The sequence below is a fragment of the Avibacterium sp. 21-599 genome (assembly GCF_026226765.1).
GTDB lineage: Bacteria > Pseudomonadota > Gammaproteobacteria > Enterobacterales > Pasteurellaceae > Avibacterium.
On the sequence record NZ_JAKKOB010000001.1, the window covers coordinates 1,223,480 to 1,338,822 of the forward strand.

Consider the following 115,343-nt stretch of genomic DNA (forward strand, 5'->3'; position numbering starts at 1 on the left):
AGCTTTGCCCGTGCCATAAATATAAATTTTTCACAGTCTGCTGTGAAATGGTTGATCCACCTCGTACTTTTGTAGATTTTTTATTATATTTCAATGCGTTATTAATCGCATTCCAATCAATACCGTGATGTTGCGCAAATTTTTGATCTTCTGCCGCAATCACGGCCAGCTGCATTTGCCACGAAATATCATCCAAACTCACCCATTGATATTTAATAGGGTAACTTTCCCCATTTAAAAGATGGCTGACTTTCTGCTGTGCCATATAGGAAGAGAATGGCACAGGAACAATGCGAAACAATAAGGTAATCCCTAAAAAAGCAGCAAACACATAAAGCGAATAACGCAATATCCTTTGTTTTATGTGTTGCAACCATTTTTTCTTGTTATTCTTTCTGCCCATCAAGCTGTTCTTTTACCCATTGCATAAATTCAGGTGGCATTGTTTTGATCATATTTGATCCTCTTGTAATTGTTGCCGCGCTGGTATTTAAGTTTTGTTGAATTTCTCGTTGTGAGCAACGTTTATCTAACAATTGTGCCACAATTTGTAATCGAAGTCCTACTGCATCACGTTCATCAGCCGTGAGTAACAGGGTGAGTAATTCTTGTTCTTTATTCTGTGCAAACGCGGTGCGTAAAATCTCGATAAATGCCTGCCATTGATCCATATTTTTGCTCACATACATAGCGTTCTCCTAGGATTAAAACGTTTCACTGTGCTATTAAACTACTTCACTAGTATAATCTATTCTGCTCTGCTTGGGTAAATTTTTCTGCCTTTTCACCTTGTAGTAACTGGTAATAATAATCGTACGCTAAGACATTCTGCGCATAACCACGGGTTTCATAAAATGGAATGGTGGCGATAAATTCTGCCATTGTCATTTTCCCATTTGCACGAGCGAGCCACTCATCTACACGTTTTGCGCCAGCGTTATAAGCCGCCGCAATTAAAATGCGATTATTGCCATATTTCTCGGCAAGTTGGTTAAGGTGAGTTGTGCCAAGCATAATATTATCAATGGGATCAAACAGTTGGCTTTCTTTTTTATAAGGTAGCTGAGCTTGCTCGGCGGTGAGTTTCGCTGTGCTGGGTAAGAGTTGCATCAACCCGCGCGCATTAGCCGAAGAGGTTACATTGGCACGCCAAGCACTTTCCTGCCGTGCAATTGCCATTGCAAAAGTGCGGTGGATTTTTTGGGAATTTTGATGATTAATGAATAAATCAAACCAATTTTGATAAGCATTAGGTAAACGCAAGGCAATATAATCCCACGCTTTTGCTTGAATTGTGGCGTCTACTTGCAAATCAACCCATTGATTTTGTTCGGCATATTGTGCTAAGGCGAGTTTGCCAGCAAAATCTGTGTTATCTAATAATGCCCGCCATTCGCGCTGAATATTGGCGTGATCATTTAGCTGTTGCAACTCATTAATACGACTAAATTGCTGGGTGTAGTCTGATAAGTTTTGCCCATTTGACGAGAATGTTTTCATTGCAGGTTGATAAGCAATACCCAATCGCTGTGCGGCAAGCATTGGATAAAAGCCACGTGCATTTTTCTGCATCTCTTGCCAAATCTGTATGGCTTGTTCGGTTTTGCCTTGCTGAAATAAGGCCTCACCTTGCCAATAACGCCATTCATCTTTCTGCTTGCCTTGTTCGGAAAGCAAATTCAACCAAGGTTGAATCGCTGTTTTTTCACGCAATGCAACACGGATACGACGCTCGGTTTGTTTATCTTCTTTTAATACTTGTACGGTTTCATCTCGCCATTGCTGAATGGCGGGATTTTCACTATCAAAAAGCTGACTAAGCAAAATGGATTGCCAGTATTGTCTTTGTTCTGGGGATAAATTAAAACGCGTTGCCCATTGTTCTAATTGGGCAAAAGGTGCGCTGGCATTCAGCTGATTTTCCGTAATGCTTTTAATAAAACGAGGCATTAATGCAAGTAGAATTTGTTTATTTTCATCATTAACGGGCAAATTTTCCACATAAAATGCGTTAGACGAAGAAAGCAATAAGCGCGGTGATTTCAACAAGCTAGCTAAATTTTCAAGCCAAATTTTTAATTCAGCATTTTGCGTAAATGCTGCCAATTCGTTTATTAAGACACGATTTGTTTTTTCTACGGCTAATAAGGCGCGCTGTTTGATCAAATCGTCATTAATAATGCCCTGTTGATAGGCTTGCATAAAAAGCGTTTGACATTGGCTGGGCGAGTTGTTTCCTGTGAGCCATAAATTTTTTATCCTTGTTGCAAGTGCGGTGTTTTTTTGTGCAGTTTTTTCAGGTGTAGTCAGCGCTTCTGTTTGTGTTGAAGGCATTTTTTCTTGTGCAGTTAGCACAATGCAAGATGACTTGCTCTCTTTGGGCAGCATTGCGGTATTAGATAAAATCGCCTGCCAATTTTGTGCATCGTATTGCTGTTGCAACCAATAATGAGGCAAATTATTCAACGGAAAATCAGGATATTTTTTCGTAAAATCAAGAATTTCATCAAACGATAAGGCTGCTTTTCTCGCGATTAAAAACTGATATTCTGCATAAGGCAAGAGTGGGTAATCTTGCAATTGAGCCAATAATGTTTTTGCAATGCCTAATGTCGTTTCGCTTTGTGAAAGGGCTAAATATTGTTGAAGTTTACGATAGATTTCTCGTTCATCAGCCCGTTTCTGTTGGTTTAATAACAGGGTTTTTGCGGGATCTCTATCTTCATCGTGTGCATTGCCTTGATTTATCTTTTGTGCATCAGGGGTTTCTTGTGCTTTTGGCTGCGTGTGTTGTGTGACTGAATGTTCTGAAAGGGGAGATTGATCAGCATTCCCCCATACAAAAAGAGAAAGTGAAGATAAACTTAAGGCTAGCAAAGTTTCAGTAAATTTCATAGCATTCCTTGAATAGAATCAAAATTGGGTAAAAAAACACCGCACTTGAGTTTTGCGATGATTCCTCTTTTTATAACACCTTTATTGTGCAGGGGTAATGAGAAATTACTTGTAGTTTAAATTCTATTGGCTAATGTTTTTCCATAAAAAATCTGCTCCTTAATTGATTGGTTGTGTCCAACTTTTAGAGAGCAGATCAATGTGCGGTAATATTTTTATCTATTTTTTTAGATCAAAATAGCATAAGCTAGAATGAATTAGACATTAAAACGGAAATGCATTACATCGCCATCTTGAACAATATAATCTTTCCCTTCTAAACGCCATTTTCCTGCTTCTTTTGCTCCGTTTTCGCCTTTGTACTGAATGAAATCAGCATAAGAAATGACTTCGGCGCGAATAAAACCTTTCTCAAAATCAGTGTGGATGACCGCAGCGGCTTTTGGTGCTGTGGCGCCGACGGAAACTGTCCACGCACGAACTTCTTTAACGCCAGCTGTGAAATAAGTTTGTAAATTTAATAGGGCATAACCTGCACGAATAACACGGTTTAAACCCGGTTCATCAATGCCTAGATCTTGCAGAAATTCCACTTTTTCTTCATCATCCAGTTCTGCAATTTCAGATTCAATTGCCGCACAAACAGGCACAACCACCGCCCCTTCTTTTTCCGCAATTTCACGTACACGATCTAAATAAGGATTATTTTCAAAGCCATCTTCATTCACATTGGCAATATACATTGTTGGTTTTAATGTAAGGAAGTTATAGCTCTTAATGGCGTGTAATTCGTCTTTATCTAATCCGACAGAACGAATCATTCCGGCATTTTCTAACACAGGGAGGATTTTTTCCATAATGGATAATTCAAATTTTGCCTCTTTATCGCCACCTTTGGCACGTTTAGTTAAACGTTGAATGGCGCGCTCACAACTGTCTAAATCAGCGAGGGCAAGTTCTGTGTTAATGGTGTCGATGTCTTCAGCGGGATCAATTTTTCCGGCAACGTGAACAATGTCATCATTTTCAAAACAACGTACAACGTGTCCAATCGCATCGGTTTCACGAATATTAGCAAGGAATTTGTTACCTAATCCTTCCCCTTTGCTTGCGCCAGCAACAAGACCGGCGATATCCACAAATTCCATTGTGGTTGGTAAGACGCGTTCAGGTTTAACAATTTCCGCTAACGCGTCTAGACGTGGATCGGGCATTGGCACAACGCCAGTGTTTGGTTCAATGGTACAGAATGGGTAATTTGCCGCTTCAATACCTGCTTTTGTTAATGCGTTAAAAAGGGTGGATTTGCCCACGTTTGGTAAACCTACAATACCACATTTAAATCCCATAATATTTCCTTAATGTTTAATTTGATGCTTTAAAGCTATTGAGTCGATTTGTTGCTTTGTTAATGCCTTCTTTGATGAGAATTTCCACGCACACAGTGGCTTCATCTAAGGCTTTATCAATCAGTTGCCAATCTGTTGGTGAGGGTTTACCTAGCACATAGGCGGAAACCAGATTTTTATCGCCCGGGTGTCCAATCCCTACACGCAGGCGATAGAAATTTTTATTATTACCTAGCTGAGCAATGCTATCACGCAAACCGTTATGTCCACCGTGTCCGCCCCCTTGCTTAATTTTGGCAACACCGGGAGGAAGATCAAGCTCATCGTGAATAATCAGCATTTCTTCTGGTTTAATGCGGTAAAAATTGGCTAATGCACTCACCGCTTTACCGCTTAAGTTCATAAAAGTAGTGGGGACGAGAAAACGAATTTCTTCGCCAAAAATCACCGCTCTTGCGGTTTTACCGAAAAATTTACTTTCTTCTTTCAGTTGAAAATTAAATTGACGGGCAAGGCGGTTAATTAACCATTCCCCCGCATTATGGCGAGTTTCGGCATATTTATCCCCCGGGTTAGCCAGCCCAACAATGAGTTTAATTTCTGACATACTTTCTTTAACTGGACAAAAATAGTGGGCTATTGTAGCGAAAAACAGTTATAACGCCAAGACCAATACACCCGCTAAAATTAAAATTGAACCGATAATGAGTTTTAAGCTGATGGCTTCGCCTAATATTACCACCCCTAACACAATGGCGATAACCACGCTAAGTTTATCAATGGGGGCGACCCAAGAGGCGGGGGCAAGTTGTAATGCACGATAATAGCAAAGCCAAGAAAGCCCCGTAGCAACCCCTGATAAAAGTAGGAAAATAAAGGGCTTTGCGGCGATATGTTGGGGGAGTTGCCATTCGTTACGCAGCGTAATAATACCACCAGCCACAACCAATACCACAAGGGTGCGAATAAACGTAGCAAGATTGCTATTTATCCCCTCCACGCCAAGTTTGCCCAAAATGGCGGTGAGTCCGGCGAAAAATGCTGATCCAATGGCGAAAATGACCCAATTCATCGTTTTTCCTTATTTTTTCGTGCGTTTATCACCGCACTTTTGTTTGATATTCGCTATAATAGCAAAGTTTTTTTAGAGAAAAATAGAAATAAAAATGCCAAGAATTAATCAAAGTGCCTTAGTGCCTTACAGTGCCAAACAAATGTATGATTTGGTGAATAATTATGAACGTTATCCGGAATTTGTGCCGGGCTGTGTGGAAAGCCGAACGTTAAGTCGTGAGCAAAATCAGCTTACCGCAGAATTAGTCATCAGCAAAGCAGGAATTCGTCAGCGTTTTACCACGCAAAATACAATGGTGGAAAATCAGTGTATTCAAATGCAGTTGGTGGAAGGACCGTTTAAATTTTTGCAAGGGGAATGGCAGTTTGTGGAAATTGATGAGCAGTGTTGCAAAATTGCCTTAACACTGGAATTTGAATTTTCCAATCCGATTATTGCAATGGCGTTTGGACAGATTTTTACTCATTTAACCAGCAAAATGATCGATGCGTTTAAACTGCGTGCCAAGGAGGTTTACGCCTAATGTCTAAATTAAAAATTGAAATTGCTTATGCTTTGCCTGATCGTTATTTTTTGAAAACCTTGCATATGGAACAAGGCACAACCGTACAAACCGCAATTTTGCAATCAGGTATTTTACATCAGTTTAGCGAAATTGATTTGCGTGAAAATAAAATTGGGATTTTCAGCCGTCCAGCAAAATTAACTGATCTTGTAGAAGATGGGGATCGCATCGAAATTTACCGCCCTTTACTTGCAGATCCCAAAGAGATCCGCCGTAAGCGAGCGGCACAACAGTTACAAGAACAGCAAGCACAAAAGCAAGCAGAAAAAGAAGCAAAAAAACGTGCAAAACAGTTAGCCCAAGATCAACGATCTGCAAACGAGCAAGAGGAACAAGGCGATGATTAAATTTTGTTTACCTGAACACATTAGCCCTGAACAATTTTTACAAGAATATTGGCAAAAGAAACCGTTATTAATTCGCAACGGTCTTCCACAAATTGTGGGACAGTTTGAGCCACAAGATATTATTGAACTTTCGCAAGGCGAAGAGGTTACCGCGCGCCTAATCAAGCAACATAGCGATGAAAATTGGGAACTTAAGGTTAGCCCATTGATAGAGCAAGATTTTGCTAATGTGCCAACACAATGGACAGTACTCGTACAAAATATGGAGCAGTGGTCGCCTGAATTGGGGCAATTATGGAATGCGTTTGGTTTTATTCCACAGTGGCAACGAGATGATATTATGGTGTCTTATGCACCGCAAGGTGGCTCAGTCGGGCGACATTATGATGAATATGACGTGTTCCTTGTGCAAGGGTATGGGCATCGCCGTTGGCAACTCGGTAAATGGTGCGATCCTAGCACAGAATTTAAGCCTAACCAGCCGATCCGTATTTTTGATGATATGGGGGAATTGGTGCTTAATGAAGTGCTTGCCCCCGGTGATGTGCTTTATGTGCCTTCCCGTTTATCCCATTATGGGGTGGCACAAGATGATTGCCTGACGTTTTCTTTTGGCTTACGTTATCCTAATTTGGCGGATATTTTTGAAAATGTGGCAAAAGCCTTTAATCAACCTAGCTTAGAATTAGATCTCAGTGAATTTTTAATTCCTCTCCGTCTTCACCCTGATCAGCAACCAACAGGGTTATTGGCACAGCAAAATATCACCACAATAAAGCAACAGTTCCTTGCTAGCCTTGCACAAAGCCCACAATTTGATGCGTTATTCAAACAAGCCTTAGCAAGTACAGTGAGTAGCAGACGCTACGAATTATTACCAACGGAAGGGGAGTACGATCCTGAAGAAGTGCGGTCGCTTTTGGAGCAGGATTGTTTGCTTTCACAAGATAATAATTGCAAATTGCTTTATACCGAACAGCCATTGCGTCTTTATGCCAACGGTGAATGGCTAGATGAACTCAACCCGTTAGAAGCCCAAATTTTAAAACGGTTATCTGATGGAGAAAACCTGAATTTAGCGGATTTACACGAGTTAATGCGTGATATGCAAGATAAAGAAAGTGTAATGGAACTCTTGTTAGACAGTCTATGCAACTGGCTTGATGATGGTTGGGTGTTATTGGATTAACTATGGAAAATAGTGCAATTTATTCTGTTTCACAACTCAATCAGCAGGCTCGCCAATTATTGGAGGGACAGCTTGGGCTTGTGTGGCTCACAGGCGAAATTTCTAATTTTACTCAACCGGTTTCGGGGCATTGGTATCTCACTCTGAAAGATGAAAATGCTCAAGTGCGTTGTGCAATGTTCCGAATGAAAAATCTGCGTGTCTCATTTCGCCCACAAAATGGTATGCAAGTCCTCGTTAGGGCAAGTGTCAGCTTATATGAGCCACGAGGGGATTATCAGCTTATTATTGACACAATGCAGCCAGCAGGTGAGGGATTACTGCAACAGCAATTTGAAGCCTTAAAAATGAAATTGGCGGCGGAAGGATTGTTTGCCCAAAATCTGAAAAAAAACCTACCGCACTTTAGTCGCAAAGTGGGTGTGGTTACTTCGCCGACAGGGGCAGCATTACAAGATATTTTGCATATTTTACAACGTAGAGATCCTAGTCTAGCGGTGGTGATTTATCCTACTGCCGTTCAAGGTAAAGAAGCCACGGCTGAAATTGTGCAAATGATCGAGCTTGCCAACCGTCGCCAAGAAGTGGACGTATTGATTGTTGGGCGTGGCGGTGGTTCATTAGAAGATTTATGGTGTTTTAATGAAGAAGCCGTAGCGCGAGCAATTTTTAATTCCGTCATTCCTGTGATCAGTGCGGTAGGACACGAAACCGACATAACCATTGCTGATTTTGTTGCAGATGTGCGTGCGCCGACCCCATCGGCGGCGGCAGAATTGGTAAGCCGTGATCAGCAAGAATTATTGCAACAGCTTAGCTATAAACGCCAGCATTTAGAAATGGCGTTAGATCGATGTTTTAATGAAAAACGCCAAGCATTAAATCAGCTCGTGTGGCGTTTGCAAAATCGCCATCCGCAAATTCAGTTTAATCAACAAAAGGCACAGCTAGAACAACTTGCTTACCGTTTACAGTTTGCAATGCAACGCGAAGTGGAAAAATCGCAACAAGAGATTGCCGTGCAATATCAACGTTTGCATTTAGCAATGACGCGAAACCTTGCTACAAAAAAAGAATATTCACAAAAACTTCGCCAACGTTTGCAACATTGTCATCCACAAACACAGCTCAATCAGCGAAAAGCACACATTCAACAGCTAGGTTATGGCTTAAAGCTTGCAATACAAGGTTATTTCACGAAAAAACAACAAAATTTCACCGCACTTAATGAACGGTTGCACAATAATCCATTACCTTATCGCTTGCAAAAGCAGGCTCAACATTTGCAACAATTAAATGTACGGTTAGCTTTTTCCACGGAAAAACAACTGGCAAACAAACAAGGGCATTTTGCGACGTTGTGCCAACAATTAGACGGATTAAGCCCATTGAAAATTCTTTCCCGTGGTTATTCCATCTCTGAAAACGAACAAGGCATTGCAATTACCCAAAGTCGCCAAGTGAAAGTGGGCGAGCGTGTGAAAACACAGTTAATGAATGGCATAATTTATAGCCGTGTTGAACAAATAGAAAAATAGTCACTTAATTTTGAAAATAAGATAGCGTTGGTTCGCCTTATTTTTGTACGAGTTATGTTGAACCGTATTGCCTTATTCCAACTTTAAACAGAGATAATTCCTGATATCTAAAAAAGATAACAATAATTTTTCTTTTTGAAGAAAACGCCTTCTTTTTTTGAGATAGATGAAAAAAATAAAAATTTTAAAATTTTTCACGATTTTAGTTGCATTTCGTTTTTTTTTTTACAATAGGGAGGATTTATCTTGATTTTATTGAGATAAAGCTAAACGAAATATTTTATTCATCTTTGTGGTTAAGGCGACTTAACCACTTTTTTTGTTTTTAAAATGGGCGACTGCATTTACTTTCCCCCTTAAAAAAGTGAAGTGCGGTAAAAAATAGTAAAATTTTCTACCGCACTTTATAAATAAGAAAGGTTTTCTGTCGCTATCGCGTTGATAGTTTACTGGCGAGCCAATGGTGGTTTTTACCCTGCTTCATTTGGAAACATAAAAGGATTTAATCCACTACGCGAAAGACCTTTTTCTTCCATTTCAATATCAAGATAGATACTTGCCAAATCATCAGCGATGGCTTCGACATAAGGGTCTTTCTCTTGATACATCATTTTCAGATAGCTATGGCAATCGCCGCAGCTTTCGGCTTTAACGGGGGCTGATTCGCTGTCAATTGACCAATAATCTAGTTTCCCCGTGTGATTACAATTGGTGCATTTACTACGCACGACATTCCATTCACTTTCACATAGGGAGCAATGTACATAACGTAAACCTTGCTCTGAGCCAAAATGCACCACGCTGGCGGTTGGCGGGGCATTACATACTGGGCAAAGATGAAGGTGTTCACCGCTTTCCATTTTGCTGTTTTGTGGCAACTGCTGAGCAAGCTGAATCCAATAAAGGGAAAGTGCCGCCCAAATAAAGAGGGCTTTGTCGCTACTGACTTCTGAAAATTGTTGCGCGAGTAATTTGTCAGCAAGCTGTTCAAGCTCGTTGTCGGAGGTTTTTTCTAAATTCTCAATGGTAGCTTGAACGTTTTCGGTTCCATTATTTTTCATTTTATTGAGCAATGCGTGAAATAAGGTTCGCCATTGTGGATCGCGCTGCCATTGGGTGAGATTAAGTGGAATGCTTGTTTCCGCATTAATTTCAATTTTTTGCGTAACAGGCTGTTCGTTTAGTAGAGCGAGTTGGCAATCTACAATATTTGCCGCGAAGTTAAGGTAATCCGCCATTGGGTGATTTTGCGCCAGAGAACGTAAGCGTTCAGCTCGCCGTAGGTAAAGATTTTTGGGGTTGGAAAATAAGAGAACAGGGTGATGAAAAGAGCTAGCAGCTTGTACAATTTCATCTTTTGGTAGGATTTTGATACTCATAATTTTTCATCAGCTTTTGTCAATAAAGAAAGTGCGGTGTAAATTTGCAAAATTTTGCAAAAAATCACCGCACTTTGCCATCGTTAATTAGTTAGTGTGCTTTTCTTTCGCTTTTTCTGCGGCTTCTTTTTCAAGTTCAGGCAGAATGTCTTCACGGAACCAGCGTGGGTGATGTTTTTTCGCCCAGCGTACCGTTACCCAACCTTCAACCATTCCTCGAATAGAACCTTTCACCCAAAATGCCATATACATATGCACCATAATGCCGGTAAAGAGCATAAAGGCACTGGCAGAGTGGAGTAAAATTGCAATGCGAATTACCGGAATTGGGAAATTATGGGAGAAATATTGTCGCCACATAATAATCCCTGTTGCCAGTAATGTGAACATTGCTAGAATGAGCGTCCAAAACAGCATTTTTTGCCCTAAATTATATTTTCCGTTGTCTGAAACGGCGTGTTCGTTGCCTTTTAAGACTTCTTTAATATTTTTGAGCCATACCCAGTCATTTTTCTCCGGAATGTTATGACGCCAATAAATCAAGCAAAGATTAATAAACGCCACAAACATCACTAAGCCTGTGAATGGGTGGATAAAACGGGCAATTCTTGGATTACCTAAAATTTCCGTTAGCCAAGCAAAATCAGGGAAGAAAAAGGCAAGCCCTGATAAGCCAGTGGTGAAGAAACAAATCACAAGTAGCCAATGGCTTAAACGCGCAGGAAATTTATGGCGAACAACTCGTTGATCGTTGCTGATCTTAAATTTACTCATTTTCGCCTCCTTTCTGGGTTTGATTGTCTTCTGGTGTGACTTCGTCGTGTTCTTCAAGCTCTTCCGTATTTGGCCCTACTGCAAGGTAGTGCGCAATTTCAGAAAGCACTAAGCCGCCCATTGCTACCGCTGCAACTGGTTTCAAGACGTCTTTCCATAATTTCACGCTAACGTCAATGTGTGGATCTTTTGGTAAACCTGAGTAAAGTTCTGGCTTATCCGCGTGATGTAAAACATACATCACGTGTGTGCCACCAACACCTTCAGGATCATAAAGCCCAGCATTTTCGTAACCACGGGATTTGAGATCGGCAATACGGGTTTCTGCATAGTGTTTCATTTCTTCTTTTGTTCCGAAATGAATTGCCCCTGTTGGGCAGGTTTTAACACAAGCCGGTTCTTGACCCACGGTTACGCGATCCACGCAAAGTGTACATTTGTACACGCGGTTATCTTCAGGGTTCATTCTTGGAATATTGAATGGACAGCCAGCGATACAGTAGCCACAACCGATACATTTATCTGATTGGAAATCTACAATCCCGTTTGCGTATTGAATTATTGCACCCGGTGAAGGGCAGGATTTTAAACAGCCCGGCTCACTACAGTGCATACAGCCATCTTTACGAATTAGCCATTCTAAACGATCATTTTCTTCAACTTCGTTGAATTTCATCACCGTCCACGCTTTGGCATTGAGATCGATCGGGTTATCGTATGAGCCGATACATTTTTCTGGCTCAGCACGAAGATCATTCCATTCGGAACAGGCCACTTGACAGGCTTTACAGCCAATACAAGTGGTAACATCAATCAGTTTTGCCACTTCAAGCTGATGATCGCGTGCGTGAGGTGGTGGTGTTAATCCCGATGTTGCAGAGGCTTTAATAATATCTTGTGATTGAACATTTCCCATATTATGCCCCCACTTTCTCAATATTTACCAACATACATTTTGATTCTGGGGTTTGTGTATTTGCATCACCTGCACGAATCGTTAGGTTGTTGGCAAAGAAGCCTTTTTTGCTTACCCCTGAGAATCCCCAGTGAATTGGAATACCTACGGTATGCACCGGTTTTCCATCGGCCATTAATGGACGGATACGTTTTGTAACTACGGCGACTGCTTTAATATAGCCACGTTTTGAGCTAACTTTAACGTAATCCCCGTTATTAATGCCTTTCTCTTTTGCGAGTGCTTCACCAATTTCAACAAATTGCTCTGGCTGTGCAATCACATTAAGTAGCACATTTTTTGTCCAGAAGTGGAAATGCTCGGTGAGGCGATAAGTGGTGCCGACATAAGGGAATTCCGCAGAAGTACCAATGTCTGCTTTATCACTTTCTAAAATACGCGCCACAGGGTTGGAGATCACATTTGGATGCAATGGGTTTGTGCCAATTGGTGTTTCAATCGGTTCATAATGCTCTGGGAACGGACCATCAGCCATACGTTCACGGACGAATAAACCACTCACCCCTTCTGGTTGCATAATAAATGGTAGGGTAGGACTGTTCGGTGGGGCTGTGCCAAAGTCAGCCACGTCCACATAGTTCCAGTTTTTGCCATTCCATTTAATTAGCTGGCGTTTTGGATTCCAAGGTTTACCGGATAAATCCGCACTTGCACGGTTATAGATAATTCGGCGATTCATCGGCCACGCAAAGCCCCAACCTAGGGTATTACCTAAGTTAGATGGATCCGCGTTATCGCGATTCGCCATTTGGTTCCCTTTTTGTGTCCATTGACCCGTATAAATCCAGCACGCACCAGAGGTGCTACCGTCATCACGCATTTGCGCGAAACTTGATAGCAGATCGCCTTTTTTCAAGATGACATTACCGTTGGCATCAAGCAGATCTTGTAAGGCGTAGCCGTTCATTTCTTTTGCCACTTCTTCTGCTTTTGGCTCAAGTGGGTTGTCATACTGCCAGCTCATTGCCTCAAGACTATCAAGGGATACGCCACCTTCTTTGTGGTAAAGCTCGATTAATGCTGCTCTTAATTCAGAAAGAATCTCGCCATCACTTTTTGCTTCAAATGGTGGTTCAACAGCTTTCCAGTGCCACTGTAACCAACGCCCAGAGTTAGCGATTGAACCGTGTTCTTCCACGAAACAAGTTGTTGGTAAGCGGAATACTTCGGTTTGAATTTCTTCTGTTTTCACGTCATTAAATTCACCGTAGTTTTTCCAGAATTCAGAGGTATCCGTGATTAACGGATCCATAATCACTAAGTATTTTAACTTACTTAAGGCTTTAATGATTTTGCCTGAATTTGGATAAGAGGCAACAGGGTTCATCCCTTGGCAGAAATAACCATTTACGCGCCCTTGATACATTTCTTCAATGTAACGGAACTGATCCATACCGCCTTTCGGTAATTTTGGTAAATAATGATAGCCAAATTCATTTTCTTTGGTTGCTTTTTCACCAAAGAAGGTTTTGAGCATACTTACCATAAATTTTGGAGTATTTTGCCAGTAATTGACCTGATCTTTCATCATTGTTTTTGGCGTAATGCGGTTTAGGAAACTTTCTAAACTGGTATCCGCTTCGGTTGGCAATGGAATATAACCGGGCAACATATGTGGGAATAAACCTAAATCGGTGATGCCTTGTACATTTGAGTGACCACGCAACGCATTCACGCCTCCACCTGAAACGCCGATGTTACCGAGTAATAGCTGGATCATCGCCATAGTACGAATATTTTGTGAACCCACCGTATGTTGTGTCCAACCTAATGCGTACATAAAGGTTGCCGCTTTGTCAGGCGCAGAGGTTTTTGCAATTTCTTCACAGAATTGTAAGAAACTTTTTTGTGGTGTCCCAGTGATGCGTTCTACCATCTCAGGCGTATAGCGAGAAACGTGATCTTTTAACAGATTAATTACGCAACGCGGGTGTTGTAAGGTGAGATCACGAATTGGCTGACCTTCCGCATCAAATTGATAACGCCAAGTTGAACGATCATATTTACGCGTTTCAGGATCATAACCTGAGAATAAACCGTCTTCAAAGGTGAAGTTTTCATCAACAAGGAAGGCTGCATTCGTATAATGTCTAACGTATTCGTGTTGAATTTGATCTTTTTCTAATAAATAACGAATAACGCCAGATAAAAATGCAATATCTGTACCAGAACGGAGTGGCATATAAATATCTGCAACTGAAGCTGTACGGTTAAAGCGTGGATCAACCACCATTAACTTCGCACCATTTTGTTTTTTCGCTTCAATCGCCCAACGGAACCCAACAGGGTGAGCTTCCGCTGCGTTACCGCCCATTACAATGACTAAATCGGAATTTTTAATATCAACCCAGTGGTTGGTCATCGCACCGCGACCAAATGATGGAGCAAGACTTGCTACCGTTGGTCCGTGTCAGATACTCGCTTGGTTGTCGGTATAAATCATCCCGAGTGAACGAACAAATTTTTGCGTTAAGATACCTGTTTCATTGCTACAAGCCGATCCGGCTAAGAAACCAGCGGTCATCCAACGATTAACAGGGGTACCATTTTCATTGTTTAACACAAAGTTAGCATCGCGGTCTGCTTTCATATGTTTAGCGATACGTTCAATGGCTTCTTCCCAAGATATACGTTTCCACTCCGTTGAGCCTGCTTCACGCACTTCAGGGTATTTCACACGACGAGGGCTGTTTACATAATCTAATGCACCAGCCCCTTTAGGACAAAGCGCGCCACGGCTCACTGGATGATCGGGGTCACCTTCAATATGATAAAGTTTACCCACGCTATTTTTTGCGCCATCACCTAAGCTGTATAACAACATACCACAGCCTACGGCACAATAGGTGCAGGTATTACGGGTTTCTTTACCGCGTAATAACTTGTATTCGCGAGGTGCTGCTAAAGCGGTTGCTGGGGCAAAGCCCAACATCGCCGCAGACGTCCCTGCCATACCACCTGCACAGATCTTAAAGAACTTTCTTCTTGTGACCTGCATAGAGATGCTCCTTAACCAACAAAATTGTTGTGTTATTGTGTAGTAGATTTGTTTTTTATAGATATTCGTTTGGGCTAACTGAATTGTTCACATTTTTTATTTACCAAATAAACAACGGTAAGTCGCACATTTTCACCGATGAAATAATTCAGTTACAGTATAGTTTGTTGTCAAATCGTATTACAATTAGCACAACATAATACTGTGGCTAGGATACGCCTTTTCACACCTAAAATCTATAAGTAATCTTGATTAGAAAGGAAAAATTCTTGAGCTGGATCACAAAATCAACAGTTAATTTTTTCAAAAAATTAACAAATAATAAACATTCTCAACACATACCAATTTGGCAAGAAAAAGAAGAAATACTCGCAATAGAAACCCCTGTCGCCTTGGTTTATAACGGTATTAGCCACACAGTAATGATGTGTTCCCCGCAAGATTTAGCGGATTTTGCCCTAGGGTTTTCCTTAACCGAAGGCATTATCGAAAAGCCCGCGGATATTTATGGGATTGATGTTGAAGAAACCTGCAATGGCATTGAAGTACAGATAGAAATTGCCACACGTTGCTTTGTCGCGCTCAAAGCGCGTCGCCGCACCTTAGCCGGGAGAACGGGCTGTGGCATTTGTGGCACAGAACAGCTTGATCAAATTCATAAAAACTTTCCTATTTTACACCGCACTTATGTTTTGGATATTTATCGCCTTGATGATTGTCTGAAAAAATTACACTCAGCCCAACAGCTTGGGCAACAAACAGGCTCAACGCACGCGGCTGCCTTTTTTGATTTACAAGGTAACTTGCTTGCTATTCGGGAAGATGTTGGTCGTCACGTGGCTTTAGACAAATTGCTAGGTTGGCACGCCAAACAGCCAAAGCAACAAGGTTTTGTCTTAATTTCTAGCCGAGCTAGCTATGAAATGGTGCAGAAAGTTGTGAGTGCAGGCATTGAATGCTTAGTCGCTATCTCAGCCGCAACAGCACTTGCTGTACAACAAGCTCAACAAAGCCACCTGACTTTAATTGGTTTTGCCCGAGAGGGCCGGGCGACCGTTTACACTGGTAAAGAGCGGGTGGATTTTGCAGAGAATTGACTTTTAAAGGGAATGACAGAGCCTTGACTCTAACCCTATGTTAAGGTTTATGCTACAACCAAATTTTTACTAGAAGGACAAAATGATGAAAAAAACTGTTTTAGCATTAAGTGATTTATCTTGCCAGCATTGCGTGAAATCTGTACAAAAAACGTTAGATAATATTGCGGGCGTGCAACGTGCAGAGGTGAGTTTGGATAGCGCCGTTGTAGAGGGAGAGGTTGATCCACAAGTGTTGATTGATGCCATTGTTGAAGCAGGTTATCAAGCACGCCTTGCCGATACGCCGGCAAAGTAAGTTCACTACCCGAATCTTCCACAGAAATTTCTCCCCCTGATCCTGTGGTAGTGGGCGAGCATCAGGATCAGGTTACGCTTTTACTTGATGGCTTAAGTTGTGCCGCTTGTGTGATGAAAGTACAAAACGCCTTACAAGCCGTGCCACAGGTTGTGCAAGTGCAAGTCAATTTAGCGGAACAAACCGCCTTAGTCAGGGGTAATGCCACGCCACAGTCTCTCGTTACTGCCGTACAACAAGCAGGTTATGGCGCGGAAGTGGTGAATGATGATGCGGTGCGAGCGGAAAAACAGCAATGTAAAACCACGCAAGAAGTGAACCGGCGTAAATGGCAAGGCATAATCGCCCTTGGCTTAGGGGCGATATTAATGCTTTGGGGGTTACTTGGCGGCACAATGAGCGTTAGCCAAAACAATCGTGCCTATTGGTTGGTTGTGGGAGTGCTGGTTTTGCTGATAATGATTGTTACAGGCAAACATTTCTATCAAAAGGCTTGGCAAAATCTCTTTCATCGTACCGCTACAATGGATACTCTTGTAGCATTGGGAACGGGGACGGCTTGGCTTTATTCAATGGTTGTTTGTGTTAAGCCCGATTTTTTCCCGGAGAATGCACGCCATTTATATTTTGAAGCGGCGGCGATGATTATCGGTTTTATCAATTTAGGTAAAATGTTTGAAGCAAAAGCGAAACAACATTCTTCACAGGCATTGGCACGCTTGCTTGATCTGACGCCTAAAACGGTGCATTTGATGACATCACAAGGCACGCAAGACATTCCCCTTGCGGCGGTGAAAGAAGGAATGTTATTACGCTTGCAAACAGGCGAACGTGTTGCCGTGGATGGAACAGTTACCGAAGGGCAAGGCTGGTTTGATGAAAGTATGCTGACCGGCGAACCTCTCTCAGTGCAAAAGTACGTTGGGGATAAAATTAGTGCTGGCACGCTGATTTCAGATGGCACGGTGATTTATCGCGCAGAACAAATTGGTGAGCAAACGACGCTGGCAAATATCATCAAATTAGTGCGTCAAGCACAGAGTAGCAAACCAAAAATAGGGCAACTTGCCGATAAGATTGCCGGTATTTTTGTCCCGATTGTGATTGGCATTGCGTTACTGGCAGGCTTGATTTGGTATGTTTTCGGGCCTGACCCACAATTTTCTTATAGTTTGGTGATCTTTACTACTGTACTTATCATTGCTTGCCCTTGTGCTTTAGGGTTAGCTACGCCAATGTCGATTATTTCAGGGATTGGGCGTGCGGCAGAATTGGGGATTTTAGTGCGTGATGCCGATGCCTTACAAAAAGCCGCCAGTGCCGATACGATTGTGTTTGATAAAACAGGCACGCTGACAAAAGGTTCGCCAAAAATCACCGCACTTTATTGTTTTAATGATTATTCAGAAAAACAAGTTAGCCAGCTTGCAGCAAGTTTAGAGCAAGGATCAAATCACCCGTTAGCAAAAGGCATTGTGCAGTTTAATCAAGAAAAACAAGGTGAGATCAAACCACTCAACGCCTTTACCACGTTGCAAGGTTTAGGTGTGCGTGGGAAAGTGGAAACATTTGAATTATTACTTGGTAATCAAGCCTTAATGATACAGCAAGGGGTGGATATTCAACCTGCAATGGCGATATGGCAACAGCAAACAGCAAGCGGAGCAACGGTGGTGTTTTTCGCGATAAATCAGCAATTAGCTGGGGTGTTTGTAATAAGCGATCCGCTAAGAGAAGATTCAGTTCAAGCGTTACAACGCTTGCATAAACAAGGTTATTATTTGGTGATGATTACGGGAGATCAAGACAAAACGGCTCGTTCTTTGGCACAAGGTACAGCGATTGATAAGGTGATCGCTGGCGTTTTGCCTGCTCAAAAAGCCCATATTATCAAAGCATTACAACAAGAAGGGCGTAAGGTTGTAATGGTCGGGGACGGCATTAATGATGCCCCCGCCCTTGCACAGGCAGATGTGAGTATTGCAATGGGAAGCGGCTCAGATATTGCCATTGAAACCGCAGAATTAACCTTAATGCGACATCATATTTCTGCGGTGGCAGATGCACTTTGTCTTTCTAAAGGCATTTTACGCAATATGAAGCAAAATCTGTTTGGCGCATTTATTTACAACCTCTTAGGCATACCCATTGCGGCTGGTTTGTTGTATCCCTTGTTTGGTATTTTGCTTAACCCGATGATCGGTGGGCTTGCTATGGCGTTATCTTCTATTACTGTGGTGAGTAATGCCAACCGTTTACTTACCTTTAAAGTAGAATGTGCGGTGCTTTTTTTTGAATTTTTGAGGCAATGATGACATTACAATTTAACGCAATCGCCTTGCTATTGGTGATTTTGATTTTACTTGGTGTGTTAGGTAACAACAGCTCAATCACCATTTCGGCAACGATTTTGCTATTAATGCAGCAAACCTTTTTAGCCAAATATATCCCCTTTATGGAAAAATATGGTCTAAATATCGGCATTATTATTCTTACTATTGGCGTGCTTAGCCCAATTATTTCAGGCAAAATTCCCTTACCAAGTTTTACTGAACTGTTGAACTGGAAAATGTTTTTAGCCATTGCAGTGGGGGTGCTGGTCGCGTGGTTTGGTGGGCGAGGGGTAAATCTAATGGGCGCACAACCCACCTTGCTCACAGGTTTATTGGTTGGCACGATTTTAGGGGTTGCTTTTGTTGGCGGTATTCCGGTGGGGCCATTGATCGCAGCGGGGATTTTGTCGTTGTTTTTAGGGAAAACGGGGTGAAGATAACTCGTTAAATAGAAGATAAATCCTTAAATAAAAAATTAGCCCCTGTTTTGACAAGGGCTAATTCAAAAATTTGCTAATTTCTCACCGCACTTATATTATCGAAGTGACATTAATTTCGCATCGCATTTTTCATAATACGATCTTTCGCCACTTGCCATTCGCGATCTTTAATATCGTTACGTTTATCCACCTGTTTTTTCCCTTTCGCCACGCCGATTTTAATTTTCGCCCAAGGGCCTTTCCAATAAAGAGAAAGGGCAACGATGGTAAACCCATCACGATTTGCCTTGCCGAATAATGACGCTAATTCTCGCTCTTTTAGCAATAATTTACGGGTACGCGTTGGATCGCACACAATATGCGTTGATGCCACACTTAACGGCTGAATCGTTGCCCCGAATAGATAGGCTTCACCGTCTTTGAAAATAATATAGCTATCGCTAATATTGGCTTTGCCTGCACGCATTGATTTCACTTCCCAGCCTTGCAAGGAAAGCCCTGCTTCGATTTCATCTTCAATAAAATACTCGTGTCTTGCACGTTTATTTAGGGCAATGGTATTTGATGTTTGTTTTGTTTTTTTCTTTGTCATTTTTATACATTTATTCTGATAAAATTGTCGCCCATTCTACCCAATCTAGGGAAAAATCGCAAAAGCACTTGCGTTGCAAAGCAATCTTTATAACAATGATGCCACAATTTTTGCATTGAGTAAGTATTGATGAAATATAAGAATTTACGCGATTTTTTGCAGCTGTTAGAAGAACAAGGTGAATTAAAACGCATTTCGCAAGAAATCGATCCTTATTTGGAAATGACCGAAATTTCCGACCGCACTTTGCGTGCGGGAGGACCGGCGTTATTATTTGAAAATCCAAAAGGGTTTGCGATGCCTGTGTTGTGTAACTTATTCGGTACGGCAAAGCGTGTGGCGCTTGGAATGGGACAGAATGAGGTGTCAGCATTGCGTGAGGTGGGCAAATTACTTGCTTTCCTTAAAGAACCAGAACCGCCGAAAGGATTTAAAGATTTATGGGCAACATTGCCACAATATAAACAAGTGCTAAATATGCCAGCAAAAGTGCTAAATAAAGCCCCTTGTCAGGATATTGTCCTCCGTGGTGATGAAGTCGATTTATATCGTTTACCAATTATGCAATGTTGGAAGGAAGACATTGCCCCTCTTATCACTTGGGGATTGACTATCACCAAAGGTCCCAACAAAAAACGACAGAATTTGGGGATTTACCGCCAACAGCTTATCGGCAAGAATAAATTGATTATGCGCTGGCTTTCGCATCGTGGTGGCGCATTAGATTTCCAAGAATGGAAAGAGCAACATCCTGATAAGCCTTTTCCTGTTTCTGTGGCATTGGGGGCTGATCCTGCGACAATTTTAGCCGCGGTAACCCCTGTGCCAGATAGCCTGTCTGAATATGCCTTTGCGGGATTATTGCGTGGTAATAAAACCGAAGTGGTGAAATCAGTGAGTAATGATCTTGATGTGCCAGCCAGTGCGGAAATTGTCTTGGAGGGCTATATTGAACCGAATGAAACCGCGTTAGAGGGGCCATACGGCGATCACACGGGATACTATAACGAGCAAGAATATTTCCCTGTGTTTACCGTTACTCACATTACAATGCGGCAAAATCCGATTTATCACTCCACTTATACAGGACGACCACCTGATGAACCAGCGATTTTAGGCGAGGCATTAAATGAAGTGTTTATCCCTATTTTGCAAAAGCAATTTCCTGAAATTGTGGATTTCTATTTACCTCCCGAAGGCTGCTCCTACCGTCTTGCCGTGGTGACAATGAAAAAGCAATACGCAGGACACGCCAAGCGCGTAATGATGGGGGTTTGGTCTTTCTTACGTCAATTTATGTACACCAAGTTTGTCATCGTGTGTGATGATGATATTAATGCAAGAGATTGGAAAGATGTGATCTGGGCGATCACTACTCGCAGCGATCCAGCACGAGATTGCACCATTGTGGAAAATACCCCAATCGATTATTTAGATTTTGCTTCGCCGATTGCCGGACTAGGCTCTAAAATGGGGATTGATGCCACAAATAAATGGGCAGGCGAAACGGATCGCGAGTGGGGAGTACCAATTAAAAAAGATCCTGAAGTGGTCAAGCGAGTGGACGAAATTTGGCAAAGCCTAGGTATTTTCGATTAGTGATTGATTAAGGCTTATTAATCTTTTTAGCAGCAGTAGATTAAAATTTGGGGAAGTGGTTCAAAGCCCTATGCGATAAAGCTTTAAGCCACTTTTTATAATATGAATAAAAAAGGGACTACCCCTTGATTTTTAAAGATAGGTCATATATGAATATGCTGAACATCGAACATCGAACATCGAACATCGAACATCGAACATCGAACATCGAACATCGAACATCGAACATCGAACATCGAACATCGAACATCGAACATCGAACATCGAACATCGAACATCGAACATCGAACATCGAACATCGAACATCGAACATCGAACATCGAACATCGAACATCGAACATCGAACATCGAACATCGAACATCGAACATCGAACATCGAACATCGAACATCGAACATCGAACATCGAACATCGAACATCGAACATCGAACATCGAACATCGAACATCGAACATCGAACATCGAACATCGAACATCAAACATCAAACATCAAACATCAAACATCAAGTATCGTTCAGAAATTGATGGATTGCGAGCTATTGCGGTTATTTCGGTAATTATTTTTCACTTGAATAGCAATTGGTTACCGGGCGGGTTTCTTGGTGTGGATATATTCTTTGTTATTTCAGGTTACTTGATTACTAAAATTATCACGACGGATATTGAAAATAATCAGTTTTCTTATAAGGATTTCTACAATCGTAGAATAAAGAGAATTTATCCTATTTTCATTTTTGTTATGATGATCTGTTCCTTGTTAGGAGCATTACTTTTTACCTATCAGGATTTCAATACGTTAAGAAAAGGGATAGAGTTTTCTTCGATATTTTTTGCCAATATCTTTTTTGCAAAAAGGCAAGGGTATTTTGAGCTTGATTCCTCAAATAACCCAGTGTTACATATTTGGTCATTGTCTGTAGAAGAGCAATATTATTTGATATTTCCTCTTTTACTTATTTTGGGATTCAAGCTGTTTTCAAATAGAAAAGTCTTCTTTTATATAATTAGCTTTTTATTTTTATCGAGTTTATCACTAACGTTTATCCCTAATACTTATTATACAAAGTATATTAATATCTATTATTTATCTCAATTACGCTTTTTCGAGCTTTTAATTGGTTCAGGGTTATCACTTTTTATACCTCCACAAAGATTTAATAAGAAATTAGCAGATCTCTTCTCTTTTATTTTTGTTCTAATTCTTATTTTTTGTTTATTTTGTTACTCAGATGAAATGCCTTATATTCCCGGCGTTTCATTATTACTACCCTGTTTCAGTGTGGCTATGATTATTTATTTTTCAGAGCGTGGTTTCTGGATAAAAAAAGTGTTAGGCTCAAAGATTATGGTAAAAATAGGATTGTGGTCTTATTCTTTATATTTATGGCATTGGGTTATTATTACCTTTACTCGCTATATGTTTTCGGCTGAGGCTCAAACAACTGTTATATTGATTATCCAAATATTCCTTATTGTTGCTATTTCTCTTATAGGATATTATTTTCTTGAAAAGCCTATTCGTTATTCTAAATTAAATTTTAAACAATCATTTGTATTTATTTATCTTATTCCATCATTAGTGATAATTGGCTCAAACTATTATATTAGAAATGAAATTAGAGATTGGGAAAAAACATTTAGAACTGATTCAATTTATCAATCTAGCTCCGAGTTAGAGAAGAAAGTGATTGTTATTGGTGATTCCCATGCAGGACATTTAAGAGGATTTTTAAATTATTTAGGACATAAGGAAGGATGGAAAGCAAATATCCTTGATGATATTCACCCTAAAGATGACTCTTGTAAATTTAATTTTGAGCTAAAAAATGTTTTATCTTCAAAAGAGGTAATGTGTTTTAATAATTTGGATGAAGAAATAAAAAATTATCCTATTGTATTCGTTAGCTTTTTCTATGATCTTTATTCGGGCGATTATCCTGTTCCTCGTTCTAATCCAAAGGATTATATCGTGGATAATTTTTATTATAAATTTGAAGCATTTATTCGACATTTAGCAAAAACAAAACAGGTATATGTATTTAGTAATGTACCAGCAATTAGTTATTCGCCTTTACGTTATTTCCGTGTAAAAACATTGGGGTTGGAAAATTATTTATTACCAATTACTACAATGGGAGATATTCAAGAAAGTAATCAAAAAATATTTTCAGCGATACAAAATATTCCTCATGTAGAATGGATTGATATTGTTCCTTATTTACCAAAAGAATTTTATACAAAAGATAAAGTTGTTTATTATGATCAAGACCATTTAACTGAATATGGCTCTTATCGTATTGGCGTTGAGTTTGCTAAAGAACATAGGCTATTATCTTCCGATTTGCTTGAGCAGCTTTATCATAGAAAATGATAACCTATAAATAATGCCCCATTGGGGCATTATTTTAGAGAACACTGTATAAATTTCATTTTACATACCAAGCCACCGCTTCATTCGCGCAACCCCTTCGCGTAAATGTTCAATATCTCTGGTATAAGCAAAACGTAAGTAGTGCTTTGTGCCATTTTCACCAAAATCAATCCCGGGAGTTGCCGCAACTTGAATTTCAGCCAGCATTTTTTTGGCAAATTCATAGCTATCTTGGGTGTAAGCAGACACATCTGCCCAAAGATAAAATGCGCCTTGCGGTTTAAATTCAATGTTAAACAGTTGTTTTAGTTCTTCATAAAGAAAATCTCGGCGTTGTTTAAACTTGGCTTTAATTTGGTTTAGATAGTCATCATCAAAGGCTTCTAATGCGGCGTATTGGCTTAATGTGGGTGCTGAAATAAAAATATTTTGCGCCACAATTTCTGCTTCTCGGGCTTTTGCTTCTGGCACAATAAGCCAACCTAAACGCATTCCCGGCATACAAAAATACTTAGAAAATCCGTTGATCACATAGGCATTAGGATTAAATTGCAAGGCTGTGGCGGCTTGTTCATCATAAACTAAGCCGTGGTAAAGTTCATCGGAAATAAAATCGATTTGATTGGCAACGCAATATTCATTCAGCGCTTGCAGGCGTTCAGGGGTATAAATATTGCCCGTAGGGTTAGCGGGCGAGGAAATTTGTAAGGCTTTGATTGGGCGATTGACAAGTTGTTGCGGGGAAAGCTGATAACAATCTTGTTTATCTACCGGGATAAATTCAGGCTCAATATCCATCATATAAGCAAAATTTTTATAGCACGGATACGCAGGATCGGTTAGCCCCAGTTTATCTCCTTGGTTAAGCGTTAAGGCATAGGCGACAAGAAATGCGCCACTTGTGCCGGGGGTAAGAATAATGCGATGTGGTGCAATATCCACTTGATAAGTGCGGTGATAAAATTCACTAATTTTTTCACGCAATGCCGGTAAGCCAAGGCTTTCTGTATAACTAAATTGATTGTCTGTAATGGCTTGTTGTAAGGCGTGTTTCACTTTCGGAGATGGGGGTAAATCTGGTTGGCCAATTTCAAAATGAATGGCATTCGGGTATTTCGCCGCTTCACGCACAATATCCATTACAATAAATGCCGACATATTTTCACAACGCATTTTTTTTCCTTTTTTGCCTATCTTAAGATTCTCTTAATATTTCTTTGTTTTAATCTTTCCAGCAAGACAGCCGTCTTGCCATTTGAAAGGAGTGTAACAATGAAAAAACTTAGTTTAGCAACAATTTTACTATTATCAACTGCTAGCCTTATGGCGAGTGCAGAAAATTTGCCAACAACGAGTGAACAATCCCCTGAGCGAGAGCAACAGACAGTACAACCTGTGTCAAATACGGAAAAAGGAGAAAAAGCACAAGAAAAACATCACCATAAGCATAAAAAAGCCCATAAAATGCACGGAGGGTTTGTTGATCCTAATAATCCGCAAGCTCAAATTAAGGGTAAAAAATCCGTGATGAATAATTTACCAATAAGCCAAATTAGCCAGCAAGCGTCTTGGGAAGATGAGCAACATCTTGTTTTACAAGGCCATATTGTCAAACAACTAAGCAAAGATGATTTTTTATTCCGTGATAAGAGCGGAGAAATTGAGCTAGAAATTGAACCTCGTGCGTGGCGTGGTAAAACCATTACCCCGAACGATGAGGTAAAAATTTTGGTTGAAGTAGATAAATCCGACAAAAAATTAGAACTGGAAGTTCATCGCATTATGAAAGTTGCTAAAAGTGATTAATTGAGAAAAGATTTCATTCGCAAATTTATTTTTTTAGGCTAAACTCAATGGGACATTTTCTCTCATTGGGTTTATGTGGTAAATGGGACAAGATGGCATTATTTACTTCAATATAAAAAAAAAGGAAAATCAAATGCTTACCGTAGAAAACTTGATCGCCCAAAGCCAGCCGTATTGGGATAATTATATTCATCATTCTTTTGTTCAACAATTAAGTCAGGGGACACTGGCTAAAAAATGTTTTCAGCACTACTTGCAGCAAGATTATTTATATTTATTTCAATATAGTCGCGCCTTATCTTTAGGTATTTTTAAAGCAGAAAATTTTGCTGAAATTTTGATCGCACATCAAGCGAATGAGGTGTTATTGAAAGAAACTCAGCTACACGTTGCTTTTTGTAAAGCGTGGGGCATTTCAGAAGAGACGTTGCATCAAGTGCAAGAATCAACCGCTTGTGTGGCTTATACGCGTTATGTTTTAGATTGTGGAATGAAAGGGGGATTGGCTGAGCTTTATACCGCACTCGCACCCTGTATGCTAGGTTATGCGGAAATAGGCAAAATATTGAGTCAGCAAACGCCAGTGGCAAACAATCCTTATCAACAATGGATTGATACTTACGGAGCAGAGGATTTTCAGCAGGCAGCACAACAATTTATGACGATGTTAAATGGATTATTTATCGATCTTTCCCACAAACAGCAACAGAGCTTACAGCATATTTTCACTACCGCGACACGAATGGAAATTGATTTTTGGCAAATGGGATTGGATTTAAGCTAAGTAAAGTGCGGTTAAAATTATGCGAATTTTATTAATTGAAGATGATCCTTTAATTGGTGATGGGCTTAACATTGGGTTGAGTAAATCGGGTTTTAGTGTCGATTGGTTTAAAGAGGGGGAAAGTGGTATGCAAGCCTTGCGTTATGCCCCTTATGATGCGGTAGTGCTCGATCTCACCTTGCCGAAAAAAGATGGCTTGCAGGTGTTGAACCAATGGCGCAAGGAAAATCAAGATGTGCCAGTGCTAATTTTAACCGCACGAGATAGCTTGGAACAACGGATTGAAGGTTTACAACTTGGGGCGGACGATTATCTTGGTAAACCTTTTGCTTTGGCTGAAGTGGTGGCTCGCTTGCAAGCCTTAATTCGTCGCCGTTATGGACAAGCACAATCTTTTCTTCAGCACGGCATCGTGAGCCTTGATCTTGGACAGCATAAAGCCTTTTTACGCAACCAAGAGATCGCTCTCACGGGAACGGAATATAAGTTACTTGAGCTATTTATGCATAATAAAGAGCGGGTACTTTCTCGTAGCTTTATTGAGGAAAAGCTTTACACTTGGAATGATGAAGTGAGCAGTAATGCATTAGAAGTGCATATTTACAATTTACGCCAAAAATTAGGCAAGCCTTTCATTCGCACTGTGCATGGAGTAGGCTACGCGCTTGGAATGATGGAGGAATAAAATGCACGCTCGTAGTTTACGCTTTCGTCTCATTCTGATCCTCTCTCTATTCGCTTGTACTATTTGGCTGATTTCTACCGCGATTGCTTGGTCAGCGGCACGCAGTCAAGTAAATGAAGTCTTTGATACACAACAAATTTTATTTGCCAAGCGGCTTGCAACCTCTCATTTAAGAAGTATTTTGATTGAACGCCCTCGCCCAGAGGGAAAATATTATCGACAAAAACCACCGCACTTTCGCAAAAGGCAAAATTATGATGACGATGCACTTGCCTTTGCGATTTTTAATCGTGATGGTGAAATATTGCTGAGTGATAGTGAAAATGGCAACAATTTCATTTATGAGCCGAAAAGAGGCTTTCACAATACCAGGTTGCAAGGAGATGACGATAAATGGCGAATTTTTTGGCTACCAGCGGCGGAAGGCAGATTAATGATTGCCGTGGGACAGGAACTTGAATATCGTCAAGAATTAATCGAAAAAATGGTGCTAGGGCAAATGTGGATTTGGTTTGCTAGCCTGCCTGTGCTACTTGCCGTGATTATTTGGGCAATTAGCCGTGAATTAGCGATATTGCGCAAAGTGAGTGAACAAGTCAGCCAGCGTCGTCCTGATGATGATCAGCCGTTAAATACTGAGCCAGTGCCAAAGGAAATCTTGCCATTAGTGCAAAATTTAAATCAATTTTTTACTCGCACGGCAAGCAGTTTATTGAGAGAGCGGCGTTTCACCTCCGATGCAGCCCACGAATTACGTAGCCCGCTCACCGCCTTACGTATTCAAACCGAACTTGCTCAAATGGCGGGGAAAGATGAAGCAATGCGAAATCAGGCATTGCAAAATCTTACGTTAGGCATCGATCGTGCCAGCCAATTAGTTGAACAGTTGCTTACCCTTTCCCGCCTAGATAATCTCAATGAATTGGTACATCTCAACCGCATTGAATGGGATAAATTAATCACTGAGTTTGTAGCTGAACGTTATTTAGAGGTGGAAAAAACAGGATTTCGCTTAATTTTTGAACCTCTCAGTTCACCCCGAACCCAACAAGGTGAGCCATTATTACTTTCTTTGATGCTACGTAATTTGATTGATAATGCCATTGCTTATTGTCCGAAAGGAAGTGAAATCCGCCTTATTTTACAACAGGATAAACTCATTATTGCAGATAATGGCGGAGGCGTGCCTGATAATGTTTTAGAGAAGTTAGGACAACGCTTCTACCGCCCAGCAGGACAAAATGAAAAAGGGAGTGGTTTGGGGCTATCTATTGTACAACGCATCGCTCAACTGCATCATTATCAAGTGCGGTATAAAAATGCAGAGAATTTACGTGGAGAGAAAGGCTTTTGGGTGGAGATTTTGTTTCATCCTTAAACTGTCAAGCTAACCAGAAAAACGGCTTTTCTCTCATTCAATATCAATAAGCAGGATTTACCTATTCCCCCAACACAGTATCCCAATCGCCTAAAACCAAGTGAAGCGGTAAGATTATTATGCCAATATATAGCACAAAATAATAAATTTCCTATTCAAACTGTATTAGTCAATGATGAAGATCTTGTGCTCGAAACCGTAAGCCATCGGCTAGCCCTCTGAAAAAGGCATTGAGGTGGGCAATAAGCTGATTAAGGCTATAAAAAAATCCGCACTGAAAAGCACGGATTTTTATGTTTGATTTACGTCTGAAAAATTATTTCACACGCGAAACATATTCACCTGAACGGGTATCTACTTTGATGACTTCGCCTGTTTGTACGAATAATGGAACACGCACTACTGCACCGGTGCTTAATGTCGCTGGTTTACCGCCTGTACCTGCTGTATCACCTTTTAATCCCGGATCTGTTTCTACAATTTCTAATTCAACGAAGTTTGGTGGGGTAACAGAAATTGGCGCACCGTTCCATAAAGTAACGATACAATCTGCTTGATCTAATAACCATTTTTCTGCATCGCCGACTGCTTTTGCATCGGCAGAATATTGTTCAAATGTTTCTGGGTGCATAAAATACCAGAACGCATCATCTTTGTAAGAATAGGTTAAGTTAAGATCCATCACATCTGCGGCTTCTACAGAAGTACCCGATTTAAAGTTGACATCTAACACTTTACCTGAAATTAATTTACGAATACGAGTGCGAGTAAATGCCTGACCTTTACCCGGTTTTACAAATTCATTTTCAACAATAACGCAAGGTTCACCATCTTGCATAAATTTTAGACCTGGTTTGAAGTCAGTGGTAGTATATGTAGCCATATTATCCTCAAATAAAAAGAGATTGTTTTTAAAAGTGCGTATTTTAACCCGAAATATCCCCATTAGAGAAGTAGAAAATTGGGCTGATCATCTCGCCAATGCCATTTCAGATCCAAAAATCTTGTTGGAACAATTAAACCTTCCTCTTTCTCTTTTTGAAAAAGATTTTGCCGCACGCAAGCTGTTTCCTTTGCGTGTTCCGTTGCCTTTTGTAGCGCGAATGGAAAAAGGTAATCCAAACGATCCGCTCTTTTTACAGGCGATGACTTCCCATTTAGAATTTGTACAGGCAGAAGGATTTAGCAAAGATCCATTAGATGAACAGCATACACCCGCACCCAATATTTTACATAAATACCATAATCGTTTGTTATTTATGGTAAAAAATAGCTGTGCAATTAATTGTCGCTATTGTTTTCGTCGCCACTTTCCTTATGCTGAAAACAAGGGCGATAAAAAAAATTGGCAAAAAGCCCTAGATTATATTGCGCAACATTCAGAAATTGATGAGGTGATTTTTTCAGGTGGCGATCCACTTATGGCGAAAGATCACGAGCTAGAATGGCTCATAAAACAATTAGAAAAAATTCCACACTTACAACGTTTACGTATTCATAGTCGCTTGCCGGTGGTTATTCCACAGCGGATCACCACTGCACTTTGTGCGTTGCTGGCACAATCTCGCTTACAAACGGTGCTGGTTACCCACATCAATCACCCCAATGAAATTGATGAAAATTTAGCACAAGCAATGGCGAAGCTGAAAAAATCCGGTATCACTTTGCTTAACCAAGCGGTCATACTGAAAAAGATTAATGACAACGCCCACACTCTTAAAACCTTAGGTGAGCAACTTTTTCGTATTGGTATTTTGCCTTATTACTTACATTTGTTTGATAAAGTGGAAGGGGCAAGCCATTTTTATCTTGATGATGAAAGTGCGGTAAAAATTTACAAAGAATTACAAACACTCACGTCAGGCTATTTAGTGCCTAAATTAGCACGAGAAATAGCGAATGAACCAAATAAAACATTATATTCCGCGTAATTCGGCATAGAACAATGACAAAATATCCTTTAAAATAAGCGAAATTTACACCGCACTTACGCTAAGTGCTTTTAATTAATATTAAGGAATCACTGTGACTGAACAACATAAACCTCAAAATAACACAGATAGCGCGGCTCAAAATGAATTAAATTTAGAATTTAATCAAATGGAACCTATCACGCCGAAAAAACACATTACTCACGAACCCTCTTTACTTGATAAAGCCAAAGCGCTGATGGAAGGGTTAGGAAAAAAAGAACAAGCAACTGAACAGGCTGAACCCGTGATTGCAGAAACAACCACGAGTAACGAGCAGAAGAATGTTGAAGAAAGTCTTGCAGAAGAAAACACCCAAACACAAAATGAACCAGCTCCTATTAGCAAAATAAATAAACCTGAACGTTGGGCAATTTTAGGCTTTATTCCAGCAAAATACCGCCGTATTTTTATTGTTTTATTACTTGCGGTGATCATTTTATTGATTATCTCTTGGCTAAAACCAAGTGCGGATACCGTAAATGCTTTTGAACAGCCATCAAACAGCATTCCAACCCAGTTCCAATCACTTAATCAAGAACAACCTTTGGAAAATAATGTGTTGGATAACTTAAACCAAGGGCAACAACCGGCACAGCAAGCAGATGCACAAAACACACAAAGCAACAATGAGAATGCCCAAACAGCAACAACCGCAAGTGCAGAAAATAATGCAGACAATGCGCAAAGCAATCCAGCTACAAGCCCTGAACCTGTTGCGCAACCAAGCCCTCAAACAGAGCAACCTGTGCCAGCGGTGAAACCACAACCAACCTCCGTTGAGCCAAAACCAGTGGTAGATACAGCAAAAACCGCAAGCAAACCAGCTACACAAACCACACCAAAAGCACAACCTAAACCGGTGGTAAAAGCAACAACACAAACAACCAATACCAGTAAGCCAAAAGCGGAAAACAAAGCACAAACCGTGAAAAAAGTGGAAGCGAAAGTTGAGAAAAAAGTGCCTGTGGTTGAAGCAAAACCAGCGACAAGCAAAACAGCTGGCACGAGCAAAACCCTGACCATTCCACAAGGTGTTTCACTTATGCAGGTATTCCGTGATAACAACCTGAATATTTCAGATGTGAATGCGATGACAAAAGCAAATGGCGCTGGCAATGCCTTAAGTAGCTTTAAACCTGGTGATAAAGTACAGATTTCAGTCAATTCACAAGGGCGTGTGCAACAACTTCGCTTAGCAAATGGCAGCACCTTTATTCGTCAGGCTAATGGGACTTATCAATACCAAAAATAAGTAAAAAATATCTTTATAGAAATTTTTACATTAGAGGCTTTTAAGAAATTAATATTCTTTAACATATTAGAAATGCGCTAAATATACTCAAATTATTTAAATAATTTGAATATAGGCTATATAGTTACTTAACCAGAAAATATAAGATTTTTTAAATAAAATATATGAATAAACTATTTCATCATAGGCATTGTTAGTTTTTGAATTAATACTATGATTTAAACTTTAAACAAGATAAAAATAAGAGGTTTAAAGTAGGAAAAAATAAAGGATAGTACCAGTTTAAAATGAAATAGCGATGCCCTATTTTAATCAATGAACGAAATAAAAAACCTGCCTCTTAATCGGTAAAGGTGATTTACTATTAAGGGCAGATTTTTAATTAGGCTAATATGTCCAAAATTACGAACGTTTCATAATTTCAAAAAACTCTTCGTTGGTTTTGGCAACGGCGAGCTTATCAATAAGGAATTCCATTGCTTCTACTTCACCCATTGGATTAAGGATTTTGCGTAGAATCCACATTTTTTGTAGTTCATCAGGGGTAGTGAGTAAGTCTTCTTTACGTGTACCTGAACGGTTAAAGTCAATGGCTGGGAAGACGCGTTTTTCAGCAATTTTACGTGAAAGATGTAACTCCATATTCCCCGTTCCTTTAAATTCTTCAAAGATCACTTCGTCCATTTTTGACCCTGTATCCACAAGTGCGGTCGCAATAATGGTTAAACTTCCCCCTTCTTCTACATTACGGGCCGCACCGAAGAAACGTTTTGGACGATGTAATGCGTTGGCATCTACACCACCAGAAAGAATCTTACCTGAAGCTGGTGTTACGGTGTTATAAGCTCGGGCAAGGCGAGTGATACTATCTAATAAAATCACCACGTCTTTTTTGTGTTCGACCAAGCGTTTTGCTTTTTCGATAACCATTTCAGCTACCTGAACGTGGCGAGAAGCGGGTTCATCGAAGGTTGAGGCAATCACTTCACCTTTTACTGAACGTTGCATTTCAGTTACTTCTTCTGGACGTTCATCAATCAGTAATACAATTAGCACACATTCTGGATAGTTATGGGTGATACTCTGGGCGATATTTTGGAGTAACATGGTTTTCCCCGCTTTTGGCGGTGCAACGATTAAGCCGCGTTGTCCTTTTCCAATCGGGGAGGCTAAATCTAAAATACGTGCGGTGAGATCTTCGGTTGAACCATTACCACGTTCCATTCTTAAACGAGAATTGGCGTGAAGTGGGGTTAAATTTTCAAATAAAATTTTGCTACGTGAAACTTCCGGTTTATCGTCATTGACTCTGTCTACTTTTAATAAAGCAAAATAACGTTCGCCTTCTTTTGGTGGACGAATTTTCCCTTCAATTTTATCCCCAGTTTGTAAGTTGAAACGGCGAATTTGGCTTGGAGAAACATAGATGTCGTCAGGACCTGCGAGGTAGGAGCTATCAGCGGAACGTAAGAAACCAAAACCATCTGGAAGGATTTCTAACACACCGCCACCGAAAATATCTTCACCGCTTTTAGCGTGTTGTTTTAGGATAGCGAAAACAATATCTTGTTTACGTAAACGAGCTAGATTTTCTAAACCCATTTGTTCTTCACCGAGTTTCACAAGATCAGAAACGGGCGTATTTTTTAGTTCTGTTAAATGCATAGTAATTTGAAATGTTGGTTAGATTGGAAAATGAATTTTTATGAAGATGTTTGAACATAGAATGGGCGTAAAGTTACCATTAAATCTGAATGCTGTCTAGCAATTAAAATGAAAAAATCAAGTAAATATCAAAGTGCGGTACTTTTTTTGGGAATTTTTCCCCTTCGTGCTATGCTTAGTGCAATTTTTTCCTCACTAAATTTAAGATGACAGATAACTTATGCAAAATAATCATTTAACTCAGCAACGTTTTGCTGATCTTCCTTTAAACCCAACGGTACGTCATTGTTTAGAAAAAAATGGGTTTGAATACTGTACACCAATCCAAGCGCTTTCTTTACCTATCACCCTTGCAGGGCGTGATGTTGCGGGACAAGCACAAACAGGAACGGGTAAAACAATGGCGTTTCTAACCGCCACTTTTCATCATTTATTAAGCGTGAATTCCCAGCATAACGCCGCACAACCACGCGCATTAATTTTAGCCCCTACCCGTGAGCTTGCTGTGCAAATTAGCAATGATGGTGCGGCACTTTCACAAGCCACAGGGTTGAAAATGGGGCTGGCTTATGGTGGCGATGGCTATGACAAGCAACTAAAAGCCATTGAGCAAGGGATTGATATTTTAATCGGGACAACAGGGCGTGTGATTGATTATGTCAAACAAGGAATCATTCGTTTAAATGACATTGAAGTGGTGGTACTTGATGAAGCGGATCGAATGTTTGACCTTGGTTTTATCAAGGATATTCGCTATTTACTGCGTAAATGCCCACCGCCAGCTGAACGTTTAACGATGCTCTTTTCTGCCACGCTTTCTTATAAAGTGCGTGAGTTGGCATTTGAAGATATGAATGATCCTGAATATGTTGAAGTTGAACCTTTACAAAAAACGGGACACCGTATTAAAGAAGAACTCTTTTACCCTTCTAATCAAGACAAGATGGCATTATTGATGACCTTATTGGAGGAAGAGTGGCCTGAGCGTTGCATTATTTTTGCCAATACAAAACATCGTTGTGAAGAAATTTGGGGCTATTTAGCCGCAGATGGACACCGTGTTGGTTTGCTTACGGGCGATGTTGCCCAGAAAAAACGTCTTGCCTTATTGCAACAATTTACCGAAGGGAAATTAGACATTTTAGTGGCGACTGATGTTGCTGCTCGTGGCTTACATATTCCTGATGTGACGCACGTGTTCAACTATGATTTACCAGATGATCGCGAAGATTACGTGCATCGTATTGGACGTACGGGACGGGCTGGTGAAAGCGGGGTTTCCATCAGTTTTGCTTGTGAGGAATATGCGATGAATTTACCTGCCATCGAAGAATATATTGGCCATTCTATTCCTGTGAGCCAATATGATCCACAAGCACTACTCAGCGATTTACCCAAACCTTATCGTAAACGAACTGGGCAAAGCCATTATCAAAATAATAAACGCAGTTTTAAAAAGCGTTATTAATCTCAGAAAAATCGTCAAAATACCACCGCACTTTGATAAACCCTATATAAACAAAATAAAGTGCGGTGATTTTTTCTATTATTTCTGCCTTATCTCGTGATAGAATTTGCCGATTTTTAACAAACAAATTTAGTCAATATAAATTGCGTATGACAACATTAGTAGATTTTTTAATTAACAAATTAGATGATTTAAAAGCCGTGGATATTTTGCATTTAGATGTACAAGGCAAATCAAGTGTAACGGATAATATGATTATTTGCACGGGAACATCAAGTCGCCATATTAGTGCTTTGGCGCAAAAACTCATTGATGAGAGTAAACAAGCGGGGTTTGAATCTTTTGGCGAAGAGGGCAAGGCTACTGCCGATTGGGTGGTGGTCGATTTTGGACAAGCGATGGTTCATATTATGCAAGCAGACAGCCGTGAGCTGTATCAATTAGAGAAACTTTGGGGATAAATGAAAATCCAATTAATTGCGGTAGGCACAAAAATGCCTGCTTGGGTAACCACAGGGTTTGAGGAATATCAACGCCGTTTTCCGAAAGATATGCCTTTTGAGCTAATTGAGATCCCAGCAGGGAAACGGGGTAAAAATGCGGATATTAAACGCATTTTAGAGCAAGAAGGTAAAGCGATGCTCGCCGCTTGTGGACGCAATAAAATTGTCACTTTAGACATTCCCGGCAAGCCTTGGACAACCGAACAACTGGCGCAACAGCTAGAAGGCTGGAAAAACGATGGTCGAGATTTATGCCTCTTGATCGGCGGGCCAGAAGGGTTATCGCCAGAATGTAAAGCTGCCGCAGAGCAAAGCTGGTCGCTTTCCCCTTTAACTTTACCTCACCCCTTAGTGCGTGTGGTGGTCGCTGAAAGTTTGTATCGCGCTTGGTCAATTACGACCAATCACCCTTATCATCGAGAGTAATCAATGGATTTAAAGAAATTGCTTTCTCAGCCCACAATGGAGCCGATCCGCGATAAAAAAGCGGAACGTAATCTCTTTATCCGTCGTGCTTTGGTCTCTTTTTTAGGCGTGCTTGGGCTGTCTGCAATTTTGCTCACCAATTTATATCATCTGCAAGTTATCAATTATGATACTTATCAGACCCGTTCTAATGGCAACCGTATCAAATTATTACCGTTGCCGCCAACACGGGGGTTAATTTACGATCGTTATGGCAAATTGTTAGCCGAAAACCTGACTTTTTTTGGCTTATATATCGTGCCAGAAAAAGTAGAAAATTTAGACCGCACTTTTGAACAGCTTAAGCCAATAGTGGGCTTAAATGAAGATGATATTGCTGATTTTAAAAAAGAGCGTCGTCGTTCTTCTCGCTATACATCCATTCTGCTCAAACCTGATCTCACTGAAGAACAGATCGCGCGTTTTGCAGTAAACCAGCATCAATTCCCAAGTTTATCTGTAAAACCTTACTTTAAGCGTCATTATTTATATGGCGAACCCCTCACGCATATTTTGGGGTATGTGGCAAAAATTAATGATAAAGATGTAGAACGCCTAAAAAAAGAAGAGAAATACGCCAATTATGCTGGCTCGCACAATATCGGCAAACTCGGTATCGAACGCTATTATGAAGAACAATTACACGGAGAAGTAGGCTTTGAAGAAGTGGAAATCAATAACCGTGGTAAAGTGATTCGTAAATTGCGTGAGCAACCTGCGGTGGCGGGGAAAAGCATTCATCTCACCATTGATTTAGAATTGCAACGTTATATCACGGATCTGCTGTCTGGATATAAGGGCGCTGTTGTTGTGTTAGATCCAAAAGATAGTAGCATTTTAGCGATGGTATCTACGCCAAGCTATGATAATAATTTATTTGTCGATGGCATTTCGGGCAAGGATTATAAACGCCTGCTTGAAGATCCAACACGCCCACTTTATAGTCGTGTTACACAAGGGGCTTATCCTCCGGCTTCCACCGTAAAACCTTTTATTGCTGTCGCGGGTTTGCAAGAAAATGTCATTACACCAAGTACCACGGTATTTGATCCGGGCTATTGGATGTTACCTAATAGCACCAAACGCTTCCGCGATTGGAAAAAATCTGGTCACGGCTACACCGATCTCAACAAGGCAATTACTGAATCTTCTGATACCTATTTTTATCAGCTCGCTTACAATATGGGCATTGATAAACTTTCCAGTTGGATGAAAGCCTTTGGCTTTGGGATGCCAACAGGGATTGATATTCGTGAAGAAACCTCGGCGATTATGCCCTCTCGTGAATGGAAACAAAAACGTTATAAAAAACCTTGGCTGCAAGGCGATACCATTTCCGTCGGCATTGGGCAAGGTTATTGGACTGCAACACCATTGCAAGTAGCAAAAGCGCTAGCCGTACTGATTAATAATGGCAAGGTAAATACACCGCACTTAATGAAAGGGGTAGAAGGCTCTTTTTTTGAGCCTTATAAAGATCCCTTGCTGTATCCTGATATTGACGCAAATGAGAGTTATTGGGCGCAAGCAAAACGCGGTATGTATAACGTGATTAATGCAAGCAATGGGACGGGGCGTAAGGCATTTGTAGGGACGAACTATCACGTTGCTGGGAAATCAGGCACCGCACAGGTTTTTAGCTTAAAAGAAAATCAAACCTATAATGCGAAATCCCTTAGTAAAGAATTACACGATCACGCGTGGTTCATCGGTTATGCGCCTTATGAAAAACCTCAAATGGTTGTGGCTGTTATTTTAGAAAATGCTGGGGGGGGCGGTAGCAACGCCGGTCCTGTGGTAAGAAAGATTATGGATTATTATCTTAATCAACGTCTTCCGCAAGTCAGTCAAATGGAAAATAAACAGAACGCCCCTCAACCCCAGCAAGAGGAAACGGAATAATGAGTGAAAAGAAAATCTGGCTCAACTTGTGGCAGCGTTTGCACATTGATTTCTGGCTATTTATCGGTCTGGTTATTATTTCAGCCTATGGGCTATTAGTGCTATACAGTGCTTCTGGCGGCAATGAAATAATGTTCCGTAACCGCATCATTCAAGTTGTCTTGGGCTTTGTGGTGATGTTTGTGATGGCACAATTTTCTCCACGCTTTTATCAAGGGATTGCCCCTTATTTATTTGGCATTGGTATTGTGTTACTGATTTTGGTAGATTTGGTAGGAACAACCAGTAAGGGCGCACAACGTTGGTTAGATCTCGGCTTGTTCCGTTTTCAACCCTCCGAAATTGTTAAACTCGCTGTACCATTAATGGTGGCGGTCTATTTGGGTCAACGTCCACTTCCACCAACATTAAAACACACATTTATCGCCTTATTTATTATTATTGTGCCTACTCTATTAGTGGCTATTCAGCCCGATTTAGGCACTTCTATTTTGGTCAGTGCCTCTGGTATTTTTGTTGTATTTCTTGCTGGAATGAGTTGGTGGCTGATTTTAATTGCGGTCATTGGGCTGGCTGGTTTTATTCCCATTATGTGGTTTTATCTTATGCACGATTATCAACGGACAAGGGTACTAACCTTGCTTGATCCTGAAAAAGATCCCCTTGGTGCGGGTTATCATATTTTGCAGTCGAAAATAGCCATTGGATCAGGTGGAATTTGGGGAAAAGGTTGGATGCAAGGGACACAGTCGCAGTTAGAATTTCTTCCTGAACCTCATACGGATTTTATCTTTGCAGTATTGAGTGAAGAACACGGAATGATTGGTTTTGCTATTTTGATGTGCCTATATTTATTTATTGTAGCAAGAGGCTTAGTGATTGGTGTGGAAGCACAAAATGCTTTCGGGCGTACTCTTGTTGGGGCATTAACGCTGATCTTTTTTGTTTATGTTTTTGTCAATATCGGTATGGTCAGTGGCATTTTACCTGTCGTCGGTGTACCGCTGCCATTAATAAGCTATGGTGGAACGTCTTTTGTCACCTTAATGGCAGGGTTCGGTTTAATTATGTCCATTCATAGTCATAAAGAACATTTTTTTAGGGGAACTAAATAAGAATTTGTTGTTCTTAACCTGTATTCCATCAAAATTTCGATTAAAGTGAATAACCAAAATGAAATTAACATCAGTAATTAGACTCAGTATGGCGTTTTTACTCCTATTAGCGAGTGTAAGTGGCTATGCCGAAACGCAAAAATTGTATGGGGTAAAAGGCCCTAACCTGATCCACCAAAAAATGGCGGATAAAACCTATACCTATGTGGTAAATGGCGTCAGTTATACCACCAAACATCCTAGTACAGCAAAACATTATTCCAAAACAGGGGGCGCAAGTTACTACCACCAAAAATTTTCAGGGCGTAAAACCTCTAATGGGGAATATTATGATCCTAATCGTTATACCGCAGCACATAAGACCTTACCGCTAAACTCTTACGCGTTAGTAACCAATTTACGTAATGGCAGAAAAGTGATCGTAAAAATTAACGATCGAGGACCTTTTGTAAAAGGAAGAATTATCGATCTTTCCCGTGTTGCGGCAAAAGAACTCGGGATTATTCATCGCGGTGTCGGACAGGTTCGTGTTGAAGCGTTACACGTTAGCGCGAAAGGAAAAATTCTTGGTGCGGGAACCCATACCCTTGCTAAAATGGCGAAAACACCCGAGGCTAAAAAACGTTTAGACCTATCGCCGAAACAAAGTGCGGTGCTTTCTGAGACAAATTTTTCAGGTTATCACGTAAAAATGCTAAACTTAACCTATAAACAAGCGATACAAATGGTGAAACAAGCAAAACGCTTAAAAGTCAAAACCAAAATTAGTTCAAATAAACAATCGCACAGTATTTCATTTGGCCCATTCAAAACTAAAAGCGAAGCGCAACAATTAAAAGCTAAACTACATAAATTGAATGGAACAAAACCACTGATTATTTATCACCAAAAATAAATTTAACTCTATTTAGGACGTAATGAATGATGTTTAAATCTATGCTAAAAAAAACAAAAGTAGCACTTATCACCGCCACATTATGCGCGAGCCAAAATCTCTTCGCCGAAGAGATTCAATATGGCATTGTAGCGCCACAGCTCAATGCGCAAACCTATATTTTGATGGATTATAATTCTGGTGCGGTGTTAGCGGCATTGAATCCAGATCAACGTCAATATCCTGCTTCCCTCACAAAAATGATGACAAGCTATGTGGTTGGCGATGCCTTAAAACAAGGAAAAATTCATAATAACGATATTGTTACTATCGGCGAAAGTGCGTGGGGGAAAAATTTCCCCGGCTCATCAAAAATGTTTTTAAATTTGAATCAACAGGTTTCTGTGGCTGATTTAAATAAAGGCATTATTGTGGTCTCAGGTAATGATGCTTGTGTGGCAATGGCGGAACACGTTTCAGGATCTACGCAGAATTTTATTAATGCGATGAATAACTATGTGGAACAGTTTGGCTTGAAAAACACCCATTTCACCACCGTACACGGTTTAGATGATGAAAATCAATATTCTTCAGCGCGTGATATGGCATTAATTGGCGCGCATATCATTCGTGATTTACCTGAAGAATACAAAATCTATGCGGAAAAAGAATTTACCTTCAATAAAATCCGCCAGCCAAATCGCAATGGCTTATTGTGGGATAAAACATTACACGTGGATGGTATGAAAACAGGGCATACCGACAAAGCAGGCTATAACCTTGTGGCTTCGGCATTAGGCAACGGCAATATGCGTTTAATTTCTGTTGTGATGGGCGTACCAACTTACAAAGGCCGTGAAATTGAAAGCAAAAAATTATTACAATGGGGATTTGCTAACTTTGAAACCTTTAAAACATTAGAGGCCAACCAAGCCGTTTCCGAGCAAAGCGTTTATTATGGCGATAATAGCAAAGTGCAACTTGGCGTCTTGCAAGATCAATTTATCACCTTACCAAAAGGTCGCCAAGCGGAAGTGAAAGCCCGTTATGATTTAGATAAAAAATACCTTGAAGCCCCGTTAGCAAAAGGGCAAGTTGTGGGAAAAATCACCTATCAGCTTGATGGTAAAGATATTGCTAAAGTGGATTTACAAGTAATGAATAACGTAGAAGAAGGCGGCTTCTTCGGCAAAATCTGGGATTGGCTAGTGCTAACTGTAAAAAGTTTATTTAGCTAAACTTGAAATTCACAAAATCTTCCCAATCTAAAAGCTCAAATGACCGCACTAAACAAAGTGCGGTCTAAATTTTTAACAAATTTGAGGATAAAAAATGGCAGAACAAGAAAAAATCGTAAAACTTGAAGATATTCCACAAAAGCAACTTAAAGATCTTCTTGAGTTCCCTTGTCATTTCACCTTTAAAGTCGTGGGTGCAAATCGCTCCGATTTAGCAGATGATGTGATTTCGGTGGTACAAAAATACGCGAAAGGGGATTATAATCCACGTGAAAACCTCAGTGGAAAAGGCACATACAAATCCATTTCTGTAGATATTGTGGCTGAAAATATTGAGCAAGTGGAAACGCTTTATAGCGAGCTTGCAAAAATTGACGGCGTAAGAATGGTGCTTTAATCTCCATAAACAATAAGGCAAAGGCGATGACCCAATCCATTATTATCCGCCAACTTGGCGTACAAGATTATCAAGAAATTTGGCATAAAATGCAGAAATTCACTGATGAGCGTGATGAAAATACCCAAGATGAAATCTGGCTAGTCCAGCACCCAGCAGTATTTACCCAAGGCTCCGCAGGAAAACCAGAACATTTATTACAGCAAAGTACGATCCCTGTGGTGCAATCAGATCGTGGTGGGCAAATTACTTACCACGGATTGGGTCAGCAAATTATGTATGTCTTGATCGATATTAAACGCCTGAAAGCACAGGGTAAAGATCTCAATGTACGCCAATTAGTTAGCGCACTTGAGCAATCCGTTGTGCAAACGCTGGCAGATTATGGCATTGAAGGCTACCCTAAAGCCGATGCGCCCGGGGTATATGTCGCAGAGAAGAAAATCTGCTCTTTGGGATTACGTATTCGCAAAGGCTGCTCTTTCCATGGTCTCGCGCTAAATATTAATATGGATCTCACGCCTTTCTTATACATCAATCCTTGTGGTTATGCGGGGCTTGAAATGTGTCAAATGGCAGATTTTATCCCTCACAGCGAGGCTAAGCCAGACAAGGTTTCGCCCAAATTAGTTACACACTTCACCCAATTATTAGGGTATAATTCCGTAACAAATTCTTAACAAAAATAGGATCATTAATGGCAACTCCTTTTAAAATGGAACGTGGCGTAAAATATCGTGATGCTGCAAAAACGTCCATTATCCCAGTAAAAAATATTGATCCCAACCAGCCTTTATTAAAAAAGCCTGAGTGGATGAAAATTAAACTTCCAGCCAATTCAGCGAAAATTGACAGTATCAAAAATGGAATGCGCCGCCACGGTTTGCATTCTGTATGTGAAGAGGCATCTTGCCCTAACTTGCACGAATGTTTTAACCACGGTACGGCAACCTTTATGATTTTAGGCGCAATTTGTACCCGCCGCTGCCCATTTTGTGATGTAGCACACGGTAAACCTTTGCCACCCGATCCAGAAGAACCGCGTAAACTCGCAGAGACAATTCAGGATATGAAATTGCGCTATGTGGTAATTACCTCGGTGGATCGTGATGATCTACCAGATCGCGGTGCGGGTCATTTTGCAGAATGTGTGAAAGAAATCCGCCAGCTCAATCCTGGAATCAAAATTGAAATCCTTGTACCTGATTTCCGCGGACGTATTGAACAGGCGCTTGAAAAATTAAAAGATAACCCACCTGATGTGTTCAACCACAACTTGGAAAATGTACCACGCTTATATCGTGATATCCGCCCGGGGGCAGATTATGAATGGTCGCTTAAATTATTGCGTGAATTTAAAGCAATGTTCCCTGATATTCCAACCAAATCAGGCTTAATGGTCGGCTTAGGCGAAACCAACGAAGAAATTTTGCAAGTGATGCAAGATTTACGCACTAACGGTGTAACAATGCTAACTTTGGGACAATATTTGCAACCAAGCCGGCATCATTTACCTGTGGCACGCTATGTTCCTCCTGAGGAATTTGATGTGTTTCGTGATAAAGCCAACGCAATGGGCTTTGAACACGCTGCCTGTGGGCCTTTCGTGCGTTCTTCTTACCACGCAGACTTACAAGCAAAAGGGGAATTAGTAAAATAATTTCACAGACACTTTTGCATTTTCTGCATATATTAAGTGCGGTAGAAAATTTCAATATTTTTCACCGCACTTAACTTTGATTTACCACGAAGTTGGCTTGATAATCAACTCAGAAATAATATCATTGAGCTTACTTTAAAATTTCTTTGAATATTTTGGAAATACTATTTACATTCCCGCAACGTCTTTTCCAATCGAATAAAGCCAGCTTGTAATTCATCTTTATGAATATTTAGAGCGGGTGCAAAACGCAAAACATCGGGACCGGCGACTAAAATCATTAGTCCATTTTCAGCCGCACGTTTCACAAATTCACTGGCTTTACCACGATATTTCGCATTCAGCTCTGCCCCAATCAATAAACCTGCACCGCGAATCTCACTAAATAGATTGAGATCTTGATTTATCTCATTTAACTTCTGCATAAAGCGCTCAGAAGTGCGGTGAATTTTTGCTAAGAATTTCTCATCAGAAAGCACATCCACCACCTTTGATGCTACGGCACAAGCAAGAGGATTACCGCCAAAAGTGGTGCCATGTACGCCAACAGAAAAGCTTTTCGCAATCTTATCCGTCGTGAGCATCGCACCAATAGGAAAGCCATTACCCAACGCTTTAGCAGAGGTCAGAATATCAGGCACCACACCATATTTCATATAGGCATAAAAGTAACCTGTACGCGATAAGCCTGTTTGCACTTCATCAAAAATCAGCAAGGCATTATTCTCATCACAAAGCTGGCGTAAACCTTGTAAGAATGCAGGATCAGCAGGTTTCACCCCGCCTTCGCCTTGAATCGGCTCAACTATCACTGCGCAAGTATGATCATCAATGATGGCTTTCACTGCCGCAAGATCATTAAAGGGAACGTGAATGATATCAGCCGGTTTCGGCCCAAAGCCGTCAGAATATTTTGCTTGCCCACCAACGCTTACCGTGAATAATGTGCGGCCATGAAAGCTTTGCTTAAACGCAATAATTTTACTTTTCTGTGCCCCAAAATGATCTACTGCATAACGGCGAGCCAATTTTAGTGCAGCTTCATTAGCTTCCGCCCCAGAATTAACAAACATTACGCGCTCAGCAAAGGTTTTCTGTACCAATTTTGTTGCTAATGCCAACGTTGGCTCACTGGTGAACCAGTTGCTAGAATGCCACAGTGTTTCACCTTGCTCTTTCAATACTGCCACAATCTCATCAGGGCAATGCCCCAACGCATTCACCGCAATACCACTTGTAAAATCAATATATTCTCGCCCTTGTTGATCCCAAACTCTGCTTCCCTTTCCCTTCACTGGAATAAACTCTGCGGGAACATAATTCTGTATCATCACCTCATCAAAAATTTGTCTATTATAAGTGTTCATTTGCGATCCTTAAATTCACTGCTAGAGATGTAGGTTAGCATAAGCCAAAGTAAATATTTAATCAAATAATTTGAATAAAAAATCACATAAAATAAAAATCTTATCTTGTTAAGATCACCACTAAAACATCAAACAAGGGGCGTAAAATAAAGAAGATAGGGAGGATAAAGCAAAGTGAGGGGTGGTATTATTTTAAACTTAAAATGAGATATTCGATTTTTTTATTCAAAGATCAAATGATTGATCTATAAACATCAAGTAAAATTGATACCATTCCCCAAAGTGTGTCTTTTGGTAAGACCGTCAGCATAGCAATATTAGCTAAAAATCACTAAATCTACAAAACGGCTTAGTGGGGAAAGGTAAGTTGTTTCTCCATACCCCGGGCAATTTTCGCGTGATAAAAAGCGGGTGAATTTTCACCCGCACTTTGTTTTTTCCTTTCTGTTATGGCATTAACAGATTTGGAATAAAGGTGATAATTTGTGGGAAGATGGTGATAAGCACCAAGGTGGTAAACACGGGGATTAAGAACGGTAATACCCCTTTGGTTACCGTACTCACTGGCATATTACCCACACGAGCGACCACGAATAATGCCATTCCCATTGGCGGCGTTAAAATCCCCACCATCATATTTAATGTGGTCATTACCCCAAAGAACACGAGATCAATACCAAAATGTACGGCAATTGGAATGAGCATTGGTAGCACTAAGAATTGCAGTGCAAGGGCATCAATAAACATTCCCAAGAATAATAGTAGCAAGTTGATCATAATTAGCACCATTGTTGGTGTGTCTGCCACTGCCATAAAGAGATCGGCAATACGCATTGCTACTTGTTCACGGGCGATCATATCGCCAAAGAAAGTTACCGTCATTACCATTAAGGCAGTCACCCCTGTGATTGCCATTGCTTCAACGCAACTTTTGAACACCATTTTTAATGTGAGTTCACGGTAAACAAACATTCCAATAATAATGGAGTAGGCAGCGGCGATCACCGCAGCTTCTGTTGGTGTAAATAAGCCAGAGAAAATACCGCCAATAATGAGAATGGGGGTTAAGATCGCCCAAATCGCTTTTTTGAATGCTTCACAACGTTGTTGCAATGAGGCTTTTGGCGTTCTCGGATAATGGCGTTTTTTCGCAATGGCATAGTTCATCGCCATTAATGCAATGGTTAGTAACACCCCGGGTACGAAGCCCGCGACAAAGAGTTTAGCAATAGATTCATTGGCGATGACGCCATAAATAATCATCGCAATACTTGGCGGCACGAGAGGCCCAATAATACAAGATGCTGCGGTGATCCCGCCACAAATATCATCGTCATAACCTGCATCACGCATTGCTTTAATTTCAAGCTGACCTAATCCCCCAGCATCGGCAAGTGCTGAACCTGACATTCCAGAGAAAATTAAACTTGCGCCGATATTTACGTGTCCCATACCGCCAGAATAATGCCCTAGCAAGGCTTTCGCAAAGTTAAAAATTCGCTCGGTAATTCCTCCTGTATTCATCAAAATTCCCGTTAGGATAAAGAAGGGGACAGAAAGCAGTGGGAAGCTGTTTAGGCTATCGACTAATTTTGAGGAGGCAGAGTTGACGACATTCCAGCGCGTCATTGCAAAATATAAAATGGTAACAATAAACAACGACCAACCCACAGGTGTACCAAGAAACATAATGACAAGCCACACAATCAAGCAGACATACACGGCATTGCTGCCTAGCTTGATATAGTTACTAATGCGTAAGGCTTTAAACCATTCTGGGTGGATCATTAAAATGATAAACAGGAGCAACGCAAGAATAATATACAAAGTGGCGGGCAAATAGCTAAGTTGATTTTTGTAATTCTCGCTTTGTGCTTGCAGAAAGCGGATAAACACTAACATTGAAATGAATGGCAAGGGCACATAAAGCCATTTTTCCGAAATCTGCAAGGAAACAATTTCAAAACTGGCATCTAAAAAGACTTTAAAACCTAAATAGATAAATAAGAAAATACAAGCAAAAATAATTAGTTGAACAAATGAGTTTATCGCTTTTCGTGCTTTCTCTGGCATTAAATTGGTGAGAAAGTCGATATAAACGTGCTGTTGCGCACGCGTTGCCATACTAATGCCAAACATAGCAACATAAACAAAGAGTAAACGCGCCAGTTCCTCACTCCAAATAAATGGAGAATCAAACACTTGGCGGGCGATGATTTGGGCAAGAAGAATGATAAAAATGGTGAGGAATAAAACACCCCCCACCCATTCTTCTAATTTATTGAAATATTTCATAGGAACTCCAAAGATGTCCAACTAAACATTGTGATATTTGTCTATAATGAAATGTGAAACGGATTTGCTTTGTAATGCTTTCGTTCTCAAGTTTTAATGAAGTAATATTTCAAGATAACCCTGATTTTCGTTTAAGATGAGAACAACATCATTTTTAGCAAAAACGGTATTTCCCTTCTAAAATACAAGGCTAATGGCGTTTTTTCAAATTGTTTTATGAAATTTTACTCCAGTTTGAGATCTAGATCTCACTTTTGAACTATTTTTCTTGTATTTTATTTTCAGAGGTCTATCCTAGCACCCAGCGAAAATTAACTTCCTTTCTTAAAAATATCTTGGAGTTTCTATGTCAAAATTATCACATCAAGATGTGCTAGATCAGATTCGCTATGGGCTTATTGCGTCTTGCCAACCCGTTGATGATGGCCCTATGGATAAGCCTGAAATTGTGGCTGCAATGGCACAAGCTTCTGTACAAGGCGGTGCAGCGGGATTGCGAATTGAAGGAATCGAAAATCTAAAAGCAACTCGTCCCGTGGTGGATAAGCCTATTATTGGGATTGTAAAACGCGATTTGCCTGATAGCCCTGTGCGAATCACCCCGTTTTTGCAAGATATTGAAGATCTGGCTCTGGCGGGCGCAGACATTATTGCAGTGGATGGCACATTGCGTTCTCGTCCCGTAGCGCTTGAAAGTGCGGTGAAAAAAATTAAAGAATTAGGCTGTTTGGCGATGGCGGATTGCTCGAACTTGGAAGAAGGATTATATTGCCAGCGATTAGGCTTTGATATTGTGGGCAGCACAATGTCGGGTTATACCGGTGGCGAAGTCCCTGATGAGCCAGATTATCAACTGGTGAAAGATCTCAAGGCGGCAGGTTGTTATGTGATGGCAGAAGGGCGTTATAACAGCCCCGAATTGGCGAAAAAAGCCATTGAAATAGGGGCGGATGTGGTAACCGTAGGATCGGCTCTCACGCGTTTAGAACATATTGTGAGTTGGTTTGCCAGTGCGGTGAAATCAGCAAAACCCTAACCAGAACAAGGACGGTATATGCATTGTTTGGCATTAGACATTGGTGGCACAAAAATTGCGGCCGCATTGGTGGAAAATGGCGTCATTTCCCAGCGCCAGCAAATTAGCACCCCGCAAGATCAGTCTGCACAAGGAATGGCGCAGGCGTTAAAAACATTAGTTACCCAGTATGCTGGGCAGTTTGATGCGGTGGCAGTGGCATCCACAGGGATTATTAATCGTGGTGTACTGACCGCACTTAACCCGAAAAATTTAGGGGGATTAGCGAATTTTCCATTGAAAGATTGCATTGCGCGTTATACTGACAAGCCGATCGGATTACTGAATGATGTGCAAGCGGCGGTGTGTGCCGAATACCAATTACAAGATCAGGCTCAAAATAAAAGTGCGGTGCAAAATTTCTTATTTATTACCGTCTCCACGGGTGTCGGCGGTGGAATTATTCTAAATGGCGAATTAACCACTGGGGTGAATGGCATTGCGGGGCATATTGGGCATAGCCTTGCTGATCCTAATGGGCCAATGTGCGGTTGTGGGCGTCAAGGCTGCGTGGAGGCCATTGCTTCTGGACGAGCCATTGAAGCGGTTGCCTCTCAATGGACTGAACCTTGTTCTCCCAAAGAAGTGTTTGAACGCTTTAGAAAAAATGACGAAAAAGCCACCGCACTTGTGCAACGCTCCGCACGAGCGATTGCCAATTTAATTGCCGATATGGTGATTAGCCTAGACATTCAAAAAGTGGTGTTGGGTGGTAGTGTAGGCTTGGCGGAAGGCTATTTACCCTTAGTTCAACAATATTTACAGGCAATGCCCGCTTTTTATCAATGCCCTGTCGAACCCGCGAGATCGGGGGCTGATGCTGGTTTATTAGGGGCGGCTTATTGGCTTACTCAACAATATAAAGAATAAAATGAGGAGAATACAATGATTTTAGGTGATTTAACCCGTGATGACTTTGCCAGAGGTTTACCAATGGTGCTGGCAGAAATTTGTCATCAATTAAGACGGATGGATCTGGCAAAATTAACGATTGGACGCCACGATCTTACGGATCAAATTTATATGAATGTGATGGAATTTGACACCACACCAAGCGACAGTAAACAAGCAGAACTTCATCATAAATACATTGATATTCAACTGCTAATCAGCGGTAATGAAGTGATTGAATATGGCGTCAATGAGCCTGAACTGAGTACTTATAATGAGTATAACGAGGCAGATGATTATCAACTCACGCCTGATATTCCAAATAAAAGTGCGGTGCATTTATTGCCAAAAATGTTTGCCGTATTTTTCCCTTATGAACCTCATAAACCGGGGTGTATTGCAGGGGAGAATGCACAATTTATTAAAAAATTAGTGGTAAAAGTACCAGTGGCGTTAGTGAGTTAAACAAACACAGGGAGAAGTTTTATGGTTGCAACAAGTGGGAATATTCTGGATACCATTGGGGCGTTGTATAACAGCCTGACAAAAACGGAGAAGAAAATTGCGACTACGATCTTATCTTCTCCACATTTGTTAAGCCAATTTTCATTAGCAGAAATTTCACAACAGTTTGATGTGGGCGAGGCGACCTTTATTCGTTTTTGTCGAACTCTCGGCTTTAAAGGGTTTACAGACTTCAAATTACAGCTTTCTATTGAATTGGCAACTAAAGAAAAACAGCCAAATTCGTTGTTAGAAAGCGATATTAGCAAAAATGATGATACGCAAAGCATCGCCGAAAAATTGCATAATTCTATTAATAATGTGATTAAAGAAACCATTAATTTGCTTGATGTAAAGCAGCTAGAACAAGTGGTGTTGGCAATGCGACAAGCAAAACGCGTGTTTCTATTTGGTGTTGGCTCTTCAGGGCTTACTGCGGAAGATACGAAACATAAGTTAATGCGTATTGGTTTACAGGTTGATGCCATTAGTAATAATCATTTTATGTATATGCAAGCGGCTTTAATGAATAAAGAGGATGTAGTCATTGGCATTAGCCATTCAGGTTATTCCAAAGAAACCACACAATCATTGAGTATTGCGAAAAAAAATGGGGCAACCACCGTCGCATTAACCCACAATTTACGCTCACCGATTACGCAAGTTGCCGATTATGTCCTCATTAACGGGCATAGACAGGGGCAGCTACAAGGAGATTCTATCGGAACAAAAATTGCACAACTCTTTGTGTTAGATTTAATTTATGCCTTGATCGTGCAAGCCGAAGAAGAAAATGCAACAGAAATGAAGCAAAAAACCGTGAATGTGATTTTAGAACAGCGGATCAAATAAATCAGTTTAGGAGAAACCAATGAAAAATTTAAAAGGCATTTTTAGCGCGTTGCTTGTGTCTTATAACGAAGACGGCTCAATCAATGAAAAAGGGTTGCGTGAAATTATTCGTCATAACATTGATAAAATGAAAGTCGATGGCTTGTATGTGGGCGGTAGCACAGGGGAAAACTTTATGATTTCCACCGCTGAGAAAAAGGAAATTTTCCGCATTGCCAAAGATGAGGCAAAAGACCAAGTGGCATTGATTGCTCAAGTAGGCAGCGTGAATTTACACGAAGCCGTAGAATTAGGTAAATATGCCACCGAACTTGGTTATGACTGTTTATCTGCGGTAACCCCGTTCTATTACAAATTTAGCTTTGCGGAAATCAAACATTATTACGATACCATTATTGCGGAAACGGACAATAATATGATCGTTTATTCCATTCCATTCTTGACGGGGGTAAACATTGGCGTGGAACAATTTGGAGAACTTTACAAAAATCCAAAAGTATTAGGGGTGAAATTCACCGCAGGTGATTTCTATCTCTTAGAACGCTTGAAAAAAGCCTATCCCGATCATCTTATTTGGGCAGGCTTTGATGAAATGATGTTACCTGCCGCTGCTCTTGGCGTGGATGGCGCAATTGGTAGTACATTTAATGTAAACGGTATCCGAGCAAGACAAATTTTTGAATTAACTCAAGCTGGCAAACTTGCCGAAGCGCGTGAAATTCAACAAGTTACCAATGATCTGATTGAAGGTATTTTAGCGAATGGCTTATACCTCACCATTAAAGAATTACTTAAATTGGAAGGCGTGGATGCGGGTTATTGTCGCGAACCAATGACAGCCAAAGCCACTGAACAACAAATTGCTGTGGCAAAAGCATTGAAAGCGAAGTTTTTATCATAATTTTCTATTCAAGAAAAAAGAGCGGAAAATCTCCGCTCTTTTTAGTCAGCAATGATTTTGGCTAGCATTTCTCGCCTTTTTTCTTTGTGTTTAGCGTATTACCCAAAATAAAGTGCGGTGTAAATTTTACGCATTTTTATAGCAGTAGCGTCGCGCCCCACTTAATAATATCAAAGAAGAATTTATTATCATTAGTGGCAACGCCGTTGCTTGCTTTGCTATCTTCTTCTTTGTTGACTTCTGCCATACCGCTTTTATATTGCCCTTTCACAACCGCTAAATCATCGTGTGCTTTAAGACGTAACACATTGCATTCAGCTTGAGTTAAAGGTTCAAACTCAGTTTGTTTGAATTTTTTGAACTGATATTGCGCATAACCCATTGCTTTTTCATCATCTTGAATGATTTTAAGATAATCTTCACCGATGATATTTTCTAACGGATAGAAGAACACATATTGCGCGTGGATATAAGCATCTTCTTTACTAAAATGGGTCTGTTGAATGCGAGTTAAATTCGGGTAAATACATTGTTCTGCTTGGCGACTTGCGGCAACCCAGCGTTGTGCATCTTTATCCGATAATACATAATCTGCCCCAGCAAATTGGGCTGGAATAGGCGTTGTGGCGGTATGCCAAGTGCAAGCCGTCATCAAGCTGATAAAAAGGGTGAAGACTGATTTTTTCATTGTTAGCCTACTAAACGTTGTCGCGCAATTTCAAATAAACAAACGCCCGTCGCAACGGAAACATTCAAGGAAGAAACCGATCCCGCCATTGGAATACTCACCAATTGATCGCAGGTTTCACGGGTTAAGCGACGCATTCCATCCCCCTCTGCGCCCATCACCAAAGCCAGTGACCCCGTCAGTTTTGTTTGATACAAGGTTTCTGTTGCCTCACCTGCCGTGCCAATCACCCACATATTATAATTTTGTTGTAATTCTCTTAGTGTACGAGCGAGATTGGTCACCCGAATAAGGGGAACAACTTCCGCAGCACCGCAAGCCACTTTGCGTGCCGTGGCATTAAGCTGGGCAGATTTATCTTTTGGTACGATCACGGCACATACACCAGCCGCATCAGCTGTTCGCAAGCAAGCGCCGAGATTATGCGGATCAGTAACCCCATCTAACACCAAGACAAGCGGTGTTGGTTGATCACGTAAAATGCGATTGAGATCATTTTCATTTAATTCTTTTGCAGGTTGTACACGGGCGATGATCCCTTGATGTACTTCACCATTCGCTTTTTTATCAAGGGTTTCACGGTTAAGAAATTGAACAGAAATACCAAGCGTATAAAGCGCATTGAGAACGAGCTGCAAGCGTTTATCTTCACGCCCTTTTAGCACATAAACTTCAATAAGTCGTTCAGGGGCATTTGCCAAAAAAGCATTAACTGCGTGGATTCCATAAATATTTTCAGACATTGTTATCCTTTACATTGATAGATAAAATAAGGCGGAATTATACGCGTATTTGTCTTCCTTCCGCCAGTTTTTCGCAAGCTCATTTTTACTGAGTGCGGGGCGATTTACGTTTATTTTTCTTGGCAGAAATGGCTGATTTTTTCACCGCACTTTGATTTTTCGATTTTTTCGCCGATTTCTCTTTTTGCTTTTTCGCACTTTCTGCATAACGAAAGCCTTTTTTCGCTTTATCTTTGGCTGTTTTTCCTTCTCGTCGAGGTTTACGTTCAGTGCTAATAAGTGAGAAATCCACTTGTCGTTGTTCAAGGCTAACCGCCTCTACACGAATAGTAACCTTATCGCCTAGGCGGTAAATTCGCCCACTGTTTTCGCCGATTAATTGCTGGCGATTTACATCAAATTGGTAATAATCATTATCTAAGGTTGAAATATGCACAAGCCCATCAATGAATAATTCATCTAAACGCACAAATAAGCCAAAGCCGGTTACCGCAGAAATCACGCCACTAAATGCTTCGCCAACGTGATCTTGCATATATTCACATTTGAGCCAATCTGCCACTTCTCTGGTTGCATCATCGGCACGGCGTTCAGTCATTGAACAATGTTCACCTAGGTTATCCATTTCATCAAGTGCATAATGATAACCACCAGAATCCGTGGTTTTACGTTTTGAACCTTGTAATTTAGCCAGTAAATATTTGATTCCACGATGTAAGGTTAAATCCGGATAGCGGCGAATTGGCGAGGTGAAATGCGCATATTGCGTCAAGGCTAAGCCAAAATGCCCAATATTATCAGGGGAATAAATGGCTTGGCTCAAGGATCGTAGTAACATAGTTTGGATAAGTTCGTGGTCGGGGCGTTCTTTCACTTGCACGAGCAATTTGGCATAATCTTCTGTTGTCGGTTTTGCTCCACCACCCAAACTTAATCCTTGTTCGGCTAGATAAGCACGGAAAGCACTCAGCTTTTCTTCACTCGGACCAGCATGAATACGATATAATGCGGGTTCATTATGCGTTTCCATAAAATTTGCTGCGGCGATATTAGCTAAAATCATACATTCTTCGATGATTTTATGGGCATCATTACGTACTACGGGTTCAATGCGCTCAATGCGTCCCATTTCATTGAAAATAAATTTACTTTCTATCGTGTCAAAATCAATCGCACCGCGTTGCTGACGGGCTTTTACTAAGGCTTGATATAAATGATGCAATTCTTGCAAATGAGGAACAAGAGGTTCATAACGCTGTTGTAATTCTTCATCACCGTCTAAAATACGCGCAACTTTAGTGTAGGTTAAACGGGCGTGAGAATTCATCACCGCTTCGTAAAAACGATAATCGGTCATTTTTCCTTTAGCAGAAATAGACAGTTCACACACCATACATAGACGATCAACTTGTGGATTGAGCGAACATAAGCCATTAGATAGGACTTCTGGCAACATTGGCACAACACGATTTGGGAAATACACGGAATTGCCTCGATTATAGGCTTCATTATCTAATGCAGTACGCAGGCGAACATAGTAGCTCACATCCGCAATCGCAACCCAAAGTTTCCAACCGCCTTTTGCGTTACGTTGGCAATACACGGCATCATCAAAATCTCGTGCATCTTCCCCATCAATCGTAACCAAAGGAAGTGGGCGTAAATCAACCCGTCCTTTTTTGGCGGCTTCTGGCACTTCTTCAGTGAATTTTTTGACTTGTTTTTGCACCGCACTTGGGAAAACGTGGGGAATATCGTGATTGCGAATAGCAATTTCGGTTTCCATTCCTTTTGCCATATTTTCGCCTAGTACTTCAATAATCATCCCCACTGGACGGGTGAACATTGCAGTACGTGGTTTGAGTTCAACCACGACAACTTGCCCCATTCGCGCACCGTGGCGATATTCATTAGGGACTAAAATATCATAATTAATACGGCTATCATCGGGGACAACATAGCCAATGCCTTCTTCTAAAAAGAAGCGTCCGACAATATGTTTTTTACGTCCTTCCAATAAACGCACAATACGCACTTCTTGACGTCCTTTACGATCAAAACCGCTTGGCTGGGCAAGAACATAATCGCCGTGCATTACCTGTTTCATCTGTCCATTTGGAATGAATAAATCTTGCTTTACACCTTCCACTTGTAAAAAGCCATAACCTTCTTTATGCCCAATCACCATTCCTTTGATTAAGTCTAATTTTTCTGGCAAGGCGTAGCGCTTACGCTTAGTAAAAACAAGTTGCCCTTCGTTTTCCATTGCTCGTAAACGGCGACGCATTGCCTCTTGGCGTTCTTCATCGCGAATAGCTAAAACGGAAAATAATTCCTCTTTTGACATTGGCGCATTATGTTCACGAATGATGTTGAGAATAAATTCACGACTTGGTACAGGGTTACTGTATTTTTTTAATTCTTGTTGATAATTCGGATCGGAAAGTGCGGTGGTTTTTTTTATTATTTTTTTAGCCATAATGATTTCCTTATGTGGCATAGATTTCTGTAAGTTTGACATTGCAGGAAAGGGAAAGCAAGGAAAGAATTGGAGATATTTTAGGCAAAGCGATTTTTATTTGTATCTATAAGCGAATAACGCGATAACTGACTTTTAAAAACAAAAAAGCACCTTAACTTTCATTAAGGTGCAACGATTTCTATTGTTCGCTTAAGACACGAGGGAATAAGATATCATTTTCTGTGTGAATATGTTCTTGTAAATCATCACAAAATTCTTGAATACCTTGATAGAGATTACGCCAAGAGGTGCAAGCATCGGTAGGTGGCGTCATATTGTGAGTAAGGGATCGTAGAACTTCTATTGTCGCACTATGTTCATCGTGTTCAAATTCCATCACCTGAATAGGCATTCTCGCCATCATATAATTTCCCGCTTGGATCATCGGGAATAAGATTTGTTCTTCTTTCATCATATGGCTAGATAAATCTGCATAGGCATTTTTTAATGCATCAGCCAGACCTTTTGGGCAATCAGGCAGATCACCGTGGCGCGCTTCAACTTTCTCTGCAAGAGGAATAAGTTCTTGTAATTGTTCACGATGACGTTGATGAAAACGCGATAGAATATGCGAAATCGTTTCTTGGTAACTGGCATCTTGCCATTGTTCATCTGCTTGTTTCATTCTGTTTTCTAATGACATAATTTAACCTTATTTGGATTATTAAACCTGACAAAAATACTAAGGTATTTAGTTGGTAATCCCAACTTCTTTTTAAAAAAAATGGTGAGCTTATGATCTAAATCAGGTTTTATAACTCAAAATAGGTGGGAAAATTTTACAAAATTCTACCGCACTTTAAATTATAGAGAATGAAAGGCTGGGTGAAGTGAAAAAGCGGTTTAAGCTAAACCAAACCGCTTGAGAGTTTGATGAGATTAATGGTTGTAGCCGAGTAAGATTGCGCCGAGCAATGAAATGAGTGCAAGCAGAAAGGCAATAGGGTTATTCGTTGTGCCACGTTTGAAAAATTTCACCGCAAAAATAATGTAGATAATCAATAATCCAAATTTAGCGATAATCCACCAAGGAAACCCTACGTTTAATGTGAATAATAAGATTGCGCCACTTACGATAAGTAGCGTATCCGATAAGTGCGGTAAAATTTTGAGTAATTTTATTGCACGCCAATCTTTTCCAGCAAATTGCATTAAGGCTCGGATCACAAAAAGTCCTAAGCTAATAAAAGCACAAAAAAGGTGGGTGTAAATTGTGTAAAAAATCATTGTCGAATAGCCTATACGATAGTTTTTAATTTAACATATTGAGCGTGAAAAAAGGTTTCAGCTTTGAGAAAAGAGAAAGTGGGCAATAGCCCACTTTATTTTATTCTTCCGTGTTTTCTATTGTGTCTTCGTTGTCTTCTTCATCAACATCACAAACACGTTCAAGGCTGACAACCTGTTCTTCTTCTGTGGTGCGGATTAAACGCACGCCTTGGGTGTTACGTCCAACTATACTCACTTCGCTAACACGGGTTCTGACTAAGGTTCCCGCATCTGTAATCAGCATAATTTGGTCATTTTCTTCCACTTGGGTTGCCGCAACAACTTTACCATTACGCTCACTAACCTTGATAGAAATCACCCCTTTGGTATTACGGGATTTTGTTGGATATTCTGCTAAAACGGTACGTTTACCGTAACCATTTTGTGTTGCAGTGAGGATTGCCCCTTCATTTTTCGGAATGACTAGCGAAACCACTTTGTCGATATTGAGATCAAGGGTTTCTTCGTTATTATCGTCAGAAATGTCTTCAATTTCCACCGCACTTTCATCATCAGAAAGATCGTTTGTTAGGGCTAATTTAATTCCTCGTACGCCAGTGGCTGTACGTCCCATTGGGCGAACGGCACTTTCTGCAAAACGCACCACGCGACCTTGCGAAGAGAACAGCATAATTTCATTTGAACCGTCTGTAATATCTACACCGATGAGTTCATCTTCATCACGCAAGTTGAGCGCGATAATCCCGTTAGAACGAGGACGACTAAATTCGGTAAGGGCGATTTTTTTCACCATTCCCCCAGCAGTTGCCATTACTACAAATTTATCTTCTTCATAAGCAGAAATCGGCAAAATTGCGGTAATGCGCTCATTTTCATCCAGTGGCAGAATATTGACAATTGGGCGACCACGCGCACCGCGGCTGGCTTGCGGTAGTTGATAAACCTTGAGCCAGTATAAACGTCCACGGCTTGAGAAACAAAGAATTGTATCGTGTGTATTCGCAACCAATAATTTTTCAATGAAATCTTCTTCTTTCATTTTTGTTGCTGATTTACCTTTACCGCCACGGCGTTGTGCTTCGTAATCGGTAAGTGGCTGATATTTGACATAGCCTTCGTGAGAAAGGGTAACCACCACATCTTCTTGAGCGATAAGATCTTCTAAATTAATATCACCTGATGCCGTTGTAATTTCAGTACGGCGTTCATCATTAAATTCGGTTTTGATGCGCGCAAGTTCTTCACAAACCACTTCTCTTAAGCGTTCTGTACTATTTAGAATATGCAATAATTCGCCAATTTCGACTAAAATTTCCTGATATTCAGTGACAATTTTTTCGTGTTCTAAGCCGGTTAGGCGTTGCAAACGTAGATCTAAAATCGCACGGGCTTGTTCTTCAGAAAGATAATAAACGCCATCACGCAAACCTAATTCGGGGGCAAGATCTTCAGGACGAGAGGCATTCATTCCCGCTGCCTCTAACATTTTACTTACGTTACCTAACTGCCAACCGCGAGCAAGCAAGGCTTCACGGGCTTCATCGCCTGTTTTAGAGGCACGAATTAATTCAATAACGGGATCGATATTGGCTAAGGCAATAGCTAGCCCTTCTAAAATATGCGCACGTTCGCGGGCTTTGCGTAATTCAAACACTGTACGACGTGTTACCACTTCACGGCGGTGTTTTACAAAGGCCTCAATAATTTGTTTTAAGTTAAATAATTTTGGCTGACCGTGATCTAAGGCAACCATATTGATCCCGAATGTCACTTGCATTTGGGTGAGGGCGTAGAGGTTATTTAATACCACTTCGCCCACAGCATCACGTTTTACCTCAATTTCTAGACGAATTCCTTCTTTATTTGAAACATCAAGGACATTACTGATCCCTTCAATTTTCTTTTCACGTACAAGTTCAGCAATTTTTTCTACCAGTTTTGCTTTATTAACTTGATAAGGAATTTCTGTAACAACGATGGTTTCACGTCCTTTATCTGAAGTTTCAACTTCAGCTTTGGCGCGCACATAAACTTTACCACGTCCTGTTTTATAGGCATCTTCAATGCCTTTTCGTCCATTGATCAGCGCGGCAGTTGGAAAATCAGGCCCCGGAATAAATTGCATAAGTTCATCAATGGTAATTGCTTCATTATCCAAGTAAGCTAGGCAGCCATCTAAAACTTCACCCAAATTATGAGGAGGGATATTTGTTGCCATACCCACCGCAATCCCTGAGGAACCATTCACTAATAAGGCCGGAATTTTGGTTGGTAGCACATCAGGAATCATTTCTTTACCATCATAGTTTGGTGAGAAATCAACCGTTTCTTTATCAAGATCGGTGAGCAATTCCTGTGTGATTTTTTGCATACGAACTTCGGTATAACGCATTGCCGCTGGTGCATCACCATCTATCGAGCCGAAGTTACCTTGACCATCTACCAACATATAGCGCAATGAGAAAGGTTGAGCCATACGCACAATAGTGTCATAAACCGCACTGTCACCATGAGGGTGATATTTACCGATCACATCACCGACAACACGTGCTGATTTTACATAGGCTTTACTGTGGGTAATGCCACTTTGATCCATTGAATATAAAACACGGCGGTGTACAGGTTTTAAGCCATCTCGTACATCAGGTAAAGCACGGCCGACGATTACCGACATAGCATAATCAAGGTAAGAAGATTTAAGTTCTTCTTCGATACTAACAGGGGTAACGTTTGAAACCAAATTCGTCATTGAAATATTCCCTAATTACATAAAAAATTGCTCGGATTGTATCATAATTCCAATAATATCTCTAATTTTGTAATGAATTTTTACTGCACTTAGGCAATAATAAGGGGCATAAAACAAAGCGCGTGATAACCTTAACAAAGAAAAGAGAAATTTACCGTAGAATAAAAAAGATAGAAAATTTACGCTAAAATAATAAAAACCAAAAACAAGAGAACAACTCAATGCAAAATATCGACCAACAAGAACTGGAAAAATTTGAAAAAATGGCGAAAACTTGGTGGGATCCTGAAGGGGATTTTGAACCTATCCACCGCTTAAATCCGCTTCGTCTGGATTATATTTGCCAACAAGCAGAGGGGTTATTTGGTAAAAACGTTTTAGATGTCGGTTGTGGTGGCGGTATTTTAGCTGAAGCAATGGCTAAGCAAGGGGCAAATGTTACTGGTATTGATATGACCACCGCCCCCCTTGAAGTAGCAAAATTACACGCGCAAGAAAATGGTCTAAGTATTGATTATCAACAGACCACCATAGAAAATTTTCTTGAAAAATACACCGCACTTGACGGAGAAAAATTTGATGTGATTACGTGTATGGAAATGCTCGAACACGTTCCTGAGCCTAGCTCGATCATCAATACCTGCAAAGCCTTGTTAAAGCCTAATGGCGTATTGTTTTTTTCTACGATTAATCGCACTTTAAAAGCGTGGGCGTTGGTTATTATTGGTGCGGAATATGTATTGAAAATGTTGCCGAAAGGCACACATAATTACGAAAAATTTATTAAACCCGCTGAATTACTTGCTTGGACAGACCGCGCTGAGTTAGATTGTGTGAATATGGTCGGCTATCATTACAATCCACTTATGGGAACATTTAAATTAAATCAGGACGTAAGTGCCAATTATATGGCAACATTTAAAATGCGATAAAAAATCACCGCACGCTTTTAAAAGTGCGGTGATTTTTTGCTTAGTTTTTAGAAGCGTAATTATTTCTTTTCTTTCTCATCACAGTTATCAATATCACTACATTTACCGTAAAGATATAAACTGTGCGTTTTTAATTTAATACCGTGTTCTTCACTAATTTGTTTTTGTCGTTGTTCAATGATCTCGTCATTAAACTCGAAGACTTTGCCACAATCCACGCAAATAATATGGTCGTGATGTTCACTTGGTGCAAGTTCAAAAACGGATTTATTTCCTTCAAAGTTATGGCGAATGAGAATATTTGCTTCATCAAATTGGTTAAGTACACGGTAAACCGTTGCTAAGCCAATATCTTCACCGCGTTCAAGCAATAGTTTATAAACATCTTCTGCAGAAAAATGTGACATACTATGTTCTTGCATTAACGCTAAAATCGTTAAGCGTGGCTCGGTAATTTTTAACCCTGCTTTTTTAAGAAGTTTAATATTTTCTTCAGACATAATGTTTCCTTTCTTTTGCTCTTGGTGGGTTACTCAACTAACTCAGCTAAACACATTTCATCAAAAACTTGTTTTGTCCATTTTTCAACACGTTCAGCAGTGAGTTCTGGCTGACGATCTTCATCAATACATAGACCTACAAATGTATTTTCATCAACGAGTGCCTGTGAAACTTCAAAAGTGTAACCTTCCGTTGGCCAATGACCGACAATAATCGCACCTTTTGGTTCGATAATATCACGTACTGTTCCCATTGCATCGCAGAAATATTCTGCATAGTCTTCTTGGTCGCCACAACCAAAAATGGCGACTAATTTATCTGTGAAGTCAATTTCTTCTAAGGTTGGGAAAAAGTCGTCCCAGTCGCATTGGGCTTCACCATAGTACCAAGTTGGGATACCAATCATTAAAAAGTCATAGGCTTCAATATCTTCTTTCGTACTCTTGGCAATATCGCGAATATCTACCACTTCTGAGCCTAATTGTTTTTGAATCATTCGTGCAATGTTTTCAGTATTGCCCGTGTCACTACCATAAAATAAACCAACGATAGCCATTTTTATTTCCTATTTTCTTGAAATTTAAAATATTCTTGTAAAATCGTTACGATTAACTCTGAACGACTAACACGCTGTACAGACGCTAAATCTTCCAATTGTTGAACAATATCCGTATGCAATTTCAGCTCAACACGCTTTAAACCGCAGGATTTATCCCGTCTAAGTTGATTACGTTTGTTGATACGGAGTTGTTGTTCTCGGGTCAGCGGATTTGTTTTCGGGCGTCCCACTTTGGGTGTGTTAGCAAACAGATCTAAGGTTATGCAATCTGCATCTTGTTTTGCCATTTTTCAAATCACTGAACTGGTTAAAATGTAGCTAATTGAGAATGATAAGCTACAACTACTCATCGCCGCGAACTATATCACAATTCATAGTTGATTAAAACCCTCAACCTTTGATTGGTGAGATTGTTATTGGCTATCTAAAAAACGCTGAATAATGCGAATAATCGCTTCAGGTTTTTCGGCGTGTACCCAATGTCCACTGCCGTTAATGGTGAAAGAGCTAGCTTGGGGGAATTGGGCTAAAATCTGCTTGCTATATTCAGGCTGAATATAATCAGACAGTCCACCTTTAATAAACAAGGTCGGGTTGGGATAAAAACAATCTTGCCAATCCATAAGGTGAGAATAATTTTGTTTCAGTGCGGTCAAATTAAAGCGAAATTTTTCAGTAGATTGTGCATCAAAGGATTTCAACATAAATTGCTGAATGCTTTCTTCTGGTATGTGTTGAGCTAATATTGGTTTGGCTTGCTGGCGTGTTTCTGCGTGAGCTTCTTTTACGGCGAAAAGACCATCAAATACGCTATTATGTCCGTGTTCGCCATATTTCACTGGCGCAATATCAATAACAATCAGTTTTTGCACTAAATCAGGGCGAAGGCTTGCCGCTTTCATCGCAGTTTTTCCCCCCATTGAATGCCCGATCAAGATTACCTGTTTAAGATCTAACTGTTCAATGGTGGCTAATAGGTCTTCCGCCATTAAATCATAATTCATTGATTCAGAATGAAAACTCTGTCCGTGATTGCGTAAATCTAGGCGTAAAATAGGGTAATTTTCCGCAAAGGCTCGGGCAATCACCCCTAAATTATTCATATCGCCAAATAATCCATGAATAAACACTAAGGTTGGGTTGCTAGTAGGTTGTTTTAATTGATGAAATTGAAAATTGAGTAATTGCGTTTGCGACATAATTTTTGCGTGAGTATTTGAAAATAAATCGTTATAATGTTGCAAAAGCGTAAAGAGATCAAGCAACTGGAGAGAAAAAATGAAAATTATTGAAGTAGATGAAGAACTTTATCAATACATAGCCAGCCAAACCCGATCTATCGGTGAAAGTGCTTCTGATATTTTACGCCGTTTACTCAATTTTCCTGCGGTGCGTACTGATCATAATGTGACCTTTGCACCAAACCTTTCTGCTGATAATCAAAGTGCGGTGGAAATTTCCAACGAATTAGCACGAGATAATGAAAAAGTGGAAGAAAAACCAGCCGCAAAAGAAAAAGTGACAACGAAAAAGCAATCTGATGAGGCGATCCAAAAAGTGGTTAGCAAGGTGCGTGAGTTGATCCAGTCCACTGATTTTCAGCAAGAAAGCAAAGTGGTGGTACGCTTCTTGGCTATTTTACGCGTGCTTTATCGCACGAATCCAGAAAGTTTTGCACAGGCTACGGAATCCTTACAAGGGCGTACGCGCGTGTACTTTGCCCGTGATGAGGGGACGTTGTTAATGGCGGGGAATCACACTAAGCCAAAACAAATTCCTAATACGCCATATTGGGTGATCACCAATACGAATAGTGGGCGTAAAATGTTAATGTTGGAAGGTGCAATGCAATCAATGCACTTGCCAGAAGAATTGATTGACGAAGTGCGCACATTTTTCACAGTAAATTAATTGGCATTACAATGACATATCTTTGGCAACATTATGCCGCCGAACCTGATTATCAACATAAAGTAGCCTTGCGCAATGAGCAAGGCGAACTTTTTTCTTGGCAGCAACTGAGTGAAAAAATTAATACTGTGGCACAGGCATTTTCTCAGCAAGGAGTGAATATTGGTGAGGGGATTGCCTTATGCGGAAAAAATAGTTTTGCGCTCTTGCTTGCCTATTTAGCAGGGATTCAACTGGGCGCGAGAGTGTTGGGGATTAATCCTGCTTTTCCAGAAGAAAAGATTGTCCAGTTATGTGAAAATGCGGATGTGCATTTTTATTATGATCCTAAGGGCGAAAAAATATTGCAAAATTGCACCGCACTTGTTGTATCCGTTACGGCTTCGCAAGCTAAAAAAAATTGCACGGCGGCTTATGATCTCAATCGTCCAGCGACAATGACACTCACATCAGGTTCAACGGGTAATCCTAAAGCGGTGGTGCATAGCCTGCAAGGGCATTTGGATAATGCGCAAGGTGTGTGCGAATTAATGGCATTTGGGGCTGAAAATACGTGGTTGCTTTCTTTACCGTTATATCACGTTTCAGGGCAAGGCATCGTATGGCGCTGGTTGCACGCGGGAGCAAGATTGCATTTACCGAATGAGAATTTTTATTCCGCCGCGGCTGAGGTTTCACATTTATCTCTTGTGCCAACACAATTGCAACGCTTTCTCACTTATTTGCAACAACGTTCTGAACAGACTGACCATACTCAGCACATTTTATTAGGGGGCAGCCATATTCCCCTTGCCTTAACGCAGCAGGCGGCACAATATCGTCTGACTTGTTATTCTGGTTATGGAATGACAGAAATGGCATCCACAGTCTGTGCGAAAAAAAGCGATCAATATCGTGGTGTGGGCTTACCCCTCAAAGGTCGAGAACTTGCGCTGATTGAGGGGGAGATTTGTTTGCGTGGTGCAGGGCTTGGGCTAGGTTATTGGCAACAGGGTGAAATATTGCCTTTGGTTCAACAGGATGGTTGGCTTCACACCAAAGATCTCGGTGAATGGCAAAATGATGAGCTATGCGTTTTAGGGCGATTAGACAATATGTTTATTTCAGGCGGAGAAAATATTCAGCCTGAAGAAATTGAACGGGTTATTTTGCATTATCCTAAGGTAAAACAAGTCGTTATCCTGCCTGTGGAGGATATGGAATTTGGGCAACGTCCTGTGGCAATGGTTGAGTTTATTGATGAATTTAGCCAAAGTGCGGTGGAAAATTTACGAATTTGGCTTGCCTCGCGATTAGAAAAATTTAAACAACCGATACACTATTTTCCATTAGATGTGGCACAATGCCAGCAACAGGGAACGATTAAAATTTCGCGTAATGCGTTAAAAATGGCTTTAAAAGAATTACTAGGAAAATAAAATGAAAATAATTAAACGTATTTGGGCGATCTTTTTTCTGTCCTTGGCTTGGGCTTCTACAAGTTGGGCAGATTTACCAAAAGAAGCGGATATTCAAACACAGCTTGCCGCGGCAAAAGAGGCCGATCAAACGGATGTCAATAATAAAATCTTGGTGCAAAATCTTGAAGAAACCCTCACGTTGCTTGGAAATATTGAAAAGCAGAAAGCGGATAACGCATCATTAAGTCAATCTGTGGAGAATGCCCCTAGTCAGGTTGCGGCTTTACAGGCGGCGGTAGATAAATTAAAAAATGCCTCACCGGTTACGGTAAAAGTGTTTGAGAAATTATCGTTGGCTGAGTTGCAAACACAATCTATGGCTACTCAGCAACATTTACAGCAAATCCAAGCGGATTTGGGTGCAATTAATGCTCAGTTAGTGAGCCAACGCGCCGCACCTGAACGTGCGCAGTCTGCATTGGGCGCGAATTTAATTCGTTCACAAGAAATTGATAAATTACTCTTTGGCATTAGTGCGGGAGATTCCGTAGAAAAAAATAAGCTCGAAACAGAGCTGGCGTTGATCGGCTTGCAAAACAGCTATAATCAAATGTTATTGCAAGGCAATAATGATTTGACTTCGCTTTATACCATTCAATTAGAGCAAAAAACCTTGATGCAGCAGCAGTTGCAAACAAAATTAGCAATGCTACAAGAGGTGATTAATGAAAAGAATTTGCAAGAAACCCGTGAGCAGGCAGAGCAGTTAAAACAATCGCAAACGAATGTGCAAGATAGTAACCCTATCATTGTTGAACAACAAAACCAAAATGTGCGAATTAGCCAAGATTTGGTAAAACAGACGGCGCAGTTAAATGTGCTATCACAAGATAGCTTACGGATAAAAAGTGTGCTGGATAATTTGCAACAAACAGAGCGAAACATTAACGAGCAAATTAGTGCGTTACAAGGAACGTTAGTGCTTTCACGTATTATCAATAAACAAAAGCAACTTTTACCGCAAGATCAAATGATTCGTGGGCTGGCAAAGCAGATTACGGATTTACGCGTGCAAATTTTTGATTTAACTGAGTTGCGCGATAATTTATATGATACCCAAAGCTACATTGTCAGTTTAGAAAAAAACGCCAACACACATTTAACGGACGATGAAAAAAATCAGCTGACTGCAATTTTACAAGAGCGGCGTAAATTATTGTCAGATTCCATTACGAACCTGAATAATCAGCTAAATTTAGCGATTAATATTGAGTTAAACCAACAGCAGGTTACGGCAATTAGTGATGCTTTGCAGGGCAAATTACAACAGCAAAGTTTCTGGGTGAGAAGTAATCCACCGTTGGATATGGATTGGTTTACTAATTTCTTGCCAAAAGTGAAATACCAGTTGCAAGATATTAAAAGCTTGATCAATTTCGCTAACTGGAAGGATAACTTCGTGCCAACGGTTTTACAAGTTATTCTACTTTTGCTTTTGGCGGCATTGATTCAGTGGCGTAAAGAAAAAATCACCCAACGTCTGGCTTATATTAACAGTAAAATCAATACATTAAGAGGTGAACGCCAGCATTATACCCCCGAGGCGATTTTATGGACGTTAATCTTATGTTTGCGTTCTACACTGATTTTTCTTTCTCTTTTAATTTTAATTGCGTCAATCTGTTTTGAAAATCCAGAACCGTTTTGGTTGTGGTCTTTAAAAATGGCGGGGTATTGGTTGTTCTTTGCGTTTATTTTGGCAATGCTACGCCCAAATGGATTAGCTTATCGTCACTTTAATATGCCGCAATATAATGTACAGCTATTTTATTCCGTTTCTAAACGTTCAGTTTGGATCTATGCGTTATGGCTGAATGCCTCGATTTTTACCCATTTAGATACGGGGATTACGAATGATGTGATCGGGGAAGTGCTAACCATTTCAATTTTAGTGATTTCCCTTTTCATTGTAGGACCACGTTTACGCTATGCGGTAAGTATTTATCAGAAAACCCAAGAACAAGCAGGTGAGCGGAGCTATTTATTTAAATTTGCTCGTATTTTACTTGTGATTGCGCCGATAGCATTAATTGTGTTGATTATAATGGGGTACTATTACACCGCACTTAATTTGATGGAACATTTAATGTCTTCTTATTTTGTATTGGTGCTTTGGATGATCGCAAAAGATGTGATTTATCGTAGTTTTACCGTGTCAGCACGTCGATTATCTTATCGTCGTTTATTAGAAAAGCGTGAGCAAATGCAAGCGCAAAAAGAAGAGAATAGTGATAATGAGCTAAATTCGGAAATTCAACAAGAAGAAGTGCTGAATATTTCACAAGTCAAAAACCAAGTAAAAAGTATCGTTGATCTATTGCTTTGGGTGAGCTTATTTGGTTTATTTTATTGGGTTTGGTCAGATCTTATTACCGTAGCTTATTATCTTGAAGGCGTAACCTTATGGCAGCAACAAGTTACGACAGATTCAGGAACGGTAACCGAATCAATAACCTTACTTAATTTGTTATTTGCTTTAATTATCTTGATAGGGACTTATGCGATCGTTAAAAATATCGCGGGTTTGCTGGAAGTCTTAATTTTCTCTCGAGTGAGTTTTTCACAGGGTACCCCTTATACGATTACCACATTATTAACCTACTTTATCGTTGCATTAGGCGGAGGGGCGGCTTTTTCCGTGCTGGGAATGTCGTGGTCTAAATTACAATGGTTATTTGCCGCACTTTCTGTTGGTTTAGGTTTTGGTTTACAGGAAATTTTTGCTAACTTTATTTCAGGGATTATTATTTTATTTGAACGTCCAGTGCGCATTGGTGATGTGGTAACGATTGGAGAATATTCTGGTACGGTTTCAAAAATCCGTATCCGCTCAACCACATTAATTGATTTTGATAAAAAAGAAGTGATTGTGCCAAATAAAGCCTTTGTGACAGAGCGTTTAATTAACTGGGCATTAACAGATTCGATGACCCGTGTGGTGATTAACGTGGGCGTGGCGTATGGATCGGATCTGGAATTAGTTAAACGTTTATTATTACAAGCGGCAGATGAATGTGAATATGTGTTGAAAGATCCTGAGCCTATGGCATACTTCCTTGTCTTTGGGGCAAGTACATTAGATCATGAACTACGGGTTTATGTGGGCAATCTTAATGAAAGAACGATGACGATCGATCATCTCAATCGTCGAATTGATGAACTTTTCGCAGAACATAATGTAGAAATTGCCTTTAATCAGCTTGATGTCTTTATTAAAAATCAAGCAACGGCACAAGAAGTACAAATTATGTCAGAAAATTTAGCAAAATCATAAGGAATAACAGAAGGAAAAATAATGGCAGGAAACAGCATCGGACAACTTTTTCGAGTAACCACTTTTGGCGAATCGCACGGCATTGCTTTGGGCTGTATTGTGGACGGTATCCCACCGGGGCTTGAGCTATCTGAACAGGATATCCAACCTGATTTAGATCGCCGTAAACCCGGCACCTCTCGTTATACCACCGCAAGACGAGAAGATGATGAAGTGCAAATTCTTTCTGGGGTGTTTGAAGGGAAAACCACAGGTACGAGTATTGGAATGATCATCAAAAATGCCGATCAACGCTCACAAGATTATGGTGAAATTAAAGATCGTTTCCGCCCGGGGCACGCTGATTATACTTATCAACAAAAATACGGTTTGCGTGATTATCGCGGAGGTGGACGTTCTTCTGCACGAGAAACCGCGATGAGAGTGGCGGCTGGGGCAATTGCGAAAAAATATTTACGTGAACATTTTGGCATTGAAGTACGCGGTTACCTCTCACAAATTGGCTCAGTGAACATCGATCCCAAAACCGTAGAGGACATTACACAAATTGATTGGCAACAAGTAAACAGTAATCCCTTTTTTAGCCCAGATCCAAGTGCGGTGGAAAAATTTGATGAATTAATCCGTGAACTAAAAAAAGAAGGCAATTCGATTGGTGCTAAATTAACGGTGGTGGCAGAAAATGTGCCAGTTGGCTTAGGTGAACCGGTTTTCGATCGCCTTGATGCGGATTTGGCACACGCCTTAATGGGCATTAACGCAGTGAAAGCAGTAGAAATTGGCGATGGTTTTGCGGTGGTGGAACAAAAAGGCACGCAGCACCGCGATGAAATGACGCCAGAAGGTTTTTGTTCTAACCACGCAGGTGGTATTTTGGGCGGGATCAGCTCTGGACAACCCATTATTGCGACGATTGCACTAAAACCAACATCTAGCATCACCATTGCGGGACGTTCCGTCAATTTAAATAATGAAGCCGTGGAAGTTATCACCAAAGGACGCCACGATCCTTGTGTAGGGATTCGTGCCGTGCCGATTGCAGAAGCAATGACCGCCATTGTTTTACTCGATCACCTATTAAGATTTAAGGCTCAATGTAAATGAAAAAGTTAATTCAATCAGTCAGTGCGGTGCTTTTTTGTGGCATTTTTTCGACTAGCAGTGTCATAGCTAGTCCAGAATATTGGCAAAAAGTAAAACGTCCGATCTCAGGTGAACCTGAGCCAGTTGGCTCATATAGTAATGGCTGTATCATTGGGGCTAAACCATTGCCATTTAATGGGGAAGGATACCAAGTGATTCGGACAAGTAAAAACCGTTATTATGGACACCCTGATATGATTGCCTATTTACAGCGTCTAGGTAAAAAAGTGAAGCAAGCGGGGATTCCAACAATGCTTATCGGCGATATTGCGATGCCGGGGGGCGGACGTTTTCTTACTGGACACGCCAGCCATCAAATGGGCTTGGATGCGGATATTTGGCTACGCTTAGGACGTTTATCCGATAAAGATGCACAAAACCCAGCGGGAATGGGCTTGTTAGTGGTGGATCGTAAAGCACAGCGTGTTGATGATTCTGTATGGACAGAAAATCACGTCAATCTAATCCGTCTAGCCGCACAAGATAAGCAAGTAGCGCGTATTTTTGTCAATCCAGCGATTAAAGTGAAACTTTGTCAAACGGTACGCGGGGATCGTAGCTGGCTACAAAAAATCCGTCCTTGGTTTGGCCACGATTCGCATTTTCACGTTCGTTTAACTTGTCCGCAAGGCGCTAAATATTGTGAAAATCAAGCCCCCATTCCTGCGGGTGAAGGCTGTGGTGAAGAATTATATTCTTGGTTTAAACCTGCCAAACCATCAACAGGCAGTGTGAAGCCCAAACCACGTCCACCTGAACCTTTTTTATGTCAGCAAGTGAGCAGCTCACCAAACCAAAGTGAATGGTTGGAATAATCCTTCGAGATAGGAACGAAAAATGGAAATCAGCCTCAACCTTATTGCCTTATTATTTGTTGTCGCATTAATTGCGGGGTTTATTGACGCTATTGCAGGTGGTGGTGGCTTAATCACCATCCCCGCGTTATTGATGACAGGCATCCCCCCAGCAATGGCATTAGGCACAAACAAATTGCAGGCTTGTGGCGGATCTTTTTCCGCAAGTTTTTATTTTTTACGTAAAAAAGCGGTAGATTTAAGCGCCATTTGGTTACTGGTGCTGATGACATTTATCGGCGCAGTGTTTGGCACGCTACTTATTCAGCTCGTTGATAGTGCATTGATTAAAAAGGTTATCCCCTTTTTAGTCCTCGCAATTGGTCTGTATTTTTTATTTACGCCAAATTTGGGCGATGAAGATCGCCATAAACGCATTTCTTACGCAACGTTTGCCTTTAGTGCGGGATTTGGGATCGGTTTTTATGACGGTTTCTTCGGACCCGGAACAGGTTCACTATTGAGTTTAGCTTTTGTAACCTTATTGGGTTTTAATCTTGCTAAAGCGACTGCTCACGCCAAAGTATTAAATTTTACCTCAAATATTGCCGCACTTTTGTTATTTCTGATTGGCGGACAAATCTGGTGGGAAGCTGGGCTGGTAATGATGTTAGGGCAGATTATTGGCGCAAACTTAGGCGCGAAAATGGTATTAAGCAAGGGCAAACAGCTAATTCGTCCGATGGTGGTGATGATGTCTTTCATTATGACGGCTAAAATGGCCTATGATCAAGGCTGGTTTGGGTAGTTGAGGATTTATGACACAACAAGATGATGTACGTTTAACCGCGCGCATAGGCTATGATCCCAAATGGCAATGGGCGTTTTTATTGCCAAAATATTGGGCTGTTTGGCTAGGTATTTTGGCTTTGGCGTTATTTGCCTTTATACCTTTTCGTTTAAGGGATAAGCTTGCGGCGAAAATTGGTTTAATTGTAGCGCAAAAAGCAAAAAAACAACGCCATAGAGCAAGCGTGAATTTACAATATTGCTTTCCTGATTGGACAGAAGAGCAACGCGAAAAGGTGATTGACGAAATGTTCATCACCGTGAGCCAAGTGATGCTTGGCATTGGGGAAATTGCATTGCGTTCCAAAAAACATTTGCAGCAACGCAGTGAATTTATTGGTTTAGACGTTATTCAACAGGCCAAAGCGGCAGGCCATAATATTATTTTAATGGTGCCACACGGTTGGGCAATTGATGCCTCGGGTATTATTTTACATACTTATGGAATGCCAATGACGTCGATGTATAATCCACATCGTAATCCTTTAGTGGATTGGCTATGGACAATGGCACGTCAGCGTTTTGGCGGAAAAATGCACGCTCGTCAAAATGGGATCAAACCCTTTCTTAACACGGTCAAAAAAGGCGAAATAGGGTATTATTTGCCCGATGAAGATTATGGCGAAGAATTAAGTGAATATGCTGATTTTTTTGCCACTTATAAAGCCACTTTACCGGGGCTGAATAAAATGGCAAAACTTGCTAAAGCCGTGGTGATCCCAATGTTTCCTCGTTATAACGCAGAGCGGGGCAAATATGAAATGGAAATTCATCCACCAATGCCAATTAGCGAAGATCCCGCGCAAATGGCACGGGAAATGAACAAAGAAATTGAGCAATTTGTTACCCCAACGCCAGAGCAATATGTATGGATTTTACGTTTATTAAAAACCCGAAAAGATGGTGCGGATATTTATCGTTAAATTAAATAATCTGTGGTAATATGCGTGCCGCTCTTTTTTATAGAAAACGGTCGAAAATTTGACCGCACTTTAGGTAAGAAAATGAACAAACAATTAGAACTGATTAAATCATCGATCAAATCTATTCCAAACTACCCGAAAGAAGGCATTATCTTTCGTGATATTACAAGCCTCGTTGAAGTCCCAGAGGCGTTCAAGGCAACCATTGATTTAATCGTGGCACAATACAAAGACAAAGGGATCAATAAAGTTATTGGCACAGAAAGCCGTGGTTTTATTTTTGGCGCACCCGTGGCATTAGCGTTAAATGTTCCTTTTGTATTAGTGCGTAAACCAGGTAAATTACCTCGTGAAACGATTGCCCAATCCTATCAATTAGAATATGGTCAAGATACCTTAGAAATTCACACTGATTCGATTCAATCAGGCGATAACGTATTGATTATTGATGATTTATTAGCCACGGGCGGTACGGTAGAAGCTACCGTGAAATTGGTTAAACGTTTAGGTGGGGAAGTGAAAAATGCTGCTTTTGTCATTAATTTACCTGAACTCGGTGGTGAACAACGGTTACGTGATTTAGGGGTAACGCCATTTTCCTTAGTGAATTTTGACGGACACTAATTTATCCTAAGCGAGCAAGCAATGAGTTATCAAGTATTAGCAAGAAAATGGCGACCGCAAAAGTTCTCCGATGTAGTAGGACAGAAACCTGTTCTTACTGCCCTTGCTAACGGATTGAATGAAAATCGCTTACATCACGCCTATCTTTTTTCAGGAACGCGTGGCGTGGGGAAAACTTCGATTGCTCGCCTGTTCGCAAAAGGGTTGAATTGTGTTGAAGGGGTAACAGCGAATCCTTGTGGGGTTTGTGAGCATTGCAAAGCCATTGAAGAAGGGCGTTTTATCGATCTTATTGAGATTGATGCCGCTTCACGTACTAAGGTAGAAGACACCCGTGAACTGCTTGATAATGTGCAATATAAACCGGTGCAAGGGCGTTATAAAGTGTATTTAATTGACGAAGTGCATATGCTCTCTCGTCATTCTTTCAATGCGTTACTGAAAACCCTTGAAGAACCGCCTGAATATGTCAAATTCTTACTGGCAACCACAGATCCGCAGAAGTTACCGATTACTATTTTATCACGTTGTATTCAATTTCATCTTAAAGCACTTGATCAGCAACAAATTGCTGATCATTTAGCCTTTATTTTACAGCAAGAGAAGATCCCTTTTGAACCGCTTGCTATTGAAAAATTAGCGAGAGCCGCACAAGGCAGTATCCGTGATAGTCTAAGCTTAACAGATCAAGCTATTGCAATGAGCAACGCGAATATTACTCTTGATGTGGTAAATACAATGCTTGGCTTACTCGATGATAGTCAGCCTATTGATATTTTGTATGCCTTACAGCAAGGTAACGGGGAAGGCTTAATGAAAGCAATTCAAGCCGTGGCGGAAAAAGGCGGTGATTGGAACGAATTGCTAAAAGCTGTGGCAGAAAACTTGCATAAAATTGCAATGTGTCAATTGCTACCACAGGCGCAAATTAGTGATGAAAGCCATATTGGCTTTTTGGCGAAACACCTTCCTCCAGAAGATGTACAATTTTTCTATCAAATTATCTTAAACGGACAGAAAGAGCTTTCCTTTGCACCAACTCAGCGAATGGGCGTAGAAATGATTTTACTACGTGCGTTGGCTTTTCACCCTAAACTTATCCAAGCAGCACCTGAAATGCAGCCAGTGGAACAAGTGAATTCCCCCCAGAATTCAGTGCAAAGTGCGGTACAAAATCACACAAAATTAGTGGAAATGCCCGTGGTATCGCAACAATTTAAGGCTCATCCAGAATCAAAAACAACGCAATTTGTTGCGCAACCACAAGGACATTCAACATCAAATCGTCCATCTTCTGCGATGAGTAATGCAGCGTTAGAAGTGATGGATGCATTGGATCAACTTTCTTCCCCTGTAACGAGCGAAAAAAAAAACACTAATACCAATCAAGTGACGGATCTCCCTGTGGTAGAACGCAAATTTAGCCAGCAGAAAAACACTGGGCGATCTATCCATCAGCAGATTTCTCAGCCATCAATTCCTCAATCGCTAGAAGCAGAGATACCACCAATGGATATGCCTGTCATTCAAAGTGCGGTGCAAAATCAGCCAGATTTTTCTGCTGATCTTGATCAGGAAGATGATCTCAATTTAGCTGAAAACTACCGTTGGAACTGGAGCAATCCAGCAATGGCAGAAGAACAGGATAATGCAAGTCCGTCAGAAATTCGCAAAGCCATTTTAGAAAATACAACGCCAGAACTAAAAGAAAAAGTGCTGACGATGGCAAAAGCGCAGGATAAATGGACGGATATTATCGAACAGTTAGCTATTTCAGGCTTGGCAAAACAAATGGCAATGAATTGCGTAATTTTAAGCCAGAGTGAAAACCAAATTCAGCTAGGCTTGCGCCGAGATAAATTGCATCTGAATAATGAAAAACTTCGCATTCAGTTACAAACAGCCTTAAGTCAATTTTATCAGCAAGATGTGACACTTTCTGTGGAAACTAATGCAGATCTCCAACAGCTCACCCCAATGGACTACCGTAAACAAATCTACCAAGAGTTAAGCGAACAGGCGCGAGAAAATTTACAAGCAGATGAACGTTTACAGCGCTTCTGCGAAGAATTTGATGGCGTATTGGCACTTGATAGTGTTCGTCCAGTTTAATCATTTGAAACGCAGTTTATGGCTAAAAAATAAAGTGCGGTGATAAATTAGGGCATTTTTTCGCTTAAAAAATCATCACTTCATTGTTATATTGACCACGAGAAATACCCATAAAGAAGTATAAGGATCGGATTGACGGATCTTTTTTATCAATTCTTGAATAAAAACTGTGCGGAAGATCACATAAATTGCAACAATATATTTACACTAAATTTACTCTTGTTAAACTTGCGCACGAAATTTTATGTTTAATTTTTATGAGGTTCTTTATGTTATGGTTTCTCTCCTGCGTAGCCTTGCTTTTATTAGGCTACTTCTTATACGGTTCTGTGGTTGAACGTGTCTTTAAGATCAACCCAAACCGTGCAACTCCCGCTCACACAATGGCTGACGGCGTGGATTATGTGCCGATGTCTAAAAAGAAAATCTGGCTTATCCAATTATTAAATATTGCAGGGACAGGGCCAATTTTTGGTCCAATTCTTGGGGCATTATATGGACCTGTTGCAATGCTATGGATCGTTTTTGGCTGCATTTTTGCAGGTGCCGTACACGATTATTTCTGCGGAATGTTAAGTGTTCGCAATGGGGGACAATCAGTGCCTAACCTTGCGGGTAAATATTTAGGTGCGCCAGTTAAGCATTTTATGAATGCCCTTGCCCTTGTATTGTTAATTCTTGTTGGGGTTGTATTCGTCATTTCACCAGCCAGCTTATTAACCAATCTAACAGTGGATAATGTCGGTGAAATGTTCAACCTAGAAACGAAAAGCACGTTATTAGTTTGGACAGCAATTATTTTTGGTTATTACATCATTGCTACTTTAGTGCCGGTGGACAAAATTATTGGTCGCATTTATCCATTGTTTGGTGCGTTATTGCTATTTATGTCTTTTGGAATGTTATTTGCCTTATTATTTGAAGACAAAGCCTTATTCCATACTGTTGGCGAGATGAGTTTCTCGAAATTCTTTGAAAATATGCATCCAAAAGATTTACCAATTTGGCCATTGATTTTCGTTACCATTGCTTGTGGTGCGGTTTCAGGTTTCCACGCAACACAATCTCCATTGATGGCACGTTGTATGGAAAATGAAAAAGAAGGTCGCTTTGTTTTCTATGGTGCGATGATCGGCGAAGGGGTGATTGCCTTAATTTGGTGTACAGTAGGCTTAACTTTCTACGATAGCCCAGCACTAATGAATGATGCAATCACCGCAGGTACACCATCAAAAGTGGTTTATGATTCCGCCACCCATATGCTAGGCTACTTCGGTGGTATTTTAGCGGTGCTTGGTGTGGTGGTATTACCAATCACTTCTGGTGATACCTCGTTCCGTGCTGCACGTTTGATTATCGCGGAATTTTTCAAAATTGATCAACGTAATTTAGTTAAACGTTTAATGATCGCTATTCCATTATTCGTACTAGGTTTCATCATTTCTAAACTCGATTTCCAAGTAATTTGGCGTTACTTCGGCTGGGCAAACCAAACGACCGCAATGGTTATGTTATGGACAGCCGCGGCTTATTTATATCGCTATCATAAATTCCACTGGATTTGTACAATTCCAGCCATCTTTATGACAATGGTTTCTGCCACTTTCCTTGCGTATGCAAAAATTGGCTTAGGTTTAAGCTACGATGTGTCTGTTTGGGTAGGCACAGGCTTAACACTATTAGCGATCATTTGCTTCTTCACCTTGTTAAAACCAATTTCCAATGGTGATCCTGATTCTGAAACAGTCAGAAGCTAAAAAACTCCACAAAATTTACCCGCACTTGAGAAACCAAGTGCGGGTTTTTTTATTCTCACATTTAGATAAGTTATTTTCCTATCATTTGGAAAGAACGCAAATAGCTCAATGACATTATGCACGGTATGCAGCCAAGTAAGGAATTTGAGAAATTACTCACAGGGGAAGCAGCAAGAGCGGCGATTGCAACTGCTGATGCCTGTACAAAATCTCGTTATGAAAAGCGTAAAGTTGAGGTGCGAGAGGTAATGTAATGTGAGATAAAAAATTCCCCCTTTAAAAAGGGGGAATTCATAGTTTGTTGTTTGTGATAAAAAATGCCCTATTTTTCCACCGCACTTTTTACTTCATCGATCATAATCCCCATACTTTCCAAACCACCGAAAGTTAAATACCAATTTGCGGCATTTAAGTAAACAATATGATTATTTTTATACGCTTGAGTTTGGTGAATAATAGCGTTATCTAACACGGTTTGGGCATTATTGGCTTTGTCCGTAATGGCTGCGGTACGATCCACGATCAATAAATAATCTGGATTTTTTTCTAGCACATATTCAAACCCAATGCTCATTCCGTGGGTGGAGGATTTAATATTTTTATCAATAGGGGTGAAGCCAAAACCACTATAAACGATCCCATAGCGAGAGTTTTCACCAAAAGCACTCATACGGCTTTCATTGACTAAAGCAAGTAGGGCGGTTTTACCTTTGGTTTTCTCTGCAAGGGCTTTCATTTGTTTGTCCAGCTGTGTCAGTTTTTCCTCTGCCACTTGTTGTTTATCAAAAATTTGTCCAAATGCGTGGATATTTTGTTGGAAACTTGGATAGAAATTATTGTAGTCCACTTTAACAAAAAAGACTGGCGCAATTTCTTTTAAGCGATCCAATACTTTTTCTTGGCGACCGGTGGCGATGATAAGGTCTGGGTGAAGATCATTGATTTTCTCAAACGCAGGCTCTGGTGGCACGCCAACACTCGCGTAATGTTCTTTGCTAAATTCGCTTAAATATTCAGGCACTTTGCCGGCATTGCTGATGCCAACAATGCTATCTTTTGCACCTAGCGTGCGAAGGGTATCCACAGCTGAGAAATCAAGCACCACAACACGCTTAGGATTTTGTGGCACAATTTGTTTGCCAGCTGCATTTTCTACGGTAATATCCGCTGCATTCGCACTGGCAACGCCGAGTAAGGCGCAAAGACTGAGGGCAAGGGTTGAGAAGGTTTTTTTCATAGCATACTCCTGTATTAAGCTGATTGATGTCGAAAATACACAGCAATTTTGTGCTGATTAATTTGTTGAATTGGGATTGGCATATCGTAAATGCTCGCTAAAACGGGTTCTTGCATCATTGTGGTAACGTCCCCTTGATGAACTAATTTGCCGTCTTTCATTGCAATAATGTAATCAGAATAACAAGAGGCAAAATTAATATCGTGGATCACAATGACTACCGTTTTATTCAATTCGGTAGTGAGCTTGTGTAGCACTTGCATAATTTGGACGGAATGTTTCATATCTAAATTGTTCAGTGGTTCATCAAGCAAAATGTAATCTGTATCTTGCGCCAAAGTCATTGCGATATAGGCACGTTGGCGCTGCCCACCGCTAAGCTGGTTAATATATTGATGGCGAAACTCGCCTAGATCCATATAGGCAATCGCATTATCAATAAAAGTGCGGTCGTTTTTGGTTAAATTTCCTTGGCTATAAGGAAAGCGCCCGAAGGCAACCAATTCTTCCACCGTTAAACGCAAGTTGATGTGATTGGATTGTTTTAGAATAGAAAGTTGTTTGGCAATATCACTGCTTTTTTGCTGATGTAATGGCACCCCATTTAGGCTTACCGTGCCGCTATCTGCACGCAGTAAACGGCTGATAATGGCAAGCACCGTACTTTTTCCTGCACCATTTGGGCCGATAAACGAGGTAATTTTACCTTGCGGAATGGTAACCGAAAGGTTATCTACGACTTTTTTAGTACCATAAGATTTATTAATATTTTTAATCTCTATTGCCATTTTTTATTTGTCCTTAATAACAGATAAAGGAAATAGACGCCACCAACAAAGTTCACGATAATGCTCAAGGTGGTGTTAAAGGTGAAGACTTGGGAAACCAGTAATTGCCCGAAAACAAGGGTGATCACGGCGATCAGCATTGCGGCGGGGATTAATATTGTGTGGCGATAAGTACGAATAAATTCAAAGGTAACATTCATCACCAATAAGCCCAAGAAGGTTAAAGGTCCAACAAGTGCGGTGGAAATTGACGTTAAAATTGCCACAACAATGAGTAATCTCTTAGTGATCGCGGGATAATCCACACCTAAGTTAATTGCTTGTTCACGCCCAAGGGCAAGCACATCAAAATAACGCACATAGCGTAGGGTATAAAGTATTGTGGCGAGTAAGCCAGCTAGCGCGATCCATAAAATATCAAGATTGATACGGTTAAAACTGGCAAAGCCGATGTCTTGTGCGATCTGAAATTCATTGGGATCGATGAGTACTTCCATAAAAGAAGTTAAACTTTGGAAAAAGGTGCCAAAAATGATCCCCACTAAAAGCAAGAAAAACAGGCTTTGTTGTTCATTTTTAAACAAAAAACGATAGAGACCTAGTGCGAATAACATCATCAAACTGGTGCAAACAAAAAATAATACAATGGGGTTCATTGAGGTTAATGTGCTTGAACCAAAGAGAAAAATAATCAGGGTTTGAATGAGCAAATACAGATTATCCAAGCCTAAAATACTCGGCGTTAAAATGCGATTATTTACAATAGTTTGGAAGATCATCGTAGCCAGTGCAATTGCCACACCTGTCATTACAATAGCAAGCACGCCAAGAGCGCGGTTATATAAGGCATATTCCCAGCGAGTAGGGAGATGATAAAACACATACAGCACTATGCTAAGTAATGCGAAAATACTCAGTAAAATCAATGATTTTTTAGGATCGTAAACGTGCTTAACCATTTTGAACCCTTTGTTTTAACAGCATATAAAGAAAAATGGCACTGCCGAATACGCCCACAATGGCGTTAATGGAAATTTCGTAAGGATAAATCAACGCGCGCCCCAGAATATCGCAAAACAGCACAAAAACAGCACCTAAAAGTGCGGTGTGAGACAGTACTTTTTTCAAATTATCCCCCAAATAAAGGGTAACAATATTGGGAATAATCAGCCCGAGAAAGGGGATAACCCCCACCGAGACAATGATGATCGATGATACCGTTGCGACTATGGCTAAGCCTAAATAAAGCACTTGCTGATAGTTCAAACCAAGATTGACTGCAAAATCCTGCCCCATTCCTACGATGGAAAAGCGATTGGCAAAAAGATAAGCAAGCATCAATGCCGGAATGCTGAAATATAGCATTTCATAACGCCCAGCCATTACTAAGGAAAAATCGCCTTGCAACCAACCAGAAAGGTTTTGTAACAAATCTTGTTGATAGGCAATAAATGCGGTGATAGCGCTAATAATATTGCCAAACATAATGCCGACTAACGGCACAAAAATGCTATCTTTAAATTTCAGCTTAGAAAGCAACGTCATAAACAACAATGTGCCACAAAAAGAAACCAGAATTGCAACACTTGTTTTGAGTAACATTGAAGCAGAAGGAAACAGTAACATTGCAATTAAAATGCCTAGCCTTGCGCTATCCATCGTGCCTGCTGTGGTTGGGGAAACAAACCGATTACGGCTTAACTGCTGCATAACCAATCCACAAATACTCAATGATGCCCCAGCAATCAAAATACTGACTAAACGGGGCAAACGGCTAATCAAAAATATTTGCCACTGCTGAGTATCAAAATTGAATAATCCTTGCAAATTAACGGTACTTACGCCTAAAAAGAGGGAAATACCCGAAAGTAACAATAATAAGATAAACAAATAACGGCGTTTAATCATATTAATAGATTTTAAAAATGAGAATAATTAGCATAATTATATTGAATGTTATCACGTCAGCGTTGAAGAGCAAAGAAAAATCAAAGTGCGGTGCAAAAATCCCTCATATGTATTAAATTTTCCTCTTGTAAGGGAAAACACTATTTTTCTTATCATTTGGCACGTATGATAGAAAAGATTTTATAAATAAATGAATGAGGAATCGAATGGAACAGAAATTTTCAGCGTTATTTCAACCGTATTTTTTGAATAACAATGTTGAAATCAAAAATCGTTTAGTGGTTGCCCCTTTAACCCATTTTGCATCAAACCCTGATGGCACATTAGGAAGCCAAGAGGCTCAATTTTTGCAAGGGCGTGCAGAAAATATGGGAATGTTTATTACCGCAGCAACATTGGTGTCAGAAAATGGTAAGGCATTTCAAGGACAGCCAGAAGCGTTAAATGAATTTCATTTGGAAAGTTTAAGTAAAACTGCGGAGATTATTAAACAGCAAGGTGCAAAAGCCATTCTGCAACTTCATCACGGCGGGAAATTAGCACTATCCGAATTATTGAATGGAAAAGAGAAAGTGGCGCCTTCAGCAGATCCTGACACACAAACAAGGGCGTTGACTCAAGAAGAAATTTTGCAAATTATTCAAGATTTTGCTTTCGCCACAGAGCTTGCTATTCGCTCGGGGTTTGATGGGGTAGAAATTCACGGGGCGAACGGTTATTTAATTCAGCAATTTTTCTCTAAGCAAAGTAATCAACGTACCGATGAGTGGGGAGGGAATTTGACAAATCGTTTGCGTTTCCCACTTGCTGTGATCGATGCAGTGAATGCAATGCGTGAGAAACATCAATGCCCAGCATTCATTATTGGCTATCGTTTATCGCCAGAAGAGCCGGGTGAGAATGGATTAACAATGACAGATACGCTTGAATTGGTGTCCGCTTTAGCTGAGAAGCCATTACAATATTTACACGTGTCATTGTGGGATTTTTATAAAAAGGCTCGTCGTGGTGCAGATACTCATTCTGCCCGTCTTGAATTAATTCATCAACGTCTAAATGGTCGTTTACCGCTTATTGGAGTGGGAAATTTATTCAGCGCAGAACAGCTTGTTGGCGCCTTGAATACAGGATGGGTAGAGTTTGTTGGTGTGGGTAAATCTATAATGATTAACCCAAATCTTGCGACGTTAATTGCCCAAGGAAAAACGCAAGAAATTATCACCGCACTTGATCCTGAGCAGCCAGATCATTATCGCATACCTGATTATTTATGGTCTTTATGTATAAAAGGTAGCCCTTGGTTACCACCAGTGAAAGGGCAAGATTGGCAGCCTGTGGATATTTAAAACGCAAATAGCACTCGGTATGAGTGCTATTTTTATATCCATTAAGTGCGCTGTACTTTTAGTCACTATTAAAAATGGGATCGTAACGATATTCCGTTCATAGTTACCATTATAGTTACTACGATCCGCCCTTTAACTCAATTAGCTACGGTCAGTTGCGATAAGCAAAATAGGCTAACGCCTTGAAATTACAGGCATTAAAAAAGCCTTTCGAGTGATTACGAAAGGCTTAGTTAAGTGTTATGGTGCTCTGAGCGAGACTTGAACTCGCACGTCCTATGGACACTACCCCCTCAAGATAGCGTGTCTACCAATTCCACCATCAGAGCAAAATTCGGTTTAGATTATTGTGGGATATCTGAATTTTGTTTTTCTTCCACTTTTGGTTGCTGTTCTTGAATTTTTTCTGCAACTTGTGAAAGATTATCAAATTTGCCTTGTTTTACCTCACCGTGGTGAGAGTTAATGTTAGCAATAGCAAGGCTAGTAACAAAGAAGATAACTGCTAAGATTGCGGTTGTACGGGATAAAAAATTCCCTGCACCACTTGCACCAAATACTGTACCTGATGCACCGCCTCCAAATGAAGCACCTGCGTTTGCACCTTTACCTTGTTGGATTAAAATGAAACCAATAAGGATAACAGATACAACTAAGTAGATAATTAACAGTGCTTGATACATTATTTCTTCTCTTGTTATTGGATACCAAAAATTAACGGGCGAATATTAGCGAATATTAAAACAGCGCGCAAGCGATTTTCTTTAAAAAATTGTCGATTGTTTTAATTGTAAGCAATTTAACTTGCCGTAAAACTTATGATTTTTCCACCGCACTTTTCTTTTTCGTTGCGCTTGCATTTTTTGTCGTCATTTGTTGTCGAGATAATGCACTAAGCTGCCGTAACGCATCGAAATTGGTATAACTGAGCAGGGCAGGTAGGGATTGTACCAATTCGTGCATAAATTGGTGATAATTCAATTCTTTTTGGCTAATGCTGTTGAGCTGGGCTTCCCAATGTGCGGTCATATCGGGCAGCGTGGCAATATCAGGTAACGCTTGGATTAAAATTCTCCCTGTTTCGCTACTGTGAATATGACGCCCTTTTTTATAGATAAAACCGCGTTTAAATAGCAACTCAATGATGCCTGCGCGAGTGGCTTCTGTGCCTAAGCCATCTGTTTCGCGTAGGATTTTTTTTAAGGCTTTGTCTTGTACAAAACGTGCGATCCCTGTCATTGCTGAAAGTAGGGTCGCATCAGAAAATGGTTTTGGTGGCTGGGTTTTCTTGCTGAGAATTTCCCCTTTTTCACAGAATAATTCTTGCCCTTTTTTTACTTCAGGAAGCAAGGGTTCGGCGTTATTTTGCTCGTCATTTTCTTTACCCCAAAGTTCTTTCCAGCCAGCCACTTGTAGATTACTGGCTTGGGCGATAAATTTTCCCCCTGCTATATTTAAGGTGATTTTGCAGCGACGATATTCCGCATCAATACAGAATTGGGCTAAATATTGACGAGCGATAAGCTGATAAATATTTCGTTCTGTTTGTGTGAGATTAACGGGGGTATTTTTTGCCGTTGGGATAATGGCGTGGTGTGCTTCCACTTTTTTATCATTCCAGCAACGATTTCTCTGTTCAGGATTAATGATACTGGGTAATGATTGATAATCGGGGGCTTGTGCGGAAATCGCATTCATCACCTTGTGACGATCAGCAAAATGCTCTGTGGGTAAATAACGGCAATCTGAACGTGGATAGGTGATCAAGCGGTGCGTTTCATATAAACGTTGGCAGGTATCCAACACCTCTTGGGCAGAAAGCCCATAGCGTTTTGCGGCATCAATTTGCAAGGCAGAAAGAGAATAAGGCAAGGGAGCGGCTTCTTTTTCGCGTTTGTCTTGATAATCCGTCACTGTTGCAGGTTGTCCTGTGATACGTTTCACGACATTTTCTGCTAAGGCTCGTGAGAGTACGCGTCCGTCTTCATCTTGATAATCTTCACAGGCTTTGCTTGGTTGCCAAAGTGCGGTGAATTTTTGCGCGATTTCTTCCGTTGTTTGCACGAAAGCCTGCACTTCAAAATAATCTTTTGGTTGGAAGTTTTCAATTTCCAGATCACGGCGAACGATCAAACCCAATACTGGGGTTTGCACGCGACCCACAGAAAGCACACCGCGATAGCCCATATTTTGCCCACGTTTAGTATAGGAACGCGTCATATTAATGCCATAAAGCCAATCGGCTCTAGCGCGGGCGAGAGCTGATGTCGCAAGGGGAATAAAGTGTTGATTAGATTGTAATTTTTTTACTGCTTTTTGCACCGCACTTGGGTTTAAATCACTAATTAAGCAACGTTGGATTTGAGCTTTTTTTTCGGCAGAAAGATTGGCATAGCTAAATACTTCATCGACTAAAAGCTGCCCTTCACGATCAGGGTCGCCGGCATTGATCAGTTCATCAGCTTGATGAATGAGCTTGATTACGGTATCCAATTGTTTTTTCACCGCTTTGCGTGGAATAAGCAACCATTTTTGCGGCACGATGGGTAAATCTTCCAAGCGCCACATTTTGAATTTGGGATCGTAAGCCTCCGGTTCGGCTTGCTCTAATAAATGGCCAACGCACCAAGTTACGCAATCATTTTCGCCACAACGAATAAAACCATCACCACGCTGATGGGGTTTGGGCAACACATCGGCAATGGCGCGTGCAAGGCTAGGTTTTTCGGCTATAAATAATCGCATAGGGACAACATCAATTAGCTAAAACAAAGCTTGGCATTCTAACACAGATTTCATTATTCCCAATTTATTAATTTTTCGTTAGAATGTTGCGACTTATTAACACTGAGGATAAAAATTATGTTTGGAAAAGGTGGCTTAGGCAACTTAATGAAACAAGCCCAACAAATGCAAGATCGTATGCAAAAAATGCAAGAAGAAATTGCACAGTTGGAAGTAACGGGTGAATCTGGCGCAGGCTTGGTAAAAATTACGGTAAATGGTGCGCATAACTGTCGCCGTATTGAAATCGATCCTTCTTTAATGGAAGACGATAAAGAAATGCTTGAAGATCTGATTGCAGCCGCGTTTAATGATGCTGTTCGCCGTGCAGAAGAATTGCAAAAAGAAAAAATGGCATCGGTTACCGCAGGAATGTCATTACCGCCCGGTTTTAAAATGCCGTTCTAAATTTTCCTAATTTTGCACCGCACTTCATTTTTTCTTAAAAATCAAAGTGCGGTGTGTTTTTTTATTTATTTTAGGCAAAACAATGCAAACAAGCCCATTATTAGAAAATCTTATTGATGCACTGCGCTGTTTACCCGGAGTCGGACCGAAATCAGCACAACGTATGGCATATCATTTGTTGCAGCGGGATCGCAACGGTGGAATGGAGCTAGCGCGTGCTTTAACCGCCGCAATGTCGAAAATTGGGCATTGCGAACAATGCAGAACCTTTACTGAAGAAGACGTGTGTACCATTTGTCATAATCCACGTCGTCAAAACACTGGTTTGCTTTGTGTGGTGGAGCAACCTTCAGATATTCAAGCCATTGAACAAACGGGGCAATTCTCAGGGCGTTATTTCGTCTTAATGGGGCATCTTTCCCCTTTAGACGGTATCGGGCCAAAAGAAATCGGTTTAGACTTGCTTAATAGACGGTTGCAAAATGAAACCTTTAAGGAGGTGATTCTCGCCACCAATCCAACGGTGGAAGGTGAGGCAACCGCCAATTATATCGCAGAACTTTGTATGCAATACAATATCAAAGTCACCCGTATTGCGCACGGTATCCCAGTGGGCGGAGAGCTAGAAACGGTGGATAGTAACACGCTTGGACATTCTTTTTCTGGGCGCAGAGAAATTGAGTATTAAATAAGAGAAAATTTAGGGGGAATTAGAAGAAATGGTGCGACTAGCTGGACTCGAACCAGTGACCCCCACCATGTCAAGGTGGTGCTCTAACCAACTGAGCTATAGTCGCACTGAAATTTGGTGCGTATCTTAGCGACTTTTGCCGTGTAACACAAGGGCATTTTTCATATTGTATGATTAATTGCCATAAATTTAATCAATGGCTTAGCGTTTTTTGCTGTTTTTCGCGTAGGCGATCTCGATCTTGCTGGGTTTTAGGCGTATAATAGCTCGCAATTTTTAGTTTGTATTTTGAAGAACAATGGAGTAAGTAATGTCTAGAAGACTAAGAAGAACCAAAATTGTATGTACTATGGGGCCTTCTACAGACCGTGGTAATAATTTAGAAAAAATTATTGCGGCGGGTGCTAATGTAGTGAGAATGAACTTTTCTCACGGTACGCCTGAAGATCACATTGGGCGTGCGCAACGTGTGCGTGAAATTGCACAAAAATTAGGTAAAACTGTGGCGATTTTAGGGGATTTACAAGGGCCTAAAATTCGTGTTTCTACTTTTAAAGATGGCAAAATTTTCTTAAATGTGGGTGATAAATTTGTTTTAGACGCAGAATTACCAAAAGGTGAAGGGGATCAAGAAGCCGTTGGTTTAGATTATAAAACCTTACCACAAGACGTTGTTCCGGGTGATATTTTATTATTAGACGATGGTCGTGTTCAGTTAAAAGTATTATCAACTGAAGGCGCAAAAGTCTTCACTGAAGTGACTGTCGGCGGGCCTCTTTCAAATAATAAAGGGATCAATAAATTAGGCGGTGGGTTATCTGCCGATGCCTTAACGGAAAAAGACAAAGCAGATATTATTACTGCAGCACGTATTGGGGTGGATTACTTAGCCGTGTCTTTCCCTCGCTCAAGTGCTGATTTGAACTATGCACGTCAATTAGCGGAAGAAGCCGGTCTTAAAGCGAAAATTGTGGCAAAAGTAGAACGTGCAGAAACCGTAATGAGTGATGAAGCGATGGACGATATTATTCTTGCTTCTGATGTGATTATGGTTGCCCGTGGTGACTTAGGCGTTGAAATTGGCGATCCTGAATTAGTGGGCGTACAGAAAAAATTAATCCGTCGTTCTCGTCAATTAAATCGCGTGGTGATTACCGCAACGCAAATGATGGAATCAATGATCAGCAACCCAATGCCAACCCGTGCGGAAGTAATGGACGTAGCCAATGCAGTATTGGACGGTACAGACGCAGTAATGCTTTCTGCTGAAACCGCTGCGGGGCAATATCCTGCTGAAACCGTGGCAGCAATGGCGAAAGTGTGTTTAGGGGCAGAAAAAATGCCTAGCGTAAACGTTTCACGCCACCGTGTTGATCGCACTTTTGATACGATTGAAGAAGCGGTTGCGATGTCAGCAATGTTTGCTGCGAACCATATGAAAGGGGTTGCCGCAATTATTGCAATGACAAACAGCGGACATACAGCGAAATTAATGTCTCGCATTAGTTCTGGCTTACCAATTTTTGCCTTATCTCGTAACCAAGAAACATTAAATCTTTGTGCATTATATCGTGGTGTTGTACCTGTTCATTTCGATCAAGAAAGCCGTACCATTGAAGGATTGAAAGCGGCGATGCAATTATTGAAAGATAAAGGCTACTTAGTAACGGGTGATCTTGTGTTATTAACTCAAGGTGATCTTCTAACCTCTGGTGGAACAAACACTTGTCGCACATTAGTGGTTGAATAATCTGATTTTTTAAACAGAACTTCAACCTAGATTAAAAAAGTTACCTAACAAAAATAGGTAACTTTTTTATTTGATGCCTATCAACTTTAATTGTCATAGCATTTCCTGAATTTTTACTGTGCTTGCTATAATGATGGCATTTAACCTTATCGGGAGAAAGTATAATGAGTGTAATCAGTAAAGAACAAGTATTAGAACGATTTCGTTTTCGTGCCGCAACACGTTATTACGATCCAAATAAAAAAGTGAGCCGTGAGGATTTTGATTATATTTTAGAGCTTGCTCGTTTATCACCAAGTTCAGTGGGATCAGAGCCTTGGCACTTCGTCGTCATTCAAAATCCAGAATTACGTGAAAAGCTTAAACCGGTCAGCTGGGGAATGGCAACTCAGCTTGATGAAGCGAGTTATGTGGTGGCGATTTTAGCAAAGAAAAATGCACGTTACGATTCAGATTATTTGCATAATGCCTTAATTAAGCGTGGATTAACGCCAGAACAAATGGAAAAAGCGAAAGAAAAATACCGCACTTTTCAACAAAATGATATGAACGTGCTGGAAAGTGAACGGGCATTATTCGATTGGACAAGTAAGCAAACCTATATCGCATTAGCAAATATGATGACAGGCGCGGCATTTATTGGTGTGGATAGCTGTCCAATAGAAGGCTTTAACTATGAAGCGGTGAATCAAATTTTAGCCCAGTCAGGCGCGTTTGATCCAGTGGAATGGGGCGTTTCTGTGATCGTTACCTTTGGTTATCGGGCGAAAGAGATTAAAGCGAAATCAAGAAAACCGATGGAAGAATTGGTCACTTGGCTGGAATAAATTGTTAAAAAAAACACCGCACTTTATTTTTTTCTTCGATGAATATTTAGGGCGAACCTTATTGGGTATGTGAATAATGTAATGGTCTAAAATTCCCAAACCCTGCAAAACTTTGTGAAATAGTTTGAGAATATCCCACTTCTCTGCATAATTTACCTAATTTTGCTAGCGATTTTGTCTCTTTTTAGTCGCATTATTCAAATAGAGATCCCCCTAGAAGCTAATGGCATAGATAAACTAAAGTGTGGTGGTTTTTTTATGATTTTTTATATGATGAACGCAATGAATATTCGCTTCTATCTTGCTTTATCAATCCAGTTCAACCAACGAACTGTCGTTCCAGAGTTCTTCTAAATATTCCATTAAACGTTCCTTTTCGTCTTTATTTTTGATACCTGTTATCTCCACGCCTGCCGCACTGGAAAAACGAATACGAACGTGAATATCTTCAAATTTCTCCGCAATCTTTCGAGGCAGTACGTCTTGCAGCTTAGCAATGATTTTTAATTGATATTCTTGGCGTTTTGTGTCGCTTTCTTTCATAAAACGAATGTCTAACTGCTTCATTATATGCTTCCTATTTTATTTGTCCTAAACAGTAAAAATGAAAAAATTTGCACCGCACTTTTCGTTTCAATGAGTTAAGCGGCAAATCGCATTTGCTTTTTAGGTTTTATTTGATGAATGGTATTTGTAATTACGCCAATAATGGGTAAGGCAGACCATTTTTCACATTTTATGCTTTTCATTTTGGCATCCAGCGGTAGAAAAATGAATGCTTTATCTTCATAAGCAACAAACTCATATATGCAGAATTGATGATTTTGTTCCATTACCACTAAATCCCCAATGCTAAGATGATCATTTTGTTCCACCACGAGCATATCGCCCATTTCAATTCCCCACGCCAGCATATTTGGGTTTGTTACCTGAATAAAGCAGGTTTTTTGGGGGTGTTTAATGCAATAAAGATTTAAATCAAGTTTTCTATTAAAGGTGGAATTGAAAGATTTACTATCAGTTAAAAATGGCATTGGCTGATAGGAGAACGAGGTTTGTTGGTTGAGGTAATTCATCTTGATGCTCCGCTTATCATTAAATTCACTGGGTTTTTATACAGTGAAAATAATACTGTTGTTTTATACAGCTCGTCAATACTGTATAAAAATTTTTTTCACATTTTTGTGTTACTGCACAAGATTTAGGGCAAAAAGGAGAAAATAATGAATTTTATTTAATTTAGAAGGAAATATTTCTATCTTTATGTAAATAATATGCGTTAATTTACGATTTTATATTTTCTTTAGTAAAAAATTAGGCTATCTTTACAAGGGCTATGGGGGATCTAATTTTAGATCTAAATTTTAACTCGTTGCTGACCCATTTATTCGGTTCAGCTTAAACACAACATCGTAAATTATTATGAATACATCTCGTTTATATTCTTTGTTTTTTCACGGAAGTTTAGTGAAAAGAATTTCTGTCGGTTTAGTTCTAGGCTTACTTTTGGCGATTATTGCACCAAGCTTACAATCAATGCTCGGCTTTAATCTTGCTGAAAAAGCGGGTTTTTTAGGTAAAGTATTTGTGCGCTCATTGCGTGCGGTTGCACCAATTCTTGTCTTTTTATTGGTTATTTCAGCCATTGCGAATAAAAAAATTGGTACGCAAAGCAATATGAAAGCCGTGGTGATTTTATATTTGTTAGGCACCTTCCTTGCGGCATTAACAGCGGTGTTATTTAGCTTTGCTTTTCCAACAGAAATTGCATTGCAAACACAAGAAAATTCTTTATCACCACCAAGCGAAGTTTCTCAAGTGTTAGGAACCTTAGTGTTAAATGTGGTGGATAATCCAATCAATGCGCTGTTTAATGCAAACTTTATCGGGATTCTTTCTTGGGCGATTGGTTTAGGTTTAGTGTTACGCCACGCATCAGACACCACTAAAAATGTGATGAATGATCTGTCTGAAGGGGTATCAAAAATCGTTCACTTCATCATTAGTTTTGCCCCAATTGGGGTGTTCGGGTTAGTGGCTGAAACCCTTGCAGATAAAGGCTTAGGCGCATTATTTGATTATGTACGTTTATTATGCGTATTAATTGGTGCAATGCTATTTACTGCTTTTGTCGTAAATCCAATTTTAGTGTATTGGAAAACTCGCCGTAACCCATATCCATTGATCTGGACTTGTGTGCGTGAAAGTGGTTTAACTGCGTTCTTCACGCGTAGCTCAGCGGCAAATATTCCTGTAAATATGGAGTTAGCAAAACGCTTAAACTTAAATGAAGATACTTATTCTGTTTCTATTCCACTAGGGGCAAGTATCAATATGGCAGGTGCGGCAATCACAATTACGGTATTAACCTTAGCAGCAGTACATACCTTAGGTGTGGAAGTATCTTTCCCTACCGCATTATTATTAAGTGTGGTATCAAGCGTGTGTGCTTGTGGTGCATCGGGCGTTGCGGGTGGTTCATTATTATTAATTCCATTAGCTTGTAGCTTGTTTGGTATCTCAAATGACATTGCTGCGCAGGTTATCGGCGTAGGCTTTATCATTGGTGTGTTACAAGATTCCGCAGAGACCGCGTTGAATTCATCTACTGACGTAGTATTTACGGCGGCGGTGTGTATCTCTGAAGAGGAAGCACAAAAAGGTTAATCTTTTTGTTAAAGATGAAAAGATGTTAAATAAGAAAGAGCGGATTAAATTTCCGCTTTTTTTATAGATGGCTAGTATGATTACGATTCAAAATGCAAGATTTCAACTTGCTTATCATCAACGCTTAAAAATAGATGAATTATCCATTCAGCCCAATGCCTATTGGAGTGTCGTGGGCAGCAATGGCAGTGGTAAAAGCGCACTTGCATTGGCGTTAGAAGGCAAACTGCCTTTGCTTGAGGGGAAAATGGAAAATCGGTTTCAAACTGTTTGTTCCCTCTCTTTTGAAAAACAGCAAAAAATTGTCAGTGAAACCTTTAAAGATCGCAATAATGACGGCGTAAGCCCTGATGATTTTGGCAAAACTGCCAAACAAACCATTTTGGCAGAAAACGCGGATCTTGCTTTATTTGAAGAATATAGTTCGCTGTTAAAAATTACCGCACTTTTAGATCGCCCATTTATTCAACTTTCTACTGGAGAAAGTCGTAAAGTGTTGCTATGCCAAGCCTTAGTACAACAGCCTGATTTGCTCATTTTAGATGAACCTTTTGAAGGATTGGATCAACAATCGGTTAAAGAATGGAAAGTGTTGCTTGCACAGTTACAAGCAAAAATCGCGATTTTGCTGATATTAAATCGCTTTGATGATATTCCTGATGAAGCCGATCATCTTGCCTTGTTAGAACATCAGGAAGTGATTTTGCAGGGGGAACGCAATACCATTGAGCAACAAAGCCTTTATCAACAACTTCGCTATGCGGATTCTGCGCAGCATATTCCCTTACCTGAACGTGCGATGCCAGCGATAAAACTTGACGAAAATCAACCACTCTTTGAATTAGAGCAGGTAACCATTCAATATGGTGAGAAAAAAATTCTGGATAAGCTCAATTGGCAAGTAAGGCGGGGGGAAAACTGGTGGATAAAAGGTCCAAATGGCGCAGGAAAATCGACCTTGCTTTCCGTGATTAGTGGCGATCATCCACAATCTTATGCTAATAAAGTGCGTTTATTTGGCAATCAACGTGGTTCTGGTGAAACCATTTGGCAGATCAAACAAAAAATGGGGTATGTCAGTAGCCAATTGCATATGGACTATCGGGTGAATTGCTCAGCGCGTGATGTGATCCTTTCTGGCTTTTTTGACAGTATTGGTGTTTATCAAAAAGTGCCAGATGCTTTGCACATTAAAGCAATGGAGTGGCTTGCCCGATTGAATTTAACCGCACAAGCAAATCAGCCGTTTAAATCTTTATCTTGGGGACAGCAGCGTTTATTACTGATTACAAGAGCAATGGTAAAACACCCACCTGTATTGATTTTAGATGAACCCTTGCAAGGGTTAGACGGGGTGAATCGTAAACTGGTAAAACACTTTATTGATCAGCTGGTAATGAATAGCGAAACGCAATTATTGTTTGTTTCACATCAAGAGCAAGATGTGCCAAGTTGTATCACTCATTTATTTGAGTTTGTTAATAAAAATGGCGGATACGACTATATACAAAAGCCAGTGTAATTGTTAGACTTCGGCATAACTATTTATCATTATAGTAGGAGAAAGAGATGGAATTATTAGAGGGGCTGCCAACGGCTGCCATTATTTTTTTAATCTTAGTCGGCGTAGTTTTATTTTCTACCCTTAAAACTGTGCCACAAGGCTATCATTGGACGATCGAACGTTTTGGTCGTTATACTCGTACGCTTACCCCCGGGTTAAATTTTGTTGTTCCCTTTGTTGATCGTGTTGGTCGCAAAATTAATATGATGGAACAAGTATTAGATATTCCTTCGCAAGAAGTGATCTCGAAAGACAATGCCAATGTTTCCATTGATGCGGTGTGTTTTGTTCAAGTGATCGATGCTCGCCGTGCGGCTTATGAGGTGAACCATTTAGAACAAGCGATCATCAATTTAACGATGACGAATATTCGTACCGTGCTAGGCTCAATGGAATTGGATGAAATGCTTTCACAGCGTGATAATATCAACGGACGTTTGTTATCCATTGTGGATGAAGCAACGAATCCTTGGGGAATTAAAGTAACGCGCATTGAGATCCGTGATGTACGTCCACCGCACGAATTAATCGCAGCAATGAATGCGCAAATGAAAGCAGAACGTAATAAGCGTGCTGAAATTTTAGAAGCCGAAGGGATTCGACAAGCTGAAATCTTACGTGCGGAAGGGGAGAAACAATCACGCATTCTCAAGGCCGAAGGGGAGCGGGCAGAAGCCTTTTTACAAGCCGAAGCGCGTGAACGTGCGGCGGAAGCAGAAGCTAAAGCCACACAAATGGTTTCTGAGGCGATTGCGGGTGGAAACACCAAAGCGATTAATTACTTTATTGCCCAAAAATATACCGAAGCGTTAAAAGAAATCGGCGGCGCGAATAATAGTAAAGTGGTATTAATGCCACTTGAAGCTGGTAATTTAATTGGCTCTGTGGCAGGTATTGCTGAGTTGTTAAAAGGTGAAAAGCAGTAAATCTGCCAATCATTATCAGGGGTATTTGCCCCTTTCAATACATAAAATAAGGGGATAAGTATGGAATGGCTCGCAACTTGGTCAGTGTGGCATTGGCTTATTTTAGGTTTCGGTTTATTGATTGCCGAAATTCTTATTCCGGGCGTGTTTTTACTCTGGTGGGGCTTAGCCGCGATTATTATCGCTGGAGTGATGGCACTATTTGCAACTTTATCCTTAACTTTTTTAGTGATTGGCTATGCCATTTTAGCCATTATTTTAAGTTTTTCTTGGTGGAAATACCAACACGGTAAAGATCTGCAAGATCAATCACATTCCTCATTAAATCAACGAGATCACGCAATGCTTGGGACAAAAGGGATCGTGCAAGAAATCAATGAAAACGGCATTGGTCGAGGCTATTTTGGCGATACGACTTGGCGAATTCAAGGTAAGCATTTACAAGTGAATGATGTGATTGAAGTGTATAACGTGGAAGGGATCACCTTATTTGTTAAGAAAGTAGAAGAGTAAATGAAACATTTAATTATTTTTGCCCATCCAAATGGGCAGGGCAGTTTTAATCGTAGCATTTTAGACCGCGTAAAGTCCACAAGCGAAAAGCGAGCGGTAGAAACGCAAGTACGTGATTTATATCAGCTTAACTTTAACCCTGTGATTTCGTGGAATGAATTACAAGGTGCGAATCAAGGGATTACGCCAGAAGAAATTCGTTATGAGCATCAGTTAATTCGCGAGGCCGATTTAATCACGCTCGTTTATCCCCTATGGTGGATGGGGTTTCCAGCAATTTTGAAAGGCTATTTAGATCGCGTGTTAAGCCACGGTTTCGCTTACAAGACAGAAAACGGGCAATCCGTGGGCTTATTACAAGGTAAAAAAATGCAACAATTTATTACCATCGGCAGTAATGTTGAAAAATATCAACAGTTTGGCATTGATAAATCCTTGCGTGATTGCTTGGTAGATGGGTTATTTAATTTCTGTGGAATTAAAGATATTCAGCATAAATTTTTTGGTGATATTCATATTATTGATGATAATGCTCGCCAAAAAATGCTTGAAGAAGTGGAACAAATAACTTCACAAAATTTAACCGCACTTTTATCCACTCAAGAAATCTTAAACAGCAAGGAAAGCGCATAATGAACAACGAAAACAGCCTTAACCATTTTTCGTTAATTAGCCGATTATTTGGCAATCTCTTTTATCGTTCACCACAAGATGCCACGTTGCAAAATGTTTTTGCGTGGTTGCAACAAAAACCTCTCAATGAACTGTGGCCGTTAGAAACAGATAAACAAAGCGAACAAGCCCTTGACGCATTGCAAATGAAAATTGATTTAGCCTTATTAGATCAAGAATATCAGCGTTTATTCTGCGGAAAAAATGCTCTTTTGCCAATGAATATTGACGCTTATGATCTTAAATCGGCTGATTTCATTGCTTTTCGTCAAGAACGGGGAATGCCAGAACTGGAACAAAGTGCGGTGAATTTTCCGCTAATTTTTCTCACCGCGTCTTGGATTGAAGATAACCTTGATTCCCTTGAAGCTCAACAAACCTTGTTTGCTGAATTTTTATTACCTTGTGCGACTAAATTCTTAAATTTAGTAGAAACCCAAGCAAATTTACCTTTTTATCGCTCACTTGCCTTTCTCTCACGGGAAATCCTTTCTGCGATGGCTGATGAATTGGAAGAACAGCAATCTTAGCGGTTTTATGAAGAATTAGGTGATGTCGTGTGGCCTTATTTAGCCTGAATATTTCATTCCAACCTTTAGAGTAAGAAAAATTTGTGAAAATTTTACCGCACTTTAGATTTGGTACTATTTATGACAAAGGGTGAAAGCGTATTGCTTCACCCTTCATTTTCTAATCATATAAACTCGCATCACTTTCTTGTGGACGGGTTTTAAATCGGCGGTGTAGCCACATATATTGTTCCACACCTTGCAAAATTTCTTGTTCAACCACTTGATTCATTCGAGTGGCAATTTCTATTTCAGTGCTGAGGTTTGAGAAATCCGCAGGGGCAGAAACTTTGACGGTATAGCCTGAGCCGTCCTTATTGCGTAATGGTGCAAAAGGAATGACTTTGCTTTGCGGTGAGGATTTTAATAAGTAATAACTGCCCGTGGTGGTGGCCGCCTCTTTCACTGCAAAGAAAGGGACGAAAACGGCATTTTTTCTGCCGTAATCGTGATCTGGCGCATACCAAATAATTTCACCACGGCGTAATGCTTTGATCATATTACGTAAATCTTTGCGATCGAGCATATCTTTATTAGAACGTAGCCGCCCCCAAGTTTGTAGCCAATCCATTAGCGGATTATCATTTGGGCGATAAACGCCAATACCCGGTGTGTAAAGCCCCAGAATTCTCGCTCCCAACTCAAGGGTAAGAAAATGCACACCGGTCAAAATGACCCCATCTTTTTGGTAGGTTTTTAGGTAGTCAATCCCTTCCACTTTTGACCATTTTTTGATGCGCTTATCCGACCAAAACCACGCCATTCCTGTTTCAATAATGGCCATTCCCGTAGCTTTCACATTCGCTTGTGCAATTTCATTAATTTGCTGTTCACTATAATTAGGAAAGCAAAGGGTGAGATTGCGTTTGGCAATTTTCATTCTTCGTTTGCCAACAGATAATTTAGAAAATAGCCAGCCAAGCCTATTGCCAATTTTGCATAAAATAGGGTAGGGGAGAAAAAGAATAAGGCGCCAAATGGCTAAACCAATCCAAAATGCCCAGTATTTTGGAGCAAGAAATGCGAGTTGAAATTTTGGAAGTGATGAATTTGCCATAATTAAAAAAGAGCTATTTGTTAAAATTGGTTTAATTAAAGGGCTAGTTTAGCGGAAATTTTAGTAAATAGCATTTATCCTATGGTAAAATCTGCAAAAATTTGTCATTTAATGAAAAAGAATGAGGTCAAAATGGCGCAATATTCTACTCAATTTCAACAAGCAAAAGTGCTTGTGCTTGGCGATGTGATGTTAGATCGCTATTGGTTTGGTGCAACGCATCGTATTTCTCCTGAAGCCCCTGTGCCAGTGGTACGAGTGCAAGAAAATGAAGAGCGTGCTGGTGGTGCAGCCAATGTGGCGATGAATATTGCCTCCTTGAATGTTCCTGTTCAGTTACTTGGTTTAACAGGGCAAGATGAGGCAGGTATCGCACTCTCAACAATGTTAGAAAAACAGGGCATTGATTGTAATTTTGTGCAATTAGCGAGCCATCCAACGATTACTAAACTCCGTGTGCTTTCACGTCATCAACAACTATTACGCCTTGATTTTGAAGAAGATTTCCACAATGTAAAAAGCGATTTATTGTTGGATAAATTACAAAGTGCGGTGCAAAATTTTGGCGCTTTGATCCTTTCTGATTATGGCAAAGGTACACTTAATGAAGTGCAAAAAATGATTCAAATTGCCCGTCAAGCTAAGGTGCCAGTGTTAATTGATCCTAAAGGCACGAATTTTGAACGCTATCGTGGTGCAACTTTATTAACGCCAAATATGTCAGAATTTGAAGCGGTTGTCGGTCAATGCCATAGCGAAGATGAGATTGTGGAAAAAGGCTTAAAATTAATCCAAGATATTGAATTAAGTGCTTTGTTGGTTACCCGTTCAGAAAAAGGAATGACCTTACTCCGCCCTGAACAACCACCATTCCATTTGCCAACAGAAGCGAAGGAAGTGTTTGATGTGACTGGGGCGGGCGATACCGTAATCAGTGTTTTAGCAACGGCATTGGCAGATGGGCGTAGTTTTGAGGAGGCGTGTTATTTGGCTAATGTCGCGGCGGGTATTGTGGTCGGAAAATTGGGAACCTCTACGGTGTCTAACGTGGAGCTAGAAAATGCCATTCACGGGCGTACCACCACAGGCTTTGGGGTAATGAATGAGCAACAGTTAAAAGAAGTGGTTTCTCAAGCTAAACAGCGCGGCGAAAAAATCGTGATGACTAATGGCGTGTTTGACATTATTCACCCCGGTCATATTTCTTATTTAGATAATGCCCGTAAGCTTGGTGATCGTTTAATTGTGGCAGTAAATAGCGATGCTTCGGTAAAACGCTTAAAGGGGGAAAGTCGCCCAATCAATCCATTAGAAGCCAGAATGGCTGTTCTCGCAGGACTTGCAGCGGTGGACTGGGTTGTTGAGTTCACTGAAGACACACCGCAACGTTTAATCAGTGAAGTGCTACCTGATCTATTAGTCAAAGGCGGTGATTACAAACCCGAAGAGATTGCCGGTGGCAAAGAAGTCATCGCCAACGGCGGTGAAGTAAAAGTGTTAAATTTTGAAAATGGTTTTTCCAGTAGTAATGTGATTAATAAAATTCGCTCGTTGAAGTAAGGCAACTAGATAGAATGGGAGAGGTATAGGGTAAAAAGTGATGATTTTTTAATTTGATAACCCTAGACCCTCGTTGGCGTATTACATTTACCTTGGTTTCAGTTTTGGTAATATCACCTAATCGGTTGAATTAAGGTTTCTAATAAACGCATTGAAAAAACAGAAAAAAAGCTTATGATGAACGCGTGGAATATCCCACGACTTATTAAGAAGGAAAATATTATGGCATTAGGTTGGTATGAACTAAAACAAGCAAACGATGGTCAATTTATGTTTAATTTATATGCAGCAAATTCACAAATTATCTTGACCAGTGAATTGTACAAAACCAAAGCATCAGCATTAAATGGTATTGAATCTGTGCAAAAAAATGGTAGTGATGAGGCAAATTTTGAGTTCCGCGTCGCGAAAAATGATAAACCTTATTTTGTATTGAAAGCAAAAAACCATCAAGAAATTGGGCGTAGTCAATATTATGCTTCACAAGAAGGGGCAAAAAATGGTGTAAAATCAGTGATGAACAACGCACCAACTACCCAAATTAAAGATTTAACTGCCTAATCTAAAAGATAAAAGCGAGAGTTTCTCGCTTTTCTTTTATTCCCATTATGGATGATTGAATCCCTTCAATTTCTTCTTGAAAATCCCTTCTAACCTTGTAGGATTTGAGAGAGATGATCAACATAAAAGGAGCAATAAAATGACAAAAAACGTTATCGGCCTTGGTGTCGCAGGCAATTTTGCGGGACATTTAGAGCAAGCGGGTGAGGCGAAGGATTTTGAGCAAGTAGAAACAGCAGAAAGGCATCAGCCGAAAGCGATTTTTCCTTTTTATGTACCAGCAGAGAATTTGGGGGAATATGACTTTTTGGCGGTAAATCCGTTAAGTGCCACGCATATCCGTTTTCCGCAAGCAGGTGCAGATAATTTGCAGATTGAGCCTGAAATTGCATTATTGTGCGATATTCAATATTCTAACGAAAAAGTAACCGCACTTTTACCTTATGCCTTTGCCGCTTATAACGATTGTTCGATCCGCCGTCCTAATGCCAATAAAATTTGTGAAAAGAAAAACTGGGGTGAGGAAACCAAAGGCTTAGCAGAAAAAACGATTCCGCTCACTTCTTTTACATTAGGCAGTGAAATTGATGATTATCGTATTGCTTGCTTTCATAAACGCCGTGGTGAGATGAATACTTATGGCGTGGATAGCCCAGCCTTGGGATACAGTTATTTTCATCAGAGATTGCTAGATTGGATTGTGGAGCAAATGAATCATCAGCCTGATTTTGGACCAATGAATGATATTGCAGAATTCTTAAAGAAAGCGAATTATCCAACCAAAGCCATTGTCAGTATTGGCGCGACCCGCTATACAGAATTTGGCACAAGTCATTTTTTGCGGCCTGATGATGTGAGCATTGTGGTTGTGTATAACGGTAAGAAATATACATCGCAACAAATTGAACAAATGGCGGCGCAAGAACGTTTTGCGGAAGATATTTCAGCGTTAGTGCAAAGGGTAGTTTAATAAATTGACGCAATAAAGGGGAATGCTTCCCCTTATTTGTTGCTTTCTATATTTATACTTTTCGGCGTAATGACACCTCACCGCCATTAAACCGCACTATGCCTTGTTTTGTTTCTAATAAAAGATAACCTTCGCGATCTATGCCTCGTTCAATACCGTGCTGGCTGTCATTTTCGCTGATCATACTCACCGGCTGGTTAAGAAAAGCGTCCCACTCTGCCCAGCGTGAATGGAAGAATGTCATTCCTTCTTGTTCAAACAGGTCAAGATAGTGGTAAAGTCGTTGTACCAAAGCAATGATGATTTCATCACGATCAAAGTGCGGTAGAATTTCCCTTAATTCTGCCCAAGGTTGATTAATGCTTGCCTGTTTTGGTAAGGCAAGATTAATCCCAATACCAATAACCAAATTCAGTAAACCGCTTTTACGATTGGCGATTTCAACAAGCACACCAGCCAGTTTACGCCCTTGTAGTAACACATCATTTGGCCATTTTAACCCTATGCTTTGCGCGCCAAAGGTTTGTAAGGTTTCCGCAATGGCGATACCGATAACTAAACTTAGCCCATTAAGGGAAATATTCGGTGGAAATGTCCAATAGGCACTGAGAATGATCTGCCCAGCAAAAGGGGAAAGCCAATCTCTCCCCCTTCTTCCTCGCCCTGCATATTGATATTCTGCCAAGCAAAGCTGCCCTTTTTCTAGCTGTTCAAGCTGTTCTAGCAAGAATTGATTTGTGGAATGAATCACGGGTTTAACCACCACAGGATAAGGGGCAAGACGCTGCTTAATATGCTCGGCTGAAAGCAATGGCAATTCGGGTTTTAGCTGGATTTCATCACCATTCAATTCAAAGTGAATGCCCAGTTCACTTAACGCTTGAATATGCGTATTCATTTCGCGTTCATCGCAATGTAAAAGTGCGGTCAAATTTTGGCGAGAATTTTTCTTGCCATCGGCTAGCAACGTTAAAAGCTTAAACATTTTCTTCCCTTATATCGAATTTTTTTAATTAAAAAAATATTTACAATTTGCCATTCCCAAATCAGCATAAACTCTGTATAATCTCGCCGCAATATTTTTTAACATTAACCTCATAAAAAGAGAGAATATTGCTATGCTACGCGTACTAAAAGAAGCCCTTACTTTTGATGATGTGCTACTTGTTCCCGCACATTCTACCGTATTACCAAATACTGCCGATTTATCCACTCAATTAACTAAAACCATTCGTTTAAATATACCTATGCTTTCAGCGGCAATGGATACCGTTACTGAAGCAAAACTTGCCATTTCTCTTGCGCAAGAAGGTGGTATTGGTTTTATTCATAAAAATATGAGCATTGAACGTCAAGCTGATCGTGTACGTAAAGTGAAAAAATTTGAAAGTGGCATTGTTTCTGAACCCGTTACAGTTTCACCAGATCTCACTTTAGCAGAATTGGCTGAATTAGTGAAAAAAAATGGCTTTGCGGGTTACCCTGTTGTGGATAGCAAAGGGAATTTAGTAGGAATTATTACTGGACGCGACACGCGTTTTGTTAACGATCTTAGCCAAACGGTAGAAAAAATGATGACGCCAAAAGAACGTCTTGTTACGGTAAAAGAAGGCACAGCTCGTACAGAAATTTTAGCATTAATGCACAACCATCGCGTAGAAAAAGTGCTTGTGGTGGATGATAGCTTTAAACTGAAAGGAATGATTACAGTCAAAGATTTCCAAAAAGCAGAACAAAAACCAAATGCTTGTAAAGATGAATTTGGTCGTTTGCGTGTAGGTGCGGCTGTTGGCGCTGGAGCGGGCAATGAAGAACGTATCGAAGCGCTTGTGCAAGCAGGGGTGGATGTATTATTAATTGATTCTTCTCACGGACATTCTGAAGGCGTGTTACAACGTGTACGTGAGACTCGTGCAAAATACCCAAATTTACCAATTATTGCGGGTAATGTTGCCACTGCAGAAGGGGCCATCGCCCTTGCGGATGCGGGGGCTAGTGCGGTTAAAATTGGTATTGGTCCGGGGTCAATTTGTACCACACGTATTGTTACTGGCGTGGGTGTGCCACAAATTACCGCCATTGCCGATGCGGCGGAAGCCCTAAAAGATCGTGGTATTCCGGTGATTGCAGATGGCGGTATTCGTTATTCTGGTGATATTGCCAAAGCGATTGCCGCTGGTGCGAGCTGTGTGATGGTTGGCTCAATGTTTGCAGGGACAGAAGAAGCACCGGGAGAAATTGAACTTTACCAAGGACGTGCATTTAAATCTTATCGTGGAATGGGTTCCTTAGGTGCGATGAGTAAAGGCTCATCAGATCGTTATTTCCAAAGTGATAACGCTGCAGATAAACTCGTACCAGAAGGCATTGAAGGGCGTATCCCATACAAAGGCTACCTAAAAGAAATTATCCACCAACAGATGGGCGGTTTACGTTCTTGTATGGGCTTAACAGGTTGTGCCACTATTGAAGATCTTCGCACCAAAGCCCAATTTGTGCGAATCAGTGGTGCTGGTATCAAAGAAAGCCACGTGCACGATGTTACCATTACTAAAGAAGCACCGAATTATAGAATGGGATAATAATCACGAATAAGTTCAGTTTTGATATCATTGAACCTATTTAATTTATTTTAAAAGTTATTAGAATTGTACTATGGAAAAATTTATTTTATTACTTTTAGGATTAATGATCTCTTTTCAGGGATGGAGTAAAAAACTAGAAGTGTATTTAGATTATGCATCTTTACCTTCCTTAAATATGATTTTTGATTTAGTTGAAAAAAAAGATGATTTAGAAGTTGAAAAGGTAGTTGGATTTGAGCGGTTTAATTTAGGCAATGATAAACTGCAATATTTTCCTAAAGACAAGCTTAGTTTTTATCCAGTTTCTTTACAAAACATTGAACCTTTTTCAAACAAATTATTTAATACTATAAAAGATAGTTCAGATAAAGTTGATCTTGTTATTCATACAAATTTAGATCATTCATTATTTAGCTTACTATCTATATGGAAAAAATTAGAGCCGCTAAAAGATAAATTTGAGATTACTAAATTATATCTATACGATGATGGTTCAATGAATTATAAAAAACTATATGAAAATAGAAATAAAGATATTTCTACTATCCTACAATCTTCATATCAAAATTTAGGAGAACATTTAAGAACATACAATCGAGATATTCAAGATTTACATTCATTAAGCCGTTATACTTGGCATAAATTTTTCCCTACTGAATATATTTTACTTCGACCTGATTATCTTTCTATTGATGTAAAAATGAAACCATTAAAAGACTATTTGTCAGATCATGTTTCCACGATGAATTGGGAAAGATTTAATCAGCTCACGCAAGAAGAAAAGAATTTATTCTTAAAAATAGTTAATTTTAATGAAGAAATTTATAATAAATTAAAAAATAATAACCTTAATCAAAAAACATTTATCTTTACAGGAACGACAACTTGGTTCGAAGATCAAAATGAAAGATTAAAAAACGCAAAGTTACAAACAAAAATTTTGAATAAATTTCTTGATAAAAATGGTGAGTTCTATTTAGGTGATGATATTAAAGTATACTTTAAAGGACACCCTAAAGGGGGAGATATTAATGAATACATTCTGCAAGAAACTGGTGCAGAAAATATTCCTGCGAATATTCCTTTTGAGGTTCTTATTATGACCGATACCTTACCTGACTTTGTCGGTGGAATAATGAGTTCTGTATATTTTTCTCTGCCAACTAAAAATATTAGTAAAGTTGTATTTTTAAGTTCAGAAAAAATAAAAAATGAGCAGGATGCAAGATCAGAGATTTTATCTCAATTAATGTTGATGCTTGGTATAATTAAACCTGAGCAGATTATTTTTCAAAATATAAATGAATAAATCTCTTAATGCCCTTAGTTAAATGATAAAAATGTGCATAAATTAGTATGATAGTACGCTAAATTTATTAGCTATTTTACAAACATATAAATGTAAGAGTATGTTAAATAATAAATATCTTATTGCAATCATTTATATTTTAGCGATAGGGCTTGCATTCCCCATTATCCGCTATGTGAGTTTGTCTTTTCACATTTTGAATAATAATGCGGTTAGACTACTTTCAGCAGGTGTGATATTTGTTGCAATCGTACTATGGAAATATCGCCAACAATTGGTACTCATTGCTCAGCAGCCGAAGTTAGTTGGCTATTTAATCTTAATTGCTGTGATTATGGTGCTTAATATTTATCTTTCTACGGAAGGAATAAAGTACACAACAGCACTTACGGGAAGTATCTTTGGTATCATTATGATGCCTGTGGCAACAATAATGGCAGCAATATTCTATCAAGATGAGCGTAATCATTTAGCTTCACGGACTTTTTACATCGGTTCAATTATCGCACTTATTGGCTCATTTGCTTTCGTACTATTGGGGCAACATCAAGGCGAAAGCAGTAATTTAACGACAGGAATTATACTTCTCACAGGTTGGATTATTGTACAACCATTACAAAATCTTGTTGTAAAAAAAGCCGCACTTGTGCTTCACCCGATTGTTATTAGTGCCTCAACAGCAATACTATCAGGCATCATTTATCTTTGTTTAGCAATAGATGATGGCGTCATTATTCAATTAGCAGAAACCTCAGACACGATGTTAATTATCTTAATCCTTGCTGGAATTTATTGCTTAATGGCGGGAATGTTTTTAGCGTTCTATATTGTACAACAACAAGGATTAGTCTTTTTTAATATTCTGCAACTCTTAGTACCGATTTCAACAGCGATTATCAGTTTTATTTTACTTGGTGAAACCGTTAATATGACTCAAGTTATTGCAATGTTACTTGTGATGTCAGGCTGTTTTATCGCATTGAGAAAATAATTTTTTATTTACCCTAATAAGGGTGTAACACATTAAAGGTAAACAATGAACAACATTCACAACCATAAAATTTTAATCTTGGACTTTGGTTCACAATATACCCAGCTTATTGCACGCCGTGTACGAGAAATTGGCGTATATTGTGAACTTTGGGCGTGGGACGTAACGGAAGAACAAATCCGTGAATTTAACCCAACAGGCATTATTCTTTCAGGCGGACCTGAAAGCACGACGGAAGAAAACAGTCCGCGTGCGCCTGAATATGTGTTTAATGCGGGCGTGCCAGTATTAGGGATTTGCTATGGAATGCAAACAATGGCAATGCAGCTAGGTGGTTTAACCGAAACCTCTGATCACCGTGAATTTGGTTATGCTTCCGTTTCTTTACAAAATCCAACCGCACTTTTCGCCGGTTTAGATGACGGTGATCATAAATTAGATGTTTGGATGAGTCACGGCGATAAAGTTACCCAATTACCACCGCACTTTCAAATTGCGGGTGTTACGCCAACTTGTCCTATTGCCGCAATGTCTGATGAAAATCGCCACTTCTATGGCGTGCAATTTCACCCTGAAGTTACCCACACAAAAAGCGGCTTAGCCCTTTTAACTAATTTTGTGGTGAATATTTGTGGTTGTGAACGTAACTGGACGCCAGAAAATATCATTGAAGATGCGATCGCTCGTATCAAAGCGCAAGTTGGTAATGATGAAGTCATTTTAGGCTTGTCAGGCGGTGTAGATTCTTCCGTTACGGCTTTATTATTACACCGTGCTATCGGTAAAAACTTACATTGTGTCTTTGTAGATAATGGTTTGCTACGCCTTAATGAAGCAGAGCAAGTAATGGCAATGTTTGGTGATAAATTTGGCTTAAATATCATTCATGTGAATGCGGAAGATCGCTTTTTAAATGCATTAAAAGGCATTGATGATCCAGAAGCGAAACGCAAAATGATCGGTAAAGTGTTCGTTGATGTGTTTGATGATGAATCGAAAAAACTCAGCAGCGTAAAATGGCTAGCACAAGGCACGATTTACCCTGATGTGATCGAATCTGCCGCAAGTAAAACAGGCAAAGCACACGTGATTAAATCGCACCACAATGTAGGCGGATTGCCGGATTATATGAAACTTGGTTTGGTAGAGCCATTACGCGAATTATTTAAAGATGAAGTGCGAAAAATCGGATTAGCTCTCGGGCTACCTGCTGAAATGCTCAACCGCCATCCATTCCCCGGCCCGGGCTTAGGCGTGCGTGTGCTGGGTGAAGTGAAAAAAGAATACTGTGATTTACTCCGTCGTGCCGATGCTATCTTTATTGAGGAACTGTACAACTCAGGTTGGTATTATAAAGTTAGCCAAGCGTTCACGGTATTCTTACCGGTAAAATCTGTCGGTGTAATGGGCGATGGACGTAAATACGACTGGGTTGTCTCTCTTCGTGCCGTAGAAACCATTGATTTTATGACCGCACATTGGGCGCATTTGCCTTACGACTTACTCGGCAAAATCTCCAATCGTATCATTAATGAAGTTGATGGCATTTCCCGCGTAGTCTATGACGTCAGCGGAAAACCACCTGCGACGATTGAGTGGGAGTAGCAAGTTTTTAAGCTCAAAAGTAGGTATTGATCCTACTTTTGAGAGCTAAAATTTAAATATATTTTTTCAAAGCTGGCATTGTAGTAAATTAGCGTAATTATTTGGATGTCTCTTGTAGAGTTTTCACAGAAAAGTAGACAGACTGACGTATTAAACTGGTTGCTATATATTTGGAGTCGGAAATTGGCGTGGTATCTACGATTTTCAAATTTTTCCATTGATTAAAGGCGTTGATTTTATATACCGTTTATAACAAAAAGGCGAAATCATCATTTCGCCTTTTTTAATGCCATTATTTTGCTATACGTTTGTATTTAATACGATGCGGTTGTAGGGCATCAGCACCGAAGGTTTTCTTTTTCCATTCTTCATAGTCTGAGAAGTTGCCTTCATAGAAAGTAACTTTGCCTTCATCGCCGTAATCCAGAATGTGGGTAGCGATACGGTCTAAGAACCAGCGATCGTGGGAAATTACCATCGCACAGCCCGGAAATTCTAAGATCGCATTTTCTAAGGCACGTAAAGTTTCCACGTCAAGATCATTGGTTGGTTCGTCTAATAACAGCACGTTCCCCCCAGCTTGTAATAACTTGGCTAAATGTAAACGCCCACGTTCCCCACCAGACAGTTCACCAACACGTTTTTGTTGATCGACGCCTTTAAAATTAAAACGTCCAACATAAGCACGACTTGGGATTTCAAAGTTACCAATACGCAGAATATCTTGTCCGTGTGAGACTTCTTCCCATACTGTTTTACTATCGTCCATTTCATCACGGAATTGATCCACAGAAGAAAGCACCACGGTTTCACCAAGCGTAATATTTCCACTATCAGGTTGTTCTTGCCCAGAAAGCATACGGAAAAGGGTCGATTTTCCTGCACCGTTCGCCCCGATAATCCCAACAATCGCACCTTTTGGAATACTGAAAGATAAATCATCAATTAATGTGCGATCACCATAAGCTTTAGTTAAATTGCTCACTTCGATGACTTTATCCCCTAAACGTGGACCCGGTGGAATAAATAATTCGTTGGTTTCGTTGCGTTTTTGATATTCACCGCTGTTTAATTCTTCAAAGCGCGCCATACGAGCTTTGCTTTTTGCTTGGCGGCCTTTTGGATTTTGACGAACCCATTCTAACTCTTTTTCAATGGATTTTTGACGAGCAGATTCTGCCGCCGCTTCTTGGGCAAGGCGTTTTTCTTTTTGCTCTAACCACGAAGAATAGTTGCCTTCCCAAGGAATGCCTTCGCCGCGGTCAAGCTCTAAGATCCAACCTGCGACATTGTCTAGGAAGTAACGGTCGTGGGTAATAGCAACCACAGTCCCTTCGTAATCGTGTAAGAAACGCTCTAACCAAGCGACTGATTCTGCATCTAAATGGTTGGTTGGCTCATCTAATAACAGCATATCTGGTTTTTCAAGCAATAAGCGGCAAAGCGCTACGCGACGGCGTTCCCCTCCTGAAAGATGCTCGATTTTGGCATCCCAATCCGGTAAACGTAACGCATCAGCGGCACGTTCAAGTTGGTTTTCTAGATTATGCCCATCGTGCGCTTGAATAATAGCTTCTAATTGTGCTTGTTCGGCGGCAAGTTTATCGAAGTCAGCATCAGGATCGGCATAAAGCGCATAAACTTCATCTAAACGTGTTAAGGCATTTTTTACATCTGCAACGGCTTCTTCCACGGCCTCGCGTACGGTTTGTTGTGGTTCTAGCTTAGGTTCTTGTGGGAGATAACCAATTTTAATTCCGGGTTGTGGACGCGCTTCCCCTTCAAATTCTTTATCCACGCCAGCCATAATGCGAAGCAGGGTGGATTTCCCTGCACCATTTAGCCCTAGCACACCAATTTTGGCACCTGGGAAAAAACTTAAGGAAATATCTTTTAAAATATGACGTTTCGGCGGCACAACCTTACCGACACGATGCATAGTATAAACAAATTGTGATGACATAAATTGTTCTCTTAGCTGTAAAAAGTGCGGTTATTTTACTTGATGTTTTTGTTTTTGGCGAATTGAAAGCGAAAAAAAACCTCCCAAATGGGAGGTAGGAAAGTAGTTTAGCTATTTATTTTGATTATTTTATTTAGGAACTTTATGAATATCAAGCTGTCACTTGACGGTGTATATACTACAAAGAAATTGTGTATAAAGAAATGATCAACTTACATTTTTTTGATGTAAATCACATAAATACTGTTTTTTTATACTATTTAAGCAAATGAATTTCCAGCGAGCATTTTGTTTCAAATGGGGTTTAGTGATAGGATTCGTTTTTTGAGAATAATTTTTATTAAGGTCAGTTATGTTAAGAAAGTGCTTAAGTGTATTGGTGCTATTGCCTTTATCTTGTTTTGCCCATCCTCACGCTTTTATTGATATGCACAACAAAGTATTGGTAGAAGACGGAAGATTAGTGGGCTTTTCAATGCAGTGGGTGTTGGATGAAGCAAGTTCTGCCAGTATTATTTATGATTTAACGCAATCCACTCAGCCGAGTGATAAGCAAAAGTTGATTGATGAGGCAATGAAAAATATTGTGAATGAGCATTATTTTAGCTATCTCTTTGATAAAAATAAGAACAAGATCAAATATAAAGCACAGGCACAGCATTATGGAATGAAATCAAATGGCACACAAGTGATGTACTATTTTGATTTTTTGTTGTCTAACCCCCAACTGCTAAAGGGAAATCAGTTTGAATTAGCAACATACGATCCCACTTATTTTGTGGCAATGACGTATCCAACACTTAATAACAAACAAAGTGCGGTGGATTTTTCACAACTTCCTGCGCAATGTTCGGGCAAAGTAGTTGAACCGAATGTGGATCAGAAGGTGCGCGAATATGCAGCTTCTTTAGATCGCAGTCAGCGTAATGAGGACAGTTCCCTTGGCGAAGTGTTTAGCCAAAAAGTGGAGATTGTATGCAATTAAACAAGCACACAAAAAGAGGGATTAAGTACCTCGCAATATTGCTGTTACTGATGGGACTGGGGTTTTATGTCTTACCTTATTTGTTTGGTCAAACGATGAGTTGGCAGAAAGCGTTTAACCAAAGTATTTCTGGATATTTACACCAAATCAATCACTATCCCGTGCAAGCGGGGTTAAGCTTAATGCTGATAAGTTTTTTGTATGGGGTGCTACACGCCCTTGGCCCCGGACACGGTAAATTTGTGATTGCCAGTTATTTATCTACCCATCAATCTCAATTGAAAACCAGTGTTCAGCTCACCTTATTGTCTTCTTTAATGCAAGGCTTGGTGGCTGTGGTGGCAACATCTATTCTCGTGGCGGGGTTGCAATTGTCTTCCCATTATTTCAAATTGAGCCAGCTTTGGCTTGAACGTTCTGCGTTTATTTTGATGTTCTTATTGGGCATCTATTGGATTTATCAAAGTGCGGTGAAATTTTTGCACAAATTTCGTCAGAGTAAACGCACTGTTTCACTGGGGAAAATTCATTCTATTAAGCCTACTTCGGCAAAAAATAGATTGGAGAAACCTGTTCAGGTTGCACAAATCCATTGTGATCACGAAAAAGGTTGCAGCTGTGGGCATCAACATTTACCCAGTTCACAGCAATTAGATCACGCCACAAATTTTAAATCCCGCTTGCTTGTGATTTTAACGATTGGTATGCGACCTTGCTCAGGGGCGATTTTTATTCTTTTTCTTTCCTATATGCTCAATCTTTATAAGTGGGGAATCGCAGCCGCGATGGCAATGGCGGTTGGCACAGGAATGACGCTCTCTTTATTTGCGTTGATTGTGCAATACGCAAGGCAAACCGCAGTGAAGTTGGGGCGTTGGTATTTTAGCTCGGAAAATTCGCCTTATGCTGAGATTGTCGTGAAATTGATCGCAGGCGGCGTGGTGATTTTCTTTGCTACAGCACTTTTTTATGGCACAACCTTGCCTATGCGTGGTGGCGCGGTGCTATTTGGAGGATAATCTTTCCGGTGAAAAATAGGGGTGAAAGCTCACCCCTTTTTTCTTTTGATTGTCTTATTATTCAAATCAAAGTGCGGTGTAAATAAGCAAAGAATTATACGCCACATAAGCGAGAAATAACATTAGCCCTTCAAGGCGGTTAATCTGCCCTGTTCGTCCTTTGAACCCATAACCAAATAAAAACAGTAAGCCCGTCAAGGCGATCATAACGAGCATATCTCGACTAAACACTTCGGACGTTGCTTGAATTGGGGTAATAGCACCTGCAATCCCTACTACCGCAAGTGTGTTAAACAAGTTAGAACCAATAATATTGCCCACAGCGAGATCTAATTCATTTTTTCTTGCCGCCATAATAGAAGCTGCTAATTCAGGTAATGACGTACCGATGGCAACAATGGTTAAGCCGATAATTAAATCACTCACACCTAAATAAGTGGCGATATTTACTGCCCCCCACACTAATAATTGCGAACTGCCCATTAATAATGCCAATCCAATGACTAACCATAATAAGGCGGTTTTTAACGGCATTTGTGATTTTTCTTTGAGTTCATCGGTAATGTCTTGCCCAAGGCTATCGCTTGAATGTTTTATGCCTTGCCAAATTGTCCAGCCCATATAGAGCGTGAAAACTGCCAATAAAATCACGGCATCAAGACGAGAAATGGTGGCATCATAAATTAAACAAGCAGAAAGTAGGGTAACAAACATTAACACAGGCAATTCTTTTTTTAGCACTTGTGAATTGACTATAATTGGCTTAATAATGGCAGTGACACCTAAAATTAATGCAATATTGGTGATGTTTGAGCCATAAGCATTGCCCAGTGCAATTCCCGGGCTGTGGTTGAGGGCTGAAAGGGCAGAAACAATGATTTCAGGCGCAGAGGTACCAAACCCAATAATAACAATGCCAATTAATAGGGGCGACATCCCTAAATAGCTGGCAAGAGAAGCGGCACCATCAATAAAACGATCTGCACTCCAGACTAAAATCACTAATCCGATAAGTATAGCGAGAAAAGATAAAAACATTTGCTTGTCCTATAAATGATGAAAAGTAACGGATATTATCATTCTTATGAAAGGTTAATTAGAAAAAATAAAAGCCCATAAGGAGGATATGGGCTTTAAGCTCTTTTGGAATTAAATAGCTTTTATAAAAGGAGACAAATAAAAACTGCCAAAAGAGAAAATTGGCTCCTCCTGCTGGACTTGAACCAGCGACATACGGATTAACAGTCCGCCGTTCTACCGACTGAACTAAGGAGGAATAATTCTGTATCACAAGGAATTGGTCGCAGATGATAATGATCTGTCTTTCCTTTGTCAACAGTGAAATTAAAAAAAATGTTGAAAAATTATGTTCTTTTTTTATATCCACAGTGCTTGTGGATAAGTCTGTGAGTTCTTATTTGAAAAAATCGCTGATCCCTTGAAAAAACTAGGTATTTACTGATTAGCAATAAAATTGATTGTAAAATAACATTTTATTATTTATCAATTGGTTAATAAAAATCTAGAAATTTTTTTAAAATTTTTTTTGATTTTGTGAGATTTCAATCTTGACAAATATAACTCTGTGTAAAACTTAATGTTTTGTTCAAGCCGAAAGGAAAAAATTATGCTAAAATTGACCGCACTTTTCTAATAGGGCGTTTTTTATGAGTAACAAAATTCACAGCAAACCGTTTATTCTGCATTCTGATTTTTCTCCCTCGGGCGATCAACCTCAGGCGATAGAAAAGTTGAGCGAAAATCTTAATGATGGTTTGGCTCATCAAACGCTACTTGGCGTAACGGGATCGGGTAAAACCTTTACCATTGCCAATGTCATTGCCAAACTTAATCGCCCCGCAATGTTGTTGGCACCGAACAAAACCCTTGCAGCTCAGCTTTATGCCGAAATGAAGACGTTTTTCCCTGAAAATGCGGTGGAATATTTTGTTTCTTATTACGATTATTATCAGCCAGAAGCCTATGTCCCAAGTAGTGATACGTTTATTGAAAAAGATGCGTCTATTAATGACCAAATTGAACAAATGCGTCTGTCTGCAACAAAATCCTTTTTAGAACGGCGTGATACCATTGTGGTTGCCTCCGTTTCTGCTATTTATGGTTTGGGTGATCCCGATAGCTATTTGAAGATGATGTTACATTTACAAACGGGCGCGATTATTAACCAGCGACAAATTTTAGCGAAATTAGCGGAGTTGCAATATACCCGCAATGATCAGGCATTTCAGCGAGGGACATTCAGAGTAAGGGGAGAAATTATTGATATTTTCCCAGCGGAGTCTGATGATCAAGCGGTTCGTATTGAATTATTTGATGATGAAATTGAACGTTTAAGTTTATTTGATCCGCTCACAGGCACCAATTTCGGTGCCGTGCCACGTTACACTATTTATCCGAAAACCCACTATGTTACCCCGCGTGAACGGATTTTAGATGCCATTGAGCAAATCAAAGCGGAGCTGGCACAGCGCCGAGAGTATTTCATCAAAGAAAATAAATTGCTAGAGGAACAACGTATTACCCAGCGCACTCAGTTTGATATTGAAATGATGAACGAATTGGGTTATTGCTCAGGCATTGAAAATTATTCTCGCTATTTATCTGGGCGTAAAGAAGGTGAGCCACCTCCGACGTTATTTGACTATATTCCCGCCGATGGCTTATTAATTATTGATGAATCTCACGTTACTGTGCCACAAATTGGTGGAATGTATCGTGGCGACCGTTCACGTAAAGAAACCTTGGTGGAATATGGCTTTCGATTGCCTTCTGCGTTGGATAATCGCCCATTACGTTTTGAAGAATTTGAACGCCTTGCTCCGCAAACCATTTATGTTTCAGCTACGCCCGGTCCTTACGAATTAGAAAAATCAGGCAGTGAGATTATCGATCAAGTCGTGCGCCCAACGGGGTTACTCGATCCTGAAATTGAAATCCGCCCCGTAGCGATTCAAGTGGATGACTTACTTTCCGAGGCTCGCCAAAGAGCGGATAAAAATGAACGCGTTTTAGTTACTACACTCACCAAACGAATGGCAGAAGATCTGACCGATTATTTAGAAGAACACGGTGTGCGCGTGCGTTATTTGCATTCTGATATTGATACCGTAGAACGGGTAGAAATCATTCGAGATTTACGTTTAGGGGAATTTGACGTATTGGTCGGAATCAACTTATTACGTGAGGGCTTAGACATTCCCGAAGTGTCTTTAGTCGCAATTTTAGATGCCGATAAAGAAGGCTTTTTGCGTTCCGAACGATCATTGATCCAAACCATTGGACGTGCGGCACGAAATTTAAATGGTAAAGCCATTTTGTATGCTGATAGTATTACCAAATCAATGGACAAAGCCATTAACGAAACCAACCGCCGCCGTGAAAAACAAATGAAATACAATGAAGAACACGGCATTGTGCCACAAGCGTTGAATAAAAAAGTCGGCGAATTGCTTGATATTGGACAAAGTGCAACCAATAACAAAGCAAAAAGCAAGCAAAAACAAAAATCAGTGGCAGAACCTACCGCACTTTATCAACCAACCAGTACAAAAGAACTTCAGCAACAAATCAAAAAACTGGAACAACAAATGTACAAACACGCCCAAAACTTGGAATTTGAAAAAGCCGCTGCGGTACGTGATCAGTTGCATCAGTTAAGGGAAAGGTTTTTGGAGAACTAAATCTTATGTCTATAAGAACACATTAATCCGATTTCTCCACAGCAGTTTTCTGAAGAATGGTTTAAATAATTGAAAGTGAGAGCCTTATTTTCTATGAAAATAAGGCTTTTTTGTCCACTATTCGTAATGAAAACGAAATTCTTGTACTAAATCTGCGCTGAGGCTTTTGGCGACAGGGCAGGTGTGAGCCGCGGCTTCGAGCGTGGCACGCATGCGTTCATCAAGCGCTTTGTTAAGATAAAAATCTAATACAATACGTGCGACTCGGCGTGGGTTGAGCGCCATTTCTTTTTCTACTTCGATGCGTGTGCCTTGCAAATCCACGCCAAGATCTCTTGCTCGAATTCCCATAATTGTCATTGCACAGGCGGCAAGTGAAGCAGCAAGTAAATCTGTTGGTGAGAAGGCTTCACCTTTACCATTATTATCCACAGGGGCATCAGTGGAAATTTTGTTTCCACTTTGTAAATGGATTAAATCATTGTGCAAATTGCCAGTGTAATGAATCGTTGAAATGTGTGCCATAGGAACTCCTTATTAGACTAATTTGTAGCTTAATTAGAGTAAAAGGAAAGCTGAGGAAGTGCAAGATATATTATTTTTTTATTTAGAAAAATAATGAGGGAAATTAAAGTGGAATAGGATGAGTTTGATTATTTTGATTTATGGAGAGATTAATAGAATTTTATAAGAATTATTTCTAAGTAACAAAATAACGTGGAAAAAATAAAATGATACAAAATGCTGTTTAAATCAGATAAACAGCATTTTTATAAGTGCGGTGCTCTTTTCGTAAATTTAGTTTAAAAGCCCAAGTAAACCATCAATCAGTGGCACAATAGGAATAAATAATAAGGTGCTTGTGGTAACAATATTGGTAGCAAAAGACACGTCACCTTTGGCTTCATTGGCAAGAATAGGCAATATGGCAAGAGCAGAAACGGAGGATTGTAGAATCAGCGTTTGTGCCTCAATCGTTGGCAATGGTAGCACGGTTTTACCAATAAAAATGAGAAATACCATAATCGCTGGGGCGATAGCAAATTTGCCGATGAGTGCGGTAATGGTGTCTTTATCAAATTTGAGGCTTTTTAATCCCGCATCATAAAGCGTGATGCCAATATAAATGAGTGAAAGTGGCGTAACCATTGCCCCTATATAGCTTAATGCGCTATGAATAAAATTTGGTACAGGAATATTGATGAGTAAAAAAATGAGGGCAACAAGAAATCCGAGTAACGGTGGAGGTAAAAGTTTTTTCCAGTTAAATAAGCGATGTGGTGATGATTGTGATTGGCTACTATCTCGTGCAATCAGCCAAGCGCCGAAAGTCCAAGTGGAAATGGTATTTAGTACATAATAGACCAAAAAATAAGGCATACTATTTTCACCAAATAATGCAATATTTAAGGGTAAGCCGATAAATATGGTATTAGCGTTTACTATCGTATTAATAAAAACACCTTTCCGCCCTGCACGAATATTGAAGGCTTTTGTCATTAACCACGCAATAATATAACCTAAGAATATTGCAGCAGTACCATAAATTAATCCATCTGATAGCGAAAATAATTTTTCACGAGTAAGGTAACTTAGCACAGAAATAAAAATAGAAGCTGGGAGGGCAATATTCATAATGAGTTTAGAAATATTGCCAGCAAAGCTGTCTGCAAAATAGCCTTTATGGCGTAAATAAAAACCTAATACAATAATCAGAACGATAGATAAGACACTTTCAAGTGCGGTGAGAAAAAGCATTATATTTTCCTCTGTTGGAATAATTTCTTTTTTAGGATTATTTTGAAAGCGCTTTGTGAGATTAATTAATAAAAGCGCCGTCTTTTTTATAAAAATGCCGCCTGATTTTCAGACGGCATAGGCGTATTTAGCGATAAACGGCTTGCCACATTGCGTTTTGCACGCTTTGTACCCAGTTATCACTCTGTTTGGTTGCAACACCATCTTTTATTGCTTGTTTGGCGACGGCGACAGCCACCGTTGCTGACGAAGCGCGTAAATTATCTACTGGGGGAAGTAACGCCGCCCCTAAATCTTGTGGATTGACTTGGCTTGCAACAGCTTCAGCGGCAGCAAGTAACATTCCGTCAGTGACTTGGCTTGCCCCTGATACAATGACGCCTAATCCTAAGCCGGGATAAAGCAGCGCATTGTTACCTTGCCCAATATAGAAAGCCGTTCCGTTATATTGCACAGGAGATACTGGAATACCCGTTGCGATTAAGGCTTTACCTTTTGACCAAGGGATTGCATCTTGTGGCATCACTTCAATACGCTCTGTTGGGTTAGAGAGTGGTAATAAAATTGGACGTTCTACGCCTTCACAAAGTGCTTTGATGACTTCTTCAGTGAATGCACCGTGATCTGTGGAGGTGCCAATTAAAATGGTTGGTTTGACTTGTTTTACAACTTCTAACAAACCAATTTTACCCTCTGAACGTTGCCAATCTGCCACTTCATCAGCAGAGCGCGCATATTCTTGCTGGTAATTCGGTAGATTTGGCATATCATCAGTGACTAAGCCATTAATATCAATGAGCCATACGCGTTTTTTGGCTTCTTCGCGAGAAAGTCCATTACGTTCCATTGCGGCACTAATTTGATCTGCCATTCCTGTTCCCGCAGTTCCCGCCCCATAGACCACAAGGCGTTGTTCAGCGAATGTTTGTTTCGTAACTTTTAAACCTGAAATGACTGCTGCCATAACAATTGCGCCAGTGCCTTGCATATCATCAT

General features: G+C 40.2%; 102 protein-coding genes, 3 tRNA genes and 3 pseudogenes (2 of these 108 running past the window's edge). 63 read left to right on the forward strand and 45 right to left on the reverse strand.

From position 1 onward, the window contains the following. From mtgA to L5B83_RS06100, 6 genes are all read right to left on the reverse strand, one after another. A protein-coding gene (mtgA, locus tag L5B83_RS06075; protein WP_250350015.1) for a monofunctional biosynthetic peptidoglycan transglycosylase crosses the window boundary here: on the reverse strand, positions 1-403 show its 5' portion. The gene continues 317 nt to the left of window position 1, outside the view; the window shows 403 of its 720 coding nt (coding positions 1-403); it begins with the start codon at positions 401-403; its stop codon lies off the left edge, out of view. Further along, on the reverse strand, positions 387-689 hold the full coding sequence (trpR, locus tag L5B83_RS06080) for a trp operon repressor (RefSeq protein WP_103852641.1): 303 nt from the start codon (positions 687-689) through the stop codon (positions 387-389). Before trpR ends, mtgA begins: the two co-directional genes overlap by 17 nt. 49 nt (positions 690-738) lie before the next feature. Then, positions 739-2,895 (reverse strand): transglycosylase SLT domain-containing protein, encoded by a 2,157-nt coding sequence (locus L5B83_RS06085; protein WP_265777880.1) that lies wholly within the window; start codon positions 2,893-2,895, stop codon positions 739-741. Between the two features lie 257 nt (positions 2,896-3,152). Further along, complete coding sequence (gene ychF / locus L5B83_RS06090; RefSeq protein ID WP_250350552.1) at positions 3,153-4,244, reverse strand: redox-regulated ATPase YchF; 1,092 nt, start codon at positions 4,242-4,244, stop codon at positions 3,153-3,155. Positions 4,245-4,260: 16 nt separating this feature from the next. Then, the gene (pth, locus tag L5B83_RS06095) at positions 4,261-4,851 is read right to left on the reverse strand and encodes an aminoacyl-tRNA hydrolase (RefSeq protein ID WP_250350551.1); all 591 of its coding nucleotides are present in this window, start codon (positions 4,849-4,851) and stop codon (positions 4,261-4,263) included. Positions 4,852-4,899: 48 nt separating this feature from the next. Beyond that, a complete protein-coding gene (locus tag L5B83_RS06100; RefSeq protein ID WP_250350550.1) occupies positions 4,900-5,316 on the reverse strand; it encodes an EamA family transporter in 417 nt (138 codons plus the stop codon). A 94-nt stretch (positions 5,317-5,410) separates the two neighbouring features. On the opposite strand from L5B83_RS06100, the gene L5B83_RS06105 reads away from it, so the two are divergent. The 4 genes and pseudogenes from L5B83_RS06105 to xseA all read left to right on the forward strand — a co-directional run. Continuing rightward, the gene (locus L5B83_RS06105) at positions 5,411-5,842 is read left to right on the forward strand and encodes a type II toxin-antitoxin system RatA family toxin (protein ID WP_265777881.1); all 432 of its coding nucleotides are present in this window, start codon (positions 5,411-5,413) and stop codon (positions 5,840-5,842) included. Beyond that, the gene (locus L5B83_RS06110) at positions 5,842-6,231 is read left to right on the forward strand and encodes an RnfH family protein (RefSeq protein WP_250350548.1); all 390 of its coding nucleotides are present in this window, start codon (positions 5,842-5,844) and stop codon (positions 6,229-6,231) included. The genes L5B83_RS06105 and L5B83_RS06110 overlap by 1 nt, the downstream gene beginning before the upstream one ends. Continuing rightward, positions 6,224-7,420 (forward strand): ribosomal protein uL16 3-hydroxylase, encoded by a 1,197-nt coding sequence (locus L5B83_RS06115; protein WP_265777882.1) that lies wholly within the window; start codon positions 6,224-6,226, stop codon positions 7,418-7,420. Before L5B83_RS06110 ends, L5B83_RS06115 begins: the two co-directional genes overlap by 8 nt. Positions 7,421-7,422: 2 nt before the next feature. Next, positions 7,423-8,916: pseudogene (gene xseA / locus L5B83_RS06120) on the forward strand (exodeoxyribonuclease VII large subunit); the annotation flags it as partial. Between the two features lie 512 nt (positions 8,917-9,428). Here xseA and fdhE read toward each other — a convergent pair. The 4 genes from fdhE to fdnG form a co-directional block, all read right to left on the reverse strand. After that, positions 9,429-10,337 carry a formate dehydrogenase accessory protein FdhE gene (gene fdhE / locus L5B83_RS06125; protein WP_265777883.1) on the reverse strand — a complete coding sequence of 303 codons (909 nt, stop codon included), beginning with the start codon at positions 10,335-10,337 and terminating at the stop codon, positions 9,429-9,431. A gap of 87 nt (positions 10,338-10,424) precedes the next feature. Continuing rightward, complete coding sequence (locus L5B83_RS06130; RefSeq protein ID WP_250350544.1) at positions 10,425-11,111, reverse strand: formate dehydrogenase subunit gamma; 687 nt, start codon at positions 11,109-11,111, stop codon at positions 10,425-10,427. Then, a complete protein-coding gene (gene fdxH / locus L5B83_RS06135) occupies positions 11,104-12,027 on the reverse strand; it encodes a formate dehydrogenase subunit beta (protein ID WP_250350543.1) in 924 nt (307 codons plus the stop codon). The genes L5B83_RS06130 and fdxH overlap by 8 nt, the downstream gene beginning before the upstream one ends. A 1-nt stretch (position 12,028) precedes the next feature. Beyond that, positions 12,029-15,085 (reverse strand): formate dehydrogenase-N subunit alpha, encoded by a 3,057-nt coding sequence (gene fdnG / locus L5B83_RS06140; RefSeq protein ID WP_265777884.1) that lies wholly within the window; start codon positions 15,083-15,085, stop codon positions 12,029-12,031. A 269-nt stretch (positions 15,086-15,354) separates the two neighbouring features. On the opposite strand from fdnG, the gene fdhD reads away from it, so the two are divergent. The 4 genes from fdhD to L5B83_RS06160 all read left to right on the forward strand — a co-directional run bounded on the left by fdhD (position 15,355) and on the right by L5B83_RS06160 (position 19,247). After that, a complete protein-coding gene (gene fdhD, locus L5B83_RS06145) occupies positions 15,355-16,182 on the forward strand; it encodes a formate dehydrogenase accessory sulfurtransferase FdhD (RefSeq protein WP_265777885.1) in 828 nt (275 codons plus the stop codon). Positions 16,183-16,264: 82 nt separating this feature from the next. After that, entirely contained in the window at positions 16,265-16,480 is a 216-nt protein-coding gene (locus tag L5B83_RS06150) for a cation transporter (RefSeq protein WP_265762091.1), read from the forward strand. A 113-nt stretch (positions 16,481-16,593) separates the two neighbouring features. Further along, complete coding sequence (locus tag L5B83_RS06155) at positions 16,594-18,792, forward strand: copper-translocating P-type ATPase (protein WP_265778389.1); 2,199 nt, start codon at positions 16,594-16,596, stop codon at positions 18,790-18,792. Then, complete coding sequence (locus L5B83_RS06160; RefSeq protein ID WP_250351707.1) at positions 18,792-19,247, forward strand: DUF441 domain-containing protein; 456 nt, start codon at positions 18,792-18,794, stop codon at positions 19,245-19,247. The genes L5B83_RS06155 and L5B83_RS06160 overlap by 1 nt, the downstream gene beginning before the upstream one ends. 115 nt (positions 19,248-19,362) lie before the next feature. On the opposite strand, the gene smpB is transcribed toward L5B83_RS06160, so the two are convergent. After that, a complete protein-coding gene (gene smpB, locus L5B83_RS06165; protein WP_250350539.1) occupies positions 19,363-19,845 on the reverse strand; it encodes an SsrA-binding protein SmpB in 483 nt (160 codons plus the stop codon). Between the two features lie 129 nt (positions 19,846-19,974). Between smpB and ubiD the strand changes: the two genes are divergently transcribed. Next, positions 19,975-21,444, forward strand: coding sequence for a 4-hydroxy-3-polyprenylbenzoate decarboxylase (ubiD, locus tag L5B83_RS06170; protein WP_265777886.1), 1,470 nt, complete (start codon positions 19,975-19,977; stop codon positions 21,442-21,444). Positions 21,445-21,971: 527 nt separating this feature from the next. After that, complete coding sequence (locus L5B83_RS06175) at positions 21,972-23,813, forward strand: acyltransferase family protein (RefSeq protein WP_265777887.1); 1,842 nt, start codon at positions 21,972-21,974, stop codon at positions 23,811-23,813. Positions 23,814-23,873: 60 nt separating this feature from the next. On the opposite strand, the gene L5B83_RS06180 is transcribed toward L5B83_RS06175, so the two are convergent. Then, entirely contained in the window at positions 23,874-24,986 is a 1,113-nt protein-coding gene (locus L5B83_RS06180; protein WP_265777888.1) for a pyridoxal phosphate-dependent aminotransferase, read from the reverse strand. 99 nt (positions 24,987-25,085) lie between these two features. On the opposite strand from L5B83_RS06180, the gene L5B83_RS06185 reads away from it, so the two are divergent. From L5B83_RS06185 to qseC, 4 genes are all read left to right on the forward strand, one after another. Further along, on the forward strand, positions 25,086-25,619 hold the full coding sequence (locus L5B83_RS06185) for a YgiW/YdeI family stress tolerance OB fold protein (RefSeq protein WP_265777889.1): 534 nt from the start codon (positions 25,086-25,088) through the stop codon (positions 25,617-25,619). A 133-nt stretch (positions 25,620-25,752) separates the two neighbouring features. Further along, positions 25,753-26,403 (forward strand): thiaminase II, encoded by a 651-nt coding sequence (gene tenA, locus L5B83_RS06190; protein WP_265777890.1) that lies wholly within the window; start codon positions 25,753-25,755, stop codon positions 26,401-26,403. 19 nt (positions 26,404-26,422) lie between these two features. Then, positions 26,423-27,088, forward strand: a complete 666-nt coding sequence (locus L5B83_RS06195) for a response regulator (protein ID WP_265777891.1) — start codon at positions 26,423-26,425, stop codon at positions 27,086-27,088. A gap of 1 nt (position 27,089) precedes the next feature. Continuing rightward, positions 27,090-28,466 carry a quorum sensing histidine kinase QseC gene (gene qseC / locus L5B83_RS06200; protein WP_265777892.1) on the forward strand — a complete coding sequence of 459 codons (1,377 nt, stop codon included), beginning with the start codon at positions 27,090-27,092 and terminating at the stop codon, positions 28,464-28,466. 316 nt (positions 28,467-28,782) lie between these two features. Here qseC and efp read toward each other — a convergent pair whose 3' ends face one another. Beyond that, positions 28,783-29,349: an elongation factor P gene (gene efp, locus L5B83_RS06205; protein ID WP_103854617.1), complete on the reverse strand. Its 567-nt coding sequence runs from the start codon at positions 29,347-29,349 to the stop codon at positions 28,783-28,785. A gap of 34 nt (positions 29,350-29,383) precedes the next feature. Here efp and epmB point away from each other — a divergent pair, with 34 nt between their 5' ends. Next, entirely contained in the window at positions 29,384-30,397 is a 1,014-nt protein-coding gene (gene epmB, locus L5B83_RS06210) for an EF-P beta-lysylation protein EpmB (protein ID WP_265777893.1), read from the forward strand. Positions 30,398-30,491: 94 nt separating this feature from the next. After that, the gene (locus L5B83_RS06215) at positions 30,492-31,691 is read left to right on the forward strand and encodes a LysM-like peptidoglycan-binding domain-containing protein (protein WP_265777894.1); all 1,200 of its coding nucleotides are present in this window, start codon (positions 30,492-30,494) and stop codon (positions 31,689-31,691) included. 402 nt (positions 31,692-32,093) lie between these two features. Here the strand turns inward: L5B83_RS06215 and rho are convergent, their stop codons facing one another. Beyond that, positions 32,094-33,356 (reverse strand): transcription termination factor Rho, encoded by a 1,263-nt coding sequence (gene rho, locus L5B83_RS06220; protein ID WP_265777895.1) that lies wholly within the window; start codon positions 33,354-33,356, stop codon positions 32,094-32,096. A gap of 220 nt (positions 33,357-33,576) precedes the next feature. On the opposite strand from rho, the gene rhlB reads away from it, so the two are divergent. From rhlB to lipA, 10 genes are all read left to right on the forward strand, one after another. After that, complete coding sequence (gene rhlB, locus L5B83_RS06225) at positions 33,577-34,824, forward strand: ATP-dependent RNA helicase RhlB (RefSeq protein WP_265777896.1); 1,248 nt, start codon at positions 33,577-33,579, stop codon at positions 34,822-34,824. Between the two features lie 149 nt (positions 34,825-34,973). Continuing rightward, positions 34,974-35,285 carry a ribosome silencing factor gene (gene rsfS / locus L5B83_RS06230; protein ID WP_250350803.1) on the forward strand — a complete coding sequence of 104 codons (312 nt, stop codon included), beginning with the start codon at positions 34,974-34,976 and terminating at the stop codon, positions 35,283-35,285. Next, positions 35,286-35,753: a 23S rRNA (pseudouridine(1915)-N(3))-methyltransferase RlmH gene (rlmH, locus tag L5B83_RS06235; RefSeq protein ID WP_017805627.1), complete on the forward strand. Its 468-nt coding sequence runs from the start codon at positions 35,286-35,288 to the stop codon at positions 35,751-35,753. A 3-nt stretch (positions 35,754-35,756) separates the two neighbouring features. Continuing rightward, positions 35,757-37,694 (forward strand): penicillin-binding protein 2, encoded by a 1,938-nt coding sequence (mrdA, locus tag L5B83_RS06240; protein ID WP_265777897.1) that lies wholly within the window; start codon positions 35,757-35,759, stop codon positions 37,692-37,694. Then, positions 37,694-38,809, forward strand: coding sequence for a rod shape-determining protein RodA (rodA, locus tag L5B83_RS06245; protein ID WP_265777898.1), 1,116 nt, complete (start codon positions 37,694-37,696; stop codon positions 38,807-38,809). The genes mrdA and rodA overlap by 1 nt, the downstream gene beginning before the upstream one ends. Before the next feature lie 58 nt (positions 38,810-38,867). Next, positions 38,868-39,704: a septal ring lytic transglycosylase RlpA family protein gene (locus tag L5B83_RS06250; RefSeq protein WP_265777899.1), complete on the forward strand. Its 837-nt coding sequence runs from the start codon at positions 38,868-38,870 to the stop codon at positions 39,702-39,704. 29 nt (positions 39,705-39,733) lie between these two features. After that, positions 39,734-40,921, forward strand: coding sequence for a serine hydrolase (locus tag L5B83_RS06255; protein ID WP_265778390.1), 1,188 nt, complete (start codon positions 39,734-39,736; stop codon positions 40,919-40,921). A 94-nt stretch (positions 40,922-41,015) separates the two neighbouring features. Further along, positions 41,016-41,318 carry a DUF493 family protein YbeD gene (gene ybeD / locus L5B83_RS06260; protein ID WP_250364189.1) on the forward strand — a complete coding sequence of 101 codons (303 nt, stop codon included), beginning with the start codon at positions 41,016-41,018 and terminating at the stop codon, positions 41,316-41,318. A gap of 26 nt (positions 41,319-41,344) precedes the next feature. Next, the gene (gene lipB / locus L5B83_RS06265) at positions 41,345-41,998 is read left to right on the forward strand and encodes a lipoyl(octanoyl) transferase LipB (protein WP_265777900.1); all 654 of its coding nucleotides are present in this window, start codon (positions 41,345-41,347) and stop codon (positions 41,996-41,998) included. 17 nt (positions 41,999-42,015) lie between these two features. Further along, a complete protein-coding gene (gene lipA, locus L5B83_RS06270; RefSeq protein WP_265777901.1) occupies positions 42,016-42,978 on the forward strand; it encodes a lipoyl synthase in 963 nt (320 codons plus the stop codon). A 164-nt stretch (positions 42,979-43,142) separates the two neighbouring features. Here the strand turns inward: lipA and L5B83_RS06275 are convergent, their stop codons facing one another. Continuing rightward, the gene (locus L5B83_RS06275) at positions 43,143-44,345 is read right to left on the reverse strand and encodes an aspartate aminotransferase family protein (RefSeq protein WP_265777902.1); all 1,203 of its coding nucleotides are present in this window, start codon (positions 44,343-44,345) and stop codon (positions 43,143-43,145) included. Positions 44,346-44,792: 447 nt separating this feature from the next. After that, positions 44,793-46,640: a TRAP transporter large permease subunit gene (locus L5B83_RS06280; protein WP_265777903.1), complete on the reverse strand. Its 1,848-nt coding sequence runs from the start codon at positions 46,638-46,640 to the stop codon at positions 44,793-44,795. A gap of 346 nt (positions 46,641-46,986) precedes the next feature. Between L5B83_RS06280 and L5B83_RS06285 the strand changes: the two genes are divergently transcribed. Genes L5B83_RS06285 through nanA form a run of 5 tightly spaced genes read left to right on the forward strand, consistent with a single transcriptional unit; the run spans position 46,987 to position 50,863 of the window. Further along, positions 46,987-47,676, forward strand: a complete 690-nt coding sequence (locus tag L5B83_RS06285) for an N-acetylmannosamine-6-phosphate 2-epimerase (protein WP_250363496.1) — start codon at positions 46,987-46,989, stop codon at positions 47,674-47,676. Between the two features lie 18 nt (positions 47,677-47,694). Beyond that, on the forward strand, positions 47,695-48,585 hold the full coding sequence (locus L5B83_RS06290; protein ID WP_265777904.1) for an N-acetylmannosamine kinase: 891 nt from the start codon (positions 47,695-47,697) through the stop codon (positions 48,583-48,585). A 15-nt stretch (positions 48,586-48,600) separates the two neighbouring features. Next, positions 48,601-49,071 (forward strand): N-acetylneuraminate anomerase, encoded by a 471-nt coding sequence (gene nanQ / locus L5B83_RS06295; RefSeq protein ID WP_265777905.1) that lies wholly within the window; start codon positions 48,601-48,603, stop codon positions 49,069-49,071. A gap of 21 nt (positions 49,072-49,092) precedes the next feature. Further along, complete coding sequence (locus L5B83_RS06300) at positions 49,093-49,962, forward strand: MurR/RpiR family transcriptional regulator (protein ID WP_250349607.1); 870 nt, start codon at positions 49,093-49,095, stop codon at positions 49,960-49,962. 19 nt (positions 49,963-49,981) lie between these two features. Continuing rightward, complete coding sequence (gene nanA, locus L5B83_RS06305) at positions 49,982-50,863, forward strand: N-acetylneuraminate lyase (RefSeq protein ID WP_265777906.1); 882 nt, start codon at positions 49,982-49,984, stop codon at positions 50,861-50,863. Positions 50,864-50,999: 136 nt separating this feature from the next. Here the strand turns inward: nanA and L5B83_RS06310 are convergent, their stop codons facing one another. The 6 genes and pseudogenes from L5B83_RS06310 to gyrA all read right to left on the reverse strand — a co-directional run bounded on the left by L5B83_RS06310 (position 51,000) and on the right by gyrA (position 58,794). Then, positions 51,000-51,515 (reverse strand): DUF5358 domain-containing protein, encoded by a 516-nt coding sequence (locus tag L5B83_RS06310; protein WP_250351650.1) that lies wholly within the window; start codon positions 51,513-51,515, stop codon positions 51,000-51,002. A gap of 38 nt (positions 51,516-51,553) precedes the next feature. Continuing rightward, a complete protein-coding gene (gene rlmB / locus L5B83_RS06315; protein ID WP_265777907.1) occupies positions 51,554-52,294 on the reverse strand; it encodes a 23S rRNA (guanosine(2251)-2'-O)-methyltransferase RlmB in 741 nt (246 codons plus the stop codon). An 85-nt stretch (positions 52,295-52,379) separates the two neighbouring features. Continuing rightward, on the reverse strand, positions 52,380-54,773 hold the full coding sequence (rnr, locus tag L5B83_RS06320; RefSeq protein WP_265777908.1) for a ribonuclease R: 2,394 nt from the start codon (positions 54,771-54,773) through the stop codon (positions 52,380-52,382). A 181-nt stretch (positions 54,774-54,954) separates the two neighbouring features. Next, positions 54,955-55,419: pseudogene (locus tag L5B83_RS06325) on the reverse strand (hemerythrin domain-containing protein); the annotation flags it as partial. A gap of 275 nt (positions 55,420-55,694) precedes the next feature. Further along, positions 55,695-56,042 (reverse strand): SirB2 family protein, encoded by a 348-nt coding sequence (locus L5B83_RS06330; RefSeq protein ID WP_265777910.1) that lies wholly within the window; start codon positions 56,040-56,042, stop codon positions 55,695-55,697. Between the two features lie 100 nt (positions 56,043-56,142). Next, a complete protein-coding gene (gene gyrA / locus L5B83_RS06335) occupies positions 56,143-58,794 on the reverse strand; it encodes a DNA topoisomerase (ATP-hydrolyzing) subunit A (RefSeq protein ID WP_265777911.1) in 2,652 nt (883 codons plus the stop codon). Between the two features lie 221 nt (positions 58,795-59,015). Here gyrA and ubiG point away from each other — a divergent pair, with 221 nt between their 5' ends. Beyond that, on the forward strand, positions 59,016-59,726 hold the full coding sequence (ubiG, locus tag L5B83_RS06340; protein WP_265777912.1) for a bifunctional 2-polyprenyl-6-hydroxyphenol methylase/3-demethylubiquinol 3-O-methyltransferase UbiG: 711 nt from the start codon (positions 59,016-59,018) through the stop codon (positions 59,724-59,726). Between the two features lie 59 nt (positions 59,727-59,785). Here the strand turns inward: ubiG and fur are convergent, their stop codons facing one another. The 4 genes from fur to L5B83_RS06360 form a co-directional block, all read right to left on the reverse strand. Continuing rightward, the gene (fur, locus tag L5B83_RS06345; RefSeq protein WP_250349764.1) at positions 59,786-60,226 is read right to left on the reverse strand and encodes a ferric iron uptake transcriptional regulator; all 441 of its coding nucleotides are present in this window, start codon (positions 60,224-60,226) and stop codon (positions 59,786-59,788) included. A gap of 29 nt (positions 60,227-60,255) precedes the next feature. Continuing rightward, on the reverse strand, positions 60,256-60,783 hold the full coding sequence (fldA, locus tag L5B83_RS06350) for a flavodoxin FldA (protein WP_115249319.1): 528 nt from the start codon (positions 60,781-60,783) through the stop codon (positions 60,256-60,258). Positions 60,784-60,785: 2 nt separating this feature from the next. Next, a complete protein-coding gene (ybfE, locus tag L5B83_RS06355) occupies positions 60,786-61,073 on the reverse strand; it encodes a LexA regulated protein (protein WP_250349765.1) in 288 nt (95 codons plus the stop codon). Between the two features lie 126 nt (positions 61,074-61,199). Then, positions 61,200-61,985 carry an alpha/beta fold hydrolase gene (locus L5B83_RS06360; protein WP_265777913.1) on the reverse strand — a complete coding sequence of 262 codons (786 nt, stop codon included), beginning with the start codon at positions 61,983-61,985 and terminating at the stop codon, positions 61,200-61,202. A 79-nt stretch (positions 61,986-62,064) separates the two neighbouring features. Here L5B83_RS06360 and seqA point away from each other — a divergent pair, with 79 nt between their 5' ends. The 10 genes from seqA (at position 62,065) to L5B83_RS06410 (ending at position 75,633) form a co-directional block, all read left to right on the forward strand. After that, positions 62,065-62,697 (forward strand): replication initiation negative regulator SeqA, encoded by a 633-nt coding sequence (seqA, locus tag L5B83_RS06365; protein WP_265777914.1) that lies wholly within the window; start codon positions 62,065-62,067, stop codon positions 62,695-62,697. An 11-nt stretch (positions 62,698-62,708) separates the two neighbouring features. Further along, on the forward strand, positions 62,709-64,115 hold the full coding sequence (gene menE / locus L5B83_RS06370; RefSeq protein WP_265777915.1) for an o-succinylbenzoate--CoA ligase: 1,407 nt from the start codon (positions 62,709-62,711) through the stop codon (positions 64,113-64,115). Position 64,116: 1 nt separating this feature from the next. Continuing rightward, positions 64,117-67,431: a mechanosensitive channel MscK gene (mscK, locus tag L5B83_RS06375; RefSeq protein WP_265777916.1), complete on the forward strand. Its 3,315-nt coding sequence runs from the start codon at positions 64,117-64,119 to the stop codon at positions 67,429-67,431. A gap of 21 nt (positions 67,432-67,452) precedes the next feature. Further along, complete coding sequence (gene aroC, locus L5B83_RS06380; RefSeq protein ID WP_250363377.1) at positions 67,453-68,535, forward strand: chorismate synthase; 1,083 nt, start codon at positions 67,453-67,455, stop codon at positions 68,533-68,535. Further along, the gene (gene mepA / locus L5B83_RS06385; RefSeq protein WP_250349771.1) at positions 68,532-69,389 is read left to right on the forward strand and encodes a penicillin-insensitive murein endopeptidase; all 858 of its coding nucleotides are present in this window, start codon (positions 68,532-68,534) and stop codon (positions 69,387-69,389) included. Before aroC ends, mepA begins: the two co-directional genes overlap by 4 nt. Before the next feature lie 22 nt (positions 69,390-69,411). Beyond that, positions 69,412-70,176: a TSUP family transporter gene (locus tag L5B83_RS06390; RefSeq protein ID WP_250349772.1), complete on the forward strand. Its 765-nt coding sequence runs from the start codon at positions 69,412-69,414 to the stop codon at positions 70,174-70,176. 10 nt (positions 70,177-70,186) lie between these two features. Further along, a complete protein-coding gene (gene lpxM, locus L5B83_RS06395) occupies positions 70,187-71,140 on the forward strand; it encodes a lauroyl-Kdo(2)-lipid IV(A) myristoyltransferase (protein WP_250349773.1) in 954 nt (317 codons plus the stop codon). A gap of 81 nt (positions 71,141-71,221) precedes the next feature. Next, positions 71,222-71,764, forward strand: a complete 543-nt coding sequence (gene apt, locus L5B83_RS06400; protein WP_250349774.1) for an adenine phosphoribosyltransferase — start codon at positions 71,222-71,224, stop codon at positions 71,762-71,764. 21 nt (positions 71,765-71,785) lie between these two features. Next, positions 71,786-73,876: a DNA polymerase III subunit gamma/tau gene (dnaX, locus tag L5B83_RS06405; RefSeq protein WP_250349775.1), complete on the forward strand. Its 2,091-nt coding sequence runs from the start codon at positions 71,786-71,788 to the stop codon at positions 73,874-73,876. 269 nt (positions 73,877-74,145) lie between these two features. Continuing rightward, positions 74,146-75,633: a carbon starvation CstA family protein gene (locus tag L5B83_RS06410; RefSeq protein ID WP_250349776.1), complete on the forward strand. Its 1,488-nt coding sequence runs from the start codon at positions 74,146-74,148 to the stop codon at positions 75,631-75,633. 70 nt (positions 75,634-75,703) lie between these two features. Here L5B83_RS06410 and L5B83_RS12425 read toward each other — a convergent pair. The 5 genes and pseudogenes from L5B83_RS12425 to L5B83_RS06435 all read right to left on the reverse strand — a co-directional run. Next, positions 75,704-75,820, reverse strand: a pseudogene (locus L5B83_RS12425) (hypothetical protein); the annotation flags it as partial. 135 nt (positions 75,821-75,955) lie between these two features. After that, positions 75,956-76,870: a siderophore ABC transporter substrate-binding protein gene (locus L5B83_RS06420; RefSeq protein ID WP_265777917.1), complete on the reverse strand. Its 915-nt coding sequence runs from the start codon at positions 76,868-76,870 to the stop codon at positions 75,956-75,958. Positions 76,871-76,884: 14 nt separating this feature from the next. After that, positions 76,885-77,658 (reverse strand): iron ABC transporter ATP-binding protein, encoded by a 774-nt coding sequence (locus L5B83_RS06425; RefSeq protein WP_265777918.1) that lies wholly within the window; start codon positions 77,656-77,658, stop codon positions 76,885-76,887. Continuing rightward, positions 77,649-78,617: an iron chelate uptake ABC transporter family permease subunit gene (locus tag L5B83_RS06430; RefSeq protein WP_265777919.1), complete on the reverse strand. Its 969-nt coding sequence runs from the start codon at positions 78,615-78,617 to the stop codon at positions 77,649-77,651. The genes L5B83_RS06425 and L5B83_RS06430 overlap by 10 nt, the downstream gene beginning before the upstream one ends. Further along, positions 78,610-79,566, reverse strand: coding sequence for an ABC transporter permease (locus tag L5B83_RS06435; protein WP_268739349.1), 957 nt, complete (start codon positions 79,564-79,566; stop codon positions 78,610-78,612). The genes L5B83_RS06430 and L5B83_RS06435 overlap by 8 nt, the downstream gene beginning before the upstream one ends. A gap of 206 nt (positions 79,567-79,772) precedes the next feature. Here L5B83_RS06435 and L5B83_RS06440 point away from each other — a divergent pair, with 206 nt between their 5' ends. Further along, positions 79,773-80,912, forward strand: coding sequence for an NADH-dependent flavin oxidoreductase (locus L5B83_RS06440; protein WP_250363361.1), 1,140 nt, complete (start codon positions 79,773-79,775; stop codon positions 80,910-80,912). Between the two features lie 243 nt (positions 80,913-81,155). Here L5B83_RS06440 and L5B83_RS06445 read toward each other — a convergent pair. From L5B83_RS06445 to L5B83_RS06455, 3 genes are all read right to left on the reverse strand, one after another. Beyond that, a tRNA-Leu gene (locus tag L5B83_RS06445) sits at positions 81,156-81,241 on the reverse strand. A 15-nt stretch (positions 81,242-81,256) separates the two neighbouring features. Then, positions 81,257-81,595 (reverse strand): preprotein translocase subunit SecG, encoded by a 339-nt coding sequence (gene secG / locus L5B83_RS06450; RefSeq protein ID WP_250349781.1) that lies wholly within the window; start codon positions 81,593-81,595, stop codon positions 81,257-81,259. A gap of 133 nt (positions 81,596-81,728) precedes the next feature. Beyond that, positions 81,729-83,657, reverse strand: coding sequence for a DNA topoisomerase III (locus L5B83_RS06455; protein ID WP_250363360.1), 1,929 nt, complete (start codon positions 83,655-83,657; stop codon positions 81,729-81,731). 117 nt (positions 83,658-83,774) lie between these two features. On the opposite strand from L5B83_RS06455, the gene L5B83_RS06460 reads away from it, so the two are divergent. Together L5B83_RS06460 and recR are read left to right on the forward strand one after the other, a co-directional pair. Further along, entirely contained in the window at positions 83,775-84,104 is a 330-nt protein-coding gene (locus L5B83_RS06460) for a YbaB/EbfC family nucleoid-associated protein (RefSeq protein WP_103853095.1), read from the forward strand. Positions 84,105-84,186: 82 nt separating this feature from the next. Continuing rightward, positions 84,187-84,792: a recombination mediator RecR gene (gene recR, locus L5B83_RS06465; protein WP_250363359.1), complete on the forward strand. Its 606-nt coding sequence runs from the start codon at positions 84,187-84,189 to the stop codon at positions 84,790-84,792. 32 nt (positions 84,793-84,824) lie between these two features. On the opposite strand, the gene L5B83_RS06470 is transcribed toward recR, so the two are convergent. Then, positions 84,825-84,901 (reverse strand) — tRNA-Val (locus L5B83_RS06470). Between the two features lie 204 nt (positions 84,902-85,105). Between L5B83_RS06470 and pyk the strand changes: the two genes are divergently transcribed. Then, a complete protein-coding gene (gene pyk / locus L5B83_RS06475; protein WP_250349784.1) occupies positions 85,106-86,545 on the forward strand; it encodes a pyruvate kinase in 1,440 nt (479 codons plus the stop codon). 164 nt (positions 86,546-86,709) lie between these two features. Beyond that, positions 86,710-87,372, forward strand: a complete 663-nt coding sequence (locus L5B83_RS06480; RefSeq protein ID WP_250363358.1) for an NAD(P)H-dependent oxidoreductase — start codon at positions 86,710-86,712, stop codon at positions 87,370-87,372. Positions 87,373-87,681: 309 nt separating this feature from the next. Here the strand turns inward: L5B83_RS06480 and L5B83_RS06485 are convergent, their stop codons facing one another. Together L5B83_RS06485 and L5B83_RS06490 are read right to left on the reverse strand one after the other, a co-directional pair. Beyond that, entirely contained in the window at positions 87,682-87,939 is a 258-nt protein-coding gene (locus L5B83_RS06485; protein ID WP_250349786.1) for a DinI-like family protein, read from the reverse strand. 74 nt (positions 87,940-88,013) lie between these two features. Next, positions 88,014-88,448 (reverse strand): LexA family protein, encoded by a 435-nt coding sequence (locus L5B83_RS06490; RefSeq protein ID WP_250363357.1) that lies wholly within the window; start codon positions 88,446-88,448, stop codon positions 88,014-88,016. A gap of 346 nt (positions 88,449-88,794) precedes the next feature. On the opposite strand from L5B83_RS06490, the gene sstT reads away from it, so the two are divergent. The 6 genes from sstT (at position 88,795) to L5B83_RS06520 (ending at position 94,244) form a co-directional block, all read left to right on the forward strand. Further along, entirely contained in the window at positions 88,795-90,039 is a 1,245-nt protein-coding gene (gene sstT / locus L5B83_RS06495; RefSeq protein WP_265777920.1) for a serine/threonine transporter SstT, read from the forward strand. A 76-nt stretch (positions 90,040-90,115) separates the two neighbouring features. Beyond that, the gene (modF, locus tag L5B83_RS06500; protein WP_265777921.1) at positions 90,116-91,561 is read left to right on the forward strand and encodes a molybdate ABC transporter ATP-binding protein ModF; all 1,446 of its coding nucleotides are present in this window, start codon (positions 90,116-90,118) and stop codon (positions 91,559-91,561) included. Between the two features lie 47 nt (positions 91,562-91,608). Continuing rightward, complete coding sequence (locus L5B83_RS06505; RefSeq protein WP_250349790.1) at positions 91,609-92,529, forward strand: SPFH domain-containing protein; 921 nt, start codon at positions 91,609-91,611, stop codon at positions 92,527-92,529. 60 nt (positions 92,530-92,589) lie between these two features. Next, positions 92,590-93,042, forward strand: a complete 453-nt coding sequence (locus tag L5B83_RS06510) for an NfeD family protein (protein WP_265777922.1) — start codon at positions 92,590-92,592, stop codon at positions 93,040-93,042. Next, positions 93,043-93,675, forward strand: a complete 633-nt coding sequence (locus L5B83_RS06515) for an NAD(P)H-dependent oxidoreductase (RefSeq protein WP_265777923.1) — start codon at positions 93,043-93,045, stop codon at positions 93,673-93,675. Beyond that, entirely contained in the window at positions 93,675-94,244 is a 570-nt protein-coding gene (locus tag L5B83_RS06520) for a TorD/DmsD family molecular chaperone (protein ID WP_265777924.1), read from the forward strand. Before L5B83_RS06515 ends, L5B83_RS06520 begins: the two co-directional genes overlap by 1 nt. A gap of 160 nt (positions 94,245-94,404) precedes the next feature. Here L5B83_RS06520 and L5B83_RS06525 read toward each other — a convergent pair whose 3' ends face one another. After that, a complete protein-coding gene (locus L5B83_RS06525; protein WP_265777925.1) occupies positions 94,405-95,340 on the reverse strand; it encodes a Kdo(2)-lipid IV(A) acyltransferase in 936 nt (311 codons plus the stop codon). 132 nt (positions 95,341-95,472) lie between these two features. Between L5B83_RS06525 and hldE the strand changes: the two genes are divergently transcribed. From hldE to L5B83_RS06540, 3 genes are all read left to right on the forward strand, one after another. After that, positions 95,473-96,900 carry a bifunctional D-glycero-beta-D-manno-heptose-7-phosphate kinase/D-glycero-beta-D-manno-heptose 1-phosphate adenylyltransferase HldE gene (hldE, locus tag L5B83_RS06530; RefSeq protein WP_250363351.1) on the forward strand — a complete coding sequence of 476 codons (1,428 nt, stop codon included), beginning with the start codon at positions 95,473-95,475 and terminating at the stop codon, positions 96,898-96,900. Positions 96,901-97,122: 222 nt separating this feature from the next. Continuing rightward, on the forward strand, positions 97,123-97,461 hold the full coding sequence (locus L5B83_RS06535; RefSeq protein WP_265762743.1) for a YegP family protein: 339 nt from the start codon (positions 97,123-97,125) through the stop codon (positions 97,459-97,461). A gap of 139 nt (positions 97,462-97,600) precedes the next feature. After that, positions 97,601-98,431, forward strand: a complete 831-nt coding sequence (locus L5B83_RS06540) for a DUF5718 family protein (RefSeq protein WP_265777926.1) — start codon at positions 97,601-97,603, stop codon at positions 98,429-98,431. Positions 98,432-98,483: 52 nt separating this feature from the next. Here the strand turns inward: L5B83_RS06540 and birA are convergent, their stop codons facing one another. After that, a complete protein-coding gene (gene birA / locus L5B83_RS06545; protein WP_265777927.1) occupies positions 98,484-99,416 on the reverse strand; it encodes a bifunctional biotin--[acetyl-CoA-carboxylase] ligase/biotin operon repressor BirA in 933 nt (310 codons plus the stop codon). Between the two features lie 133 nt (positions 99,417-99,549). On the opposite strand from birA, the gene guaB reads away from it, so the two are divergent. The 4 genes from guaB to guaA all read left to right on the forward strand — a co-directional run bounded on the left by guaB (position 99,550) and on the right by guaA (position 104,921). Next, complete coding sequence (gene guaB, locus L5B83_RS06550) at positions 99,550-101,013, forward strand: IMP dehydrogenase (RefSeq protein ID WP_250349799.1); 1,464 nt, start codon at positions 99,550-99,552, stop codon at positions 101,011-101,013. Positions 101,014-101,086: 73 nt separating this feature from the next. Next, complete coding sequence (locus L5B83_RS06555; protein ID WP_265777928.1) at positions 101,087-102,325, forward strand: hypothetical protein; 1,239 nt, start codon at positions 101,087-101,089, stop codon at positions 102,323-102,325. A 100-nt stretch (positions 102,326-102,425) separates the two neighbouring features. Continuing rightward, positions 102,426-103,316 (forward strand): DMT family transporter, encoded by an 891-nt coding sequence (locus L5B83_RS06560; RefSeq protein WP_265777929.1) that lies wholly within the window; start codon positions 102,426-102,428, stop codon positions 103,314-103,316. 45 nt (positions 103,317-103,361) lie between these two features. Then, a complete protein-coding gene (guaA, locus tag L5B83_RS06565; protein WP_265777930.1) occupies positions 103,362-104,921 on the forward strand; it encodes a glutamine-hydrolyzing GMP synthase in 1,560 nt (519 codons plus the stop codon). Between the two features lie 292 nt (positions 104,922-105,213). Here the strand turns inward: guaA and ettA are convergent, their stop codons facing one another. After that, complete coding sequence (gene ettA / locus L5B83_RS06570; RefSeq protein ID WP_250349802.1) at positions 105,214-106,884, reverse strand: energy-dependent translational throttle protein EttA; 1,671 nt, start codon at positions 106,882-106,884, stop codon at positions 105,214-105,216. 352 nt (positions 106,885-107,236) lie between these two features. Here ettA and zevA point away from each other — a divergent pair, with 352 nt between their 5' ends. After that, positions 107,237-107,869 (forward strand): zinc transporter binding subunit ZevA, encoded by a 633-nt coding sequence (zevA, locus tag L5B83_RS06575; RefSeq protein ID WP_265777931.1) that lies wholly within the window; start codon positions 107,237-107,239, stop codon positions 107,867-107,869. Continuing rightward, positions 107,860-108,888, forward strand: coding sequence for a zinc transporter permease subunit ZevB (gene zevB / locus L5B83_RS06580; RefSeq protein ID WP_265777932.1), 1,029 nt, complete (start codon positions 107,860-107,862; stop codon positions 108,886-108,888). Before zevA ends, zevB begins: the two co-directional genes overlap by 10 nt. A gap of 66 nt (positions 108,889-108,954) precedes the next feature. Here the strand turns inward: zevB and L5B83_RS06585 are convergent, their stop codons facing one another. Both L5B83_RS06585 and L5B83_RS06590 read right to left on the reverse strand, forming a co-directional pair. Continuing rightward, positions 108,955-109,926, reverse strand: a complete 972-nt coding sequence (locus L5B83_RS06585) for a calcium/sodium antiporter (protein ID WP_265777933.1) — start codon at positions 109,924-109,926, stop codon at positions 108,955-108,957. Between the two features lie 162 nt (positions 109,927-110,088). After that, a tRNA-Asn gene (locus tag L5B83_RS06590) sits at positions 110,089-110,164 on the reverse strand. A gap of 391 nt (positions 110,165-110,555) precedes the next feature. On the opposite strand from L5B83_RS06590, the gene uvrB reads away from it, so the two are divergent. Next, on the forward strand, positions 110,556-112,589 hold the full coding sequence (gene uvrB, locus L5B83_RS06595) for an excinuclease ABC subunit UvrB (protein ID WP_265777934.1): 2,034 nt from the start codon (positions 110,556-110,558) through the stop codon (positions 112,587-112,589). A gap of 117 nt (positions 112,590-112,706) precedes the next feature. Here uvrB and L5B83_RS06600 read toward each other — a convergent pair whose 3' ends face one another. From L5B83_RS06600 to L5B83_RS06610, 3 genes are all read right to left on the reverse strand, one after another. Next, complete coding sequence (locus L5B83_RS06600; RefSeq protein WP_265777935.1) at positions 112,707-113,114, reverse strand: OsmC family protein; 408 nt, start codon at positions 113,112-113,114, stop codon at positions 112,707-112,709. 273 nt (positions 113,115-113,387) lie between these two features. Beyond that, entirely contained in the window at positions 113,388-114,347 is a 960-nt protein-coding gene (locus L5B83_RS06605; RefSeq protein WP_250363339.1) for an AEC family transporter, read from the reverse strand. A gap of 127 nt (positions 114,348-114,474) precedes the next feature. After that, positions 114,475-115,343, reverse strand: partial view of an NAD-dependent malic enzyme gene (locus L5B83_RS06610; protein WP_250363338.1) — the 3' portion only. Its footprint extends 769 nt past the window's final position; the window shows 869 of its 1,638 coding nt (coding positions 770-1,638); its start codon lies beyond the right edge, outside the window — the gene reads right to left on this strand; it ends in the stop codon at positions 114,475-114,477.

Coding starts and splice junctions, on each gene's coding strand:
- trpR (WP_103852641.1), bottom strand. CDS start 689: ATGTATGTGAGCAAAAATATGGATCAATGGCAGGCATTTATCGAGATT.
- L5B83_RS06085 (WP_265777880.1), bottom strand. CDS start 2,895: ATGAAATTTACTGAAACTTTGCTAGCCTTAAGTTTATCTTCACTTTCT.
- ychF (WP_250350552.1), bottom strand. CDS start 4,244: ATGGGATTTAAATGTGGTATTGTAGGTTTACCAAACGTGGGCAAATCC.
- pth (WP_250350551.1), bottom strand. CDS start 4,851: ATGTCAGAAATTAAACTCATTGTTGGGCTGGCTAACCCGGGGGATAAA.
- L5B83_RS06100 (WP_250350550.1), bottom strand. CDS start 5,316: ATGAATTGGGTCATTTTCGCCATTGGATCAGCATTTTTCGCCGGACTC.
- L5B83_RS06105 (WP_265777881.1), top strand. CDS start 5,411: ATGCCAAGAATTAATCAAAGTGCCTTAGTGCCTTACAGTGCCAAACAA.
- L5B83_RS06110 (WP_250350548.1), top strand. CDS start 5,842: ATGTCTAAATTAAAAATTGAAATTGCTTATGCTTTGCCTGATCGTTAT.
- L5B83_RS06115 (WP_265777882.1), top strand. CDS start 6,224: ATGATTAAATTTTGTTTACCTGAACACATTAGCCCTGAACAATTTTTA.
- fdhE (WP_265777883.1), bottom strand. CDS start 10,337: ATGAGTATCAAAATCCTACCAAAAGATGAAATTGTACAAGCTGCTAGC.
- L5B83_RS06130 (WP_250350544.1), bottom strand. CDS start 11,111: ATGAGTAAATTTAAGATCAGCAACGATCAACGAGTTGTTCGCCATAAA.
- fdxH (WP_250350543.1), bottom strand. CDS start 12,027: ATGGGAAATGTTCAATCACAAGATATTATTAAAGCCTCTGCAACATCG.
- L5B83_RS06150 (WP_265762091.1), top strand. CDS start 16,265: ATGATGAAAAAAACTGTTTTAGCATTAAGTGATTTATCTTGCCAGCAT.
- L5B83_RS06155 (WP_265778389.1), top strand. CDS start 16,594: ATGAAAGTACAAAACGCCTTACAAGCCGTGCCACAGGTTGTGCAAGTG.
- L5B83_RS06160 (WP_250351707.1), top strand. CDS start 18,792: ATGACATTACAATTTAACGCAATCGCCTTGCTATTGGTGATTTTGATT.
- smpB (WP_250350539.1), bottom strand. CDS start 19,845: ATGACAAAGAAAAAAACAAAACAAACATCAAATACCATTGCCCTAAAT.
- ubiD (WP_265777886.1), top strand. CDS start 19,975: ATGAAATATAAGAATTTACGCGATTTTTTGCAGCTGTTAGAAGAACAA.
- L5B83_RS06180 (WP_265777888.1), bottom strand. CDS start 24,986: ATGCGTTGTGAAAATATGTCGGCATTTATTGTAATGGATATTGTGCGT.
- L5B83_RS06185 (WP_265777889.1), top strand. CDS start 25,086: ATGAAAAAACTTAGTTTAGCAACAATTTTACTATTATCAACTGCTAGC.
- tenA (WP_265777890.1), top strand. CDS start 25,753: ATGCTTACCGTAGAAAACTTGATCGCCCAAAGCCAGCCGTATTGGGAT.
- L5B83_RS06195 (WP_265777891.1), top strand. CDS start 26,423: ATGCGAATTTTATTAATTGAAGATGATCCTTTAATTGGTGATGGGCTT.
- qseC (WP_265777892.1), top strand. CDS start 27,090: ATGCACGCTCGTAGTTTACGCTTTCGTCTCATTCTGATCCTCTCTCTA.
- efp (WP_103854617.1), bottom strand. CDS start 29,349: ATGGCTACATATACTACCACTGACTTCAAACCAGGTCTAAAATTTATG.
- rho (WP_265777895.1), bottom strand. CDS start 33,356: ATGCATTTAACAGAACTAAAAAATACGCCCGTTTCTGATCTTGTGAAA.
- rhlB (WP_265777896.1), top strand. CDS start 33,577: ATGCAAAATAATCATTTAACTCAGCAACGTTTTGCTGATCTTCCTTTA.
- rsfS (WP_250350803.1), top strand. CDS start 34,974: ATGACAACATTAGTAGATTTTTTAATTAACAAATTAGATGATTTAAAA.
- rlmH (WP_017805627.1), top strand. CDS start 35,286: ATGAAAATCCAATTAATTGCGGTAGGCACAAAAATGCCTGCTTGGGTA.
- mrdA (WP_265777897.1), top strand. CDS start 35,757: ATGGATTTAAAGAAATTGCTTTCTCAGCCCACAATGGAGCCGATCCGC.
- rodA (WP_265777898.1), top strand. CDS start 37,694: ATGAGTGAAAAGAAAATCTGGCTCAACTTGTGGCAGCGTTTGCACATT.
- L5B83_RS06250 (WP_265777899.1), top strand. CDS start 38,868: ATGAAATTAACATCAGTAATTAGACTCAGTATGGCGTTTTTACTCCTA.
- L5B83_RS06255 (WP_265778390.1), top strand. CDS start 39,734: ATGTTTAAATCTATGCTAAAAAAAACAAAAGTAGCACTTATCACCGCC.
- ybeD (WP_250364189.1), top strand. CDS start 41,016: ATGGCAGAACAAGAAAAAATCGTAAAACTTGAAGATATTCCACAAAAG.
- lipB (WP_265777900.1), top strand. CDS start 41,345: ATGACCCAATCCATTATTATCCGCCAACTTGGCGTACAAGATTATCAA.
- lipA (WP_265777901.1), top strand. CDS start 42,016: ATGGCAACTCCTTTTAAAATGGAACGTGGCGTAAAATATCGTGATGCT.
- L5B83_RS06275 (WP_265777902.1), bottom strand. CDS start 44,345: ATGAACACTTATAATAGACAAATTTTTGATGAGGTGATGATACAGAAT.
- L5B83_RS06280 (WP_265777903.1), bottom strand. CDS start 46,640: ATGAAATATTTCAATAAATTAGAAGAATGGGTGGGGGGTGTTTTATTC.
- L5B83_RS06285 (WP_250363496.1), top strand. CDS start 46,987: ATGTCAAAATTATCACATCAAGATGTGCTAGATCAGATTCGCTATGGG.
- L5B83_RS06290 (WP_265777904.1), top strand. CDS start 47,695: ATGCATTGTTTGGCATTAGACATTGGTGGCACAAAAATTGCGGCCGCA.
- nanQ (WP_265777905.1), top strand. CDS start 48,601: ATGATTTTAGGTGATTTAACCCGTGATGACTTTGCCAGAGGTTTACCA.
- L5B83_RS06300 (WP_250349607.1), top strand. CDS start 49,093: ATGGTTGCAACAAGTGGGAATATTCTGGATACCATTGGGGCGTTGTAT.
- nanA (WP_265777906.1), top strand. CDS start 49,982: ATGAAAAATTTAAAAGGCATTTTTAGCGCGTTGCTTGTGTCTTATAAC.
- L5B83_RS06310 (WP_250351650.1), bottom strand. CDS start 51,515: ATGACGGCTTGCACTTGGCATACCGCCACAACGCCTATTCCAGCCCAA.
- rlmB (WP_265777907.1), bottom strand. CDS start 52,294: ATGTCTGAAAATATTTATGGAATCCACGCAGTTAATGCTTTTTTGGCA.
- rnr (WP_265777908.1), bottom strand. CDS start 54,773: ATGGCTAAAAAAATAATAAAAAAAACCACCGCACTTTCCGATCCGAAT.
- L5B83_RS06330 (WP_265777910.1), bottom strand. CDS start 56,042: ATGATTTTTTACACAATTTACACCCACCTTTTTTGTGCTTTTATTAGC.
- gyrA (WP_265777911.1), bottom strand. CDS start 58,794: ATGACGAATTTGGTTTCAAACGTTACCCCTGTTAGTATCGAAGAAGAA.
- ubiG (WP_265777912.1), top strand. CDS start 59,016: ATGCAAAATATCGACCAACAAGAACTGGAAAAATTTGAAAAAATGGCG.
- fur (WP_250349764.1), bottom strand. CDS start 60,226: ATGTCTGAAGAAAATATTAAACTTCTTAAAAAAGCAGGGTTAAAAATT.
- fldA (WP_115249319.1), bottom strand. CDS start 60,783: ATGGCTATCGTTGGTTTATTTTATGGTAGTGACACGGGCAATACTGAA.
- ybfE (WP_250349765.1), bottom strand. CDS start 61,073: ATGGCAAAACAAGATGCAGATTGCATAACCTTAGATCTGTTTGCTAAC.
- L5B83_RS06360 (WP_265777913.1), bottom strand. CDS start 61,985: ATGTCGCAAACGCAATTACTCAATTTTCAATTTCATCAATTAAAACAA.
- seqA (WP_265777914.1), top strand. CDS start 62,065: ATGAAAATTATTGAAGTAGATGAAGAACTTTATCAATACATAGCCAGC.
- menE (WP_265777915.1), top strand. CDS start 62,709: ATGACATATCTTTGGCAACATTATGCCGCCGAACCTGATTATCAACAT.
- mscK (WP_265777916.1), top strand. CDS start 64,117: ATGAAAATAATTAAACGTATTTGGGCGATCTTTTTTCTGTCCTTGGCT.
- aroC (WP_250363377.1), top strand. CDS start 67,453: ATGGCAGGAAACAGCATCGGACAACTTTTTCGAGTAACCACTTTTGGC.
- mepA (WP_250349771.1), top strand. CDS start 68,532: ATGAAAAAGTTAATTCAATCAGTCAGTGCGGTGCTTTTTTGTGGCATT.
- L5B83_RS06390 (WP_250349772.1), top strand. CDS start 69,412: ATGGAAATCAGCCTCAACCTTATTGCCTTATTATTTGTTGTCGCATTA.
- lpxM (WP_250349773.1), top strand. CDS start 70,187: ATGACACAACAAGATGATGTACGTTTAACCGCGCGCATAGGCTATGAT.
- apt (WP_250349774.1), top strand. CDS start 71,222: ATGAACAAACAATTAGAACTGATTAAATCATCGATCAAATCTATTCCA.
- dnaX (WP_250349775.1), top strand. CDS start 71,786: ATGAGTTATCAAGTATTAGCAAGAAAATGGCGACCGCAAAAGTTCTCC.
- L5B83_RS06410 (WP_250349776.1), top strand. CDS start 74,146: ATGTTATGGTTTCTCTCCTGCGTAGCCTTGCTTTTATTAGGCTACTTC.
- L5B83_RS06420 (WP_265777917.1), bottom strand. CDS start 76,870: ATGAAAAAAACCTTCTCAACCCTTGCCCTCAGTCTTTGCGCCTTACTC.
- L5B83_RS06425 (WP_265777918.1), bottom strand. CDS start 77,658: ATGGCAATAGAGATTAAAAATATTAATAAATCTTATGGTACTAAAAAA.
- L5B83_RS06430 (WP_265777919.1), bottom strand. CDS start 78,617: ATGGTTAAGCACGTTTACGATCCTAAAAAATCATTGATTTTACTGAGT.
- L5B83_RS06435 (WP_268739349.1), bottom strand. CDS start 79,566: ATGATTAAACGCCGTTATTTGTTTATCTTATTATTGTTACTTTCGGGT.
- L5B83_RS06440 (WP_250363361.1), top strand. CDS start 79,773: ATGGAACAGAAATTTTCAGCGTTATTTCAACCGTATTTTTTGAATAAC.
- secG (WP_250349781.1), bottom strand. CDS start 81,595: ATGTATCAAGCACTGTTAATTATCTACTTAGTTGTATCTGTTATCCTT.
- L5B83_RS06455 (WP_250363360.1), bottom strand. CDS start 83,657: ATGCGATTATTTATAGCCGAAAAACCTAGCCTTGCACGCGCCATTGCC.
- L5B83_RS06460 (WP_103853095.1), top strand. CDS start 83,775: ATGTTTGGAAAAGGTGGCTTAGGCAACTTAATGAAACAAGCCCAACAA.
- recR (WP_250363359.1), top strand. CDS start 84,187: ATGCAAACAAGCCCATTATTAGAAAATCTTATTGATGCACTGCGCTGT.
- pyk (WP_250349784.1), top strand. CDS start 85,106: ATGTCTAGAAGACTAAGAAGAACCAAAATTGTATGTACTATGGGGCCT.
- L5B83_RS06480 (WP_250363358.1), top strand. CDS start 86,710: ATGAGTGTAATCAGTAAAGAACAAGTATTAGAACGATTTCGTTTTCGT.
- L5B83_RS06485 (WP_250349786.1), bottom strand. CDS start 87,939: ATGAAGCAGTTAGACATTCGTTTTATGAAAGAAAGCGACACAAAACGC.
- L5B83_RS06490 (WP_250363357.1), bottom strand. CDS start 88,448: ATGAATTACCTCAACCAACAAACCTCGTTCTCCTATCAGCCAATGCCA.
- sstT (WP_265777920.1), top strand. CDS start 88,795: ATGAATACATCTCGTTTATATTCTTTGTTTTTTCACGGAAGTTTAGTG.
- modF (WP_265777921.1), top strand. CDS start 90,116: ATGATTACGATTCAAAATGCAAGATTTCAACTTGCTTATCATCAACGC.
- L5B83_RS06505 (WP_250349790.1), top strand. CDS start 91,609: ATGGAATTATTAGAGGGGCTGCCAACGGCTGCCATTATTTTTTTAATC.
- L5B83_RS06510 (WP_265777922.1), top strand. CDS start 92,590: ATGGAATGGCTCGCAACTTGGTCAGTGTGGCATTGGCTTATTTTAGGT.
- L5B83_RS06515 (WP_265777923.1), top strand. CDS start 93,043: ATGAAACATTTAATTATTTTTGCCCATCCAAATGGGCAGGGCAGTTTT.
- L5B83_RS06520 (WP_265777924.1), top strand. CDS start 93,675: ATGAACAACGAAAACAGCCTTAACCATTTTTCGTTAATTAGCCGATTA.
- L5B83_RS06525 (WP_265777925.1), bottom strand. CDS start 95,340: ATGGCAAATTCATCACTTCCAAAATTTCAACTCGCATTTCTTGCTCCA.
- hldE (WP_250363351.1), top strand. CDS start 95,473: ATGGCGCAATATTCTACTCAATTTCAACAAGCAAAAGTGCTTGTGCTT.
- L5B83_RS06535 (WP_265762743.1), top strand. CDS start 97,123: ATGGCATTAGGTTGGTATGAACTAAAACAAGCAAACGATGGTCAATTT.
- L5B83_RS06540 (WP_265777926.1), top strand. CDS start 97,601: ATGACAAAAAACGTTATCGGCCTTGGTGTCGCAGGCAATTTTGCGGGA.
- birA (WP_265777927.1), bottom strand. CDS start 99,416: ATGTTTAAGCTTTTAACGTTGCTAGCCGATGGCAAGAAAAATTCTCGC.
- guaB (WP_250349799.1), top strand. CDS start 99,550: ATGCTACGCGTACTAAAAGAAGCCCTTACTTTTGATGATGTGCTACTT.
- L5B83_RS06555 (WP_265777928.1), top strand. CDS start 101,087: ATGGAAAAATTTATTTTATTACTTTTAGGATTAATGATCTCTTTTCAG.
- L5B83_RS06560 (WP_265777929.1), top strand. CDS start 102,426: ATGTTAAATAATAAATATCTTATTGCAATCATTTATATTTTAGCGATA.
- guaA (WP_265777930.1), top strand. CDS start 103,362: ATGAACAACATTCACAACCATAAAATTTTAATCTTGGACTTTGGTTCA.
- ettA (WP_250349802.1), bottom strand. CDS start 106,884: ATGTCATCACAATTTGTTTATACTATGCATCGTGTCGGTAAGGTTGTG.
- zevA (WP_265777931.1), top strand. CDS start 107,237: ATGTTAAGAAAGTGCTTAAGTGTATTGGTGCTATTGCCTTTATCTTGT.
- zevB (WP_265777932.1), top strand. CDS start 107,860: ATGCAATTAAACAAGCACACAAAAAGAGGGATTAAGTACCTCGCAATA.
- L5B83_RS06585 (WP_265777933.1), bottom strand. CDS start 109,926: ATGTTTTTATCTTTTCTCGCTATACTTATCGGATTAGTGATTTTAGTC.
- uvrB (WP_265777934.1), top strand. CDS start 110,556: ATGAGTAACAAAATTCACAGCAAACCGTTTATTCTGCATTCTGATTTT.
- L5B83_RS06600 (WP_265777935.1), bottom strand. CDS start 113,114: ATGGCACACATTTCAACGATTCATTACACTGGCAATTTGCACAATGAT.
- L5B83_RS06605 (WP_250363339.1), bottom strand. CDS start 114,347: ATGCTTTTTCTCACCGCACTTGAAAGTGTCTTATCTATCGTTCTGATT.